Below are 115,343 nucleotides of genomic sequence, written 5' to 3'. Positions count from 1 at the left end.
GAGGCGCGCCGGCTGCGGCTGAGCGCCGCGCACACCGCCTGCCACCTGCTGGCCTACGCGCTCAACGAGGCCACCCACGGGCTCTGGCGCAAGGAGACCGGCGCCGACTCCCGCGGGCACCACGACTTCGACGCCGCCACCTGCGTCCTCACCCGCCATGACGAGGGCGGCAGCCTCGACCGCTACCGCCTCGGGAAGTCGCTGCGCAAGCGCGGCTTCGACGTCGCCCGGTTCCTGGACGAGCTGCCCGGGATCGTCGAGCGGACCAACGGGACCCTGGCGCACTGGATCACGACCGACGCACCGGTGCGGGTCGACTGCCTCGGACCCCGGCTGACCGACCGGCGGCAGTGGGTCTGCGAGACCCCCGGTGGGACGGCGCAGATGCCCTGCGGCGGCACGCACGTGGAACGGCTGGGGCAGATCGCCTCCATGACGGCGCAGGCCTCGTACGACGCCGACGACGGCATCCTGACCATCAGGAACGAGGTCCGCACGCACCGGGCCGCCCGGTAGCGGCGTCCCGCCTGTCCCGTCCCCTCGGTCCCGCCGCGCGGCGGGACCGAGGGGACGGGACAGGCGGGACGGGACCTGCGGCAGGGCCGACGGCGCGGATCAGCCGTAGAGCCCGGACAGCTCCATCTCCCGCAGGGCCCGGTAGTCGGCCTCCAGGTCCGCCGGGTCGTCGGCGTTGAGGTACACGGTGCCGGGACAGGTGGCCATGTCGACCGTCCGCGACAGCGGGCTGCCCCCGGGCCGGTTGACGGTCATCGAGGCGAACGACCCCAGTTCGCGCACGGGCGCCCAGCCCTCCCGCGTCGGGACGGTGCCCTCGCGCGGCGAGATCAGGTTGACGCAGCGCAGCCGGCTCTTCAGCTGGTAGGGGGCCTCTCCCACGGCGACGAAGCTCTCCGGATCGGCGATCGAGTGGGCGAGGCTGCCGACCTGGTCGGAGCCGACGCAGCGGTTCAGCAGCTCGGGCATCTGGCCGCCGCCGAGCCGCGCGCCGCATTCGATCAGCACCGGTCCGCGCTCGGTCAGCATGACCTCGGTGTGCCCGGCGCCGTTGCGGATGCCGAGCGCGTCCAGGACCGCGCGCACGTAGTCGACGAGCGGCTGCACCCCGGGCTCGTCGAGGGCGAGCAGGTCCTCGTAGTCGTAGATCGCGCGGCCGTCCACGAGGCGCTTGTGGTAGCGCCAGACCTCGACGATGCGGTGGACGCCGTCCCGGCTCACGCTGTTGACGTAGTGCTCCGTCCCGGCGAGGAACTCCTGCGCCAGGACGACCCGGTTGCGCTGGCCGTAGCGGTCCTCCGACGCCATGATCACGGTGTACGCGGCGGCGATCTCCTCGTCCGTGCGGCAGATGAAGACGTTGTCCGCCCCGGCGCTGAGCGAGGGCTTCAGGACGACCGGCCACCGTCCGTGCCCGGCGGCCCAGTCGGTGATGTCCGGGAGCACGGCGGAGGTCAGCGACCGCGCGGCCGGCAGCCCGGCCACCCGCACGGCCTCCTGCATGGCGAACTTGTCGCGCCGCGCCGTCGACCTGGCCGGGTCGTTGCCCGGGACGCCGAGGGCGGCGGAGAGTTCGTCGGCGAGCAGGACGCCGGACTCCGCCGCGGCGACCACCGAGTCCACGCCCAGCCCGCGCAGCACCCGGACGGTGTCCGCCAGGTCGCCGGTGTGCTCGATGTCGACCTCGAAGTCCTCGGGGCGGTAGGCCAGATGGGTGTCCGGGTGGGGCGATCGCACATGAACGAAGGACCGGCCGCGGAGCCTGAGGGCGGCCGGCAGCAGGCGTCCCGCGCCGAAGGCGTCGACGATGGCGGTGGTCATGTTCGGGCGCCTCCGGGCTCTTCACTTGCGAGTTGTTCGGTCGGTTCGGCCGGTTCGGTCGGTGCAACCGGTGCAACCGGTGCACCGGCGGCCTTCGCGGGCGCGCCCCTGCGCGCGCCGTCCCGGCGTCCGCGCGCCACCACCCCGAGCGCCACCAGCACCACCACGGCGATGACGCCGAAGAGGGTGAGGGCGGAGAACCGCAGCCGCCCGTCGGCGAGTTGCATCGCGAAGGCGAACAGCGGGGACAGGCACACCAGCAGGGAGGTGGTGATCGGCTCGGTGTGCCGGATGCCGACCTGAAGGACGTAGATCGGCAGGCCGACGCCGATCAGCGCGACGATGGCGCCGGGCAGGACGGCGGAGCCCAGGCCCGGGCTGCCGTCGAGCGCCACCAGCGCCCACGAGACGGCGATCATCAGCAGGAAGCGGGTGGCCAGCACGCTGCCCGTGTCGCAGCCCGCGTCGTTGAGGCGCTTCATGTAGATGATGTTGAGCGCCGAGCCGATCGCGCAGACCACGGTGAACACCAGGCCCAGCGTGGCCCGCCCGGTGGTCATGTCGCCCAGCCCGCTGAGGCCGCTGAAGGAGCCCCACAGCAGGACGGCGAGCAGGGCGCAGATGGCCAGCGCGACGGCGGTCTCGGTGGCCATCACGGTGCTGCTGCGCCGCAGCAGCGGTCCGGCGAGCGTCATGATCACCGGTCCGAGGGCCAGCCCGATGACGTTCACGATCGCGGGTTCCAGGTAGTCCAGGGCGTAGAAGGTCGACATCCAGGTGACGACGGTGGTGATGTTGATGGCGACGAGGTCGCGGCGGTGCGCCGTCAGGGCCCTCAGCCGGACCAGGCCGCCGCGCCGCCACTGGACGGCGGCGAAGAAAACAGCCGAAAGGGTGAAGGACACCGCCGCGATCGCGGCCGGGCCGGCCACCTGGAGGCGGTTTCCCGCGTAGACGTCCATCGCGGCGGTCAGTACGGCGTAACCGACCAGCGGAAGGATTCCCCGGCGCAGATCGGTCGCCGGGCTGTTGGACATGCCGTCGGCCACGAGGCCTCCCCCTGGGTCACCGGGCGGACGCGGCAGTGGCTCCCGAAGGCTCTCGGGAGCCACCACGATGCAGGCCGAATCGGCCTTGTCGCCGCCACGGTACATGAGTTGACGATGCGTTGACTTGCTGGTCCGGCATCCGGCGCCGGTGCCGCCACCTGCGGCGGGGCCCGGCGGTTCAGGCGGGCGCGCCCCGGTACCCGACGGCGATCCCGTGCTTGTCGAGGTACTCCAGCCAGCGGCGAACCGTCTCCGGCTCGCGCGCCGCCTGGTGCAGCCCGGGCGGCACCCGCCCGGCGACGGTGTCGAGGATCGCGCAGGCGAGCGGGACGGACACCAGCCGCGGGGTGGCCGCCTCCCGGTCGTCGCCGACCGCGTCGAGCACGTACTCGCCGCTCCAGGAGGCCCCGTCCGCGGTCTCGACCTCCAGCCGGACCGACATCACGACCCGGTCGTGGTCCGCCGCCGTGGTGGGGTAGCGGGCGGACAGCTCGGCGGCGAGCTCGGTGATCCGGGCGTCGTCACCGTCCACGATCTCGGCGAAGACCGGCTTCCACGCGTCGCGCCACCCCGCCAGGCGCAGCGTCCCGCGCACGAAGGTCTCCAGCCGCCAGGAGCCGGGGAAGTCGTAGGTGTCCACGAACGGGACGCTGTCCCGGTTGGGGTAGACCTCGAAGTCCTCCTCGCCCACCGTCCTGGTGGTCACCGCCTCCCAGGGACGGGCGACCGACCGCTCCTCGCCGTCCTCGATCAGTCGGGCGGGGCTGAGCAGCGCGGTCAGCACCCCGCGGGGGGCCCAACTGAAGCGGTACCGGAAGTCGTTGGCGACCGCCGGGTTGCTTCCGCAGTACGACGTGAAGCGCGCCGTCGCCGCCCGCCGCCCGGTCACCGCGAGCGCCTTGCGGACCAGCTCGTGGGCCAGCAGGTGGTCGATGCCCGGGTCGAGTCCGACCTCGGTGAGCAGCACGGTGCCACGGGCCCCGGCCGCCGCGGCCTGCTCCTGGATGCCGGGGCCGAGGTAGCTGGAACAGACGAAGTGCGCGCCGTGCTCGACGGCCAGGCGCGCCAGCGCCGGGTGCTCGGAGGCCGGGAGCATGGAGACGACGACGTCGCCCGCGGCGAGTTCGCCGGCCAGGGCGCCGAGGCCGAAGGCGCGGGTCTCGGCCGCGTGGGCGATCCCCAGTTCGGCCAGCCGGGCCTCGGCCTTCCCGGCGGTCCGGCCCCACAGGGTGGTCGGCGTCGCCTCGCAGACGAGCCCCAGCCCGCTGCCGGTGGACATGCCCGTCCCGATCCAGTGCACCCGCCCGCTCGGGGGTACCAGGTCAGCCATCGCTCCTCATTTCTCGAACTCTCGTCGGGCGTGGTGGAAGTGCCGCAGCGCGCGGTCCCAGACCGGCGCTCCGACGGGCAGGGCGGCGAGGTGCGGCAGCAGGTCGGCGGAGAAGGCCGAACTCGACTCCCGCGGCAGCAGCGAGGGCAGGTTGTCGATCGCGATGAGGTCCAGCGGCGCCGGCCCGGACTGCAGGCGCCGGACCGGCTCCCGCCAGTCGGTGACCCGGTCGTAGACCGGCAGGCGGTGGCAGTCGGAGGTGACGTCGCAGGTGACGTCGGAGACCACGGACAGCCGCCGGTCGGTGCGCTCCAGGTCGGCGGCGGTCAGGAACGGAGTGCCGGGCTCGGTCGCGAAGACGGTGTTGACCAGCAGGTCGTGGTCCAGCAGCGCCTCGCGGTCGAGCGTCCTGGTCTCGTCGACGTCCCACCGGGTGGTGGTCACCCCGGCCACCGCCAGGGCCTCGCACGCGCCCCGCCCGGAGCGGCCGAGCGCCCCGATCACCAGGGCGGTGGCACCGCCCTGGGAGGCGCCCAGCAGGGCGTCGAGTCCGGGGCGGGTGGACGCCTCCAGCGGAACGGCCAGTTCGCCGCGCCGGTGCAGTACCGCCAGGGCCGCGCCCAGGTAGCCGGCCCAGAATCCGAAGGCCGCGACCCTGCGCCCCTGCGCGTCCGTCAGGTACTCCAGGTCGAGCAGCGTGCCGCCGCCCTCGGCGAAGCGGCGCAGCAGCGCGGGGCCGCCCTGCTGGCCCTTGTAGGCGTGCCCGAAGAACACATGGTGGTGCGCCAGGGCGACGGCGGTCGCGGCCGGCTCCTTCAGGCCGAGGACGACGGTCTCCGGCGGGGCGCCGGGCCAGGTCTCGGCGGCGACGACCTGGCAGCCCGCGTCGGCGTACTCCTCCACCGGGAAGACCCGCTGCGGGGACTCCTCCACGGTCACCGACAGGCCCTGTTCGACCAGCCAGGCCGCGTCGGCGGGCACCAGCGGTGTGCGCTGCTCGTGGCCGTTGGCCTCGCCGCGCAGCCAAATCCCTTTACTGGACGTCATGTTCGGGAGGTTCTCCTTGCTGTTTCCGCTGTTCTCGCGAGCTCTCCGCACGGGCCGGCGAGGGGCTCGCTGGACGGGTCGGCCGATGAAGCCGGTGGATCAGTGGATCGGTCGGCTCGTCGAGGTGCCGGACAGGGCCGCCTGCCAGACCGGGACCGGCGGCGGGGCGTCCATGTGCTCGGGCACCGCGACATGGATCAGGGTAGGACCGTCCGAGTCGGCCGACTCCTTTGCCATGGCGGCGAGTTGGTCGAGTGTACGGGCGCGTGCGCCGGGCACGCCCATGCCCTGCCCGAGCAGCACCGGGTCGATGGGCCCCGGGTCCACCGCGAAGTAGCGGGCGCCGGCGTAGAGGTGCTGGATCATCTTGATCCAGCCCATGGAGGTGTTGTCCAGCACCACGTACGTCACCGGCAGGCCCAGCCGCTTGGCCGTCTCCAGCTCCCCCGTGCACATGGCGAGGCTGTTCTCGGTGGTCAGGCAGAGCACCCGCTGCCCGGGGTGGGCCACGGCGACCCCGATCGCGGCCGGCGCGGCGAAGCCCATCGGGCCGTGGCCGCGCGGGATGACCACCCGCCAGCCGTCGCCGGGCGCCTCCCAGTAGCAGGCCAGGTACGGGGTCGGGGTCCCGGCGTCCGCGGTGATCCAGGTACCGCGGCCGAACGCGTCGCGCAGCGCCCACACCACGTCCCGCGGGTACAGCACCCCGGGCGGCAGCTGCGGTGCCTGCTGGAGGTTCTTGGTCCACTGCTCGCGCAGCGCCGCCAGTTCGGCCGCGCGGGCGGTGCGGACGGCCCCGTCGGCGGCGGGCACGGCGGCGCGCAACTGCTCCAGCACGGTGGCGGCGTCGCCGACCAGGCCGATGCCGCCGGGGTAGTTGCGCGCGGCGCGCCCGGGGTCGGCCTCGATGTGCAGGATGCGCACGCCCTCGCGCGACGGCGCGGTGAAGCCGAGGGTGTCGGTGGCGTTGGCCCTGGTCCCGACGAACAGCACCAGGTCGCTGTCGGCGACGAAGCGGTTCGCGTAGTCCCGGGCGCCGTTGGCACCGACCACCCCGAGGGCCAGCGGCCCGGCCTCGTCCACGACGCCCTTGCCGTGGACGCTGGTGGCGACCGGCATCGCCAGGTGGTCGGAGAGCGCCGTCAACGCGCCTGCGGCGCCCGACAGATGGGCGCCGCCGCCCGCGACGACCACAGGGCGCCCGGCGGCCGCGAGCCAGGCCGCCGCGGCGGCCACCGCGGCGGCCGGGGCGGCGTCACGCCGGACCGGCACGGTGGCCGGCGTCGCCGGACGGTCGGGCCAGGCGTCCGCACTGCCCTCCAGGACGTCCTCGGGCAGGATGATGACCACCGGCCCCGGACGCCCCTGGGAGGCCACGGTGACGGCCTCCTCGACCAGTTGCGGGATCTCGGCCGGGTCCGAGGCCACCCGCCGCCACTTGGTGCAGGCGGCGAACAGCTGCTCCTGGTCGACCTCGCTGATCGGAGCGGTGCCGTGGCTGCGCCGGCTGTTGTCGGTGGCGATCGCCAGCAGGGGGATGCTGGAGGCGTAGGCCTCCGCGAGCCCGCTGGCCAGATAGACGGCCCCGGCCCCGCTGGAGGCCTCGCAGACCCCGAGCCTGCGGGTCGTACGGCTGTGGGCGTCGGCCATGAATCCGGTGTGCCGCTCATCCCGCGCCAATACGTGGCGGATTTCCCCGGACCTGCGGGAAAGGACGTCGTACAAGGCGATGCTGGTGTCCCCGGGGAATCCGAACACGGTGTCCACCCCGCGTTCCACCAGTGCCTCCACCAACATTTCAGCGCCGTTTCTCGTCATTCTCGATTCCGTTCCGTTCGGTTCCGCTCGGTGGCCGGCCAGGGAATTGCTGCGGGTTCAGGAAATGACGTATCCGGTCACGATCGCCCTGGTCCGCTCCCCGGAGACCGGCCGCTGGTAGCGGAACTCCTCGGCGACCGCGGAATCGAATCCCGATTTCACCGCCTGCGCCCGCATGTAGTCGCCGGCCAGCCAGTGGAATCCATTGACGCCGGGCGCCTTCTGGACGTCGGCGCCGACCTTCGGCGCGTCGTTCGACGCGATGAGGGCGGCGCGTCCCGAGGGGGAGCCGGGCTGCGGCGTCAGCCAGGACCGGATCCGGGTCAGCACCGGCACGAGACCGCCCTGGTCCCGGTGCAGGTGCCCGAGGACCCCGTCGATGTAGATCACCGACCAGGACTCCTCCGGCTCCCACTGGTAGATGTCCGCGCGGACCGCCTCCAGGCCCTTCCTCCGTGCGAGCTCCACGGCCTCCTCCATCGCGTCCAGCGCGAGCACCCGGAACCCCTTGGCCGCCACCTGCGCCTCGACGGCCGCGTTCCCCGCCCCCAGGCTGAGCAGGCCTCCCCCGTTCCGCCCCAGCTCGGCGACGAGCTTGTCGCACATCCAGTCCCGGTACTCCGAGCTGAACGTGGAAGGGGTGACCGAGTCGCCGCGGCTGCCCCCGTCCTCCCACACCTCGAAGATGCTCGGCTCCGCCCGGTCGCCGCCCCGGTAGAACTTGACCAGGTCGTCGTAGTTCCCCGCCTGCGCGTTCTCCATTGCTCCCCCTGATGAATCTCACGCGCGCACGCACACGCCGAGGCGCGGCCGCAGGCACGCTGCGAAGTTACGCTGAATTTATTTCGGGTTGAACCGGCGTACGGCCGAACGGCGCCGCACTGGTCCCGGCGGGCATACGAGTAGGAATTCGAAGAACGGAATTCGAGGCTCATCGCACACCGGCGACTCAGGCGACCCGCGCACCCTCGGGAGGAAATTCCCCCACCAGCACCAGTTCTGCGGACTTGGGCCGTGGCGGCACGCCAGTCTTTCGCATGGACTCGATCCCCAGCATGCGCTCCCCTCCCTTCGACCGTCAAGGATCCCCGGAAGGATCAAGGCGACTGTGAGCCAGGTCACCCGGAACTCTAAAGAAGCATTAACTCCGTTTTTCACAAATGAATCGAGTGCCATTCATTTCAGCGACCCAGGCAAATGATTGGAACCATTCCTTCACGCAACCCGCTGAAGACATCCATGTCACAGGAGTCCTCGGCGACCCCTGCCGTCCACCTGTCCGCTCGCGGCGGTCGACGTCACGAACCCACCGCCCCGGGCGAGTTGGCCCGCATCGACACCGGAGGGGCGCACCGGAGGGGCGCCGGTGTGACGGAAGGCGTGGACGACACGCACGCGACCGTCCCGACGCGAGGACGCCCGGCCTGGACATCTACTTGACGGCCCGTCAGGTCCTGATCTCAGGCCGGGCCGCCGGTCCGATCAGCCGTCGGCTCTCCTCGGACCAGGAACACACCGGGTTCCACTTCATCGGACAGTGCCAGCAGCCGCTGGGCCGCGTAGCCGGGCCACTGCGTCGCCCTCGTCCAGCGGGTGCGGACCAGGTTGGCGCCGCTCAGGTCCACGCGGGTCAGATCGGCGCCGCTCAGGTTCGCGCCGCTCAGATCGGCGCCACTGAGATTGGCACCGCTCAGGTCGGCGCCGCGCGCATCGGCGTCGTTCAGGGCGGTGGCGGTCAGATCGGCGCGGCTCAGATTGGCACCGCTCAGGTTCGCGCCGCTGAGGTCGGCGCCGCTCAGGTTCGCACCGCTCAGATCGGCGTTGAGTTCGGCGCCGCTCAGGTTCGCCCGGACCAGATCGGCTCCGGCCAGATCGGCGGCGAACAGGTTGGCGCGGCTGAGATTGGCACGGCTCAGCCTGGCACCGCGAAGATCGGCGCCGAACAGATCGGCGCCGGGCAGGGCCGCCCCCGTGAGGTCGACGTTCGCCGACCGGCTCGACCGCTTCACCGACGCCGCCAGGCCGACCGCTTCGGTGGCGGCCCGGTCGAGGGGCGAGCCGTCGCCGGCCCGGTGCGCGATGGCCCGGGCGGTGCTGGTGAGGGCCTTGGGCGCGGCCTTGGGCTGGGCGAGGTACAGCACGCCGCGCAGGACTTCGGCCGCACGCCGGAGATCGTCGTTCTCCAGGTTCTCCACCATGTCGCCATCCACAGTAGGGCCTCAGCCTTCGCCCAGGCCAGTGCAGACAGGGCATCGCGAGCCGGGCGTCGCCTGGAACGTCAGCAGCAGGTCCAGCCCGGCGCGCTCCGCCCAGCGCAGCGCCTGGGTCGTGGTGCTCTTCGCGCCCGGGGCGGCATGCTTGAGCACGAACGCCACCAGCTTCCTCCAGTGGTCCTCGGCCTTCTCCCACTCCGGCTCCGGTGCGGCGCCCGAGCCGCGGCGCGGATGGACATGGCCGAAGGCCATCACCGCGGCCTCCGCGGCACCGCCCTGCTTGTGCAGATCGTGCAGCGTGATCACGACCCCGCCCCCGGTGGCGGCGTCGAGGGCTCGGACAGCTCGCGAAGCCTGCGCACGACCTCCTCCAGGGGTTCGGCCTGGTGCGTGTGGATCTGCGCGGTCACCAGGTAGCCGGCCATGGCGCCGACGAACGCCGGGATGGCGCCCCAGCCCACGACGGACAGCAGCCAGGCGCACCACTGCGGATCGACGTCGGCGGGCGAGGTGATGCCCACCATCACCTCGTAGGCCTGCGCCGCGTGCCCCTCCAGCAGGATCGCGTTCAGTCCGAACAGCGCGGCACACAGCCCGAGGACCCAACTGGCCCGGGTCAGCACCCAGTACGGCAGCCTGCCGAGCGCGTGGCGGCTGGCCCACCGGCTCCGCAGCCGCTGCCCCGGACTCGGCGGGGGCGGCACCGAAGGCGGGGCGGGGGCCGGTATCGGATCAGGCGCGGACACGGCCTCACCGTAGCGGCCCCGCCGGGCCCGGCGGACCGAAACCCGCGGATCCGCCGGGCCCGGTCAGCTCCTGCGGCACGGGGTGAGCAGGCCGCTCTCGTAGCCGATGATCACCAACTGGACCCGGTCCCGGGCGTCGAGCTTGTCCAGCAGATGGCCCAGGTGGGTCTTCACCGTCGCCATGGAGACGTGCAGTTCCTTCGCGATCTCCGCGTTGGACCGTCCGGCGCCCACCAGTTGGAGCACCTGCCCCTCCCGGCCGGTCAGGCCGTCCAGCGCAGGCGGCGCACCGGCCGGTTCGGTGGCCGGGCGGCGGCAGAACTCCGCAATCAGCCGCCGGGTGACGCTCGGCGAGAGCAGGCTCTCGCCCGCGGCCACCACCCGGATCGCGTGCAGCAGTTCGGCCGGCGGGATGTCCTTGAGCAGGAACCCGGCGGCTCCGGCCCGCAGCGCCGCGAAGACATGGGCGTCCAGGTCGAACATGGTGAGCATCAGGACCCGTACGGCCGGGTTCCGCGCACAGATCGCCCGGGTGGCCTCGATGCCGTCGACACCGGGCATCCGCACGTCCATCAGCACCACGTCGGGCCGCTGTTCGGCCGCCAGCTCGATCGCGGCGGCGCCGTCCGCCGCCTCGCCGACCGCCGTCAGGCCGGGTTCGGCGTCGACCAGCATCCGGAAGCTGCCGCGCAGCAGCGCTTGGTCGTCCACCACCAGCACCCGGACGGGCTCGGTCGCGCACTCCTCCGCACGGTCTCCGCTCGTCACGACCCCTCACCCACCAATACCTCCGCCTGATAAGGCAGTTCGGCCCTCACGACGAAGCCGCCCCCGTCCAGCGGACCGGCGTCGAAACGTCCGCCGAACAACTCCACCCGCTCCCGCATCCCGATCAGGCCGTGACCGCTCCCGCTCCCCCGCCCGTCCTCCCGGCCGGGCCGACGACCAGCGCGGTCCCCGACGCCCCCCTCGTCCACCACCTCGATCCTCAACACCCGGGCATCAGCGACCAGTTCGACCCGGCAGCGGGTCGTCGGCCCGGCGTGCCCGAGCACATTGGTCAGCGCCTCCTGCACCACCCGGTACGCCGAACTCTGCACCCCCTGCGGGAGGTCGGCGGCGCCCTCGGTGCGCAGCGCGACGGTGAGCCCGGCCGCCGTGGCACCGGCCACCAGCCCGGGCAGCTCGGCGAGTCCGGGCGCCGGCCGCAGCCCGTCCGCGCCGTCATCCTCCGGGGCGGACTCGCCGGCCCGCAACACGCTGAGCATCTGCCGCATCTCGGCCAACGCCGAGCGGCTGGCCGTCTCGATCACCCGCAGCGCGTCGCCGGCCCCCTCCGGGCGGGTCGCCAGCAGGTGATTGGCCACGCCGGCCTTCACCGCGATCACCCCGACATGGTGCGCCACGATGTCGTGCAACTCCCGTGCGATCCGCAGCCGTTCCTCGCTCACGGCCTCCTCGGCGGCCCGCCGCTCCGACCGGGCGGCCTGGGCCCGCCGCTCCCGCACGGCCCGGCCGAGCACCCAGGCCATCCCGGCCACGGCCAGCCCGGCCAGGTGGAACACGAGGTCCGGCCCGTCGCCGCCCGGGGAACCCCCGATCAGGAGAAGCACCAGCACGAAGCCGCTCACCGCCCCGATCACCGGGGTCGGCACCCGCCGTGCCGTAGTGGTCACCGCCACCTGGTGGAGCGCGAGCGCCGCACCGAGGAACGGCTCCCGGACGGCCCCGGTCGCGGCGGCCACCACCGAGGCCGTCGCGACCACGGCGCAGACCGCGACCGGGCGTGCCCGGCGCAGGGCCAGCGGCAGCCCCATCGCGGCCGCGAGGACGAGCCGGACCGGCCAACCGCCCTGGGAACTCCACGCCGGTCCCGGCAGGGCCAGGAAGAGCGCCGTCAGCGTCGCCGCCGTCAGGGTGTCGAGGGCCGCCGACTCGCTGCGGCTCAGCGGTCGGAGGGCACCGTCGCGGTACAGCGCCCGCCAGGGCGTGGGGAGTCGGGCCACGCGCTCACCGTAGCCGCCTCCGCTGCCGCCGCGCCTCGGCCGCGGGAATGACCGACCGTGGTAGGAGACGACGCCCGGCGCGGCCCGCCGCCTCCGCCGCCCGGTGGAGGCCACGGCTCGGAGCGCCGGCCGATGTGCCGGGGCACCGCTCCACGGCAGCCTGCTGCCGTGATCGAACTACGGCGACTGACCAAGCGCTACCGCGACACCGTCGCGGTCGACGGGCTCACCTTCACGGTCCACCCAGGCCGGGTGACGGGCTTCCTGGGCCCGAACGGGGCCGGCAAGTCCACCACCATGCGGATGATGCTCGGCCTGGACCGCCCGGACGAGGGCGACGTCCGCTACGACGGCAAGGCCTACCACGAGCTGCGCGAACCCCTGCGACACGTCGGCGCGCTGCTGGAGGCCAGGGCGGTGCAGAGCAGCCGCACCGCCTACCACCACCTGCTCTGGCTCGCCCGCACCAACCGGATCGGCCCCACCCGGGTCCGCGAGGTGCTCGCCATGGTGGGCCTGGAACCCGTCTCCTCCCGCCGGGCCGGCGGCTTCTCCCTCGGTATGAGCCAGCGCCTGGGCATCGCCGCCGCCCTGCTCGGCGACCCGCAGGTACTGCTGCTGGACGAACCGGTCAACGGCCTCGACCCGGAGGGCGTGCGCTGGATCCGCACACTGCTCCAGGAGTTGGCCGCCGAGGGCCGGACGGTCCTGCTGTCCAGCCACCTGATGAGCGAGATGGCGATCACCGCCGACCACCTGGTGGTGATCGGGCGCGGCCGGCTGCTCGCCGACGCCCGCATGGCCGACTTCATCGCCGGCACCGCCCCAGAGGACCTGGCCACCCGAACGACCGCCCTGGAGGACGCCTTCCTCCAACTCACCGGCGACACCGCCCAGTACCGGGCCGAGTCCCGCCCCGAGAGGAACCGGCATGTTCGCTAACGCGCCCACGGCCGTCGTCCGTGCCGAACTCACCAAGATCCGAACGGTCCGGTCGACGACCGTCCCACTGCTCATCGCCCTGGCCCTCAGCATCGGCACCGGCGTCCTGAACGGCGCCTCGGCCCGCTCGGCGATCGACCGGCACAGCCCCGCGCTCCGCCCCGACTTCAACCCCCTGGACGCCGGCTTCGTCGGCGTCCAGTTCGGCCAACTGGCCCTGATCGCCTTCGCGGTCCTGCTGATCTGCACCGAGTACAGCAGCGGCATGATCCGCACCTCACTCGCCGCCACCCCCGACCGCGGCCTCTTCTACCTCTCCAAGATCATCGCCACCACCACCGTCGCCCTCCTGACGGCCGTACCCACCACCCTCCTCACCTTCCTCGCCTCCCAAAAGGCCCTGGGCCCCCACGGCATCGGCCTGACCCACCCCGAAGCCCCCCGCGCCATCACCTGCGCCTGCCTCTACCTCACCCTGATCTCCCTCTTCTCCCTGGGCGTCGCAACAACCGTGCGCAGCACACCACTCACCCTCTCCCTCCTCCTCACCCACGTCCTCGCCCTCACCCCGGCAGCCAACGCCATCCCCGCCCTGCACCCCGCCGCCCGCTACCTCCCCGACCACGCCGGCACCGAGGCCATGAAGGCCACCCCGTCCCTCCCCCCGACCACGGCCCTCCTCATCCTCACCACCTGGACAACAGCCTCCCTCCTCACCGGCTACCTCACCCTCCGCACCCGCGACACCTGACCGCCCGCCGTCTCCGCCGGGCCGCCACGGCACCACCAGTGGTGCCGGCCTGCGACTGGACGAGCTCAACAACTCCTGCGGCCTGGTCCTGTCGCCCCTGCCGTACGGCAATGAATGCTCTTCACTCCTCTCCAATGGTGTCGCCCTGCCCGACTGAACCGGCGTCGACGGGTGCCGGCCAGCCCACGGAGCCGACGTCAGCGAACGGATCACAATCGCATACCCATCGGCTGCGGACCGGGCTGCGCAGGTGTACGAGGATCGCCCTGCCATCCTGGCGAGTTGCTCCAGACGTGGCGGGCGGCGAGGAGGAAGTGCTCGCGCCTAACGCGTGCGCCGGCTACGAGAGCTGCGTCCATCCCGGCCTTCGGGCAAGACCGCCTGCCCGGGCAGCGCCCGAAGCAGGCGACGACAAGGTGAGCACCCAGCCGAAGGTCAGCCACGGCCGGGTCACGGTCCACCGGGTTGTCTCCACGCTGCATGACGTGCTCAACCACGCCACGCTCTCCTGGCGGCGGCACTACAACCAGCCAAGCGCTCCACGCCGCGCTAGGCCCACATGGCCGAGCTCAACTGCGCCTGATGGTGGCACACATCAGAGGTACCGACGATCGGTTAGCTATGGCTTCACCGCGTGCCCCGCCGATTGGGCGGTCCCACCCCGGGCTTGCTCAGCGCAACCCTTCCTGGTCGACTCTCCGCCCGCTGCATCGCCAGTAGGCCTGGAACCTGCCCACTTGACCCGACAGGGAAGCACAAGCGGCCTGATCGCAGATCCCTGCTCGGCGATCGACCAACCCCATGCATCCGTCGCTGCATTCCCGTTCCTTTGTCAACACTTCCGTTTCGGACGTTCGGTGAACCCTCTCCGCGTTTCCGCAACACCACCTGGAGATCCTCGTGCCCTCGACCAACCTGTCCCGTGCCGCCCGCTTCGCCGCCGTCTACGCCCTGATGCGAGCGGCGGCGGATGTGGCGGACCATTGGATCCAGACCGACCATCAGGCTGCCACGAAAGCCCAGCACGACGATTCCCCCGAGCAGTCGGGCGCGGCCGGACGCCGGGCCTGCGCGGCCCATGTGGCGTCCTACACCGCGACCCAGGCCGCCGTGCTCCTCATCGGCAACCACACGCTCGGCCTTGGGCTTCGGTCCTCCCGGATTACGACAGCGCTCGCCCTTTCAGCAGCCAGCCACTACGCCGCCGACCGTCGCAGGCTGCTGTATCGGCTGGCTCGCGCCACCAAGGGCGGCCGCTTCGTCGACCTGGCCGATCGCGGAATGAATGGCGCCTACCTGATGGACCAGGCATGGCACCACGGATTCGAGGCCTTCGCCGCAGTCATCGCCTCGGGTTGACGAACCCGGCCGCCGGCGGGTCACCACCCGCAGGGTCAGGTGCTGATCCGGGACACGCACCTCGCCCAACTTTCCAGATCGATCGTCAGCATCCCCTTGCTGTGGAAGCGTCCGATGGAGAGATCATCAAGCAGCTTCCGCGCCCTACGGTGGCCCAGGCGCAACCCCTGGGCCAGATGGTTCCGGCTGACCTTCAAGACGACCTGCTCTGCCCGACCTCCACTCAACCGCTGCTGGTGCCGGACCAAGGGCCGCACCAACGCGGCCAGTCGAACCTCTGGATCGCCTAGACCCTGCACCATCTGAGTCTCGAGATTCCGATCACAGAGGTACTGGGTCAGCAAACGCTCGGCCTGCAAGCCGGAAATGAGCTGATCGAAGCTTCCGGCCTGCGACACCGCCACCAGGCACCGGGTGTGGGCAACGACCTGTGCCGTCCGTGGAGCGCAACGGTCCAGCACTGGCGCCTCACCAATCAGGTCACCGCGTGCGCGGAACGCCTGCACCGAAGGTGCGCCACCTTCCAGCCGCTCGACCCTGAACACGCCGGCCTCAACCGCGTAGACCTCATCTGACAGGTCCCCTTGGAGAATCAGCAGTTGGCCCGGATCGACCACCACTCTCCGCCAGCACCCGATCGTCTTCCCCCATCGGTGGTCACCCACCAAGTCCCGGAAGGTCCTGCCCTGACCAAGGGCCCATCGCTGTCCATCTGCACTCTTGAACATGCCAAGCACGCTAGGGCACCGAGGGTCATGTCCCGTTTATTTCAGCGGTGTTGTCGCCTGCGCCCGGCTTCCCGTCATCCCCGGTGCTATCCTCCGGAACTTTCTCCTCCCAGGGCGGCCCCTCCACCACGTTGCACATACCACCACGCGCGGCCCGCCCGTACCGCCAACGGCAGTATGCCGCCGCTCGTCCCCGGCCGAGGCTATGAGGGAAGCAACGCACGGGTCGGCTCAGCAGCCGACGGCCGACGGCACATCACGCCTCAGGAGGTTCGATGCCCGACTCCACCCCCAGTAGCGACAACTTCACGGGAAGGCGTCTGCCCGACGACCTCGCCGTGGTGGTCCTGGACCAGGTGGCATTCACCCAACGCCCTGGCGCGGACCAGGCCGAGCTCAGCGCATTGACCAGTCGGCTGACCGACGAGGCCCTCTCCGGTGCCGGCCTCGAATCGGTCCGGGACAACAAGCTGTTCTTCCGCGACACCGGCGACGGACTCGTGTTCGGCTGCTCGCCGGGATATCTCGCGGGCCTTCTGGACCGGTTCCTTCCAAGGCTCGAGACAACGATCGCGCGTCACAACGCCACCCCCGGCAAGACCCCGCTGAGGATGCGCCTCGCCATCGCCCGCGGCCCGCTCCCGATCGGAGTAGGACCGGGCGACGGAAACGGGACTGCCCGCAATGAAGCCCACCGACTGGTGGACGCAGAGGTACTCAAGTGGGTCATGGGGGTGGCGAGCCCTGACGTCACGGTCCTGGCGGCGATCATCTCCGACCGTGTCTACCAGGACGTGGTGGCGTCCAGGTACTCGGCACTGCACCCCGCCCGGTTCGTCCGGGTGATCGCCACCGTACCGGGTAAGACGTTCCGCGCCCCGGCGTGGATCCACGTTCCCGTACCGTCGGCCGGCCTGCTCGCCAGCCCGCCGAACGCATTCGCGCCGAACGTCTCATCCGGGGCTCTGGCACACACACCGCCGTCGGCCGACAGCCCTTCCGGACATTGGTTCGAGTCATGGCCGCGGCATGGGGCTGGAACCGCGCAGCATGTATACCAGGGCGTAGCCGTACACGACGTCTCCGGCGACGTGACCCTCTCGTTCCCTGCCGCGGCGGACGTCTCGGAGCGGAGCCGGTGACGGCTGCTCCGACCAGCCGCCCGGCCGCCCCCTCACCCGGCCCGTTCCCCAATTCGGACCGCACCTGCCGGCAACTGGACCAGGCCGTCCACCAGGGCGTCGCCGTGAGCGGGTCCGTCGACACCATCAACATCACCTTCCAGTCATCGCACGAGTGCAAGTCCCAGCACGCGTGCAACAGGCCGCTCTCCCACGCCGCACGCAGTCTCACCCTCGTGCTGGACGACTTCGTCCTCGGGCTGCGCGCCCAGTTGCAAAGGTTGGCCGACCCTCAGGGCCGCCCCACCGCACCGCCCGACTCCCGAGGAGGTACCGAACGGTGGCGATGACCCCGCTCATTCCCAGTACCAACGGCGTGTTCGAGGTCATCCACCGCCAGGTGACCGGCCCGTTGCAGCCGAACCCGACACATCTCGTCGTGCCCGGCGCGGATGAGGACGACCCGATGCTGCTGTCGCCCATCGAGGCGTGGAGCCGCCTCTACGGCGACGATCGCGACGCTGCCCTGGACCGTGCGATCTGGCAATCCGCCATCCGGCTTGCGCAGCTGGAATCCAGCGGTGCCGGTGAACCGGATGGCGGCCCGGTGTCCGGCTGGCAACTGGTCCTACTCTGGCTCGCCGTACCCCGCCTGCGCTCAACAGTGCGCCGACTCGTGTCGCAGTTCGGTCTGGAGCAGGCCGAGTTGGAGTCCACAGCGATCGTCGGCCTGCTTGACCAGCTCTGCGACACCGACCCGGCCCAGCCGGAGCCCGACAGCCGACTGGCGAGCTCCGCGGTACGGCGCTGCTGGGCGCTGGTCCGCCCCGCCGTCCATGAGCGGGCCGTCACCGACATCTGCCGGGTTGCGGACACCCGGCAGCCTTTCCCGGACCCAACGGAGGAACTGATGTGGGAGCTGTACATCACACCGCCGGACCGCCCGACCGGGCTGGCCGCACGGTTGCGCTTCACCGCCTCTCGGGAGAACGTCGAGGGGCTCCGGCTGGGAGCCCTGGCCGAACGCCTCGGACTGCGTGAGGTAGTCCACCGGGCCCGGCGGCCGAGGTCCGGACCCCGGGTCAGCGCCCTCCCACTGCGGTCTGAGGGGGTCCGCCGATGAGCCGCCGCGACGGCACCGCGTTGACGTTCCCCGAGGTCTTTGGCCTGCCGCTGGCCGTCGATCTGCGCACCGCCGCGCGGGCATTCGACATCTGTGCGGGAACCGCGTACCGGCTGGCCTCCCTCAACTCCTTCCCCTGTCCGGTGCTGCGGGTCGGCTGGTGCTACCGGGTGCCGACCGTCGGCCTGATGCGCGCGCTCGGCATCGAGCCACATCCCGTGCAGGCCATCGACCTGGTCACCGGTGCCGAGTTCGCCGCCCGGCAGGAGCGCGACCCGTTCACCCTCGATCTCCTGGGACCGGAGGACTTCGCATGACCGCCACAACGTCGGACACCCAGGCGCTCCCCCAGCCAGCGACCGTGTTCCCCTCGCCCGTCGGCCCGGGGCGGGTGGAGGAACCGCTGGGCTGTGACTGGGCTGGCTCTGGGGCCACAGGGCCGGACGGACCAGACGCCTCCGAGGAGGACTCGCGGTTGTTGGAGCGGTTCGCAGAACTCGGACCGGGCATGGAGGCGATGGCCGGGGACCTCACCTCGATGACCTCGCTCATCACGGCCATCGCCGAGCAGGCCGAGGAATTCGGCCCCGAGATGCAGCGCGTCGCCCGGGACGGCAGTCCGGTGAACACGCGACTTGCCGTCACCGAACGGCTGGCGAACGCGGTGAGCGGCCCAGCCGCCGAACTGGAGGCGACTGCCTGCCGGTTCGCGGAGCGGATGGCCTACCTCGACTCCAGCGTCCATGCCGCGCTGGACCTGTTCGAGACGGTCCCGCCGACCCTCTGGGGCACTGATGACCGGGGCTTCCTGTCTCAACTCGTCGGCATCTCCGGGGCGGCCCGCGAAGGCGCGCACACGCTCGCCCTCTTCCGGACGATCGTGGACAGGGTGATCGCGACACACCGCGAACTACTCGGGCCCGCGAACGACATCTCCGCCGCCGTGCACCAACTCGGCAACGCGATGACCAAGGTGGGCGCATGGGACCACCGGGCCCGTGCTCTCGCGGCCTGAGACCGCTCGGGGCAGGTCACGGGCCTGCTCCACTAGGCAGTGTCCTGGCGATCAGTTGAGTCGTTGATACGACTATGGGGAGTAGGAGTGATCTGACGGATGCCCAGTGGGAGCGGCTGGAGCCGCTCCTGCCGGTGAGCAACGGGCGTTGTGGCAGGTGGCGGGACCATCGCCAGGTCGTGAACGGGGTGCTGTACCGAATACGCACGGGTGTGCAATGGCGCGATTTGCCGGAACGGTACGGACCGTGGAAGACGGTGCACGAGCGGCATCGCCGCTGGTCGGCGGACGGAACGTGGGAAATGCTCCTACGGCGGATCCAGGCGGAGGCGGATGCGGTCGGCGAGATCGACTGGGACATCTCGGTCGACTCGACGTCCGTACGCGCACACCACCATGCCGCCGGTGCCCGGCAGGCTCCGCCGCCCGCTCTCAAAAGGGGCTCAGCCAAGACGGTCAGAACCGCTCGGATCCGGGCGGAACTGATCGACCGGCTGGCGGAGGTGGTGCGGGAGGTGAGGCGCTCGGCCGCTCGCGCGGCGGCCTCACCACCAAGATCCACCTGAGTGCGGACGGCCGTTGCCGGGTACTCTCGCTGGTCATCACGCCCGGGCAGTGCGCCGACTGCACCCAGTTCGAGCCGGTCATGGACGGGATCCGCGTGCCGAGGCTGACCTGCGGCAGGCCGCGTACGAGGCCGGACAGCGTCAGTGCCGACAAGGGCTACAGCAACCGCCGGACCCGACGCTACCTGCGCAGACGCGGGATCCGGCACGTCATCCCGGAGAAGGCCGACCAGGCTGCCGGCCGGGTCCGACGCGGCAGGGCCGGGGGCCGACCGCCCGGTTTCGACAGGGAGCGCTACAAGAAGCGCAACACCGTCGAGCGGGCGATCAACAAGCTCAAGACCTTCCGCACGGTCGCGACCAGGTTCGACAAGCGCGGCTTCGTCTACCTCGGCACCGTCACCGCAGCCGCGCTGGCCATCTGGCTCCGCTCGTGATCGCCAGGACGCTGCCTAATGGCCGCCAGATTCTTCATGCCAACCCCGTCGGCGGTCCAGGCCACCCCCGCCCTCCACCCCACCACCGAAGCCCCGAAAGACGTCGACTCATGACACTTCCCGACGATGACCCCCTACCCATCACCGACCTGCCCGACGAGGGCCTGGTCCGCCGGACCAAGGCACTGGCCTGCACGGCTCCCCTGCAAACCCTCGACGCCCACAAGGGCTCGCTGGAGGGCATCGACGCCCGCGGCTACCAGATGTCCCAACTGGCCCTGCACGCGATCGACCAGATCACCGTGGCCATGGACTTCGACTACGGCGCCGACCCTGACCGCGTGCTCCACCAGCTAACCCGGTACGCCGCGCTCCAGCAGCCTCTGCATGCCGAGGAGCAGCATCGACGAATCGCCGAATGGGTGCTCAACAAGCTCATCAATGTCGGCACGGTCGACCGTGGCTTCCGCCAGATCTGCGGCCGGATCGACAACGGCGGCTACCGAACGTTCCCCTTCGACTTCAAACTGATCGAGGAGGGGTGCACGGGTAGCAGGCTGCACCTGCGGACCACCAACGAGGCGATCAATGTCCTGGTCGGAGCGCTCGACACGGACGTGGAGTCCTCCCAGGTCGCCGCCGAGCACAAGCTCAGGAACCTGATCGAGCGCGGCAGACTCGACGACGCCAAGGTGGCAGCCGAGCAGGCTCGGCATCGCACCGTGCAGTACGGGGAGATGCTGCGCCGGCAACTCGACGCGACCAGGCGCAACGTTCGAACTGTCGACTGGGAGAACGAGGTACCCGAACTTCTCGACGCCGCGCTTTCCCACATCGAGGAGCGCTACGCCATGGAGAGCCAGATTCTCGCGCACATCACCCGTCGCCGCGACGAGGCGGACAATCCGCGGTACAAGCAGCGAGCTGCCGAACTGGTCGTCATCGTCCGGGAGTGCATCGGGCGTCACATGCGGCTGCAAAGACATCTGCAGAACGCGGGCACGATCTTCCGCCGGGAACAGGACAGGCAGGAGTTCTCGGGCCCACCGCAGCGCGCCGCGTTGGATCTGTTCGGCCAGTTACTGGTTCCCGCACTGGACCTCCCGGTGAACCTCGCCCTGCCGGTCCTGGCAGACTACTTCCGCGCCGCTGTGGCTCCCGACCCGCCGGACGCGGTGTCGCTGGCCTCCATCGTCATCCGGTTGTGCCGGTCGGGCCCAGCGAAGCCACCACGAGGAACCGCAGTCCCCGAGCCAGAGCTCTGCACCACGGTCGACGTGGCCGGCTTCACCGCCGAGCATCACCTGCTCGGCGATCAGGTCCTCGCCTTCGCTAACCGTCCCGAGCGACTCAGCACACTGCTGGCCCGGGCCCGTCTGACGGCCGGCGCCGAGGTGGCCAGGCTTGTCCTCCACCGGGCTGGCCATGCGTTCGCCGCCTCGGTGGGCGCGGCCATCAGCAGTGGCGCAAGTCATGTCCTCCTCGCATTCAGGACCGGCGAGGAGTTGACAGACCCGGAGTTCGCAGGCGACGACCTCCTGCTGGCGCGGGTGGACGTCGACCGGAGCGTTCTACCCACGCGGCCCTGCTCGCCAGAGCAGACGTTCCGCTCCGAGCCCGAGAGTTCCGCGAGTACGAGAAAGCACACCGACCCCAAGGAGTCTCCCTAGTGACCGAGGAGCGCTCGTGACCGCTGATGATCACACCCTCGACGCCGAGGAAGCGGCACGTCTGATCTCGTACGGGTTGCGGACCAAGCAAGTCCCAGGCCGTGAAACCGACTACCTCCGTCTCAGCCGACGGTACCGCCAGGAGACCGCGTTCCGCGCCCTGACCGACCGTGTGGGTCGCGGACTCGGGCTGTCAGTGCTTGGAAGTGACAGCGGCACCGAAGCACTGGTGCTGGCGGCACTGGACGGTTCCGTGTTCGAGACGAGGATCGAGGACTACGCGAGGCGGGCGAGGTACCGGGGCGGCCGCGGCGACCACGAGAAGGTCCTGCACGGCCTCATCCACTTGGCGATCGCCGCACTGGCCTTCCCCCGGCCGGACGACCTCGCCCAAGACGGCTTCATCGGCCGGGTCAGCATCGAGGTCATCGACTCAACCGTCCGGGACGTCTGCCGCAAGCTCCAGCAACGAGCCGCCGAGGCCGCCGACGAGACCGACACCACCCCCACCGAAGCCCCCGAGCTCGAGGAGGTCTGGCGTGTGTACTCCCGGCGCCCGGAAGCGTCACGGACAAAGGACAGCCGGGCAGCCATGAACTCCACCCGGGCGATGGTCAGCCGGGCCCTCAACTTCCTCACGGACTGCGGCTTTCTCACAGCAGTCGGTGAAGCCGCTGACGGCAACTACCGGACGACGCCCCGATATCAACTCCAGGTGCGCGAACTCGCGGCCACCAACGCCTTTCAGGAACTTCTCAGGATCGGAACGGCCCCGATGACCGTGGCCGCTGGCACCCTACGGGTCGTCCATGGCGACTGCGATGGGGAACTCGGCCTGGAGGCAGTAGATGTATGAACTCTCCCGTGTCCTGCTGCGGTCGGTGGGACCAGCCGCAGCCCGCTACGAAGACGTGCTGATCGACCTGAGCTCCGCTGGCGCGCCCGTACCCGCCGCCCCCGAGACACTGTTCGGCGAGGACAAGCCGGTGCTCCGGCCGTCCCCGGCGAGCGTGTTGCACCTGGAAAACGGCGGTGGGAAGTCGGTGCTGATCAAGCTGACCTTCTCCGTGGTACTCCCGGGCCACCGCCAGGCGGTCGGCACCTCCAATACCCATACGCTGAGCAGCTTCGTCCTGGAGGGCGACGTCTCTCACGTCGTCCTGGAATGGGTGCATACCAAGAGCGGGCGACACCTGGTCACCGGCAAGGTGTCAGCCTGGCGCAACGGGCGCCCCTCCAAGGACCTCAAACAGCTTACCGAGTGCTGGTACCACTTCCGGCCGACGGAAACCCTCGGGCTGCGGACCCTCCCGATCACTGAGAACGGCCGGTACCGCGTGCTGTCCGACTACTGCGACCAGCTGACGGCAGCCGCTGAGTCCGATGCCGGGCTCGAGTACTCCTGTATCCGGGTCCAGAAACAGTGGACTGAACGGCTGGTGGACCTGGGCTTGGATCCCGAGCTCTTCCGCTACCAGCGCGCCATGAATGCCGAGGAGGGAGAGGCGGCCGATGCGTTCTCCTTCTCCGGGGACGACGCTTTCGTCGACTCACTGCTGAGTGCGGTACTACCACCCGAACCGGCGGAAGAGCTTGCTGGCGTGGTGGGCGCCTACGCCGACAAACTCGCTGTCCGCCACAGTCTCGAACTGGAGCGGGAGTTCGTCCGAGGGGCACTGGAGCATCTTCCGCCACTCGCCGAGGCCCGGCGGACCCGCCTCGCCGGAAGTGCGCGCAGGGACGATGCGCAGGAACGACTGGACAAGCACCTCCGGCTGGTCCGGATCCGCGCCCACCTTGAGCGCCACCGGGCGGACGGTCTGCGGACCGAGAGCCGGGGTCTGGCCGACGAGTTGGAGCAGGAGACTGAGCGCCACGCCCACCTCATCGCGGTGACCGCCGAGTTGCGTCGGCTGGTCGCCCTCATGCGATTGGAAGAAGCACGGGACGAGGAGCAGCAGGACCGTGACGCCCTCCGACAGGCCAAGTTGGTCGAGAGCGGCTGGGCGGCGGTTCCGACGGCCCTACGCCATCGCGAAGCCATGACCGAGGACCTGCGGCTCAGGCAGGTCATCGCGGAGACCCACGAAGCCGCCCGGCCCGCCCTGGTCGCCAGGGACACCGCAGCCGTAGCCCTGCGGCGCGCTCTCACCGACCTGCGCGACCGGACAGAGCGCCAAGCGGCCGAGGCCGAGGCAGCTGGCCAGGGTCAGGCCGCTCTGGCCCTTCAGGCGCAGGCCGAGCACAACGCTGCGGTAGCCCACGCGGCAGAATGGGCAGCCGAGGCAGCTGTCCACCGCACCAGTGCCGACTCCGTCCGGGCGGAACTCGCGGCCGCCGTGCGCGAAGGCCGGCTATCCGCAAGCATGACCGCCGGCGAGGCCGCGGAAGGCGCACAGGCGCGGGCTGTTCAGGCTGGGGCGCACGTCGCCGAACTGGAGGCAACCCTAACCGAGCTGGACCAAGCATGCGTGAGCGCGGAGGAGTCGCTCGGCTCGGCCCGGGATACCTCCGCCACCGCTGATGAGGCCTTCCGTGCCGCCGAGCGTGAACTCACCCGGGCCACCGCCCGAACTGCCTCTCTGGAGGCCGATCCCGATCTCCCCGGGCCGGCCGACGGCGGTACCGTGGATCTTGACCGGGACGCCGCGGACCTGCTCACCTGTGTGACCGCGGTCCGCCGCGAGGTGGACGCCGCCCAAGCCGTCGTCCAGGTGGAGATCGCGGGCGACGAGCGGGCCCGGACGGCTCTGGAGACCACGGAGCTAATGCCCCCGTCAGTAGATGCGATCCGGGTGCGGCAACGACTGCAGGAAGAGGGGTTCACCGCCTGGACGGGGTGGGAGTACCTCGCCTCGCTCGGCAGCGTCGAACGTCGGCACCAGATCGTGCGCCAGGCTCCCCGGTTGGCATCCGGCGTGATCGTGAACGAGCGGTTCGGTGAAACGGCCGACATCCTCGCGAAGAGCCGTCTGTGGCCCACCGAGCACCTGGTGGTCGGCACCGCCGCCCACCTTCTCGCCGCCGCAGCGGAGGACGCAGAAGCGGAGGAGCCGGTCGTAGTCCCAGTTCACCCTGCGCTCTACGACGAACAGGCGGCCGACGATGAGCGTGTCCGCCTGGCCGAACGCCATCGGGAGCAGGTCCGACAGCAGGCCGGGCTCCGTGACCGGGCCGAGCGGTATGCGGCCCTTTACACTCGGCTCGCCGACTGGCGCAGGGACTTCCCGCCGGGGCGTCTGGAGGAACTGCGCCGGGAGCTTCGGCAACGTGAGTCCGAGGCCGCCGCCGCCGGCCTCGTCCTGGCCGAACGACAGGCCGGCCTCGACCGGATCATCGGAGAGCGCCGCTTCGTCGCCTCTGCGATTCCCCCTGCCCGCCAGGCCCACCACACGGCAGAGCGCGCCGTCGAGGTGCTTGAACGGCTGGCGGAGCGGGAGGCACGCATCCCCGGCTGGGAAGGCTCAGAGCGGACGGCGCTCGAAGCCGCCGAGGCGAATCGCGACACCGCCAAGCGGGCGGCTGAGCGCAGCGACCGCTGCCGCGCATTGACGGCCGACCACCAGCGCAGCGCCGACACACTACGTGCCACGGCACAGCGAATCGTGGACGAACTGACTACACTGCCGCAGGCGGATGGTCTTCCGGACAGCGACGGGTCCGCGGCCGAACAGCCGGTCGAGGTATTGCGCCGGTCGTTCGCCGCAGCCGTGGAGGAGTTGCGACGCGTCGCAGTCGGTGAAGACCTCAAGGCGAAGGCCGCACTCGCCCGCGACCGGCTCGCAGCGGCGGACCGGGAGCTCGGCGATCTGTCTCCGGCGGTACGGCAGCAGGCCGAGGAACTCCTGACCGGCCCCGAGGCGGCCGACACCGTGTCCCGCGCCCTGGCTCGCGAGGCCGCCACACGGGTCGTCCTCTCGGCCGAAGAACGGCTTGCTGAGTCCGCCGTGCTGACGGCGATCCGCCGGGCTGAGCTCTCAGCCTTTCCGGAGCCCGTCGAAGCCGTCGACCTCTCGCCATTCACCCACCCGAAGCACCTTGCCGAAGGTCTCTCCATGGCTACCGAGGCGGAGACGGCTCGGGACAACGCCGAGCGGTTGCGCCGCGAGATCAGCCACCGCAGCGAACGAGCGAGGCAGCGGGCAAAGGAGGCGGCCAGGGAGGCAATGCTCTTCGCCGATCTGTCGGCGCTGCTCGGCTCCGGGCCTGGAGGCGAACCTGCCGAGGAGGAACCGGGCTTCGAGGGCGATGCCTCGGCCGCCCGGAAACGCCACGACGCTGCCAGGACCCACTTCGTCGAGGCCGACGAGGCGCTGACCGCCGCAGTCCTCACCGAGCGCACCCTGACCGACCGACTGAGGCAACACGCCATCGACGAACGCTTCGCCGCCATCCACCTCCCGAATCGGTCGATCATCGTGGCGGCGGATCCGGCAGAGTTGTCGGCCAACGCCGCCCGCTGGCAAGGTCTGCTGCAGCAGCGACTGCGCTCTCTGGAAACCGACCTCGACTCCATCTGCCGTCACCGTCGAGCCATCATCGGCCAGCTTCGCCAACAGGTGGAGGAGGCGCTGAGGATCGTGCGGCGCGCCGAGACGCTCTCCAAGCTGCCGGACCGTCTGGCCAACTGGTCCGGCAGACCGTTCCTGCAAATCGGCTTCGCGGCCGCTGAAGACGACGCCCTGACCGACCGGCTCGGCACCGTCGTCGACCAGTTGGCCGACGAGGTCGTCAACGGCCGGCCAGGCAAGCGCGGCGGCCTCTCCCTGGTCCTGCGCGGGGTTGCGTCTGCGGTCGGCACCTCGGGCTTCAGGGTTCGGATCCTCAAGCCCGATGCGGTTCTGAGGGATCAACGCGTTCCAGTGTCAGAGATCAAGGACATCTTCTCGGGCGGGCAGGTCCTGACCGCGGCCATCGTCCTCTATTGCACAATGGCCGCTCTCCGGTCGAGCGAACAGGGCAGGACCAGGCACCGCCACTCGGGAGTACTCTTCCTCGATAACCCGATCGGACGGGCATCGGCGTCGTATCTGTTGCAGTTGCAGCAGGCCGTGGCCTCCGCACTGGGCGTCCAACTGGTCTATACCACAGGCCTATTCGACCTGAATGTCCTGGAAAACTTCCCGTTGGTGGTCCGGCTACGCAACAGCGCCGACCTGGCGGCACACCGCAAGTACCTGACGGTGGAGGACACCATCCGGCCCCTGCTGGACAACGTCCGACCAGCAGAACGGGGCGCAGAGATCGACGCGGCCCGGTACTACCGACGTCCCCCAGGGAGCGACCGTGCCGAAACCTGATCCAATTCGGCTGAGCACCGCTGACCGAACGTTCCTCGCCGCACTCCGCGAGCGGTCGTCCGCCGGCAAACGAAGCGCCGCCGCCTGGCGGAAGCTCGCCATCCCAGTGGCGAGAGAGCTCTACCACGAACTCTTCGGCCGAGCCGGAGACGACACCCTTGTGCCCAAGGTCCTGCTCCAGACGTTGTCGCGCCTCAGGGACGCGGGAGAAGTCGAGTTCGTCACGCGGACCGACCACGAGCGCGTCGAACTGCCCGTGAGCATCCGAGTGCGCGAACAGCCGACGCCACCCCCCGACCGGCCGGCAATGCCACCCCTGCACCCGCGCCTGAGCCGGGTTGCGGCCGAATGGCAGCTCAACAGCCGCAAGCCGAGACATCTGGCCGCCTACATCGCCGTCAACGAGTGGCTGACGGGCGATCCGGACCTGACCCCGGTGCCGTTGTGCGAGCGATCGCTTGAGGTGTTCGGCGGACCGGCACACCTCACCCACTTTCCGGAGCCGGAGAAGGCCTTGAGGGATCTCTCCTTCGGCTGGCTCTTCTCCGACCAGGTATACCTCAGGAACTTCCTGAACATCCTGCGGGCAGAACCGCCGCTGCTCAACGAGTGGTACCCGACCAGACCGCAGGAACGGGGCTACACCGCGATGGAGCGTGGTGACATCCTCTTCGTTGTCGAAAACTACACAACCTGCTGGTCCCTGACGAAGGCTCTGGAAAAGATTGACCACCAACTGGGGTATCTGGCCTGGGGTATCGGAAAGTCCTTCTCTTCGTCCGTACGCAGCATCCGTCCCGACCACGGTGTGGGTGCAATCAGATACTTCGGAGATCTGGACGCCAGCGGCCTCATTATCCCGATTCGGGCGACCGAGAAGGCCAGGGCGGCAGGGCTCCCACCGGTTACACCTGCCGGCGACCTGTACGACGCACTGTTCCGACTCGGCACGCCCCTTCCTGGCAAGGAGGATCCGCTCCCCCGGGCCAGGGCCGAGGAACTCGCTGCCTGGCTGCCCGAACGACACCGTACGCGGGCCGTCGACCTACTGGTCCGCGGTGAGCGCCTCGCCCAGGAGTGGGTGAGTCTGCGCCACCTGAACTCGTCGAACTCCTGGCACACCGATGTCCGGCAGCCGCCCTGCCCACTCTGACCATGCAACCGGCTTCCTCCACGCGAAGGGGGAAACCTCAACCCACGGACCCGTCGGTCCAACCAGACCGATCGGGCAGTGAAGGACAACCATGGAACTCCTCAGCGACGAAGTCCCCAGGCCGGCAGCCGATCTCGGATCCGTCCTTGACCCAGCACAGCTGAACCGCATCGAGTCGGTCCACCGCGGCTTCCTCTACCAGCACCTCTACGCGACGGCTTGCCTGCTCACCATGGCGGACTCCGGATCCAGCATGCTGGTCAGCGAACGCGACGAGGACATCGAACTCCTCCTCGGCAGCTGCCGTCTCTACCTGCAGGTAAAGACGCGCAGCCATGCACTCCAGTGGGGGGACGTCAGGGGTGCGGTGGAGAGCTTCACTGCCATCCGCGCGGAGCACGACGCGGGGCACCGCACCGGGAAGCCCGTCCTCGTGATCGTCGCCAACGCCGAGCCGGGACCGGGCCTCGCTGCGAAGATCATGGAACAGCACTGGCCGCAGGACGTGCTGATCCACTGGCCCACCGGTCCCCGGACAGTGCCCGGCCTGCCGCCCGCCTGGACCGACCTCACCGAAGCCATGCAATGGTGCGTGGCCGCTGCCGATCGCGTTCCCTTCGCTTCCCTCGCCCCGCAGACCCTGGTGGCGAAACTCGCCGCACACGTACAGCACCTCGCGAGCGGAGCGAATGGCCACAGGGTCAGGGCCGACGAACTGCCTGTTCTCTTCGAGCAGTTCGTCGAGCATCTGCAGGCATTTCCCGCAGTCCCTACCCCATGGTTTCCTCACCGTGACGAGCCGAAACCCGACAGCGAGCACCGCGTCCGGCTACTCGTCGGTCTCGCCGGTTCGGGCAAGAGCACATGGGCGGGCCAGGCTGCCGCACATCACTCCGGCACGATCATCTACTTCGACATCGCCGACCTGCCCTCCGACGCCGTTGCGGCCTCGCTCGCCCGTGAACTGGCCGCACATCTGCTGTCGACCTCTGCACGGCCCGCCACCGGCGGCCTCTTCCCAAGCGGGAGCGGTCTGGAGATCCTGAGTGCCGTCAATCGGCAACTGGCGACCGAAGACCACATCACTGTCGTCCTGGACAACGTTCACCGTCTCGAGTACGGGAACATCCGAGCTGTACTGGACACCGCCTCCCGGTTCCGCTTCGTGCTGTTGGCCCAACCCTGGGAGGGCCAGAGCCCGCTGGAGGCGCACCTCGGACGACGGGCTGAGGATCTATCGGGCTGGGACGAGGACACGGTCGCTGCCGTCTTCGCGGCAGCCGGATGCCCCGTCGATCACCCAACTGCTCAACGCGTTCTCGACCTCACCGGGGGGCTTCCCCTCTTCGTTTCGAACGCCGCCCAACTGACAAGGGACGCATACAACTCGGATGCGCGTGCCCTCTGCACGGCCTTCCAGGAGAGGTTGCACATCAGCCCGACAGCGCAGGAGTTTCTCATCGGCGACATCCTCGCCCGCCTCAACGAACCCGCCCGAACAACTGCCGCTCTCCTATCCCTGGCCGAAGTCCCGCTGACTCGTTCCGAGGCCGATGCGCTCGGCGCTGCAGCGGGCACGGCCCCGCGGACCCTTCGCGCCCGAGCATTGCGAGAACTCGTCGCGTGCGGGCTCGCGCAGTTCTTCGCCGACGGCAGGGTCAAACTCCACGACGCGGCTCGTCCCGTGGCTGACGAGCACGCCGACACACTCCCCCCGGAGCGGCTGCACGCCGTCCGACAGTCGCTCGCGGCGATGCTTCTGCGATCGTTCGATGAGGATCGCGACATCCGCCGATTCGGCCGGTGGCTGCGCCTGCTCGCCACCCTCGGCCAGGTCGATGTCCTGGCCGACATCGCCAGCGAGGAATACTTCCGGGAGATCGGCGTGCCGACCGAACTCCAGTACATCCTCGCCACCGTCGCGACCGACGAGGAGCAGAGCACCGCTCATCGGTTCCTGGCCTCCAACGCCCTTGCCACCTGGACCAGCGACCAGGGGGACGCAACAGGCTTCGCCGCCCACATCGACCGGATGCGGTCGCTCGCCACGACCGGCGAGCTGAACACCTGGGCGAAGAGCACTCTCGCGCTGCGACTCATCCTGGCAGCCGGAAAGACGGGCGACCCGCAGGCGCTTCGGCGTGCCCACCAGGAGGCCCTACTCCTGGCCACCTCCCCGCAACTGGAACGCATCGTCCAGTACACCTACGCGACCGGTCTCTACGCTCTCAACCGGTACGAGGAGGCTGGCGACGAGGCCCTGGCGGTAAGCGAGGCCTACTACCATCACCTCGGGCTGACCCCCGAAGACGTCATCGGGGTGGGACCGGAACAACTCCGTGCCGTGCTGGCGGATAGCAAGACCTGGCAGGACGACTGCAAGCACCTCGCCGACTGCCTCGGCCTCTACGTCCGGACTTGCCGTCAGCGGGGCCGCGAATACGGCCTCGCGGCCCTTCACGCCATGAAGTTCTACTCACTAGCGGCTGCCTGGCGGTCGATGGTCACCATCGGTCAGGACGCGGCCGACGACCTCGTCGCGATCGGTGACCTCATCGGTGCGCTGAAGCTGATCGACGAGTCACTGCTGCCGCTCACCACCCGCTACGCGCTGGTCGACGAGGTAATTGGCCTCCGCTCACAACGGGCCGTCATCATCGCTTGGCTGGGCGATCCCCACACCGCCCTAGCCGAACTAGACGTGCTCGAGCAGTATGACCTAACCGACAATCAGTCACTCGACATCCGCTCGCAGCGACGCCTCATAGAGGCGATCCGCAATCGGGGAATCAGCTTGGGCGGCCCGTGAACGGTCGATCACCACACGCCCGCAACCAGCCCGACCCAGGGCAGAGTTGCCAGATGTTAAAGCCACCGAAGCTCAAGCCGGGGCGTCCTCGGGTGCCGGGCTGGCAGGCGCTGTGCGGGATCCTGTTCGTATTGCACATCGGCATCCAGCGGGAGTAGCCGCCGCAGGAACACCGCTTTCGATTCAGGCATGACCTGGTGGCGGCGCCTGGCCGCCTGGAGCGAGGCCCGGTATGTGGGGGCCGGCTCCATCTGGGCCGCGGCCGACCGGGGATACGGCCGAGACAAACCGGTGGCGGGGTTGTGGGTGAGCGTGTCACCACCAATCCGTCATCGATGACGGGGCGCGAGCGCCCCCGCCCTGTGGACTCCGGCTCCCCGCAGCGTCAAGGGCGGCCCGCAACGACGGCTTCGGGGAGTTACGGGCGAGCCCCGAGGCGATCACCGAGGACGGGCCGCTCACCGATCGAGGTCGACGCCCTCTCAGAGGGTTGCGAGCCTGCGACGGGCGGCGATAACGGCGACTGCGGCAACTGTCATCCATACCTTGCCGAGCACCTGTCCTGGCAGGAACTCGAGCGAGCCGAACGCCAGTGTGAGGAATACCAGACTGTCGGCAATCGTCCCGACCAGATTGGACGCAACCATCGCAATGAGCAGGCCGCGCTTTCGAAGCGGCTCGTACACCATGAAGTCAAGGCCTTCAGACAACGCGAACGCCGCAGCAGACGCGGTCGCTAGCGCCGGGTCGGCCAGCCAGTAGGACAGAGCCGCGCCCACAAGCACTGCAAGGGCAACAGGCCAGCGGCCGGCAGTTTCGCGCGCGAGGTCACGCAAGACGAGGGCTATGCCAACGAGATAGACACCTGCTGGCGCAAGGTAGCCGAGGCCCACTGGAACGACGCCGAAGTGACTGACCGCCATGTTGGCAGCAGGGATGGTGGCGATGTATGCAACCAAGGCACCGACTGCACCCAGGCGTCGAGCACGCATGATTCTCCTTGAGGACATCTCATTTTGGACGGTTGGTCAACGAATACGTGGTCGGGCCGGGTGCGCGGGCACTCCCGGCCCGATCATCGGAGCCCGGATCGACCCCAGCACCGGTTCCAGGCGCATGCAGTCGTTGGCGTTGCCGCTGAGCAGGACGAAGCCGAGCGGCCGGCCCCATCCGTCGCGGGCGAGGTGGCACCCTCAGGCGCCCACACAACTCATCCAGAGACGCGCGCAATCGCATCGTGACTGTGGATGCTCTCGAGGTTCCGAACAGTCACCGAGTGGGCAATCCCGCGCTCTCGACACGTGACCGAGACATCGCGAGCCATGTCCTCGACGAACACCGGATGGTCGTACGCCTCCATCGTCAGAACCCGCTCATCAGGTCGCTTGACCAGTGGCATCACGGGGGCGGATCCGCATGCACGGAGCAGATCGACGACTTCGCCCACGGGAAACGGGTACGGGTCGTCCCCTTCACCGGTTACCGCGAGAGTGACGCGACTGCGCTGGTTGTGCGCACCGTAGTCGGAGATCGTCTTCGAGCAGGGACAGAGACTGGTGACCTCGGTCGTCACCGCAGTGACCACCGAAGCCGCTCCTCGATCGATCCGCCCCTCGACGGCCACGTCGTGGACCTGCCAGGACTCGACTCCGCTCGCCGGCGCGGTCACCAACGTTCCGACTGGCATCGCAACCTTGATCGCGACGGCGTCAACGTCCAGGAGGTCGGCACCCACCTTGAGGACCCGGGGGAACTCTCGCGGATCGAAGCACTGGAGGTGGTCGTGCACAAGGGCGATCATGCGACTCATGTGGGTGCCGCGCCGGTCATGCGGCAGCCTGACGGTCACCGCCACCTCGGCGATCCCGCTCTGCCGCACGTGGCCGTCGTCGAAGGTCGCCGGGTAGCGAAGACCACCGATGCCGACCTCGTCGATCTCCACACCGCGGTGGTCGGCCTCGTTCTGAACGTCGTGCACCGTCACTCGCCCCGGTAGGTGCACCCCGAGGTGCAGGTCTCCCGTACGGTCACGGCCGAGAGTTGCGGCAGGTCGGAGACGAGACGGGACCAGATCCACCGGGCCAGCACCTCGCTCGTGGGATTCTCCAGACCCTCGATCTCATTGAGGTAGTGGTGGTCGAGTCGGTCCTCGATCGGCTTGAAGGCGCGCTTGACGTCGCCGAAGTCCATGACCCATCCCGCGTCGGGGTCCACGGGGGCCTCCACGTGCACGGTCACACGGTAGGAATGGCCGTGAAGCCTGGCGCACTTGTGCCCCTCCGGAACCCGGGGCAGTCGGTGAGCGGCTTCGAAGGTAAACTCGCGGAAGATTTCCATTACCGAATTCCCAAGTACTTGTGCGTCTGAAGCGAAAAGCTCCAACGCGGGTTCTTCATGCAGTACTCGACGGCCGCCCTGGTGTTGTCCTCCAGCCTCGGGCCGTCCATCGGCTGGAGCCTGAAGTGGCGGAATTCCAGATCCTCGAACTGGGCCGGATCGCCGCCCTCCTGCGGATAGACGAGCTTCAACTCGTCGCCGCGGGTGACGACCAGATCGGAGCCGATCTTCGGACTCACACAGAGCCAGTCGATCCCCTTGGGCGCCTTCCTCGTTCCGTTGGTCTCCACGGCCACCTCGAAGCCGCGCGCGTGCAGCGCCTCGATGGCGGGTTCGTCCAACTGCAGAAGAGGCTCACCGCCGGTGCACACGACGAAGCGGTGGTCACGGGCCTCAGAGGGCCAGGCCGCATCAACCGCCGCGGCGAGGTCTTCGGGCGTGGCGAACTTTCCGCCGCCGTCGCCGTCCGTCCCCACGAAATCGGTGTCGCAGAACTGGCAGATCGCCCGCCCCCGGTCCTTCTCCAAACCGGTCCACAGGTTGCACCGGGAGAAGCGGCAGAAGACCGCCGCACGACCTGCATGGCTGCCCTCCCCCTGGAGCGTGTAGAAGATCTCCTTGATCAGGTACGCCATCCTCACACGTCCCGGTACTGCACCGGGTCGACGGCGCCGGCCTCGGCAAAGCCCTTGAGGCGCATCAGGCACGTGTCGCAGTGCCCGCAGGCCCGCCCCTGCTCGTCCGGGTCGTAGCAACTGGAGGTCAGCGAGTAGTCGACGTCGAGACGCAGTCCTTCACGGACGATACCGGCCTTCGAGAGCGCGATCAGCGGCGAGTGGAGCTTCAGCGCTCGCTCGCCCTCGATGCCCGCCCGCGTCGCCAGGTTGGCCATCTGCTCATAGGCCTCGATGTACTCCGGTCGGCAGTCCGGGTAGCCGCTGTAGTCGACAGCGGTCACACCCGTGAAGATGTCCGTCGCACCGACGACCTCCGCGTAGGCCAGCGCGTAGGAGAGGAAGATGGTGTTCCGCGCGGGCACATACGTGATCGGGACGCTGCTGCTCTCGGCCTCCTCCACCGTGTCGTGCTTGGGCACCGCGATGCTGTCATCGGTCAGGGCGGACCCGCCGAAGACCGTCAGGTCGAGGTCGACGATGACGTGACCCCGGACACCCTGGGCGGCGACGACCCTCTTGGCGGCCTCCAACTCGATGCTGTGCCGCTGGCCGTACCGGAAGCTGAGCGCATACGGGTCGTAGCCCTGCTCCTTGGCGATGGCCAGCACGGTGGTCGAGTCCAAGCCGCCGCTGAGCAGCACGATCGCGGGACGTCCCATGGTCGATCCTCCAGTTAGGTCTTCGAAAGCTAGGGCAGCCTACAGGCTGATCTAAGTCAGACAGTAACTGCTACCACTGACGAGTTACTGGCGCCGAGCACCAACCCGCCCTGCCGCAACTAGTGCGATGAGTTGCGGCGCGGAGGGACACCAGTCCCGGCCGCCCTCACGCGCGCACAGGTACAGTGGGTGGATCGGGTTCACGTACCGGGGTCCGCCAGCCCCGCGCCGAGCGCTCCGGCGCCGCACTGAACCCGACGCAGCACACTCGCCATGTCACAGGAGTCACACCTTCCGGCCGTACGCGCCTGCCGGACAAGTGTGCCTCGGCACGGGTCGGCCCTGCGGAGACTGAGCCCCTGGCGCGGGCTCCAGCAGAGGTGACCGGCGCGCAACGCTCCAACTAACCGCTAGAGTAACTAAGACCTCGAAAAAGTTACGGATTTCCTGGAGTCGACCGCGTGCGCCCGCTTTCCATCGTGGTCACCTGCACAGACCGCAAGGTGTCAGCGCCCATCCCCGGGTTGCGCGTACGTGATCTTCCAACAGTTGATGCGGATCAGCGTGCTTCCGAATGGAAGAGCCGCATGAAGGCTGCCGATCAGCGGGTCCCCCTGACCGACCTCTACCAGGGAGACCACTGGACCAAGGCCCAGGCCCTGGTCCCGCTCGCCTCCAAGGCGGGGTTCATACCGGAACTGTGGGTCGCTTCCGCAGGTCTCGGACTACGGCCGGTGACCGATACCGCCCCTGCGTACGCGGCGACGTTCAGCCCCCGCCACGCGGACTCCGTGGCGGGGTCGCCCGACGACTCCGCACGGTGGTGGCGCTGCCTGCAGGCGGACGACAGCACGCGTTCGCTGGCAACCCTGTCACAGCGCGGCGACGTGCTCCTGGTCCTCTCCGAGGCCTACGCGAATGTCATGGTCTCCGATCTCGACGGCCTCGCCCAGGGGAAGAACAACACGGTCCTGATAGGGGGCGCTCAGGGCCACCCTGGGATCACCCGGGTCCCCTCGGACGCAACACTGCGCCATGCCCTCGGCGGAACGCTCACCAGCCTCAACGTGCGGATGGCCGCGGCCTGGCTGGAGCACTGCTCGAACGCTCGCCTGACCTCACCGGAGATCCAGACGGCATGGAACACGTGGACCGCGCAGGTCTCGAAGCGCGAGACCTACAACCGTCGCCCCCTCACCGATGAGGCGGTCATCGAATTCATCCGCACGAACCACGCTCAGCACCCCGACCACTCGCGCACGCGAATGCTTCGAGAGCTACGCGGCCAGGGCCTGGCATGTGAACAGAAACGGTTCGCGCACCTCTATGCAGTGACCGTGGAGAAGCAATGACAGCGAACGTCCTGAAGCGTCGGGCCCTGCGGGTCGAACAGCACCCGTCCATCCCCCTGTACGTCTTCGCGCTGGCGGCCGAGGAGGTCAGCCAGGTCGCCGACGTCGCCCGCATCTCCCGCGACGAGGCCGGCAGACTCATCGGCTACCAGCGTCCGGAGAAGAAGCAACACGTCAAGCAGATCCTGGAGTACCTCGACAGCGACGAGGTGCTGTTCCCGAACGGTCTGATCCTCGCGCTCCCCTCCAACGTCAGGTTCAAGTCCAGCCCAGGCCCGTCGAGCAGCGATGGGCTGTGTACCAGCGGCACCATCGAGATCCCGCTGCCCGACTCCCCGAACGCGCCGCGGCCGGCCTGGATCGTCGACGGGCAGCAGCGCAGCCTCGCCCTTGCCCGGACCCGCAACTCCCGACTGGCGGTGACTGTCGCCGGGTTCGTCGCGGAAGACCTCGACACCCAGCGCGACCAGTTCCTCCGGGTCAACACGGTCTCTCCCCTGCCGACCAACCTGGTCTCCGAACTGCTTCCCGAAGTGGGCACCGCGCTGCCCACCAAGCTCTCCGCGCGCAAGCTCCCCGCGGCACTGGTGGAGGCCCTCAGCCAGGACAAGGACTCCCCCTTCCAGGGCCTGATCCGGCGGGCCTCCACCGGCCCCGACCAGAAGGCGGAGGCCGTCGTTGCCGACAACAGCCTCATGCTCGCGATCCAGGAGTCCCTCAATCTCCCGTCCGGAGTGTTCTCGCCCTACAAGAACCTGGCGAGCGGCACGGTCGACACCGCGACGATCCGCAGCATCCTGGTGGTCTACTGGACGGCCGTGCGCGACACCTTCCCGCACGCCTGGGGCCTGCCGGCCACCCGGAGCCGCCTCATGCACGGTGTCGGCATCCGGTCCATGGGCCGACTGATGGACCGGGTGATGGTGAACATCAACGCATCCGCTCCCGACGCCGTCGAGCAGGTCCGCGCCGAACTCGGGCTGATCGCCTCGTCCTGCCACTGGACCACCGGTCGCTGGCCGGATCTCAACATCCCCTGGAACGAACTCCAGAACAACCCGCGCCACATCAGCACGCTGTCGAACTACCTGCTCCGAATCTACGTACAGGCAAAGGCCAACGCCTCGTGAAGTTCTACTTTCCGGACAGCCAGGACATGGTCAGTCCGAGCTACGACTTCGTCAACGACGAGTACGCACCGCACCGTGTCCGCCAGCGTGACGACGTCTACGCGCACGAGATCGTCAAGCCCGTGCCCTACGACGGCCTCCTGGTGAGCAAGGCCATCGTGGACGGCTCCGTCAGGGGCGCGGGCAAGTACTCGACGCCCCAGCGCGAACGCCTCTACCGGCTCGGAGTGAAGAGGTTCTTCCGGCTCGAAGCAGGCATGGCCACGCTCGGCGACTGCGGCGCGTTCAACTACATCGACGAGGAGCGCCCCCCGTACGAGGTGGAGGAGGTCCTCGACTTCTACGAGGACTGCGGATTCGATGCCGGCATCAGCATCGACCACATCATCTTCGGCTACCTTCCGCTCGGATCCCCCGAGCCGCCCAACCCCGCCTGGGTGCAGCGGCAGGAGATCTCCCTCGGGCTCGCCGAGGAGTTCCTGGCAGCCGTGCGCCGGCGCGGCGAGAAGATCCAGCCGGTTGGCGCCGCCCAGGGATGGGGGCCCGAGAGCTATGCGGACAGCGTCGCCCGACTGCAGAAGATGGGCTACCAGCGCATCGCCCTCGGGGGCATGGTGCCGCTCAAGTCCCACGAGATCCTCGCCTGCCTCCAGGCGATCGACGAGGTCCGCAAGGCCGACACCGAACTCCACCTGCTGGGCATCAACCGTGTCGACTCCATGAAGGAGTTCGCCTCACACGGGGTGACCAGCTTCGACAGCACCTCGGTGTTCCGGCAGGCCTTCATGGACGACCGGCACAACTTCCACACCACGACGGATTCCTTCACGGCGATCCGGGTGCCCCAGGTCGACGGCAATCCGACCCTCAAGCGGATGATCCTCGCCGGCGCCGTATCGCAGGCGGACGCCATCACCGGGGAACGGGCGTGCCTGCGCGCGCTGCGTGCCTACGACCAGGGGACCGCTTCCTTCGACGAGGCGATGGAAGCCCTCAGGGTCTACGAGACCCTCGTCCTGCCGCCCAACAAGAAGAGCTACCTCCCTGCCTACGAGCACACGCTCCGCTCCGCTCCGTGGCGTACCTGCCCGTGCAAGCTCTGCCATGACCACGGCATCGAGATCGCGATCTTCCGCGGCACAGAGCGGAACAAGCGCCGAGGGTTCCACAACCTGTCGGTCCTCGAAGCGAAGATAAGCACGATCCCCTTCGTCTGACCCCCGCCCCGCCGCGCCCGCCCCGCAACTGCTCTAGGAGAAAAGGTGGCCGACCACCACACTCTGCGCCTCCCGGCCCTCGAAGTCCGCCAAGGAAGCCGCCGCATCTACTGCTTCGCTGTGGACGGCAAGAGGCTTCACGACTTCACCGCCGTATCGCGCGTCCGCCGGGACGACGACGACCTCCTGCAGGGCTACCAGCGTCCCGAGGTGCTCAACCACATCCGGGCGATCAAGAGGTACCTGGAGTCGGACGGAGCGATGCTCCCCAACGCCCTGGTCCTGGCATTCGACAACTCGGTCAGGTTCATTCCCTCCCAGCGGAGCGAATCCGCCGATCAGGGTGCCCCGTCCATCCCCGGTGAACTGGAGATCCGCTTCGCCGAGACCATGACGGAGGACGAGAAGCCCGCGTGGCTCGTCGACGGCCAACAGCGCAGCGCCGCCATCCGGGATGCCGACCTCGCCGAGTTCCCGGTCGCCGCGGTCGGATTCATCGCGGACGGCGAGGAGGAACAGCGCTCCCAGTTCATCCTCGTCAACTCGACCAAGCCGCTGCCCAAGGGCCTCATCCACGAGCTGCTTCCGTCGACCACGGGCCACCTTCCGCCCGCGTACGCCAAGCGGCGCCTGCCCACGCAACTGATGACCAGGCTGAACGGCGACGTGAAGGGGGCCTTCTACCGCCGGATCGCGAGCCCCACGTCGCCGACCGGCAACATCAAGGACAACAGCGTCCTGCGGATGCTGGAGCACAGCCTCTTCGAGGGTGCGCTCTACCAGTACCGCAACCCGGTGGACGGTTCCGGCGACGTCGACCGGATGCTGCTGCACCTGCGGTCGTTCTGGAACATCGTCCGGGAGACGTTCTCCGATCCGTGGAACCTCCCGCCGCGCCAGTCCCGGCTGACCCACGGCGTCGGCATCCAGGCGATGGGCTTCGTCATGGACGCGCTGACCGAGGGCGTGCCCGCCGAGCGGGTCGACTCTGACGAGGTCCGCGAGGCGATTCTGAGCCTGCTGCCGGTGGCCTCCTGGACCTCCGGTAAGTGGCGCTTCCCCGACGGCGAGGAGCGGAACTGGAACGGCCTCCAGAACACGCCGAACGACGTCCGCCTGCTCACCAACCTCCTGGTCCGCACCGTCCGTTAGCCGCAGGACCCTGATCCGGGGCTGCTGCGTCCCCCGCAGCGGCCCCGGATCCATGCCCTAGCACATCAGCGCTGCCGCGCACCGTTATTGACCCTCCACAAGCTATTCACCGGCGGCGCGCGGGACCGGTGACTTCGGACTCCGGGGCGAGTCAGGCATCACTTGAGTCCGCGCTCACGCCGCTTGCCAGCCCGCCGGAGACTCACCGCAGCCGGGAGCGCGATGGTCCCAAACTGGACCCCAACAAGATCGCTTAGGGGCGTTCGCGTGTGACCCACTTTGCCGATCAGGCATCACCCGGAAGGCCGCCGACCTGGGATTCGCGTGCGTCGAGCGCGACCTCATCCCCGCCAGCGGCCACGGCCCGGCCGACGGGGCGAGCTGGCCGGGCATCGGTCTCCTGTCGGCTGTCGTGGAACCCGGCGCGGTGTCCGGTGCTGCTGATCGGCCGGTCGGCCGGTCCCAAGTGCCGGACCAGGCAGGAGCGGCCCGGCACCGGACGGAGCGCTGGTGACGTCCGTCCGGTACCGGGCGGTGGGCCGGTCAGGTGGGGGTGGGGAGGTGGGGGCGGACGTGGGTGGCGGCTTCGGGGCCGTAGGTGGTGGCGAGGCGGGTAAGGAAGGTTTCTGGATGGAAGTCGTACTCCTGGGTGCCGACCGATTCCAGGGCCAGGGTGGCGAGCAGGCAGCCGACTTCGGCGGCGGCCCGTAGGGAGAGGCCCCAGGTGTCCGCGGCGAGGACGCCGGCGTGGAAGGCGTCGCCGACGCCCGTCGGGTCGGCGCGGCGCAGTTCGCGGGGCGGGCGGACGTCGATGGGCGGGTGGCCCTGGCGTTCGATCCGGACGCCGTCCGCGCCCAGGGTGGTGAACCAGGTGCCGACGCGCTTGAGCAGGTCCTCCTCGGTGAGGCCGGTGCGCCGCAGCAGCAGGCTCCGTTCGTAGGCGTTGGTGAAGAGCAGGGCCGCACCGTCCACCAGGGCGAGGGCCTGTTCGCCGGTGAGGCGGGCGAGTTGCTGGGAGGGGTCGGCGGCGAACGGGATGCCGGCGCTGCGGGCCTCCTCGGTGCGGCGCAGCATCGCGCCGGGGTCGTCGGGGCCGATCAGCACGATCCGGGCCGGGCCGGTGCGGGCCAGGACCTCGTGCAGGTCGATGTCGGCGGCCCGGCTCATCGCGCCGGGGTAGAACGAGGCGATCTGGTTCTGGTCCCGGTCGGTGGTGCACAGGAAGCGGGCGGTGAACACTTCGGGGTCGGTGAGCACACCGCGGGTGTCGACGCCATTGGCGCGCAGCCAGGTGTCGTACTCGGTGTGGTCGGCGCCGACCGCCCCGACCAGCACGGGCCGCAGTCCGAGCCGGCCCAGCCCGAGCGCGATGTTGGCGCCGACGCCGCCGCGCCGGATCTCCAGGCCGTCGACCAGGAAGGAGAGCGAGACGCGGTCCAGCTCCTCGGGCAGGAGCTGTTCGGCGATGCGGCCGGGGAAGGTCATCAGGTGGTCGGTGGCGATGGAGCCGCTGACCACCACGGCGCCGGGTTCAGGCACCGGCGGCCGCCTTGAGTTCCTGGACGCGGTCGGTGCGCTCCCAGGTGAAGTCCGGCAGCTCGCGGCCGAAGTGCCCGTACGCGGCGGTCTGCGCGTAGATCGGCCGCAGCAGGTCCAGGTCCCGGATGATCGCGGCCGGCCGCAGGTCGAAGACCTTCACCACGGCCTCCTGGATCTTCAGCACGTCCACCGTCTCCGTGCCGAAGGTCTCCACGAACAGGCCCACCGGCTCGGCCTTCCCGATCGCGTACGCCACCTGCACCTCGGCCCGCCGCGCCAGACCCGCCGCCACGATGTTCTTCGCCACCCACCGCATCGCGTACGCCGCCGAACGGTCCACCTTCGACGGGTCCTTGCCCGAGAACGCCCCGCCGCCGTGCCGCGCGAAACCGCCGTACGTGTCGATGATGATCTTCCGGCCCGTCAGACCCGCGTCGCCCATCGGACCGCCGATCTCGAACCGGCCGGTCGGGTTCACCAGCAGCCGGTGGTCCGAGGCGTCGATGGCGAACTCGGCCAGTACGGGTTCGACCACGTACTCGCGGATGTCGGGGGTGAGCAGCGACTCCAGGTCGATGTCGCCGGCGTGCTGCGAGGAGACCACCACGGTGTCCAGGCGGACGGCCCGGTCCCCGTCGTACTCGATGGTGACCTGGGTCTTCCCGTCCGGCCGCAGGTACGGGATCGTCCCGTTCTTGCGGACCTCCGACAACCGGCGGGCCAGCCGGTGCGCCAGCGTGATCGGCAGCGGCATCAGCTCCGGCGTCTCGTCCGAGGCGTACCCGAACATCAGCCCCTGGTCACCCGCACCCTGCCGGTCCAGGTCGTCCCCCTCCTGGCCCTCGCCGGAGCCCCCGACCCGGGCCTCGTACGCGGTGTCCACACCCTGCGCGATGTCCGGCGACTGCGCGCCGATCGACACCGACACACCGCAGGACGCCCCGTCGAAGCCCTTCTTCGAGGAGTCGTAGCCGATCTCCAGGATCTTCTCCCGCACCAGCTGCGCGATCGGCGCGTACGCCTTCGTGGTCACCTCGCCGGCGATGTGCACCAGGCCGGTGGTGATCAGCGTCTCGACCGCGACCCGGGACTTCGGGTCCTCCTTCAGCAGGGCGTCGAGAACGGTGTCGCTGATCTGGTCAGCGATCTTGTCCGGGTGTCCCTCGGTGACGGACTCGGAGGTGAACAGGCGCTTGGCCATCTGGATGCTCCCTGAGGTCGTGGCGGGTCATGGCAGTTCGTGGCGCTTCACAGCAGACCGCAGCGGTACACAGCGGCGCAGCGGCACAGCGGCATAGCGGCGCAGCGGCGCAGCGGCGCAGCGGCGCAGCGGCGCAGCGGTTCATGGCACTTGACGGCATGTCACGGCGCTCCCCGGACGGGCCCGCGGCTACCAGCCCCGCCGTCGGGCGGCCGCCGCCGCGGGCGAGCGGAGCAGCGCGACGAGTTCCCGCCGCAGGGCCCGGTCCTGGTCGGTCTCGGTGGACAGGTCGAGCTGGACGATGTCCACCCCGGCCGACCGCAGCAGGTTGATCCGGCGGGCGGCGGTGGCGGGCGAGCCCGCGTACACGGTGGCGAAGGAGCGTCGGACGTAGGCGGCCACCTGCTCGCCCGGCCGCTCCTCGGCGGCCCGGCCCCGCTCGCGGTCGCGGTCCAGGGCGACGGCCTGGGCGAACCGGTGGCCGTCCGGGCCGGCGGTGAGCCGCAGCGCCTCCCCGCGCAGCTCGCGGACCTTGTCCCGGGCGGCCTCGTCGGTGTCGGCCAGCACCAGGGTGAGGTGCCGCCAGATCCGCACCACCCGCCCGAACCCGGTGGCCGCCTCCCGGACTTCGGTGATCCGGCGGCGGGTGTCGGGCAGCGGCAGGGCGGGTACGGCGTACACCTCGGCGTGCCGGGCCGCCAGCCGTACGCCCTGCGGGGAGGAGCCCCCGAAGGAGAGCAGTTCGCCGCGCGGCTCGGGCCGCAGCCCGGGGCGGGCGCCCTGGACGCGGTAGAACTCGCCGCTGTGGTCGAACTCCTCCTCCGCCGTCAGTGAGCGGCGCAGCAGGGTGAGGTACTCGTCGGCGCGCCGGTAGCGGTCCTGCTTGCCGAGCAGATCGCCGTCCCGGGCGACATCGAGGTCGCTGGAGCCGACGATCACGTGGGCCGCTGCCCGGCCGCCCGACAGCCGGTCCAGGGTGGCCAGTTGGCGGGCGGCGACGGTGGGCGCGGTGGTGCCGACGCGGTGGGCGACGGCGATCCGCAGCCGGCTGGTGGCGGCCAGGGCCCAGGTGGCCACCAGCCACGGGTCCGGCCAGGAGCTGGACTGCACCACGAGGGCGCTGTCCAGCCCGTCCTCCTCGTTCTCGCGGGCCGTCCGGGCGACGTGCCCGGGGTCGGCGGCGCGCTCCCGCAGGTCCGGGGCGAAGCGCAGCGCCTGCCGCTCGCGCGGTGTCCGGCCGTGTACGGGGGCGGCTCTCACGCCGCCCCGGATCTCCAACTCCATTGCTCTGCCTCCGCATTCGCGGTTGTACGGGGGGGTGCGCGCCTGCCCCGGCCCCTGCCGGGCCGTACCTGGGCAGGGGCCGGGTGTCATGGACCGGGGCGCGCTGCCCGGCGGCGCTACCCGGCGGCCGGGCCGAGCCGGGCCAGGGTGTCCAGCAGTCGGGCCCGGCTGACGAACACCTCGGGCGGCAGCGACACGTACAGCTGGATGGTGGTGACGCCGGGCCGGTGGTACCGCAGGATGCGCTCCCGGCACTCCTCGGGCGAGCCGGAGACGAACAGGCCGTCGACCACCTCGTCCGGCAGCGCCCGCTGCGAGCCCTCCGGGTCGCCGGCCGCCCAGCGCTCGTGGGCCTCCTTCAGCAGTTCGCCGTGGCCCAGCCACTCGTGGAACTTGCGGTAGGGCTCGCGGTTGAGGATCCAGGCCAGGAACGGCCGGGAGGCCCGGTGCGCGTAGTCGGTGTCCTCGGTGGGACAGACGAACACCTTGACCACCAGTTCCTTGCCCGGCGGCTGCGGCCCGACGGCGTCCAGCACCTTGGGCACGTCCTCGGGGAAGAGCAGGTTGGTGATCGCGCCGTCGCCCTCGTTGAAGCCGAGCTTCAGCATGCCAGGGCGCAGCGCGCCCAGGATCACCTTGACCGGTTCGACGGGCGGGTGCGGCAGCTGGTAGCCGGTGATCGAGAAGGTGTCGAAGTCACCGGCGATGTGCTCGCCGCGCAGTGCCCGGGTGAGGAAGCGCAGCACGTCCCGGGTGCGCTTGAACGGTTCGTCGAAGGGGATGCCGTTGATGTCGGTGACGTGCGCCGGTACGGAGGCGCCGATTCCCAGCAGCAGGCGGCCGGGGGCGAGTTGGGCCAGGGTGGCGGCGGTCTGGGCGAGTACGGCGGGGCCCCTGGTGTGCACCGGGACGATGCCGGTGCCGATCCGCAACGAGGGGGACCAGGCGGCGGTGGCGGCCAGCGGGGTGAAGGCGTCGGTGCCGCCGCCCTCGGCGCTCCAGACGTCGGTGTACCCGAGTTCCGGCAGCCGTTCGACGATGAAGCGGTGCCGGTCGATGGTCAGGCCGGGCAGGGGGAGGGTGATGCCCCACCTCGGCGGCTCGGCGCGGCGGTCGGGTGCGTGCGGGGTGGTCATCGAGCGGCCTTCTCTCGTACGGGGGTCACTACTTGCCGACCCAGACGGTGGTCAGGTCGATGAACCAGGACTGCGGCTGCACCAGGCCCTGCACCTTGGGTGAGAGGGCGCGCGGGTTGCGGTCGTTGACCACGAACAGCCAGGGCGCGTCGGCGGTCACCAGGGAGAGCGCCTGCCGGTAGTCGGCCTGCCGCTTGGCCTGGTCGGGCTGGGCGGAGGCGGACTTCAGCAGTTCGTCGACCTTGGGGTTGCTGTAGTGGCCCGTCCAGAACGGGCTCTTGGAGCCGATGAACAGCGGCAGCAGCGCCTCGGACTGGAACAGCGTGGTGGACTGCGCGATGGCGTCCGAGCCGAGCGCGACCTGGCCCTTGGCCTCGGCGCCGATCAGCGTGGACCAGTCGGTGGTGCGCAGTTCGGCCTTGATGCCGACGGCTGCCAGGTCGCGCTGGATGGCCTCGGCGATCGGAACGGGCAGCAGGTTGCCGGAGCCGCCGGTGGGCACCGTGACGGAGGTGCTGAAGCCGCCGGCCACCCCGGCCTCGGCGAGCAGCGCCTTGGCCTTGGCCGGGTCGTAGCCGTAGGCGTCGCCGGCCGGGTCGTAGGCGAAGGTGGCTCGCGGGGCGGCCTGGAGGGCCGGGTCGGCGGTGCCGCGCAGCAGCTTCTCGGCGATGGCCTGCCGGTTGACGGCGAAGTTGGCGGCCTTGCGCACCCGGGGGTCGTTCCAGGGCGCCTTGGAGGTGTCGAGGATCCAGTACCAGATGTGGTCGTAGCTGTTGCTGGCGATCCGGACGCCGTCCCGCTGGAGGCTCTCGATGTCGTCGGGGTTGGGGTACTCGATCCAGTTGACCCCGCCGGAGCGCAGTGCGGCGGTGCGGGCGGCGGCGTCCGGCAGCGGCTTGACGATCAGCCGGTCCAGTTTGGGCGCGCCGCGCCAGTAGGACTTGTTGGCGGCCAGTTCGATCTGCTGGCCCTCGGTGTGCGAGACGAAGGAGAACGGGCCGGTGCCGACGGGCTCTTTGGCGAAGTCCTTGGAGCCGGTCTTCCTCACCGCGGTGGGGCTGGCGATCAGGACGTGCGCCAGGTCCTCGGGGAAGTGGCCGTTGGGGTCCTTGGTGACCAGTTCGACGTGGTCGGCGTCGAGCTTGCGGTAGGTGGTGATGGAGCCCGCGTACTCCTGGGCGGCGGCGCCGATCGCGTCGGTGTAGTGCTCGCTCTGCTTGTTGAGGTAGCGGTCCAGGTTGAACACCACGGCGTCGGCGTCGAAGGGGGTGCCGTCCTGGAAGGTGACGCCGTTGCGCAGCTTGAAGGTCCAGGTGCGGGAGTCCTCGGCGACCTTCCAGGACTCGGCGAGCGCGCCGGTGACGGCCGGCGGGCGGTCGGTGACGGACAGGTCGTAGCGGGTCAGGCCCTCGTAGATCTGGAAGCTGACCAGCCGCTTGCCCTCGAAGCCGGCCCCGCCGATCACGGTGTCGGGGTTGGGCAGCTTGCCGGTGGCGCCGACCACCAGGGTGCCGCCCCGGCCCTCGCCGCCGGTGGCCGGGGCCTCCGCCCCGGAGCCGCAGCCCGCGGTGGCGAGCAGCACGACGGCGGCGGCCGGCAGCACGCCGGCTCTGGGGCTGATGCGGGCGGGACGGTGGTGCGTCATGGCTGTTCCTTGTCGCTGGTCGGGTCGGCGGTACGGGGAAGGGGCGGCGGAGGTGGGGTGGAGGTGGGGTGGCAGGGCGCGCGGTCGGGGACTGGAAGGGCGGCGATGGGGCGGCGGGGCGTGCGGTTGCGGACGGGCTCAGTCGCGGGCGCCCTGGGGGGTGGGCGCCGGCCCGCACTCGGCGGCCTCCAGCAGGGCCCGGGTGTACGGGTGGGCGGGGGCCGACCACAGGGTGTCGGCGCCGCCCTCCTCGACCACCCGGCCGTGCCTCAGCACCAGCACCCGGTGCGCGATCCGGCGGACCACCGCCAGGTCGTGCGAGATGAACAGGTAGGCCAGGCCGGTGCGTTGCTGGAGTCCGGCGAGCAGGTCCAGCAGGCGTTCCTGCACCGCGGGGTCCAGGGCGGAGGTCGGCTCGTCGCAGACCACCAGGTCCGGCCGGGTGGCCAGGGCCCGGGCCACGGCCACCCGCTGGAGCTGCCCGCCGGACAGCTCCCGGGGGTAGCGCGCGGCCAGCTCGGCGCCCAGGCCGACCTGCCCGAACAGCTCCGCCACGGCGGCGGGCCGCTCCCGGCGCGGGGTGCCGTGCAGGCGCAGCGCGGTGGCCACCGCCTCGCCGGCCCGCAGCGCGGGGTTGAGGGAGCCGCGCGGGTGCTGCGGCACGAACTGGAGCCGGGCGCGGACGGGCCGGGCCCGCCGCCCGCGCAGCCCGTACGGGTCCTGTCCGGCGAACCGGACGGTGCCCTCGTCGGGGGCGAGCAGGCCCAGGGCGAGCCGGGCCAGCGTGGACTTGCCGGAGCCGGACTCGCCGACCAGGCCGACCGTCTCGCCGGGTGCCACCCGCAGGCTGACGCCGTCCAGGGCGAGGCTGCCCCGGCGGAAGCCCTTGCGGACCTCGGTGATCTCCAGCAGCGGCGTGCCGGCGGCGGACTCGGCGCTCATCGACGGCCTCCCGGTTCGGCGGCCACCAGGCCATCGGCCGGATCGGCGGCACCGGCGGCAGGGGCGGCACCGGCGGCAGGGTCGGCTTCGGCATCGGCATCGGCATCGGCCGCGGTGCCGGGACTCGCGCCGAGCACCTGCTCGGTCGGCCCGGTGCCGAAGATCCGGCCGGCCCGCAGCACGGCCACCCGGCCGCCGATCCGGCGGGCCGCCGTCAGGTCGTGGGTGACCAGCAGCAGGGCGATGCCGCGCTCGCGGCGCAGCTCGTCGAAGAGGTCGAGGACGCGGCCCCGCACCAGCGCGTCCAGGGCGGTGGTGGGCTCGTCCGCGATCAGCAGCTCGGGGCCGCAGCAGACCGCGATGGCGATGGCCGCGCGCTGGCGCAGCCCGCCGGAGAGTTCGTGCGGGTACGCGCGGGCGACGCGTTCCGGCTCCGCCACCCCGGCCTCGGCGAGCAGGGCGGGCACGGCCTCCCGGGCGGCCCGGCGGCCGTCGGCCCGCCGGTGGCGCAGCAGGACTTCGGCGAGCTGCGGGCCGATCCGGCGCAGCGGGTCCAGCGAGCCGGTCGGGTCCTGCGGGACGTAGCCGATCCGGGCGCCGCGCACCCGGGACCAGCCCCGGGCGTCCAGGGCCCGCAGGTCGGTGCCGGAGAGCGTCACCGAGCCGCTGACCCGGGCCCCGCGCCCGGGCAGGCCGAGCACCGCACGGGCGGCAGTGGTCTTGCCGCTGCCGGACTCGCCCAGCAGGACCAGCGCCTCGCCCGCGTCGACGGAGAACGAGACCCCGTCCACCGCCCGGACTCCGCCGGGGTACTCCACGGCCAGTCCGGCCACGTCCAGGACACTCATCGGCCCGCCTCCGGAAGGTGTGCTCCGCTGTCGCCGATCCGTCGGCGCAGCCGCTCGCCGAGGGTGTTGCAGACCACCGAGACCAGCAGGATCACCAGGGCCGGCTGCACTGCCACCCACGGGTGGGTGAACAGGCTGGGGCGCAGCTCGTCGAGCATCGCGCCCCACTCGGCGGTGGGCGGCGCCACGCCCAGGCCCAGGAAGGACAGCCCGGCCGCGTACACCACGGACAGGCCGACCAGCGAGGCCGCGTACACCAGCACCACCGGCGCGACCACCGGCACCACCTGGCGCACCGCCAGGTCCAGCCCGCCGGCCCCGCTGACCCGGGCGGCCTCCAGGTACTCGGCGGTGCGGATGCGCCGCACCTCGGTGAAGGCCACCCGGGCCACCGCCGGGGTGAGCACCACCGAGAGCGCGAGCACGGTGGCGCCCAGGCCGGGCCGCAGCAGGGTGGCCACCGCGATGGCGAGCAGCACCCCGGGGAAGGCGTACAGCACGTCGAGGGTGCGCAGCAGCGCCTGCTCGGTGACCCGGCCGCCCAGCCCGGCGGCGATGCCCAGCAGGGTGCCGGCGGTGACGGCCACCAGCACCGGTACCAGGCCGCCGACCAGCGAGGCCCGGCCGGCCCAGATCAGCCGGCTGAGCACGTCCCGGCCCTGGCCGTCGGTACCGAGCAGGTGGCCGGGGGCGCCCGGGTCGAGCAGCCGGTCCTCCAGCGAGCCGGCCGCCGGATCGTACGGGGCCACCAGTGGCGCGCCGAGGGCGAGCAGCACCAGCAGGGCGGCGGCCCCGGCGGAGAGCAGCAGCAGGACGTCCCGGGGGGCGCGCCGGACGGCTCCGGGCTCGACGGGTCCGGCGGGTCCGGCGGGTTTGGCAGGTCCGGCGGACTTGGCGGGCTTGGCAGGCTTGGCGGTCAGTGTCACGGTCAGCTCCGCACGCGCGGGTCGATCGCCGCGTGCGCGGCGTCCACCAGCAGGTTGATCCCGACGAAGGCGACCGCCACCACCAGCACCCCGCCCTGGACGAGCGGCAGGTCGCGGGCGGTCAGCGCGTCGTACAGCAGCCGGCCGACGCCCGGCCAGGCGAACAGGGTCTCCACGAAGACCACGCCCTCCAGCAGGTAGGCGAGTTGCAGGCCGCCGATGGTCAGCAGGGCCGGCGAGGCGTTGTGCACGCAGTGCCGCAGCACCGCGAACCGGCTCAGGCCGCGGGCCCGCAGGCTGTCCGCCAACTCCCCCGCCAGCACGGCGGAGAGCGCCGCCCGGAACACCTTGGCCGTCAGGCCCAGCGGTACGAGTGCCGCCGCCACGGCGGGCAGCACCAGGTGGCGCAGCAGGTCGCCCGCGCCGCCGCCGCCGAACACGTCGTGGGTGCCGCCGGCCGGCAGCCAGCGCAGGTTGACCGCGAACACCGCGATCAGCAGCAGCGCCACCGAGTACTGCGGCGCGGAGACCGCCAGCGTGCCCAGCGCGTCGCAGAGCCGGCCCAGCGGGCCGTTCGGCCGCAGCGCGCCGAGGGCCCCCAGCAGCACCCCGCCGGCCAGCACCAGCAGGAAGGCGGCGCCGGTCAGCAGCAGGGTCTGGCCGAGCGCGGAGCCGAGCAGTTCGGCCACCGGGCGCTGCGCCGAGATGGAGACCCCGAGGTCGCCGCCGGCCACCCCGCCCAGCCAGCCGAGGTAGCGCAGCGGCAACGGCTCGTCCAGGCCCAGTCGTTCGGACAGCTCGCGGCGGGCCTCCGGCGGGGCGCCCGGCCCCAGCAGCGCGGTCAGCGGATCGCCCGGCACCAGGGCCACCGTGGCGAACACCACCACCGTCACCCCGAGCAGGGTCGGCACCGCGAGCAGCAGGCGGCGCAGCAGGAACCCGGTCATCCGCGCACCCCTCGGGGCTGGGCCGCGCCGGGTCGGGCGGCCGTCCGGTGGTCGGCGGCGGGCATGGCGGGATTCCTTTCCGGACGGGGGCCGGTGGCACCGGCGGGCGGTCTGCGCGGGACCTTCGAGGGGGCGGCCCTGGGGCGGGCCGGGACGCGCCGGAACGGTCCGGGGCACGTCGGAACGGCTCGGCGCACCGGGTGGGCGGCGGAAGGCCGACGTCATGAAGGTCGCTGATGGGCGGCGTTGACAGCCAGTCAGCAGTTCATGCTGTTACCCCTGGTCATAGGATCGGCCGCGCGGGGCATCCGACTACCGCCTCCGCCGGACCGCCCTCCCGTCCTTGACCTGCTACGAGGCCCGGAACTACCCTGATGGCATGGCAATCCGGCGGACCGGCTTCACCCTGGTCGGTATCGGCGGCTCGTGGCACCGCAGGTGTTTCGACGAGCTGTGTCCTCGCGCTCTCCAGCGCTGACGCCGAGCCCCGACCCCGGCAGCAGCGCTCCCGCACCAGGCCCGTGTACGCCCCGCCGCCCGCCGCCTCCGGCCCGCGACCTCCGTACCAGGCCCCGCCGCAGCAGCCGTGCCCACGAGCCGGCCCGCCACGTCCGAGGGGACCGCACCCGCCATGCCGCAGTACGCCCTGTCCCAGTACGCCCCCCAGCGCGCCCTCCCCACCGGCGCCCGCGACCCGCATCCGCACCGGGTCCCGCACCGGGGCAGCGCCCGCCGGCTCTCCCACATCGGCGTCGGCCCGGTGATCGGGGCCGAGGCACTGCACAGCGAGATCGACAACCCGCTCGACCTGATCGTCGGTCACCAGCTGCTGGCCGAGCCCGGCCCGCAGCCCGCCGCACCGACCGCCGCCTGCGACTGCGGGCACCCGATGTGCGGCAGCGAGGAGGCCGCGGCCGGCGCCACCCGGGTCTTCCTGGTCGAACGGCACCCCGTGGCCAGTGCCGGCCTGCGGTCCGTACTGGCCACGGCGCCGGGGCTGACCGTGGTCGGCAGCACCGGGGACCCGGCCGCCGCCGTGGCCGCCGTCCGCCGGGTCCGGCCGGACATCGTCCTGCTGGGCCGGGGCGCCTCGCTCGGCGAGGACCTGGCCGCCGCCGCCGCCCTGCGCGGGCCGGAGGGCGCCCCGGACACCCGGGTCGTCCTGCTGAGACGCGCCGAGTCCACCGCCGAGGCCAGCCGCATCCTGCTGGCCGGCGCCGTCGGCTGCTTCCCGCTGGACCTGCCCGAGGACCGCATCATCGGCGCCGTCCAACTCGCCGCCGCCGGCGGCTCGGTCTTCCTCCCCGCCCCGCCCCCGGTCCGCGTCCACCCCGCCAGCCTGGCCGGCCAGGCCGCCGAACCGCCCCTCCAGCAGGTCGGCCTGACCGAACGCGAACGCGAAGTCCTCGCCCAGCTCGCCCGGGGCCTCAGCAACGCCGAGATCGGCCGCGAACTCGCCCTGGCGGAAGCCACCGTGAAGAAGCACCTCACCTCCGCCATGCGCAAGACCGGCCACTCCGACCGCCTCCGCGCCGCCCTCTACGCCCACCGCCACGGCCTCGCCGGCTGACCCACCACCGACCTCGGGGGCGCGAGGAACCACGCGCAACGCCAGACCCCCACCCCGCACTCAACCCACCCGCAACCGCCCACAACCACCCCCACCCGCCCCGCTCCCACCCCGCTCCCACCCCAGCCACCGCATGCCCCCGAGGGCGACCTTCGGCGCACTCCCGGTCTCCGATCGTCGCCACCAGTGGGTCCGTTCGGGGCTACTCCCCCCACCACCCCCCTTCATACGGTTGCGACACCGCGATCCGCCGAAGGGAGTGACCCGTTGAGCATTCCGCCCGAGGGTGCCGTACCGTCCGCGCCGGCCACCGCCGTTCTGCCGGTGGCCGGCCCCGGTCTGCCGCCCGAGCTGCCCCCGTCCCCGTACCGTTCGATGTCGGACGCCGAGCGTTCCGCGCTCTGGCGCCGCCGCCTGCACGAGGCCGAGGCCGGCCTGACCAGGTTCCTGGTGTCCCGTGGGGACGAGGTCCACCTGACCGACTGGTTCGCCCTGCAGTCCGCCGTGTTCGCGGACCTCCCCGAGGAGGGTTCGGCCGGCGCCCCCGAGTGGCAGCGGGTGTTCTTCCGGGGCCAGGCGCTGATGGAGCGCTTCCTGGTGTCCCGGTACGGCGAGCCGGTGCTCGCCGAGTGGGCCCGGTCGAACGCCGAGGTGCACCGCGAGGTGGAGCCGGACTACGGCCGCGGCGCCGCCGACCCGATGCACCGCCTCGCCCGCCAGGCCGAGCTGTACGGCTCCGACTACGAGTTCGACGAGGACCACGGCACCGGCCAGGACCCTGCGGAGCACTCCGCGCTGACCATCACCCACTGCGCCATCTGGGACTACCGCGAGCAGGCCCGCCGCTCCGGTGTCCGCCTCACCCTGGCCTCCCCCTGCACGTACTGCACGGAGGCGGTGTCCTCCAACATCCGCGCCAAGGGCTTCCGCCCGGCCGTCCGGCTGCTGAGCGGACCGACGGGCCACGGCTGCCGCTGGGAGGCCTCGGCCCCTTCCGATTCCGACCCCCGCCAGGAGGCGTGATGTGCGGCGTGACAGGCTGGCTGGACTGGGAGGCGGACCTGCGCCGCGAGGAGCGGACGGTCCGGGAGATGACCCGCACCCTGGTGTGCCGGGGCCCGGACGCCGAGGGGGTGTGGCTGTCCCGGCACCTCGCGCTGGGCCACCGCCGGCTGTCGGTGATCGACCTGGACGGCGGCGTGCAGCCGCTGGCGGACGCCCCGCACGCCCCGCAGGTCGTCCTGGGCTACAACGGCGAGCTGTACAACTACCGTGAGCTTCGGCGGGAGTTGGAGGCCTACGGGCACGTCTTCCGGACGGACTCGGACACCGAGGTGCTGCTGCGCTCGCATCTCCAGTGGGGCGCCGCCGCCCCCGAGCGCTTCAACGGAATCTTCGCCTACGCCCTGTGGAACGCCCGCGATGAGGAACTGCTGCTGGTCCGGGACCACCTGGGGATCAAGCCGCTCTACTGGCACGCCCACCGCTCGGGGGTGCTGTTCGGCTCCGAGCCGAAGGCGCTGCTGGCCAATCCGCTGTTCCGCGCCGAACTGGACGCCCAGGGTGTGGCCGAGCTCTTCGCGCTGCCCGCCGCGCCGACCGCCGGCCACGGGCTCTTCCGGGGGCTGAACGAGGTCCGGCCGGGCCGGCTGGTACGGGTGACCAGGTCGGCGACCACCGAGGTCCGGTACTGGCGGCTGGAGTCGCGCCCGCACGAGGACTCTCCGGAGCGCACCCGGGCGACGGTCAGGGAACTGCTGGCGGACGCGGTGGAGCGGCAGTTGCTGAGCGACGTGCCGCTCTGCACCCTGCTGTCCGGCGGGGTGGACTCCAGCGCCATCACCGCGCTGGCCGCGATCGCCCGGGAGCGGGCCGGCCAGGGCAAGATCACCAGCTTCTCGGTGGACTTCCCCGGCAGCGCCGACCGCACCCCGGACGCCTGGCGCACCACCCTGGACGCACCGTACGTGCACGCCGCCGCCGAGCACATCGGCACGCTGCACACGGCCGTCCTGGTGCCGGACGACGACCTGCTGCCCGCCCGGGACGTGGTGCTGGCGGCCCGCGACCGGCCGGGCTGGGGCGAGATGGACGCCTCGCTGCACCTGCTGTTCCGCGAGGTGCGCCGACGTTCCACGGTGGCGCTGTCCGGCGAGGCGGCCGACGAGATCTTCGGCGGCTACCCGTACTTCCACGACGCGGCGGCGCTGGCCTCCGGCACCTTCCCCTGGCTGCACGGCCGCGCCACCCCGGCCGACCTGCTGCGCGCGGAGGTGGCGGCCGAGGTCCGCCCGGCCGAGTACACCGCCGCGGCCTACCGCGACTCGATCGCCGACGTCCCGCGCCTGGCCGGCGAGTCGGCAGCGGACGCCCGGGTGCGCGAGGTGTTCCACCTGGCGCTGACCCGCTGGCTGCCGCCGCTGCTGGACCGGGTGGACCGGGTGTCGATGTCGGTCGGCCTGGAGGTCCGGGTGCCGTTCTGCGACCACCGGCTGGTGGAGTACCTGTGGAACGTCCCCTGGGCGCTGAAGGCACCGGAGGGCAGACCGAAGGGCCTGCTGCGGGACGCCGTCCGGGACCTGCTGCCGCCGCAGGTGGCGGACCGGCCGAAGAGCGGCTACCCGTCCACCCCGGCCGTCCGCTACACGGAGGTGCTGACCGAGCGGGCGCAAGCCCTGCTGGCCGACCCGCAGGCGCCGGTCTTCGACCTGGTGGACCGGGCCGCCGTACGCCGGCTGCTGGCCGAGGGCCGGCCGCTGCCGAGCCCCCGCACCGCGCCCAACCCGGTCGGCGGCCTGGACCACCTGGTGCAGCTGGACGAGTGGCTGCGCGCGTACCGGGTGGCGCTCCGATGAGCCCGGTGCGCAGGCGCGGGCCGGTGGAGCCGCAGGACGTCCGGGCGGCCGCCCGCCACTGGACGACCGGGGTCGCGGTGCTCACCGCCCGGGACGGCGACGAGGTCTTCGCCAAGACGGTCTCCTCCTTCGGCACGCTCTCCCTGGACCCGCCGCTGGTCAGCGTGGCGGTGGCCGCCCGCAGCCCGCTGGCGGCGGCCGTCCGGGACTCCGGCCGGTTCGCGGTGTCGGTGCTGAGCGCCCGCCAGGAGGCCGTCGGACGCCGCTTCGCCACCCCGGGCGCGGGCCGGGCGCTCGGCATGTTCACCACCGTGCCGATGCGGGTGGAGGCCACCGGCGCGCCGGTGGTCGACCACTGCCTGGCCTGGTTCGACTGCCGGCTGCACGCGATCCTGCCCGGCGGCGACCACGCCCTGCTGGTCGGCGAGGTGGTCGCCGCCGACGGCGCCCCGGGCGAGCCGCTGCTGTACCACGACGGCCGCTACCGCGCCCTGGCCCACCCGCTCGCCGATCCGGCCCTCACCGGTCCCGCACCCGCCCTCACCGACAAGCAGCCCACCAACAAACAGCCCGCCGACAAGCAGCTCACCGACAAGCAACCCACCGACGCCCCGACCATGACTTCGACAGGAGCCACCGCATGACCCTGCTGGACACGCCGGCCACCGGACGGGGACTGCTCACCGGCGAGCGGTACCTGGCCGAACTCGACGACGGCCGCGAGCTCTACCTGGACGGCAAGCGCGTCGCCAACCCGGCCGAGCACCCCGCCTTCCGCCCCGCCGCCCTGGAGCTGGCCCGACTGCTCGACCTGCAGCACGACCCCGAGCACCGCGACCTGCTGACCGTGCGGGACCAGGACACCGGCCGCCGGATCGCCCGCGCCTACGCCCCGCCGCGCACCCTGGAGGACTTGCGCCTCCAGCGCCGCAGCGCCGAGTTCTGGCACGCCGAGGCGCTGGGCCAGCACGGCCGCTCGCCCTCCTTCATGGCCTCCATCGCGCTCGGCGTCTACGACTTCCGCCACCAGCTGGCCCGCAACGACGAGCGGTTCGGTGCCAACGCGGAGGCCTGGTACCGGCACTGCGCCGACAACGACCTCGTCCTCTCGCACGCGCTCGGCGACCCGCAGATCGACCGCTCCGCCGATCCAGTGGAGGAGCCCGACCTCGCCCTGCGCGTCCTGGAGGAGAACGAGCGCGGCATCGTGGTGCGCGGCGCCAAGCAGCTCACCACCCTCGCCCCGCTGGCCCACGAGGTGCTGGTCTACCTCTCCGCCTCCTTCACCCAGCGGCGCGGCGAGCAGTTCGTGGTCTGGTTCGCGCTGCCGCTGAACACCCCCGGCCTGGTCACCCTCTGCCGGGAGCCGCTGGGCAGCACCCCGTGGGGCCACGACCACCCGCTCGGCGCCAAGTACGACGAGCAGGACGCGATGCTGTTCTTCGACGACGTGCTGGTGCCCTGGGACCGCGTCTTCCTGCTGCGCGACGGCGAGCTGGCCCGGGTGGGCCTGGGCCGGATCAACGCGTGGAGCGCCTACATCGGCCACGTCCGCTACCGGGAGCGGCTGCGCACCCTGCTGGCCACCGCCACCCTGGTCGCCGAGTCGATCGGGGTGAAGGGCTTCCGCAACATCCAGGAGGACCTGGGCCGGCTGGCCGGGTACGCGGAGCTGACCGAGTACTTCCTGGACGCCGCCGAGGCCCGCGCCCGGGTCACCGACAGCGGGCTGCTCGCGCCGGGCGACACCGCCGCCAGCCGGGTCTGGTCCGCCGAGGTGGCGGCGAGCGCGGTGGAGATCGTCCGGAAGATCGGCGCCTCCGGCCTGCTGATGCAGCCCACCGCCGGCGACCTCGCCAACCCCCGGCTGCGCCCGCACATCGACCGCTACATGCGCGGCAAGGACATCGACGCCGAGCACAAGTCCCGCCTGTTCAGGCTGGCCTGGGAGCTGACCGGCGACGGCTTCGGCCAGCGCCAGGACCTCTACGAGTACGTCCACCGCGGCGACCTCGCCCGCAACCGGATCAACATCTTCAACCGCTACGACCAGAGCAGCACCCGCGAGCGGCTGCTGCGCCTGATCGACACCGCCCCCGAGCCGCACGCCGCCACCGCGGCCGGCACCGTCCCCGAGGAGGCCCGGCAGTGACCGCATCCGCCATCGAGATCCAGGCCGGCACGCTGGCCGGCTACGCCGACGCCAGCCGGCTGCGCCAGGTCCAGGACCGCGACTGGGTCCTCGACCAGGTCACCGGCAACCCGCAGACCCTGGTCGACCTCGGCAGCGGCATCGGCCAGTTGCTGGAGACCGCCCTCGACCGCCACCCCTCGCTGCGGCTCGCCGTCGGCCTGGAGCGCTCCGAGCACCGGATAGCCGAGGCCACCGAGCGACTGACCCGCTTCCCCGGCCGCACCGTCCTGCACCGGGCCGACCTGACCGATCCGAAGCCGCTGGACGTCCGGGCCGACGTGGTCACCATGACCTCGGTGCTGCACTGGCTGTACCCGGTGGAGCACCGCGTCTTCCGCTGGGTGGCCGACCGGCTGGCCCCCGACGGCCGCTTCCTGCTCACCACCTACCACCCCGCCCGGGACGCTCACGGGCTCGGCGGCGAGGACGAGATCGTCCGCGACGCGCTGATCGCGACCGGCACCGAACCCGCCCTGGTGCCACAGGTGTTCAGCGAGGGCGAGGTGCTGCCGATCGCCACCCGGACACGTACGGTCGAGGACCTCGCCGAACTGCTCGGCGGGTTCTTCACCGTGGAGTCGTACCTGGAGCGGGACGCCGTGGTCACCGTCCGGGACGCCGCCCAGTACGAGCACTTCCACGCGGCCACCTTCGGCGACTACTACAGCCGGCTGGTGGCCCCGGCCCGGCGGCCCGCCTTCTTCACGGCCGTCGGCGAGAGCGCCGCCCGCCGGCAGGCCGAACGCGGCTGGGTGAGCCACATGCCGGTACGGCTCTGGCGGTTGGCGCCGCGCTGATCCGCCCGCGCCACCGGGCGCGACCCGCCCGTACGGCTGCCGCTCTAGTCTGAGGTACGACGCAGCCCCGCCCCCCGAGGAGCCAACGCCATGTCAACTCCCCTCGCCAGCCAGGAGCTCGGCGCTTTCCTGCGCGCCCACCGCGAGCAGCTCAAGCCCGCCGACGTCGGCCTGCTGTCCACCGCGCGCCGCCGTACCCCGGGCCTGCGCAGGGAGGAGGTGGCCTCGCTCTCGGGGGTCGGGCTGGCCTGGTACACCTGGCTGGAGCAGGGCCGGGTGACCGCCTCCCGGCAGGTCCTGGAGGCGGTCACCCGGGCGCTGCGGCTGGACGCGGCCGGGCTGCGGCACGCCATGCGGCTGGCCGGCTACCACGAGCCGGCCGCCCCGGCGGACGGCGCCGCCGCCCGGCTGGCCGGCGCCGTCCAGCCGGTGCTGGACTCCTGGCCGGCCAGCCCGGCCGTGCTGCTGGACCACCACTTCGACCTGCTCGGCTGGAACGCCGCCTGGGCCGCGCTCTGGGGCCCGCCGGAGGCCGTCCCCGCCGACCGGCGCAACCTGATGTGGCTGATGGCGGCCGACCGCCGACTGCGCGGTGTGCTGCACGACTGGGAGCCGCTGGCCATGAACGTCTTCCAGCACTTCCGCGCCCAGGCCGGCCCGGCCCTCGCCGACCCGCGCACCGGCGAGCTGTACCGCCGGCTCGACCAGGACGCACCGGAGCTGCGCCACTGGTGGGGCTGCCACTCGGTGGCCGAACTGACCGCCCGCACGGTCACCGTGGAGCCGGCCGGCGTCGGGCCCGTCCGGCTCTCGCTCTCCTCCTTCCACCCGGTGGACGACCCCTCCGCCCTGGTACTGCTCTTCACCCCGGTCGCCGCCGAGGACCGCAGCCGGATGACCGACCTGGTGGACCGCCCGCTGCGCCCGCTGCCCGGCCGGCAGGCGGGCTGACCGCACCTCCCCGGCACACGCCGAAGCCCGTACGGAACCCCGTACGGGCTTCGGTGCTCCCCTCCGGCGCCGCTCAGCCGGCCGCCTGCCGGTTCCGCAGCGAGGTGCTGACCAGCAGGGCCCCGGCCACGGCCACCACCGCCAGCACCGTGCCGACCACCAGCGTGCTGTCCGCCGCGTCGCCGTAGGCCCCGATCGCCCAGGCGCCCAGCCCGGTGCCCGCGTACATCGTGGAGGTCAGCCAGGCGCTGGAGGTGGCCCGCAGCTCGGGGGCGACCGTGCCGGCCAGGGTCTGCTGGTCCGTCACGAAGCCGCCGCTGGCCACAAACCAGACGACCACGCCCACCAGCGTCACCACCAGGCCCGGCCCCTTGACCGTGAGCAGGATGCCGAGCGTCAGCAGCGCGCCCCAGACCGGCAGCAGCGGCAGGTTGTGCCGCCCGGCGGCGCGGGCCCGGTCGCCCAGCCGCCCGCCGAGCAGCGAACCGGCCACACTGCCCGCGCCGACCAGCACGCCGACCAGGCCGAGCGCCTGCACCGAGAGGTCGAAGCGCTGCACCAGCACCACCCCGAGGAAGGTGAACGCCCCCAGGTTGGCGGCGTTGAAGACGGTGTTCACCAGCAGCGCCCGCCGCAGCACCGGGTCGCCCCAGCCCGCCAGCAGCGCCCGGACGGCCCCGCCGGAGGCCGGCCGCTCCGCCGCCGGGTCGCCCGCCGGAACCTGCCGCAGCAGCAGCGGCACGGCCAGCGCCGTACCGACGGCCAGCGCCCAGAACGCCGACCGCCAGCCCGCCGCCCCGGCCAGGAACCCGCCCAGCGGGACGCCGATCACCTGGCCGCAGGAGAACAGCGCCATGCCCAGGCCCAGCGCCCGGCCCCGGACGGCGTCGGGGGCGGTCTCGGCGATGTGCGCCCAGATCGCCGGGCCGGCCGCGGCGGCGGCCAGCCCGGCCAGCGCCCGGGAGAGCACCAGGCCCGTCAGATCGGTGGAGACGGCGGCCCCGACATTGGAGAGCACGAACAGCACCGTCCCGGCCACCAGCGTGCGACGGCGCCCGAAGCGGTCGCTGAGCAGGCCGAGGAAGGGCGCGAACACCGCGTAGACCAGCACGTACGCGGTGACGCTCGACGCGGCGGCCGCCTCGCCGACCCTGATCGAGTCCGCGATGGTCGGCAGCAGCGGCGAGACCAGGAAGGTCTCGGTGCCGAACAGGAACAGCAGCACGAAGACGCCCGCGTAACGCAACCGGTCGAACGAGGCCGTACCCTCACCGGGCGGGGCTGCGGAGGTACTGGTCAAGGATGATCACTGCCTTCGGGGTGACATAGGGACAGGAAATGCCGCGCAGCCCGGCCATCCTGTCCCCCGGCCGCCCCGCCAACCAGTCGCCCGTTCATCCTGTGACCCCCACTCACAGGCACCGCCTCCCGCCTCCCGCCTCCGGCACCGGCCGCCGCACGGTGGTGCGCAGCACGGTGAAGCCGTGCGTCGAGCAGCCGAGTGCCGGTACCCGGCCACAGGCGCCGCCATCCTGCCGGTCGGCCGAGCGGCGGCCGGCGGAATTCGGCGTAACGCACAACCGCTTCTGGGCCGGCCGTGCGGACCACACCGGGGCCCGACGATGATCCACTGAATGCCGGCAAGGCCACTGCCGTCGAAGTGCCACCACCCGGTGTCGAGCGTGACGTCGCTGTAGATCACCGCCAGCCCACCTGCCGCGCCCGGCGCCCCTGGCGCCAGCGCCCCCACCTCCACCGGCGACTGCCCGCCTACCAGCAAACCCGAACAGCAGAACCGGCCACACCCCGGCCGATGCGGCCCGGTGACCACCATGCGACCACCGGCTGACACAGCAACAGAAAGAGCCGGCACTCGGTTTCCCCAGCTCTCCCCGCTCCAGCCCCTCCCCGACTCCGTCGTAGCGCTCGCGGCCAAAGCTGTCGGAAGATCTCCAACGGCTTGCCGAAGTTCCGGGCGCCGAAGTCGAGGAACGCCGCTGCGGACGCCGGCAAGCTCGATCTTCTGGAAGCGCGTTGTGACGGTGCCTTCGACTGGGACGGGCTCTGGGACCAATGGCATCCCCAGGGCCGGACCGGGCCCTGGCTGCACGCGACCCGGGAGAAGCTCCGCTCCCTGACCCCCGCCGCCGATCTGCCCAGGCGGTACAATCGCTGCGCTGCGCACCTTCCCGGAGGGTACGAGGCCTAGGTTCCATGCGCCCTCAACAGGCGGCGATTGACGAGTGGTTGTGCCCGTCAGGTGGTCAACATCTGACGTGAGCGTGGTTACCCGGTAGGGTGCCCCCTGCCATTCCGATATCACTACCTGAGGATGGCCGCATGACCTCGATCGAGTACAAGCCTGCGCGTCGTGGACGGATCCGCGAGATCCTTACCGACATCGCCGTCGGAGTCGCCTCCAACATGCTGGTGGCGGCGCTGACCTCGGTGGCGCACCTGCTCTTCTGACGCAGGTCAGTGGCGGGCCCGGCGAGCCCGCCACTTCCACGTTTCCACACCTTCCGTCAGAACAACCGAAGGTCGTTCTTGGGCTTCTTCCGTCCCCGGTTCGGACGGGCGTGGTGCCATGGCAAGCTCTCCCGAGTCGGCCGCAATCCGTGGATCTCGGTCTCCCCGACAAGGCCCTTGAGGTAGGCCCGGGTCTCCTCGTCCGTGGAATAGAGCACCGTCGCCCGGCTCGCCCGAGTCATCAGCACGTGGTAGGCGTGCCGAATCAGGCGGGCGAACTCATCGTCACCGACGCTGCTCGCACTGACCTTCGGATCAAGCGATCCTGGGACTCTCACCCGTCTTACACCTTGCGCCGACTTCTCCGTCTCCTTGCCTCGGCGGAATACCCACTGGTCGGCCCGGCGCACCATGTCATCGCCCATAATCACTCCGCACCAGTCCCACTCGAGGCCCTGTGCGGTGTACACACAGCCGATCTGGCCGATGCCGTTCTTGTGCATCGACCACCTGACACCGGGCGGGACGCCGTCCGCGCAGAAGCTGTCGCTCTTCGCGTTCCACGGCTCGTGCCAGTCACCGATCCTGACATCCCGCTCCAGTCGCTTCTCCCGGCCCAGAGGCTCGGTCCAAGGCCAGCAGTAGCCGGCAACCATACGCGCAGATGCCCCGGCGCTCTCCTCGCCGAGAATGATGTCCCTGAGCGCGTCCGGCGTGTCCACCACCTCGACATGCATCAAGCCGTCCGGCGTCCAGTGCTCAGGTTCGTCATCCGACATACCGAGCAGCGCGTGCACCCAGCGGACGTACGCGTCACTGCCACCACATCGGAACTGCTCGCGGAGGCCGTACCGCACCACCTTGGCTCCGCGCCGATCAGCCGCCTGCTGGATCAGATCGACCGTACCGACCTCCTTCGGACGAACGACCTGGCCTTCGTCGAGGAAGAACACCGTCAGCCGGGACGCATCGAGGAGTTCGTCCACCTGCGGCCGAGATCCCTGCTTCTCCGGCGGCCAGAACCGGTTCTCGGAGCGGTCACGGAGTCGGTGTGCCTCATCACAGATCAGAACATCGAGCAGCGGGTCGGGCGTCGTGACGTAATCGAAGAAGTAGGTGAAGGTCTCCTTGAACTCCCGGTCACCGACACCGACGTGCTCCTGCATCGCCGCATTGAAGGCCCTGCTCCCGCTGGCGTAGTTGACGTTCCGGCCGGCGGCCTCCAGTTCCGCCTTGACTTGCAGGCCGATGGCGCTCTTGCCGGTGCCTGCGCCACCGGTCACCAGGAAAACTACTCGTCGCTCGTCCGGAACCAGCGCGGACTGCTTCGAGGAGGGAAGTACCTTGGCAGCTGTCTCCAGGATCCGATCAGCCACCTCCTTCTGCCGGCCGCGCAGGGTGAAGACCGTGTCCGTACCCCGGGACCACATCATCGCGTCGAGCAGCGGTGTATTGCGCACTCCGATGCCCTGCAGTAGCAGCTCGGCCTCGGTGCCGCCGCCGTCGGCGGCAAAGTGTCCCTGCAAGTCGGTCAACAACTGGCGGCGACGATCACCGGTATACACTTGCGCATAGACACCCGTCGGTGCGTCCACGTCGATCAGTGGACGGACCGAGTCCTCGGTGGCGTTGTGCAGATAGGCGAAGCCGCCGCACTCGATGTCGACCATGCCGAAGGGGCCCTGGCTGCCGGTGAACGCATGGTAGTACTCGCGCAGTTGAAGCGCAGGGTGCTTCTTGGGCTTCGCCAGGCCCGCCACGTAGATCTGGTCCGCGATGGCCCGCTCGACTCTGGTCACCGTCGACCAACGCTTCAGCTCCACCAATTGGACGGACGGCCGATCCTCGCGTGGATGGCGGCCCACCAGGACGACGTCCACAAGCCTGGGACTGCTCCCCTTGATGTCCTCGTCGGCAGTCGCGGCGCACTCGACGACCATCTGCACATTGCCACGATCAGCGGCGACCAAATCGTTCGCCAGACAAATCAGACTCTCCGCCCACGCCAACCGCTCCGTCTCCGAAGCCTCGTGCTCCCGGAACTTTCGCCACCGTTCGGCAAGATGCGGCACCATCCGGCGACGCGAGTTCAGAGTGAGCAGATCCTGCGCCGACAACTTCAGCAGGAGCATGGGCACGAAGGGACTCCCCCAGACCAGACCACGAGTGATTCGTGCGGGTTGGGGGCATGTCCTCAGCGGGAAGCCTGTCGGGCCGCAAACAGTACCGCAGATCCTAGATGCAGAAGCGGCCGTCGGTACACAATGCTCATCGACGGCATACCCGTCAAGAGATCGACCGGGCGAAGGTCCACCCGTGCAAAGCCTCCCGGGCAGGCGGTCGGCTTGCCGTCCAGTGGTGGCACCGGGCCTGCCGGCAGCTCGGAGAGATCGGAGTCCGGCTGAAGGGCCGCCTGGGTGCCCGAGGCCCGGCTCGGATCTCGGGGACCTGCTCGTTTGCACCCGGCTCCAGCTCTCGGTGGCCCGATCGTGCTGGGCTGGGACAGCGTCCGCCTCCACCTGCCCAGGCCGTCACGGGAGCTCATCACCTCGAACGCCGACTGGCTCACCGTCTTCCCGCTGCCCACCTACGTGGCGGACCTCACCCCGTGGGAGAGAATCCGGTCGCTGGTCGAAAAAACGTCGGGATCCGTCCCGCGCCACTGGAAGCCCAAGTGTTCGGACACCCGCTCAGGCACTCCGTTATAGGTTGGCCCAGTCATCAGCGCGGCCCGCCGGGCTTCCCTTCCGGGACATGCCCCCACCCGCACGAGTCACTTCGTGCTGCCTGGGAGCATGTCTTGCTGTTCCGCGACTCCGCGTCCGCGGTCGCCGCCGAGAGCCTGTCCGGATCACTGTTCGTGCGTCTCATCGACCAGTTCGTCCACAAGCACGGCCACAAGCCGAGCCCGTCCGAGGTGCGCTCCTGGGAGCGGAGCATCCCGGTTCTGACCAACGCGCTGCTGGACGCCGGACTCGACATGGTGGAGGTACTCCTCGAGTACTCGCTGCCGCTCAACAGCAAGCGCGCCGACGTCATACTCGCCGGCGTCCACCCGGGCACGGGCGAGCCGTCGTACGTGGTGGTCGAGCTCAAGCAGTGGAGCAACGCGGCCCCGGAGGACGGCGAGCCGCTGCTCTGCCGGGTGGACGCGTACACCCGGCCGGTGCTGAACCCGATCGAGCAGGTCCGCGGCTACTGCGACTACCTGATCTCCTTCAACGGCGCACTCGCCGACCACCCCGAGCGGTTGTCCGGAGTGGCCTTCCTCCACAACGCCACGGAGTTCGGCGTCCAGGGCCTCTACGAAGTGCCGCAGGACGAGCGCGGCCGACTCTTCACCGCCGAGCGCCGCGGAGAGTTCGTCCAGTACCTCCGCTCGAAGCTGAAGCCGGTCTCCGGCGCGGAGGCGGCGGACCAGTTGCTCGCGGGCAAGGTGGCCCCGTCCAAGCAACTGATGACGGTCGCCGCCGACGAGGTCCGCGAGCGCGAGCAGTTCGTGCTGCTGGACGAGCAGCGAGTCGCCTACGAGCTGGTGCTGCGCGCGGTCCGCCAGGCGCAGCATTCCGACCACAAGGAGGTCGTCGTCATCACAGGCGGCCCGGGTACCGGGAAGAGCGTCATCGCGCTGTCCCTCCTGGGTGATCTGTACCGGCGTGGCGTCACGGCCCTGCACGCGACCGGGTCCAGCTCGTTCACCACGACCATGCGTCGGATCGCCGGCGCGCGGAAGCGTGAGGTGCAGGAGCTGTTCAAGTACTTCAACAGCTTCATGACCGCCGAGCGCAATGGTCTGGACGTGCTGATCTGCGACGAGGCGCACCGGATCCGGGAGACGTCGGCGAACCGCTACACGCGGGCTGCCCAGCGCACAGGGAAGGCCCAGATCGAGGAGCTGATCGACGCGGCCCGCGTGCCGGTGTTCCTGCTGGACGAGCACCAGGTCGTCCGGCCGGGTGAGATGGGCACCGTGGCCCAGATTCGGGCCGCCGCAGCCGTGAAGGGCCTGGAGTGCCAGGTGGTGGAGCTGGACAGCCAGTTCCGCTGCGGCGGCAGTGACGCCTACCTGAACTGGGTGGTGCGCCTGCTGAACCTCGAGCCCGGTGGCCCGGTCGGCTGGGAGCCCGACGGCAAGGTCGCCCTGGAGGTGGTCGACAGCCCCCAGGAACTGGAGTCCTTCCTCGAGGCCCGGCGCGCGGAGGGGTACGGTGCGCGCATGTCGGCCGGGTACTGCTGGAAGTGGACGACGAAGGTGGCTCCGGGGGACCCGCTCCCCCTCGACGTGCACATCGGCGACTGGGCCCGTCCGTGGAACGTGTACGGCGACCGCTCGATCGCCGGCGCCCCGCCGGCCGCGCTGTGGGCCACCGACCCGGCCGGCTTCGGCCAGGTCGGCTGCGTGTACACCGCCCAGGGTTTCGAGTACGACTGGAGCGGCGTCATCCTCGGGCCGGACCTCGTCTGGCGCACCGACCGGTGGATCACCGACCGGACGGCGTCCAAGGACCCCGTGTTCCGCAAGTCCACCACCGACGCCGACATCGACCGCCTGATCCGCAACACCTACAAGGTGCTGCTGACGCGGGGAATGATCGGCACGGTGGTGTACTCGACGGATCCGGAGACGCGCTTCAAACTGCGGGAGCTGGTCACCGGGCAGCAGGAAGGACGGATCGAGACGGAGCAGAGCCGCCCACGGCCGATGACCGCTCACTGATTCCGGGCGGAACACACGGCGCCGTCTCCAGTCTGCACGGTCGGGGACGGGCCGCCCGAGATGGAGTCGAACAGCGCACGGTCGCTGACACGTCAGCGACCGTGCCGCCGCTGTCACCCCGCATACGCCGGGGTGAGTGGCTCCCGGGCCTCGCCCCGGAAGACCTGTTCGGCGTGCCACTGCCGGTGCTGGCCCGCGACCGGAGGAACCCCCGCTTGCGGGCCGGTGATCGGCCGTCCGGACAGGGCGAGCACATGCTGCCTGCTGGCCGCGCTGCGCCCGACGAAGCGCTGTGAGACGAGTATGCGGCGGCCCTCCCCCAGGCCCAGGACGCCCTTGTCGAACAGCTTGTGGTGCAGCGAGCACAGGCACAGGCCGTTGTCGACCTCGTCCGGCCCGTCGTGCGACCACCAGCGCACGTGCGCCGCCTCCAGGCCGACCGTGCTCGCGCCCAGCATCCCGTCGTAGCCGCAGAAGGCGCACTGGAACTCATACGCGGTCAGGACGAGTTCACGCATCCGCCGATCCCGCTGCCGTCGCGCCGCCCGCCCCGTCCCGCCCGGGCCTCCGGTCACGCCTGCGGCCTCGACCGGGTCCAGGTCGAGTCCGACGGCCTCGCACAGGTCGGCGTGCAGTGACGGCGGGAAGTGGAAATCCAGCAGCACCCGCGCCAACCGGCCCAGGAGCGCCGGCTCCTTCCGCAGAGCCGTCCGCAGCTCGGGCGCGAGCCTGCCGGTCGCGCCGCTGGAGCGCAGGACCCGCACGCCACTTCCCGGACTCCCGAGCCCCTGATCGGTCCTGACCTCCCAGACGCCGTCACTGACCAGGTGATCGAGCGGGTACGCGGGAGTGGTCGGATGGGACGGCCCGTACTCCTCGAGCAGCCGCTTCAGCTCCTGCTCGACGGCGCTGTACCTCAGTTCGCCGTCGGCATCGCGCTGGAAGCTGCCCAGCACGTACAGCAGCAACGGTTTGTGCGGCGCCCGAACGTCGTTGTTCGTCACCGTCTCAGCTTCGCCACCCGCTCCAGCCAGTCCATGGCCGCCCAGCGTATTCCGGGGCACGGACACCACCTGAGCCTCACCCCCCAGCAGAACAGTCTCCTGGCGTCGCCTTCGGACACACGAGGGGCCCGAACTCCTCCGCCAGGCGAAGTCGCTCGTCGACCGTCAGCGGCCACCGCTGGGGCAGTGCCCCCTCGGGGGCGTCCAGCATGGCGTCGAAGACAGGTTTCGCATTGGTTTCGAGCTGCGAGAAGAGTTCCTCGACCGCGTGGTGAGGCACACCTTCCAGAGTGGTCCCCCAGTAATAGCCGCGCTCGGCAAGGATGTTGCCGGCCATCGCAGGGAACGGCGCGTCAATGCCGACGGTCCTGCGCACGGTGAGTTCGTGCTGACGTCGGCCGCGGTGCTCGGCGAACCGCCGCAGGTACATCTGCGGCACCGTGTGGTCCCGGGTCCTCCCGGCTTCGCGCGCCGCCTTCTTCCCCGACGAGGCTCTGCCCAATTGCCCTCCCCGCTCTACCCGGCCGGTACTGCGGTCCCCGACTGGTCCCTGGCAAGATCGCCCGAAGCATGGCAGGGAGAGGTGGCAGCATCAAGAGGTTGGCAGCACAAAAGGCCGCTGATCTGGGATTTCTCCCGATCAACGGCCTTCCGACATCACTGTCGGGACGACAGGATTTGAACCTGCGACCCCTTGACCCCCAGTCAAGTGCGCTACCAAGCTGCGCCACGTCCCGTGGTCTCGTGGCCCGGGCGGAGCCTGGGGGGCTCTGCTTCGGGTTTCTCGACCTTGTCGGCCGGTTGTCCCGGCGACGAGGAAAACAATACAGCACGTCGGGGGGTGCTCGCTGCAGGGTTGTGGGGGTGGGGTGGTCAGGGGGTGGGGTGGCGGGCGTCGTAGCGGAGGAAGGCGGGGCGGCGGGCGGCGAGGAGGAGGATGGCGGCGACGCAGGCGAGGCCGCCGCTGACGACGGAGACGGTCGGGCTGGTGAGGGAGGCGACGGCGCCGGACTCGAAGTCGCCGAGGCGGGGGCCGCCGGCGACGATCACGATGAAGACGCCCTGGAGGCGGCCGCGCATGTCGTCCGGGGCGGCGACCTGCATCATCGTGTTGCGGAAGATCATGCTGATGGTGTCGGCGCAGCCGGCGGCGGCGAGCAGGAGGAGGCCGAGCCAGAGGTTGCGGACCAGGCCGAAGGCGGCGATGGCGAGGCCCCAGGCGATCACGGCGGCCAGGACGGCGGCGCCCTGGCGGTGGATGCGGCCGACCCAGCCGGAGAAGAGGGCGCCGGCCAGGGCGCCGACGGCGGGGGCGGCGGCGAGCAGGCCCACGGTGCGGGCGTCGCCGCCGTAGAAGGTGACGGCGAGGGCCGGGAAGAGGGCGCGCGGCATGCCGAAGATCATTGCGGCCAGGTCGGCGAGGAAGCTGGTGCGCAGGTTGGGCTGCTCGCGCAGGAAGCGGAGGCCGTCGAGGACGGAGGCCCGGCCCTTGCGTTCGCCGAGCGGGAGCATGGCGGGCAGGCGCCACATCGCGTAGAGGGTGGCTCCGAAGGCGACGGTGTCGACGAGGTAGGCGGCCTGGACGCCGAAGGCGCCGATGAGGACGCCGCCGAGCATGGGGCCCACGGTGAGGCCGAGGTTCATGCTGACGGTGTTCAGGGCGTTGGCGGCGGGGAGCTGGTGGGCGGGGACCAGGCGCGGGATCATCGCCGAGCGGGCGGGTGAGGCGAGTGCGAAGAAGCCGGCCTGGAGGGCGACGGCCGCGTAGAGGACCGCGACCAGGCCGAGGCCGGCGAGCGCCTGGGCGGCCAGGACGGCGGAGACGGCGGAGAGGCCTGCCGCGCCTATCAGGCCGAGGCGGCGGCGGTCGGCGGTGTCGGCGATGGCTCCGCCGTAGAGGCCGAAGGCGACCAGCGGGACGAGCGAGAAGAGGCCGACCAGGCCGGTGGCGAAGGTGGAGCCGGTCAGGTCGTAGACCTGGACGGAGACGGCGACGGCCGTCATCTGCTGGCCGACCGAGGAGACGGACTGTCCGAACCAGACCCGCCGGTAGTCGGCGTGGTCGCGCAGCGGGCTCAGGTCGGCGAAGGTGCTACGGGCGAGCCGTCGGTACCAGGTGGGCGAAGAGACGGGAGAAGAGGCGGAGGAAGGGGTGGGAGAAGGGGCGGGAGGAGGGGTGGGGACGGCGTCGGAAGGAGTGGGCGGTGAGGCCCCGTCGGCCTCGGAATTGGCAGGATGATTGGTCGACACAGTGGACCATCGTGGCCCCGCCCGGCCCGGCCGCCGACACCGGGGTGGGGTGCGCGCCCCCGGTGCCGGCACGCCCCGGCGTCAGCGCGGGCCGACGTTCTCCAGGATCCGGTCCAGCAGCGTCGCGAGCTGGGCGACCTCCTGGCCGCTGAGGCCCTTGAGCATGTCCTGCTGGCTCCGCACGGCGACCGAGGAGATCCGCTCGTACAGTTCCTCGCCCTCGGGCGCGATCTCCACGGTCGCCGCGCGGCGGTCGGCGCCGGTGCGCTTGCGCACCACCAGGCCGCGCCGCTCCATCGACTCCAGGTGGCGGGAGAGCGTCGGGCCCTCGATGCTCAGGTGCTGGGCGAGGGCCCGCTGGATCATCGGGCCCTCCAGCTTCAGGGCGGCGAGCACCGTCCATGCCGCGAAGGTCGTGCCGGCCTCGGCGAGGCGCTCCTCGAAGAACGCCCGACAGGACTTCGCGGTCAGGTGCAGCTTGGGCGCGACGCTGCCGCGCAGCCATGCCGGGCCGGCGTCCGCCTCGGCGGCGACCTGTTCTGCGCTCTGCCGGCCGGGCATCCGAACCTCCCACTCGTCACGAGACCGTCCGTGCAGCGTAGCGCCGGACGGCAGGTCGGACGGCCGGACCGTAGCGGACGGACGGTCGCGAACGGACGGTCGCGGACGGTCAGAGGGGGACGACGCGGAACACCGGGATCTCCGGCGCCGCCCGCTCGAAGCTCTCCGGGCGCTTGTCCGGGACCACGCCGTTCTTCACGAAGATGCCGGCGCCCATCGGGACCTGGGTCGGAAACTCCCTGGCGATCGGCCCGCGATCCTGCGGCGGCACCTCCACCAGCCTGACCCGCCGCGCCTTGCGCCCGCGGACCAGCACCCCCTCCCCCGCCGCCCGGACGTTCTTCACCCAGTCCGACCCGGGGAACGCCTGGAGGATGTACGTCGCACCGCCGACCTTCACCGGCGCGACCGGATTGGTGTACTCCCGGCCGGAGTTGCGGCCCTTCACCTTCAGCAGTTGCATCGGGCCGACCGGCAGGCCGATCCCGTGGAAGACCTCCATCATCCTGTTGCCGAACCTCTGGAACCCGGTGACGCGGGCGCGCGTAGTGGCGGTGGTGGACATGACTGGGATCTCCCCCCGGAGAAGCTTCTCGAAGAACATAGGTAGCTTGCTATCGATCAGCGTGGCATGCTCCCCGGGGAGTGTCAACGAGGATGGAAAGACGCGCAGTTGGCCGAGCCCGGAGGTCCGGGCCCGGCCAACCACGGCACCGGCGACCGCTACCGGGTGAGGACCTGCTTCTCGCCCGCCTCCACCGCGAAGTCCAGCCGGTTGCCGGGCGGCGGGAACGGGCAGATGAAGTGGTCCGCGAAGGCGCAGGGCGGCAGGTAGGCGCGGTTCAGGTCCAGCACCGTGCGCCCGTCCTGGTCCGGCGCGGGCAGCGTGATGAACCGGAACCGGTAGGTGTCCCGCCCGCTGGTGGCGTCGGCGATCACACCGCTCAGGCCGTTCGCCGAGCGGCCGACCGTCAGGGTGCGGTGCTCGCCCGCGACGGTGAACGCGATCCGGCCGGTGACGGCCAGCGGGCGCTCCTTGCCGTCGGCGTTGGGGACGATCACCGCCTGCGCCTGCTCGCCCTCGAACGGGGTGAAGACCGCGGGGACGGCCCACTCCGGAGAGTAGGGGTAGGCGGAGATCCCGGCGAACGACGCCCGCCGGGGCGCCGCCGGGTCGAAGACCCGCAGCGCCAGCTCACCCTCGCGCTCGATCGGCACCAGCAGCAGCTCGCCCAGCGTCGCGGTGTCCGCCGCCGGGTCGGTGTCCGGGCGCAGCAGCACCTCGCCGTCGACGGGGGCGGCCGTGCCAGCGACGACCAGGCCGTCGGCCCCCGCCGCCCGGACCCGGACGCCCTCGGCGTCGGTCCACCAGACCCCGGGCAGCCCGGGGATCTCCGCGGGCTCGGCCTCCAGCCAGTACGTGCCGGTGAGCGCCAGCTGACCGTGCGGAGCGCTGACCGTCGCAGCCCGCCGATCGCTCCAGTGCTTCCATTCCTCCGCGGCCGTCGCCGTCATCGGCTCGCCCTCCCACTGTGGTCCAGGGCCCGCCGGGCGGGCCGTCCGTACTCCGTCACCCCATCGAACATCCGACACCCCGGCCGGGCATTCCCGCGACCGGATCCGTCGCCCGGCCGTCACACCGCTCAACCCGCCGGCCACACGGCTCCACACCGCTCCACACCCCGGTCACACCGGCAGGTCATGCCCGACCGGTCAGTCCTTGATCCGGCGGAACAGGCCCTCCTGCACCACCGACACCACCAGCTGACCGCTCCGGTCGAAGATCTGCCCGCGCGCCAGGCCCCGGGCGCCGTGGGATATCGGCGACTCCTGCTGGTAGAGCAGCCAGTCGTCGGCCCGGAACGGCCGGTGGAACCACATCGCGTGGTCGAGCGAGGCCATGTCGAAGTGACGGGTGCCCCAGAGCGGCTCCACGGGGGCCCGGACGGCGTCCAGCAGGGTCATGTCGCTCGCGTAGGTGAGCGCGCAGACGTGGATCAGCGGGTCGTCGGGCAGCTCGCCGTTGGTCCGCAGCCAGACGCCGCTGCGCGCCTCGACGCCCTCCAGTTCCTCGGTGGTCCAGCGCAGCCGGTCGACGTAGCGGATGTCGAACGGCTGGCGCCGGCTGATGAACGGGGGCAGCTCACCCAGCCGGGAGCCGACCTCGTCCAGCGCGCTGGGCAGCTTCTCGGGGGCCGGGACCTCGGGCATCGGGAACTGGTGCTCGATGCTGTCCGGCTCCGGGGCGTGGAAGTCCGCGGTCAGCGCGAAGATCGACCGTCCGCCCTGGATCGCCAGCACCCGGCGGGTAGTGAACGAGCGGCCGTCCCGCAGCCGGTCCACCTGGTAGACGATCGGCACCCCGGGCACACCGGGGCGCAGGAAGTAGGCGTGCAGCGAGTGGACCGGCCGGTCGCCGTCCACGGTGCGGCCCGCCGCGACCAGTGCCTGGCCGGCGACCTGTCCGCCGAACGTGCGCTGGAGCGCCTCCTCGGGGCTGCGCCCGCGGAAGATGTTCAGCTCGATCTGCTCAAGGTCCAGCAGCGCGACGAGATCGTCGACCGGGGTACCCATGGAACACGTCCTCTCCGGGCCGCCGCCCGGCCGGAGGTCTTCCGCCCGGCTGCCGCAACCCGTTCTCTCGAATTCTCCAGCTCAATCGAATTCCTCAGCGAGCCGGGGCATTCCCCACACCGGGGCCACGGACGCCGATTCACTCGAACGAGGTCGAACGATGCCGAACACGGGCGCCTGCGGGCGCCCGGCGGCGGCGGGCACCGGGCGGCGGGCACCCGGCGGACGGGCGGCGCTCAGAGCCCCGACTGCCGTACGGTGATGTTCAGCCGCCCGGTCAGCCCCAGCGCCGGGTCCGCCGTCCCGGGCAGGGTCCGTGTCACCCCGTGGTACGCGAACCTGGCCGGCCCGCCGAACACCAGCAGGTCCCCGCTGCGCAGCTCCAGGTCGGTCCACGGCCTGGTCCTGGTCTCGGTGTTGCCGAGCCGGAAGACGCACGTGTCACCGAGCGAAAGCGAGACCACCGGGGCGTCCGTCCGCTCGTCGCGGTCCTGGTGCAGGCCCATCCTGGCGCCGTGCGGGTAGTGGTTGACGATCGCGATGTCCGGCGCGTACCCGGCCGCGCCCGCGACCTCGCCGGCGTCCGCGCCGTACGCCTCGGCCACCGCCTGCCGGGCCAGCGCACCGAGCCCGGGCGGGAACGGCTTGACCGGCGCGCCGTCCTCGGCGGTGCGGGAGTAGCCGTACGGGTACCAGTGCCACCCCAGGCTGACCATCCGCACGGACATCAGCCCGCCGGTGGGCATCCGGACGGTGTGCATCCCGGCGGGCGGGCGGGCCCACTCGCGGCAGGCGGCGACCAGCCGCGACTGCGCCGCCGCGTCCAGCCAGCCCGGGAGCAGCACGGCGCCGGACGCCGGCTCGGAGCGCCCTCGCCCGGTAGCGGCACCGTCGTCATCGTCGAAGGAGCCGTCGAACGCGCCGAACAGCTCGCCCTGGGTCACTCCCCCATCCTCGCGCACCCCTCCGACAACGGCCCGCGCCGCAGCGGCCCGCACGCCGACGGCCGCCTTCCGCAGTGCGCGGAGGCGGCCGTCGGACAAGGTGATCGGACCGGAGGGTCGGACGGACCCGGCGACCAGACCGGGCGGCCGAACCGATCGGACCGGTCGAACCGGTCGAACCGGTCGAACCGGTCAGCTCAGTCGGATCAGACGCTGAGGGTCTGGCCCGGGAAGATCAGGTTCGGGTTGGCGCCGATGACCTTGGCGTTCTTGTTGTACAGGTCGTGCCAGTCGACGCCCTGCGCGGCGGCGATGGTGCTCAGCGTGTCACCGGCCTTGACGGTGTAGGCGCCCTTGGCCGGCTTCGCGGCCTTGTCGACCTTCGGAGCGGCCTTCGGGGCGGCCTTCGGCGCGACGGCGGCCTTGGGGGCCTCGGCGGCCTTCGGCGCGGCGGCGGCGGCCTTCGGGGCCTCGGCGGGCTTCGGCGCGGCCGGCTTCGGGGTGGCGGCCGGGGCGGCCGGCTTCGCGGCGGGGGCGGAGGTGTCGACCGCGGCCGGGGCGCCGCCCTTGGTCAGGCCGGCCTTGACGGAGCAGACGGGCCAGGCGCCCGGACCCTGCGAGGCGAGGACCTTCTCGGCGACGGCGATCTGCTGCGCCTTGGTGGCCAGGTTGGCCTGCGGGGCGTAGGCGGTGCCGCCGAAGGCGGCCCAGGTGCTGGAGGTGAACTGCAGACCGCCGTAGAAACCGTTGCCGGTGTTGATGGCCCAGTTGCCGCCGCTCTCGCACTGGGCGACGGCGTCCCAGGTGGAGACGGAAGCGGCGGAGGCCGAGGTGGCCGTGACGAGGCCGGCCACCGGCAGGGCCGCGACAGCGGCGCCCGCCACGACAGCCATCCGGACGCGGTTGCGCTTGGTGGCGGCGGTGGTGGTGGCAGCGGCGGACTCGTTACGGAAGGTCATGAGGTTCCTCTCGACAGCCCCGGGCGGGCATGCGGAACCAAGCCCTGGAGGGGGACTGGAATCGCTCGCCGCGTCCGTCGGGCGGCCGGAGACGTGTCTGACGTCCCGCGCCGCCCCTGGCCACCCGCCACGCACCGGCGACCTGTTCGAGCGGTCGCATCGGCGGGCACGGCCGGCGCCGGACGAACCGGCGGGCTGTGCGTCGGGGGTGAACCCGGGTGGTGCTCGTTGCACCGCCAAAGAAGCTACGAGTCGGCCGCCGGGGATCCAAACACTTACGGGTCTCCCCAGCTCAGCGGGGGATTACCGCCGGTAACGGCCCGGCATTCATGTCCTTAATGTCCGTTTTGAGCGACATTTCCTAGATCAAACATCCGCAGGCCGTGGCTCACCTCACACTTCGATTCCGGCAGTCTCGCCACCGAGATCGACACATTGCGATGCCACCGGCACCCTCCGCGATCGAATCAGGGGCAATTCCCGTCACCCCGGTCCCCCACCCGTGACCCCTGCCACAAGGGCCCGTTGGGCAGGACGGCCGGGCCGCCCCCGCCCCCGGCTCGAACAGGGTCGGCCAACCGCCCACCCGGCCCGACCCCCGAAACCGCACCGCCCCGACTTCCGACACCGCACCGATCCGACCCCAGAAACCGCACCGAGGAGACACCCAGTGCCGCGCATGCTCGACGTCAGCGACGAGGTCCGTTCCGAGATCGGCGACGACGAGGCCGACCGCCTGCTCGGCGGCGCCCACGCGCCCGACAGCTACGAGTGCACCTCCTGCCGCACGCCCGGCGACGCGTTCCAGGAGCCCACCAGCACCGTGCTGTTCGTCGGCGAGGAGACGGCCGTCCTGGCCTTCGCGCACGCCCGCTGCATCCCCTCCCAGGTGGTCCCGGTCTCCGAGGAGCAGCTGGCGGGCGCCGTCCGCAGCATCAGCCAGTCCCAGGGCGGCCCGTCCGCCGAGGCCGGCCCCGCCCACCCGCAGCCGCAACCGCCGATCCCGGCCCCCGCCCCGGCGCCGGACGCGGCCGGCGACCCGTCCGCCGGGCGGCCCGGCACGCCCGGGCAGGCCGCGATCCTCGGCATCACCTGCGGGCTGGTCCTGCACGGCGACACCGGCCACGCCTCCCTGGTCGTCGAGCCGACCGGCCCGGTCGGCCGCCCGGGCACCATCACCGGCGAGGACGAGTTCCTCGACCTGCTCCAGGACGCGGGCTTCCAGCCGGTCACCGACCTCGACAAGACGCCGGACCAGTTGCCCGGCTGGTCGGTGCTGGTCGCGATGGGCAAGCTGCACGCGGTCCTCCAGCCCTCGGCCTCCGGCGGCAGCACTGGCTGGTGGCAGGCCCACCAGCCGCTCCAGGTGACCGATGCCTGGCGGTTCGCCGCCAACCAACTCGGCGAGGTCACCATGTACGCCGTCCCGGCCGGGACGGTCGGCCGGCAGCCGCGCGAGGACCTGCTGCGCCAGGCGCTGGAGCGGGCGGTGACGCTGGGCCAGGTGGTCGCCGCCTCCCTCCCGCTCGCCGGCACCTGAGCCGTACCCCGGCCGAGGTTGCGCCCCGGCCGAAGCCGCACTCTGGCCGACGCCTCACCCCGGCCGACGCCGCGCCGCGGAGAGGCCGCGGGGCCCGCCGAACACCGGCCCCGCGGCCCCGCCGCCCCCGGCCGCGCCCGCCTCCCCACCCGCATCCCCCGGCGCCCTCGCTCGTTGGGCCCTGCGTGTACAGCTACGACGTCCCCGCCTCCCCCCGGCGGCCCACTCCCGCCTCCCGCTCGATCCCGGGCATGCGCCCGTCGTACGACGCGGAGCACCCGCACTCGACGACGCCGATCTACGACGAGCTGTACTCCGAGTACCGACGGCTCTTCCGCGCGCTGCCGGGCGACCGCTCCGGCGAGGAGGACCTGAGGTTCACCGGCTTCGCCGTCCGGGACGCCGCCCCGGCGCGCATCGACCCGCGCCCGTACCCGCCGCAGCACCAGGCCTTCCAGACGTACGCGGGGCAGGCGGTCGGCATCCCGCAGTTCATGCCGATCCGGCCGAACGGCCCCGAGCACACCGGCCCGGCCGACCACCCCTTCGGCCACACCGGCCACCCGGCCCACCCACGCCCCCACCCCCACGACCCGGGCCAGGGGCAGGGTCAGGGGCAGGGCCATGGCCACACCAACGAAAGCGCCGGCCCGTACGCCACCGGCTTCCACCCCACCCCCGCCCCCGGCCGCCCGCCCGTCGCCCAGGAGGGCACCGGCCAGGGCTGGGTCGCGGCCGGCTACCTGGGCGCCGCCCCGCCACCGGTGGCCGCGCACGTCCCGGCGCCGGCACCGGTGACGGTCCCGGTGCCCGCGCCCGCCCCGCCCGCGGGCACGAGCAGCGGCGGCCGCCACCGCAGCCTGCTCTCCCTCCCCCCGGGCGGCGGCGACCGCCGCTGAAGCGCCGCACCCGCCGCGCCCGCCGCAGCGACGACGGAAGGGCCCCGCCGACCGGTCCCGAGACCGGCCGACGGGGCCCTTCCGCACCGCCGGAGACCGCTACTTCTTCTTGCGCTTCTCGCGCACCCGCACCGAGATCGAGATCGGCGTGCCGACGAAGCCGAACTCCTCACGCAGCCGGCGCTCGACGAACCGGCGGTAGCCCGCCTCCAGGAAGCCCGACGCGAACAGCACGAAGCGCGGCGGACGGACGCCCGCCTGGGTGCCGAACAGGATGCGCGGCTGCTTGCCGCCCCGGATCGGGTGCGGGTGGGCGGCCACCAGCTCGCCGAGGAAGGCGTTCAGCCGCGCGGTCGTGATGCGGGTCTCCCAGCCCTCCAGCGCGGTCTCGATCGCCGGGACGAGCTTCTCCATGTGCCGGCCGGTCTTCGCCGAGACGTTCACCCGCGGGGCCCACTGCACCTGGACGAGGTCGCGCTCGATCTCGCGCTCCAGGTAGAAGCGGCGCTCCTCGTCGAGCTGGTCCCACTTGTTGTAGGCGATGACGACGGCGCGCCCGGCCTCGACGGCCATCGAGATGATCCGGGTGTCCTGCTCGGCCAGGGTCTCGCTGGCGTCCACCAGGACGACCGCGACCTCGGCCTTCTCCAGCGCGGCGGAGGTGCGCAGCGAGGCGTAGAAGTCGGCGCCGGCGGTCAGGTGGACCCGGCGGCGGATGCCGGCGGTGTCGACGAACTTCCAGGTCTTGCCGCCGAGCTCGATCATCTCGTCGACCGGGTCACGGGTGGTGCCGGCCAGCTCGTTGACGACCACCCGCTCCTCGCCGGCGACCTTGTTGAGCAGGCTGGACTTGCCGACGTTCGGCCGGCCGATCAGCGCGATGCGGCGCGGGCCGCCGGGGGCGGCGTCGCCGAAGGTCTGCGGCGGGGCCTCGGGCAGCGCGGCCATCACGGCGTCCAGCAGGTCGCCGGAGCCGCGGCCGTGCAGGGCGGAGACGGGGTACGGCTCGCCGAGGCCGAGCGACCAGAGGTAGGCGGCCTCGGCCTCGGTGGACGGGCCGTCGACCTTGTTGGCGCAGAGCACGGTCGGCTTGCCGGCCCGGCGGATGATCTTGATCAGGGCCTCGTCGGTGTCGGTGGCACCCACGGTGGCGTCGACGACGAACAGCACCGCGTCGGCCTGCTCGATGCCGAGCTCGGCCTGGGCGGCGACCATGGCGTCGATGCCGAGGACGTCGATCTCCCAGCCGCCGGTGTCGACGACCTTGAAGCGGCGGCCGTTCCAGGCGGCCTCGTAGGTGACGCGGTCGCGGGTGACGCCGGGCTTGTCCTCGACGACGGCCTCGCGGCGGCCGATGATGCGGTTGACCAGGGTCGACTTGCCCACGTTCGGGCGGCCGACGACGGCCAGCACCGGCAGCGGGGCGTGGGCGCCGTCGCCGTCGACGTCGTCGAGGTCGAAGCCCTCCTCGGCGGCGAGCGCCATGAACTCGGCATAGTCGGCGGCGTCCAGCTCGCCGTGCCCGGCGGTGGAGTGCTCTGCGGTCATGTTCGTACTGTCCGTTTCCCGGCCCGGCCCTTCCCAGGGACGCGCCGTGCGTACCTGCCCCTCCCGGGGCAGCGCGAATGGTTCAGGGTGCCACCACGGCACCCCGTTGATCGGATGATCGGTCGGCCGACCGCCCTGGCCGTTCTCAGACGGCCGAGAGTGCCGAGCCGGCCCGCTCCGCCACCAGCGCGGTGATCCGGTCGATCACCTGCTCCAGGGTGAGCGCGCTGGTGTCCACCAGGACCGCGTCCACGGCCTGGGTGAGCGGCGCGGTCGCCCGCGAGGAGTCCGCGGCGTCCCGGCGCGCGAGGTCGGCGGCCATCGCGGTGATGGTCGCCTCGTCCACGCCCTTGGCCCGCAGCTCCGCGGCGCGGCGCTCGGCGCGGGCCGTTTCGGAGGCGGTCAGGAAGACCTTGACGGTGGCGTCCGGGAAGACCACGCTCCCCATGTCCCGGCCCTCGGCGACGATGCCGCGCTCGGCGACCCCGGCGCAGCCGCGCTGGAGCTCGACCAGCCGGGCGCGCACCGCCGGCACCGCGGCGACGGCGCTGACGTGCGCGGTCACCTCGGGGCCGCGGATCGGGCCGGCGACGTCCCGGCCGTCGACGGTGATGGTCGGGCCGTCCGCGTCCGTGCCGGACACGATCACCGGCTTGCCGCACGCGACGGCCACCGCCTCCGGGTCGTTCACGTCGACGTCGTTGGCCAGCATCCACCAGGTCATCGCCCGGTACATGGCACCGGTGTCCAGGAAGCTCAGGCCCAGCCGGGCGGCGACCGCCCGGGAGACGGTCGACTTGCCGGAGCCGGAAGGTCCGTCGATGGCGACGACGACCGGGGCGTGCGCTCGGTCGGCAGTGTCCACGGCGCGAACCTCTCTCTGATCTCTGAGCATGGCAACCCGAAGCACGGGGAAGCCGGGGATGGTCTCCCACAAGGTTAATGGACCGCCGCCCGACCCGGCCCCGCCGGTATCCGGCCCGCTCCGCCCCTACCCGTCCCGCCGCTCATCGAGAGCACCCTGAAGCACTGCGAACACCGCTAGGACGGCGAGCACCCCGCAGACACCATGGGGAAGCCGCCAGAACGGCGAGCACCGCCAGACCGACGAGCACCGCCAGGACGACGAGCACCGCCGGCCCGGCGAGCACCGCCGAAGCCGCAGGACCTCAGTCCCGCACACTCCACCCGCTCGCCCGCAGCGCCGCCGTCAGCGGCCGCACCGCCCCCGGCGCCACCGACAGCTGGACGAAGCCCACCTGCTGCCCGGTGGAGTGCTCGATGTCGACGTCCTCGATGTTCACGCCCGCCGCGCCGACCTCGCCGAACAGCCGGCCCAGCTCGCCGGGCTGGTCGCCGAGGACGACGGCGACCGTCTCGTACCGGGTGGGCGGCGCGCCGTGCTTGCCGGGGATCCGGGCCTGGCCGGTGTTGCCGCGCCGCATGACCGCCTCGATGCCCGCCGCGCCGCCGCGCCGCTCGGCGTCCTCGGCGGCCTGGAGGGCGCGCAGCGCGGTGACGGTCTCGCCGAGGTCGGTGGCGACCTCGTCCAGCACGTCGGCGACCGCGCCCGCGTTGGCGGAGAGGATGTCCACCCACATCGCGGGGTTGGAGGCGGCGATCCGGGTCACGTCCCGCACGCCCTGGCCCGAGAGCCTTATGGCGGTCTCGTCGGCCTTCTCCAGGCGGGCGGCGACCAGCGAGGAGAGCAACTGAGGGGCGTGCGAGACCAGCGCCACCGCGCGGTCGTGGGCCGCGGCGTCCATGACGATCGGCACGGCCCCGCAGAGCGCGACCAGTTCGAGGACGGCGTTCAGCGTCTCGGTGTCGGTGTCGGCCGTGGGGGTGAGCACCCACGGCCGGCCCTCGAAGATGTCCGCGCGGGCGGCCAGCGGGCCGGACCGCTCCCGCCCGGCCATCGGGTGGCTGCCGATGTAGTGGGCGGTGTCGCAGCCCAGCGCGGCGATCTCCGCCCGCGGGCCGGCCTTCACGCTGGCGACATCGGTGTAGCAGCGCGCCAGCCCGCGGCGCTGGCAGTCGGCGAGCACCTTGCCGACCAGCGCCGGCGGCACCGCGATGATCGCGAGGTCCACCGGCCCGTCGGCGGGCTCGGTGGTCCCGGCGCCCAGCGAGGCGGCGGTGCGGGCGGCGTCCGGGTCTGCGTCCTCCAGATGGACGGTCAGACCCCGTCCGGTGAGGGCGAGCGCGGCGGAGGTGCCGATGAGTCCGGTACCGACGACGGCGGCTGTGCGCATGGCGGGGTGGCTCTCCTCACGGAACTGCACGGAAGTACACGGAACGGCACGGAACTACGCGAAGGCGGTCACTGCGTGGAACGGGTCGCCACCCATCCTCCCCCATCACCACCGCCGCCCGTGCCGCAATGGCCGCAACCGCGCCACCGCCCCCGGCCGTCCCCCCTCACGCGGCCCGCACCCCGGAGCGCCCGCCGCGACGCCGGGGCCTGCGCGCACGCGGAAATCCGGCGACGCGGGTGCCCCCGCACGGCAGGATGGGCCGCCGACGGTACGCGACGAAGGGGTTGGCCGGGTGAACGATCAACACAGCAGCGACCAGCATCGACCGCACAACGACGACGGCACCAAAGGCAACACCAACGGCACCACCGAAAGCCCCGCCCACACCGTCCCCGCCGTCCCCTCGGCGCTGGACTCCGTGGTCGTCCACGCGGCCGGCGCGGTCTGCCGCCGCCGGGCCCGGGCGGTCCTGCCCCCGGGCGGACGGCTCCGGCTGACCGGCCTGCCCGACACCCTCGACGCCCGCTCGCTGCGCGCCCGGGTGCTCGCCGGCCCGGCCGGCGCCGCCGTCACCGAGGCCCGCCTGGAGGCGGTCGCCGAACTCCGCGAGCCCGCCGAACTGCCCGAGCTGCGCCGGCGGCTGGACGCGGCCGAGGACCACCGGGAGGCCCTGCGGGACCGGCACCAGCTGGTCCTGGACGCCATCGCCAGGACCTCCGAACTGCGCGCCGTACCGCCGCCCCGCCGCCGCGACGAACCACTGCGCCGCACGCCCGCCGACGCCTGGCTGGAGCTGGCCGAGTTCGTCGACGAGCGCCTCACCGCCCTGCACGAGCGCGCCGCGCGGCTCGCCCGCGAGATCGAGCTCGCCGCCCACGAGACCGCGGTGCTGAACGACCGGCTCGCCCGCCTCTCCCCCGAGGAGTGGCACGAGACCGTCGAGACCACCACGACCGCCCTGCTGACCCTCGCCGTCCCCGCCTCCCGGAACCCCGCCGCCACCCCGCAGGACGCCCCCGCCGAGCCGGACATCGAGCTGGACATCGAACTGGAGTACACCGTCCAGGCCGCCCGCTGGGTGCCCTCCTACCGCCTCTCCTACCGCCAGGGCGCCGACACCGGCCACCTGCTGCTGCGCGCCTCGGTCGCCCAGCAGACGGGCGAGGACTGGACCGGCGTGCGCCTCGCCCTCTCCACCGCCGACCTCGACCGCCGCACCGACCTGCCCAAGCTGCGCTCGCTGCGGATCGGCCGCAGCCAGCCCGCCCCGCCGCCCTCCGGCTGGCGCGAGCCCCCGCCCGGCCTGGCCGACCTGTTCACCGGCTACGACGCGGCCGGCCCCCGACCGATCGACCCCCGCCGGCTGCTCGCCGCGGGCGCCGGCTCCGGGCCCGCCGCCGAGCCCCGGCTCGCCGCGCCCATCAACCCGACCGTCAGCGCGGCCATCAGCGCGGCCGTCGGCCCGAGCATCGGCGGCGCCCCGCTGCCGCCACCGCTCGCCGCCCCCGCCCCCAAGGCCCCCCAGGCCCCGGGCGGGGCGGCCCGCGCCCGCGCCCGCACCGGCGGCCTCCGCGCGGCCGAGGAGGCCGACGAGCAGATCCTCCGCTACGGCGCGCCCCCGCCCGCCCCCGGCGCCGTACCCGCCCCGACCGCCCCGGCCCCGTTCGCTTCCCCGTTCACTCCCCCACCCGGCCCGCCGGTCCCGGACGAGCGGCTGCTCGACTACCCCGCCCTGGAACTGTCCGGCCCGGACTCCCCCGCCGGCCGCCGCGGCACCCTGCACCCCCAGGCCCACCCGCGCACCACCGCCCGCCCGGCCCCCGGCCTGCACCACCTCCCGCTGCCGCACCACGCCGTGCCGCCGCGCGTCTCGGCCGGCTCCTTCGACCACCGCTTCGACGCCGCCGCACCCGCGGACCTCCCGTCCGACGGCACCTGGCACACCGTCACGATCGGCGGCATCCCGGTGAGCGTGAGTCCCGAGTACGTCACCGTGCCCGCGGTCGAGGAGCGGGTCTACGCGACCTTGGTGATCACCAACGCCACCGCGCAGGCCGTACTCGCCGGCCCGGTCGAGGTGACCGTCGACGACGAGTTCCTGCTCACCGCCGCCCTGCCCACCCTCGCCCCCGGCGGTGTGCGCCGACTGGGCATCGGTGTCGCCGAGTCGGTCGAGGTGACGCGCCGTACCGAGCTGCGCGAGTCCACCGCGGGCATGCTGAACAGCAGCACCGTGCTCGACCACCGGGTGCACGTCGAACTGGCCAACCGGCTCGGCCGCCCGGTCACCGTCGAGGTCCGCGAACGGGTGCCGGTCAGCTCCGACGCCGACATCCGGATCGAGGAACGCCCCGGCTGGCAGGCGCCGGACGAACCGTCCACCGAGTGCCCGCCCAGCACCCGGCTCCGGCGGGTCGAGCTGCCGCCGGGCGGACGGGCCGAGCTGGACGGCGGCTACCAGATCAGAATCCCGGCCGGAAAGGCCATCGTCGGCGGAAACCGGAGGAACTGAACAATGAGCACCACCCCCCTCCCCGTCACCCCGGCTCCCACGACGCCGCTGCCCGTCACCGCCGTCACCTGTCTGGAGGACCGCGCCCAGGTCGAGCGCACCGCCACCGCGGCGCTGGCCGCCGGCGTCCAGCGGCTGCGCCTGGGCCCGCTCACCGCGCTCGCCGTCGACCGCACCCTGCGCGCCGAGTCGGGGACCCCGGGCGTGCGCGTCCTGGACGCCCGGATCACCCGGGTCTGGACGCCCCGCGCCCCGCTGCCGCCGGGCCCGGAGGACTCCGCGCTGCGCCACCGCCTGCACGCGCTGGACGAACGCGTGCGTGCCGAGGAGCAGCTCGCCGACCGGCTGGAGGCCCGGCTGGCGCTGCTCGCCCAGCTCTCCGCCGACCTGCTGCGCGAGGTCGGCGAGGGCGCCGGCGTCGGCGAGGTGGAACGCACCCGCTGGCACCGCGAGCTGAACCGGGTGGACGCCGAGCGCGAGCGGTCCGCCGAGGAGCTGCGCGCCGCCCGCTCCCGGCTGCGCGGGCTGGAGCGGGAGCGCCAGGCGGCGCTCACCGCCGCCGGGGAGGCCGAGGAGGAGCCGGCCGAACTGCTCGCCCACCTCGACCTGACCGTCGAGGCCACGGAGGCCGGACCGGCCCGGCTGACCGTGCGCCACCTGGTGCCGTGCGCGCTCTGGCGGCCGTCCTACCGGGCCACCCTGGCCGAGGGGGTGCTGCGGCTGGAGTCCGAGGCGGTGGTCTGGCAGCGCACCGGCGAGGCGTGGACCGGCGCCCGGCTGACCTTCTCCACCGCCCGCTCCGCCCTCGCCACCGAACCGCCGGCGCTCGCCGAGGACGTGCTCACGCTGCGCGAGCGCACCTCCGAGGAACGGCGCACCGTCGAGGTGGAGCTGCGCGAGGAGACGATCTCCGAACTCCGCCCGGACGGCGCGCTGCCGGGCGTCGACGACGGCGGCGAGGTGCGGGTGCTGACCGCCCCGGCGCCGGCCACCGTGCCCTCCGACGGGCGGGCGCACCGGGTGCCGCTGGGCTCCTTCGAAGGGGCCGCGCACAGCGAGTACGCGTGCGCGCCGGAGCTGTCCCCGCTGGTGACCCAGGTGGTCCGGTTCCGCAACACGGCCCGGCATCCGCTGCTGGCCGGGCCGGTCGAGCTGGTCCGCGGCAGCGGCTTCACCGGACGCGGCCGGCTGCCGTTCACGGCGCCGGGCTCCGACGCGGAGCTGTCCTTCGGCAGCTCGGACGGCTACCGGGTGGTGCGCGAGACCGACGAGCGCCGCTCCACCGCCGGGCTGAGCCAGCGTTCGGTGACCACCCGCACGGTGCGGCTGCACCTGTCGCGGTTCTCCGGCCCGGAGGAGCACGACGAGCAGCTGGTCGCGGTGCGCGAGCGGGTGCCGGTCTCCGAGGTGTCGGCGGTGGAGGTGCGGCTGCGCAAGGAGGAGTGCTCGCCGGCGCCGGACGCCTTCGACGCCGAGGGCGTCGTCCGCTGGGACGTCCCGCTCGGCCCGGGCGCCCGCCGCACGCTCACCCTGGTGTACGAGGTCTCCGCCTCGGGGAAGGTGGCCGGTCTCTAGGACCGCCGTCGCGAACCGCCGGGGCCGGGCGCCCGCCCGGGCCCGGCCGGAGCGGGTACAACAGGAGCATGATCCTGCACCTAGCCCCCCTGGACGACTGGCTGGCCGATCCGGGCCGGCCGTACGCGACCGCCTCGCTGCTCACCGACGGGTTCATCCACTGCTCGGCCGACGAGCAGACCGCGCTCGCCGTGGCCAACGCCTTCTTCGCCGACGCCCGCGAACCGCTGATGGTGCTGCTGATCGAGGAGTCGCTGGTGGAACCGATGGTCAAGTGGGAGGCCCCGCACGGCGCACCGCCGCCCGGGGCCACCCCCGGTGTGCTGTTCCCGCACATCTACGGGCGGCTGAACCGCACCGCGGTGGTCGGCCTGGAGAAGGTCGAGCGCGGCCCGGACGGCCGCTGGGCGTCGCTCTCCCCGTGGAGCTGACGCCCCCGCGGCGAGCGGTGTCCCCGCGGCGAGCGGTGTCCGCGCGGGGGACGGTGTCCGCGCGGAGGGCGCCTACAGCCAGCCCCGTTCCCGGGCCGCCATCCCGGCCTGGAAGCGGGTGGTGGCGCCCAGCTCGCGCATCAGCGACTGGAGCCGGCGCTGGGTGGTGCGGGCGCTCCAGCCGAGCGAGCGGGCGATCGACTCGTCGGTGAGGCCGGCCGCCAGCAGCCCGAGCAGCTTGCGGTGGTCGGCCTCCGGCTCCAGCGTCCCGTCGCCCGCGCCGATCGCGGCCTGCAACTGGACGGCGCGCTCCCACTCCGCCTCGAACAGCGAGTCCAGCGCCTGGAGCAGCGCCGAGGGGTGGATGACGTAGGCGGCGTCGAGGACGCTGTCGCCGACGCTGATCGGGATGATCGCCATCCGGTCGTCCGACATGATCATCTTCATCGGGAGCACCGGCCGGACCCGGGCCTCCTCGCCGTCGGCGACCCCGACCATGATGTTCTTCTCCAGCCGGCCGGGCCAGGCCACCGCCTCCCGGTCGTAGATGGTGCGAAACCGCACGCCCTCCTTCAGCCGCTGCCGTTGCAGCGGGATGTTGGCCACCGGGTCCTGGATGTACGGCGGGCGGTCGAAGCCGCGGATCTGGTACTGGCTGGTGCCGGTGATGTGCTCCAGCCGCTGGGCTATCGCCTCGCCGCCGGTCAGCACCTCGACCGAGTGCGCCGGGTCGGTGTAGCGCGAGGCCTCCCGGAAGGCGTCCATCAGCCGGTGCATCTCGGCCCTGGCGTGCCGCAGCTCGGACTCCCGGTGGCCGATCAGGGTGCCGATGGCGACGTCCGGGGCGACCGGCAGGAACCGCTGCCGGTCCACCGGGGCGCGGGTGGCCATGCCCTGCTGGGCGAGCCGGTCCAGGGCCCGCATGCTCTGCTGGAGGGTCAGGTCGCAGAGCACGGCGAGGTCCTCGGCCGTCGACTGCGGGTTGGCCACCAGCGCCGCGTAGACCCGCCCGTCCGGTCCGGCCAGTCCCAGAGCGCTGAGTGGTGCATCGGACACGGCGTCGCTCCCCGTTCGCCTCTCGCCCCGCGCCGGGTGGCGCAGTCCCGCCACCCGGCGGGTCGTGGGCAGGTGGCAATCCTCGGCCACGGATCATCGGGCTGACAAGGTGATCACCACCGATGCGGTCCGCTTCACAGCAGGACCCGCCGAACGACGGAGGGCCTCCCCGCCGTGTGGCGGGGAGGCCCTCGCGGGACCGTCCGTTACGGACCGGTGTCCGTCACAGGCCGACCTCGCGCATCAGCTGGCCGACCTCGGGGTTGGTCAGCCGGCGCAGCCAGCCGGACTTCTGGTCGCCGAGCGCGATGGGACCGAAGTGGGTGCGCACCAGCTTCTCGACCGGGAAGCCGGCCTCGGCCAGCATCCGGCGGACGATGTGCTTGCGGCCCTCGTGCAGGGTCACCTCGACCAGGTAGTTCTTGCCGACGTTGGAGACGACCTTGAAGCTGTCGGCGCGGGCGTAGCCGTCCTCCAGCTCGATACCCTTGGCGAGCTGCTTGCCGAGGTCGCGCGGGATCGGGCCCTGGATGGCGGCCAGGTAGGTCTTGGTCACGCCGTAGCGGGGGTGGGTGAGACGGTGGGCCAGCTCGCCGTGGTTGGTGAGCAGGATGATGCCCTCGGTCTCGGTGTCCAGGCGGCCGACGTGGAACAGCCGGGTCTCCCGGTTGGTCACGTAGTCGCCGAGGCACTGGCGGCCGTCCGGGTCCTCCATGGTGGAGACCACGCCGGCCGGCTTGTTCAGCGCGAAGAACAGGTAGGACTGGGTGGCGACGGTCAGGCCGTCCACCTTGATCTCGTCCTTCTGCGGGTCGACCCGCTTGCCCTGCTCGGTGACCCGCTTGCCGTTGACCTCGACCCGGCCCTGCTCGATCAGCTCCTCGCAGGCGCGCCGGCTGCCGACGCCGGCCCGGGCCAGCACCTTCTGCAGGCGCTCGCCCTCGGGCTCGCCGAAGGTCTTCGGGAGCTTCACGGCCGGCTTGTCGTGCCGGGCCAGCACCGCGTCCTCGATCCGGGCCTGGAGCTCGCGCGAGCGCTGCGGCTGGCGGCGCGGGTCGCCAGGGGCGCCCTGGCCCTCGCGGCGCGGGCGCGGGGCCGGGCCGGGCCGGCGCCCGGAGTAGCCGCCGCGGGCCGGGGTGGCGTTGGGGCCGCCGCCGTACTCGGGGCGGTCGTACTTGCGCTCCTCGGGCCGCAGCGGGCGGTCCGGGTAGCGCCGGTCGTCCCGGCGGTCGTCCCGCCGGCTGTCGCGCCGGTCGTCCCGGCCGTACGAGCCCGAGCCGCCGCGCGGGGCCGAGCCGCCGCGCCCGCCGCCGGACCCGCCGCCGTACGAACCCCCGCGCGAGCCGGAGCCGCCGCGGCCCGAGCCGCCCCCGTAGGAGCCGCCCCGGCCGCCCCCGCCCTGTCCGCCGCGACCGCTGCCGCCGCCGCTGCTGTTCCTGCCGTTGCCACTGCTACGCATCAAAGTGTCCGTACGTCGTTACCGTCTGGGCTGTGCGGTCGTTTCGGCCGACCTCACCGCCCCCTACCGATCGGGCGCAGCCCGACCGGCCTCGCCACTGCCGTCCGCGGCCTGCGCGGCAGCGGCGGCGACCGCCTCCGCGATCATCGTGCCCTCCAGGGACTCCGCTTCCACGTCGTCGACCTCGGGCAGGAAGGGAGCGAGCTCCGGCAGCTCGTCCAGGCCGCGGAGCCCCATCCGTTCCAGGAAGTAGTTCGTCGTCCGATACAGGATCGCACCTGTTTCAGGCTCGGATCCGGCCTCTTCCACCAGTCCTCGCTGTACCAGGGTACGCATCACGCCGTCACAGTTCACACCGCGGACGGCCGAGACCCGCGATCTGGACACCGGTTGCCGATAGGCGACCACCGCCAGGGTCTCCAGTGCCGCCTGTGTCAGCCGGGCCTGCTGGCCGTCCAGGACGAAGCGGTCGACGGCCGGCGCGCAGTCGGCGCGGCTGTAGAACCGCCAGCCGCCGGCCACCAGCCGCAGGTCGAAGCCCCGGCCCTGGGCGGTGTACTCGGCGGACAGCTCGCGCAGCGCCGCCGCCACCTCCGCGCGGGGCCGCTCCAGCACGGAGGCCAGGTGGGCCTCCGCGGCCGGCTCGTCGACGATCATCAGGATCGCCTCCAGCTCGGCCCGCAGCCCGGGGCCGTCCTCCGGTTCCGACTCCGATCCCGATCCCGACTCCGGCTCCGATCCCGGCTCCGGCTCGGGGCTGGCGAACGGGGCCGGGGCCGGGTCCGCGAGCGGGGCCGGCCCGAACCGGTCCTCCGCCGGCACGCCCGGCGCCGGTTCCAGCCATTCCCCGGCCCGCGGGCGTCCCGGCACCCCGAGCGTCCGCCGGGCCGGCCGTCCGACGCCACTGCCGCCGTTCCCGGCCGTCATGGCCCGTCCTCCTCGTCCTTCGCCGTCCGCGCCGCGGCCTCTCCGGCCGGCCGGTCGAACTCGTCCGTCACCTCGACCGCGCCCCGGTCCGCCTCCGCCACCCACCGCACCACGAGCTCGCCGAGCGCGTCCGGCTGCTCGAAGGCGAGCACCCGCTCCCGGTACAGCTCCAGCAGCGCCAGGAAGCGGGCGACCACCACCATGGTGTCCGGCGCGTCGGCGACCAGCCGCTGGAAGGTGGCCTCGCCCAGCTCGGTCAGCAGCCCGGCCACCAGGCCCGCCTGCTCGCGCACGCTGACCGGCGGGGTGTGGATGTGGTCGACGTAGACGACCGGCTCGGGCTTCGGCGCCATCGCCCTGGCGGCGAGCTGCGCGAGGCGTTCGGCGCCGACGCCGATCACGACCTCGGGCAGCAGCTCGGCGTGCCGCGCCTCCAGGCCGACGGTCCGGGGCCGCAGCAGCAGCTCGGCGGCCCAGCGCTCGCCGAACAGCGCCGCCGCCCGCTTGTACGCCCGGTACTGGAGCAGCCGGGCGAACAGCAGGTCGCGCGCCTCCAGCAGGGCGAGGTCCTCCTCGTCCTCGACCTCGGCGGCGGGCAGCAGCCGGGCCGCCTTGAGGTCGAGCAGGGTGGCGGCGACGACCAGGAACTCGGTCGCCGCATCGAGGTCCCAGTCGGGGCCCATGGCGCGGATGTGTGCCATGAAGTCGTCGGTGACCGTGGCCAGCGCGACCTCGGTGACGTCCATCCGGTGCTTGGCGATCAGGCTGAGCAGCAGGTCGAACGGGCCCTCGAAGTTGTCCAGCCGGACCCGGAAGCCGCCCTGCGGCCCGTCCTCCGGCGCACCCGGCCCGGCCGCTCCAGCGGCGGCCTGGGCGACGACGGGGCTCTCGGGCGTACTCGGCATGACGGTCCATCTTCGCCCGCGCCCGCCGCCCGCCCCGCACCGGGGCCCGCCGACACGCCGGACCTTCCGGACCCGGCGGCCCCACCGCACGACAACACCGCGTGGCACCGGACGACCCGCACGGCACCGAACGACCCCGGACCCCCCGCGGCCCCGAGGAACGCGCTCAGCACGCGCGCGGCCGACGCTCAGCGTCCGCGCAGCCGCCGCACCAGGATGCTCGCCTCGCCACGCTGCTCCAGGTCCGCCAGCACCACCGCGATGGCCTCCCGGACGATCCGGCCGCGGTCGACCGCCAGGCCGTGCTCGCCGCGGAGCACCAGCCGGGCGTGTTCGAGGTCCATCAGCTCCTCGGCGGACACGTACACGGTGATCTTCTCGTCGTGCCGCTCACGCCCGCTGGGACGGCGCGGGGCGCGCCCGCGCGGACGGGGCCGCCCGGCGGCGCCCGTCTGGTCCTCGGCCGCACCCGCGTGCTGGCGCGGCGCCGGGGCGGCGGCACGGCCGCCCTGTCCGGCCTTGGCGGCCGCCGTCGTGCCGCTGCCCGGCCCGGCGGCACCCTGGCCGCCCGGCTGCGCGGGGGCGGGCACGGTGGCCGGGCCCTGGGCGCCGATCGTGCGGCGCGGCGCGCGCCTGGCGCCCGCCTGGTCCCCGGCCGCGTCGGCGCCGCCCTCGGTGTGCTCCGGGCCCTCGCCGCCGGCCGGACCGGCACCGGCGCCGTCGACGCCCTCGGCGCCGTCCGCGTCACCGACGCCGTTGACCGGCCGCGCGGTCTCCGGTCTGGGCGCCTCGGCGGCCGAACGCGACGCGAGGGACGGCGACAGCGCCATCCCGCCGGTGGTCCGGAACAGCTCGTCGGCACCCGGGAGACTCACTCGGCGGGGCGGCACCGGTCGAGCACCTCCCTGGCGAGCTGGCGGTAGGCGGCGGCACCGACCGAATTGGTCGCGTACGTCGTGATCGGTTCGCCGGCGACGGTGGTCTCCGGGAAGCGCACGGTCCGCCCGATGACGGTGTGGAAGACGTGGTCGCCGAACGCCTCGACGACGCGCGCCAGCACCTCGCGGCTGTGCACGGTGCGCGAGTCGTACATGGTGGCGAGGATGCCGTCCAGCCGCAGCTCGGGGTTGAGCCGCTCGCAGACCTTCTCGATGGTCTCGGTGAGCAGCGCGACGCCGCGCAGCGCGAAGAACTCGCACTCCAGCGGCACGATGACGCTGTGAGCGGCCGTCAGCGCGTTGACCGTCAGCAGGCCCAGCGAGGGCTGGCAGTCGATGATGACGTAGTCGTAGTCGGGCAGCAGCGGCTTCAGGGCGCGCGCCAGCGCGGACTCCCGGGCCACCTCGCTGACCAGCTGCACCTCGGCGGCGGAGAGGTCGATGTTGGACGGCAGCAGGTCCATGCCCGGCACGGCCGTCTTCAGCAGCACCTCATCGGCCGTCAGCCCGCGCTCCATCAGCAGGTTGTAGACGGTGACGTCGAGTTCCATCGGGTTGACGCCGAGGCCGACGGAGAGGGCGCCCTGGGGGTCGAAGTCGACGAGCAGCACGCGGCGGCCGTACTCGGCCAGCGCCGCGCCCAGGTTGATGGTCGACGTGGTCTTGCCGACGCCGCCCTTCTGGTTGCACATCGCGATGATCTGCGCCGGGCCGTGCTCGGCCACCGGCGCGGGGATCGGGAAGTAGGGCTGGGGGCGCCCGGTCGGGCCGATCCGCTCGCGGCGCTGGCGGGCGGCGTCGGGGGCGAGGGTGGCCGCGTACTCCGGGTCCGGCTCGTACTCGGCGTCGGGGTCGTCGTAGGCGCCGTAGGCGAACTCGCCGTAGGCCAGGCCGTGGGCCGGCAGTTCGGCGTCGTAGTCGGTCACCGTGGTCACCTGTGCTGTGTTCTGGCGTGCTTCGAAAGTACGGAGAGCGACCGAGCCGACCTCGGCCGAGCCCACGGAGGGCTGCCTGGCCCCGGGCTCCTCACTCGGCTGGCCGGCGGTGTGCGCCGCCAGTCCTGGCTGACCACCCCCGGGAGCAAATGTCGACTCATTCACAAGTCGTCTTACCTCCTTGGGCATCCAGGACTCTATGTCGATTCGTCAGCGTGGCAGCATGCCGACGGTTTGCGACTCTAGGCCGTTCAAGGCGTTCGCAGCAACACAATCCACGGTAGTGGGCAGGATGTGTCGACGATCGGGCAACCCTCTGTCAAGGGATACGAGGGCCCCTGACTCCAGGGTTTCCGGGGTCGGGTGAGACGACCGACGGAAATTGACGACAGAGCGACCCGCCCCCGCCGTCCCCGTTGTCATCACCGGATTCACCACGTGTTCACACAGCGGCCGGGGACGCCCGGTGACCGCCCGTGCACGGGCACGGCGAAGCCCCCGGCCCGGAACACACCGGGCCGGGGGCAACACACGTCACACTCAGGCGAGCACGGACTCCAGGGAGACCGACTCCAGGCCGAACGCCTCGGCGACGGCGGCGAAGGTGATCTGGCCCTCGTGCACGTTCAGGCCCTTGGCCAGCGCGGCGTCGCGGCGCAGCGCCTCCTTCCAACCGCGGTTGGCCAGCTCGACGACGTACGGCAGCGTCGCGTTGGTCAGCGCGTAGGTGGAGGTGTTCGGGACGGCGCCCGGCATGTTGGCCACGCAGTAGAAGACCGAGTTGTGGACCTTGAAGGTCGGCTCGGCGTGCGTGGTGGCGTGCGAGTCCTCGAAGCAGCCGCCCTGGTCGATGGCGATGTCGACGAGCACGGAGCCCGGCTTCATGCGGGAGACCAGCTCGTTGGTGACGAGCTTCGGGGCCTTGGCGCCCGGGATCAGCACGGCGCCGATGACCAGGTCGGCCTCGACGACGGCCTTCTCCAGCTCGAAGGCGTTGGACATGATGGCCTTGATCTTCGTGCCGAAGATCTTGTCGGCCTCGCGCAGCTTGTTGATGTCGCGGTCCAGCAGGGTCACCTCGTAGCCCATGCCGATGGCGATGGTGGCCGCGTGCCAGCCGGAGACGCCGCCGCCGATGACGACGGCCTTGGCCGGGTGGGTGCCGGGCACGCCGCCGGGCAGGGTGCCGCGGCCGCCGGCCGGGCGCATCAGGTGGTACGAGCCGACCTGCGGGGCCAGGCGGCCCGCGACCTCGGACATCGGGGCGAGCAGCGGCAGGGCGCCGTTGGCGAGCTGCACGGTCTCGTACGCGATGGCGGTGGTGCCGGAGGCGAGCAGCGCGTCGGTGCCGGGGCGGTCGGCCGCCAGGTGGAGGTAGGTGAAGAGGGTCTGGCCCTTGCGCAGGCGGTGGTACTCCTCCGCGATGGGCTCCTTGACCTTCAGCACCAGGTCGGCGGTGGCCCACACCTCGTCGGCGGTGGGGAGGATGGTGGCGCCGGCGGCCACGTACTCCTCGTTCGGGATCGAGGAGCCGACACCGGCGTTGTCCTCGATGTAGACCTCGTGTCCGTTGCGGACCAGCTCATGCACACCGGCAGGCGTGATGGCCACGCGGTACTCGTGGTTCTTGACCTCGCGGGGGATGCCGACCTTCACGGCTAAACACGTCCTCTTGCCATGGGGGTCCCTACCGGAGAAGACCGGCGGGCGACGCGCACGGGGGGAAGCCTCCGGAAGACACCGGGGCATGGATCGCTGCGCGACTAAGTTCGAGTGTAATGAAGCCCAGGCGGCCTGTCAGCCTTCCAAAGTGAATAAATCTGCCGGAGACATTGGCAGGTTCGTAGGCTTCCTGCGTGATCTTCCTGCCAAAGAGGCACCGACCGGGCATCTTCGACAATACTCCCGAACCGCCCGCTACCACCCTGCCACGACGCGCTCCCGCAGCTCCGCCAGGGCGGTGCCGACGGCCTCCCGGCCGTGTTCGTCGCCGAGCCTGCGCAGCACCGCGAGGGACGCCCGGTACTCCCGCTCGGCCTCCTCGAACCGGCGCTGGGCGGTGTGCGCCTCGGCCACCCTGGCCAGCAGCCTGGCCTCGGCGGCCTGGTCCCCCATCGACTGCCGCAGGCCCAGCGCCCGGCCGTACCAGTCGGCGGCGCGCACCGCGTCGCCGAGCGCCCGGTGGCAGCCCGCCGCGCCCTCCAGCGCGCGGGCACAGAGCGCCTCGTCGTCGGCGGACCTGGCGTGCTCCAGGGCGGCCCGGTAGTGGCCGGAGGCCTGCGCCCAGCCGCCCGCGGCGGCCTGGAGGTCGCCCAGGTTGAGCAGCGCGGCGGAGGCCCGGCGCGGACGGCCGTGCCGCTCGGCCACCGTGAGCACCAGCTCGTGCAGCCGGTAGAGGTCGGCGGGGGCGGCGGCGCCGGTCAGCGGCAGCGCCCGGAGCAGCGCGGTGACCAGCCGGCCGGCCGAGCCGTCGAGGTCGCCCTGGCCGATCGCGTCGGCGACCGCGCCGAGCAGCAGGTCGCGCTCGCCGAGCAGCCACTGGCGGGCGTGCGCGGCGGAGGCCAGCCGCAGCGGACCGGGCAGCGGGTCGGGGCCGGGCCCGCCGGCGGGGTCGAGCAGCGCCCGGGCGGACTCGGTGAGCCGGACCAGCCGCTCCAGCAGCCGGGCCCGGGCCAGCTCGATCTCGGCGGGCCGGTCCTCCCGCTCGCGCAGCCGCACCAGCCGGGGGTGCAGCCGGCCGGGGACGCGGTAGCGGGCGGTGCCGTCGGCGGCCGGCGGCTCCTCGGTGAGCAGTTCCCGCTCGGCGAGCGCGGCCAGCGTGCCGGCCGCCTCCGGGGCCGGGCAGCCGACCAGCGCGGAGGCGGTGCGCAGGTCGGCGCACTGGGCCGGGGCCAGGGTGAGCGCGCGCAGCATCCGCGCCTGGGCGGGGGGCAGGGTCGCGTAGGCGAGGGTGAAGGCGCCGACCAGGGGGTCGTTGTCCGGCACCGGGACGGGCTCGGCGGGCTCGGGCTCGGGCCGCACCCAGGCGGCCGGGTCCCGGGCCGGCTCGGCCGGGGGCGTCGCAACGGGCGCGGGACCGGTGGCCCCGGGCTCCTCCCCGGCCCCGGTCCCCTTCCTCCGGCTGGCCTGCGCCGGCTTCGCGGCCTTCCCGCTCTTCTCCGGCTTCGCGGCGGCCGTCCCGGGCTTCCCGGGCTTCTCCGCCTTCTCCCCCTTCTCGGGCTTCGCCTCCTCGGCGGGCCTGCCCGCGGCCCCGGCCCCGCCGCCGGTCCCCGGAGCGGACGCCTCGAAGACCGCCCGGGCCAGTTCCTTCGCCGCCTCCGTCACCGCCAGCTTCGCATTGCCGCGCAGCCGCCCCGCCATCAGCCGCAGCGCCGCCGGCTGGGACCCGCAGGCCTCCGCCAGGTCCGCCGCGCCGACCGGGTCGCAGCTGATCCGCGTCCCGCCGACCAGGTCGCCGAGCAGTTCGGCGGCCGCCGGGCGGTCGAGCCCGCCGAGGATGACCGGGTCGATGTCCTCGATCCCGGTGAGCGGTCCGGCCGTGGTGGCGAGCACCAGACAGCCCGGCTCGTCCGCCAGCAGCGGCCACAGCTGCCCGGCATCGCGGACGTCGTCCAGCAGCAGCAGGACGCGCCGCCCGGCCAGGGCCCGGCGCAGCGCGACGCACGCCGGGTCGGCCCGCCCGTCCTCGACGGTGCCGGGCAGCGGGACGCCCGCGGTGTCCGCGCCGAGCTGCTCCAGCAGTCGGCGGGCGACCCGGGCGGGCGCCACCCGGGCGCCGTCGGGCGCGGACAGCCGGGCGAAGAGCACGCCGTCGGGGTACTGGGCGGCGACGGTGACGGCGAACCGCACGGCCAGCGCGGTCCGGCCGGAACCCGGCCGGCCGGCCAGCACCAGCACCGGGCTGCGGCCCTCCGCCGGACGTGCGGCGGCGGCCCGCAGCGCGGCCAGCTCGGTGCGCCGGCCGACGAACAGGGCGGGCCCGGCGGGCAGCCGGTCCAGCCCGGGAACCCGCTCGGCGGACGCGCCGGGCCCGGCCTCCATCGTCACCGTCTTCCTCGCCACCCGTGCCACTCCCGACGTCGCCCGCGCTCCCGGAGGCGGCCCGCAGCGGACGCCCCGTCTGCGAAGCGTAGTTCGGCCATCCGCTCACGCCGAGGTGACATCCGGTCGTACGAATCGGCAAATCACCCCGCCGGCCGAAGCGCCCCGACCGCCGGCACCGGCCGACAGCGCCCGGAGGCGGGCCGGACCCTAGACAAAGGGCCGCGCGGGCCACGGGGCGTCGGCGGGGCGCAGCGACTCCAGGCCGCCCGGCCCGTGCAGGGCCGCGTAGAGCGCCAGGGTGCCGGTGATCAGGGTGGGGTTGTGCAGCTTCCCGGCGTGGATCAGCCGGATCAGCTCCTCCACCGGCACCCGGGCGGACTCCAGCTCCAGTTCCTCCCCGTGCGCCTCGTAGCGCCGCCCCTCCGCCTCGGCGAGGTCGGTGGCCAGGAAGAGCCGCAGCGCCTCGTCCGTCCCGCCGGGCGAGGTGTAGAAGTCGACCAGCACCCGCCAGCTGCCCGCCTTGCAGTGCGCCTCCTCGTACAGCTCGCGCTGGGCGGCGTGCAGCGGGTTCTCGCCGGGCACGTCGAGCAGGCCGGCCGGCAGCTCCCAGAGGCGCTGGCGCACGGGGTGGCGGTACTGGCGCAGGATCAGCACCCGCTGCCGGTCGTCCAGCGCGAGGACGGAGACCGAGCCGGGGTGGGTCTGGTAGTCGCGGCGGGCCCAGCTGCCGTCGGGCATCCGGACCTCCTCGCTGCGCACGCCGGTGACCCGCCCCTGGAACGGCGTGGTGCTCCCCTGCACCTCCCACTCCTCGGCCCGGTCGGCGACATCGGCGGTCCTGCGGTCGTCCATCACGTCTCCCCTTTTCGTCAGTACGACACAATCTAACGCCGGACGGCGGCCCCGCAGGAATCGCGGGGCCGCCGTTCGATGGAACGCGGGTCGCCTACTCGGCGTCGGCCGGGGCCGTCTTGACCTCGATCGCGGCCTTCACCAGGCCCGCGAACAGCGGGTGCGGGCGGGTCGGCCGGGACTTCAGCTCCGGGTGGGCCTGGGTGGCCACCAGGTAGGGGTGCACCTCGCGCGGGTACTCGACGTACTCGACCAGGTCGCCCTTCGGGGAGAGGCCCGAGAAGATCAGGCCGGTCTTCTCCAGGTCGGCCCGGTAGGCGTTGTTGACCTCGTAGCGGTGGCGGTGGCGCTCCTCGACGTACTGCTCGCCGTTGTAGACCTCGCGGACGATCGAGCCCTCGGCGAGCTTGGCCGGGTACAGGCCCAGGCGCATGGTGCCGCCCAGGTCGCCCTTGCCGTCGACGATGGCCAGCTGCTCGGCCATGGTGGAGACGACCGGGTGCTTGGCGGCGGCGTCGAACTCGGTGGAGTTGGCCTCGGGCAGGCCGGCCAGGTTGCGGGCGGCCTCGATGACCACGCACTGCAGGCCCAGGCAGAGGCCCAGCAGCGGGATCCGGTTCTCGCGGGCGAAGGTGATCGCGCCGACCTTGCCGTTGACGCCGCGGTCGCCGAAGCCGCCGGGGATGCAGATCGCGTCGACGTCACCGAGCTGCTCCTGCGCGCCCTCGGGGGTCTCGCAGTCGTCGGAGGTGACCCACTTGATCTCGACCCGGGCGTTGTTGGCGAAGCCGCCGGCGCGCAGCGCCTCGGTCACCGACAGGTAGGCGTCCGGCAGGTCGATGTACTTGCCGACCAGCGCGACCTTGACGATGTGCTGCGGCTCGTGGACGCGGCGCAGCAGGTCGTCCCAGGTGGTCCAGTCCACGTCGCGGAACGGCAGGTCCAGGCGGCGGACGACGTAGGCGTCCAGGCCCTCGCCGTGCAGCACCTTGGGGATGTCGTAGATCGACTTGGCGTCGATCGCGGCGACCACGGCCTCCTCGTCGACGTCGCACATCATCGAGATCTTGCGCTTGATGGCCTGCGGGACCTCGCGGTCGGCACGCAGCACGACGGCGTCGGGCTGGATGCCGATGTTGCGCAGCGCGGCGACGGAGTGCTGGGTCGGCTTGGTCTTCAGCTCGCCCGAGGGGCCGATGTAGGGGAGCAGGGAGACGTGCACGAAGAAGACGTTGTCCCGGCCGACCTCGTGGCGGACCTGGCGGACGGCCTCCAGGAACGGCAGCGACTCGATGTCGCCGACGGTGCCGCCGACCTCGGTGATCACCACGTCGACGTCCTCGGTCGCCATCCGGCGGATCCGGGACTTGATCTCGTTGGTGATGTGCGGGATGACCTGGACGGTGTCGCCCAGGTACTCGCCGCGGCGCTCCTTGGCGATGACGGTCGAGTACACCTGGCCGGTGGTGACGTTGGCCGAGCCGTGCAGGTTGGTGTCCAGGAACCGCTCGTAGTGGCCGATGTCGAGGTCGGTCTCGGCGCCGTCGTCGGTGACGAAGACCTCACCGTGCTGGAACGGGTTCATGGTGCCCGGGTCCACGTTGAGGTACGGGTCGAGCTTCTGCATCGTGACGCGCAGGCCGCGGGCCTTGAGCAGGGCGCCGAGGCTGGAGGCGGTGAGGCCCTTGCCGAGCGACGAGGCGACACCCCCGGTGACGAAGAGGTGCTTGGTCGTCACGGCGCGGCCGTTCGATGCCTTGCCGGAATGGGGCTGTGCCAAGAGGGGGCTCCCGTGGGTCGCGAGTCGAAGGTGACGTGGTGGGAGGCTCGCGGCGCGCCGTTCCGACGAGAAGGGCGGTGCGGGGCACAGCGCCCTGGGGGTCGTCGGTTCGGCCGGTCCGGGGCGTTTGATCCCACCGGTCCACGGGATACCAGGGTAACAGTGACCCGGCCCGGACGCGTTCCGGGCCGCTCCCGCGCGGCGCCGGCGGGCCGGATTCCCGGGCGGGATCCGCCGGGTCGCCCCGGGGGCGTACGCCGGGCGCGCCACCGGCGCACCACCCGGCGCAGTTGTCACACGAGTCGCACCACCGGCCCGAGCGGGCCACCCCGCAATGGTCCGGACCAGCTCGGCCGGGCCATCGCGGATCCCCACTTCGAACCATCCGGAGCTGATCCTTCCGAGCCATCCTGGCGGACTCCCCCGCGATGCGCGGTATTTCCGCCGAAATGCGGCGCCACATCGCGCTGTGCCCGCGTGCTTCGCCCCTTTCGTCCGTCGTAAGCTGCTCGGACGCATCGCCGACAACACGAGCTCGCGGAGGGCGTGGGAGGGTCAGGAACCTCTCGGTCCCCGATGCGCGACCGGACCTCCCCGTATTTTCTTGCTCTCCCCACCCACCCAGAGGCTCGAGCGAGCCCTCGTGGACACTCCAGCAAGGCCCGCCACCACCCCGCGGAGGGCCGGACGTCCCGGGGTGGCCCCGGTCCCGCCACACCGCTGGCTCCCCCTCGGATCGCCGATGCGTCGTGACCACATTGCGAACTGGAGATCACGTGGCCGGCCGTATCGAGGACTACGCACTCATCGGGGACATGCAGACCGCCGCCCTCGTCAGCAGGGACGGAGCGGTGGACTGGCTCTGCCTGCCCCGATTCGACTCACCGGCGGTCTTCGCCGGCCTGCTCGGCACCGACGAACACGGCTTCTGGCGAATCGGCCCCGCCGAGGTGGCGGCCACCGACCTGCCCGGCCCCGCCGCCGAGCCCGTCCCCGCCGCCACCCCGGCCCCCGCGCCGGTCCGCCTCACCGACACCGCCGACCTGCGGATCCCGCCGCCCACGGCCGGCGCCCCCGCCGTGCCGGCCGACCGCCGCCGCTACCGGGGCGACTCGCTGATCCTGGAACAGGAGTGGGACACCCAGGGCGGCACCGTCCGGGTGATCGACTTCATGCCGCCCCGGCCGCTCGCCGGCAAGGACGCCGTCCCGCAGGTGATCCGGATCGTCGAGGGCGTGGAGGGCACCGTGCGGATGCGCTCCGCGGTGCGGATGCGGTTCAGCTACGGCCGGGTCGTGCCCTGGGTGCACCGGGTCGAGCAGCCCGACGGCGGCCACCGCACCGTCGCCGTGGCCGGGCCCGACTCGGTGTGGCTGGACGGCGAGGCCGACACCTACGGCCGCAACCTCACCACCTACGCCGACTTCACCGTCTCGGCCGGCGAGCGGATCGCCTTCGCGCTCACCTGGCAGGCCTCCCACCTGGAGCCGCCGACGGCCCCGGACGCCGAGGAACTGCTCGACGCCACCGCCGACTTCTGGCACGAGTGGGTCGGCCAGTGCACCTACCAGGGCCCCTACCGGGAGGCCGTGGTCCGCTCCCTGATCACCCTCAAGGGCCTCACCTACGCCCCCACCGGCGGGATCGTCGCCGCCCCCACCACCTCGCTGCCCGAGGACATCGGCGGCGAGCGCAACTGGGACTACCGGTACACCTGGCTGCGCGACGCCGCGATCACCCTCTCCTCGCTGCTGCGCACCGGCTACCGCGAGGAGGCCCGCGCCTGGCGCGAGTGGCTGCTGCGCGCGGTCGCCGGCGACCCGGAGAACCTGCAGATCATGTACGGCATCGCCGGCGAGCGCGAGCTCACCGAGTCCTCGCTGGACTGGCTGCCCGGCTACGAGGGCTCCCAGCCGGTGCGGGTCGGCAACGGCGCGGCCGGCCAGCTCCAGCTGGACGTCTACGGCGAGGTCGTCGAGGCGCTGCACCTGGCCCACATGACCGGCCTGGTCCGCAACGACCACGCCCACCACCTCCAGCTGCGGCTCATCGAGTACCTGGAGGAGCACTGGCAGGAGCCGGACGAGGGCATCTGGGAGGTGCGCGGCCCGCGCCGGCACTTCGTCCACTCCAAGGTGATGGCCTGGGTGGCCGTCGACCGCACCATCAAGCTGCTGGAGCAGACCCCCGAGGACGCGCCGGACGGCGGCCACCTGGAGCGCTGGCGGGAGCTGCGCGACACCATCCACCGGGACGTCTGCGAGCGGGGCTACGACCCGGGCCGCAACACCTTCACCCAGTACTACGGCGGCAAGGAGCTGGACGCCTCGCTGCTGCTCATCCCGCAGGTGGGCTTCCTGCCGCCGGACGACAAGCGCGTCATCGGCACCATCGAGGCGATCCAGCGCGAACTCGCCACCGAGGACGGCTTCGTGCTGCGCTACCCGACCCACGACGAGAGCGGCAACAACGTCGACGGCCTCTCCGGCCACGAGGGCGCCTTCCTGGCCTGCTCGTTCTGGCTGGCCGACGACCTCGCGATGATCGGCCGGGTGCAGGAGGCACGCGAGCTGTTCGACCGGCTGCTGTCGCTGCGCAACGACCTCGGGCTGCTCGCCGAGGAGTGGGACCCGCGGCTCAAGCGGCAGGTCGGCAACTTCCCGCAGGCGTTCAGCCACGTCCCGCTGATCGACACCGCGCTGCGGCTGACCGCCTGCGGCGGCGCCTACCTCTCCGCCCAGCCGGACGGCCTGGCCGCCGACCGGGCCGGCGAGCAGGCCACCGTCTGAATCCGCCGGACGGCTACCGGTTGCGCTGCACCAGCTCGTCGTAGGTGCTGAGCACCTGGGCGACGGTGGCGGCCTCGTCCGGCCAGGTCTCCGCCTGCTGCCGGCCGGCCGCCACCAGGCGCTCGCGGCGCGCCGGGTCGGCCAGCAGCCCGCGCACCGCCCGGCCGATCGCCACGGCGTCACCGGGCGGGACCAGCACGGCGGCGTCGCCGACCAGTTCGGGGATGCCGCCAACGGCCGTGGCGACCACCGGCACGCCCGCCCGCATCGCCTCCTGGACCACCAGCGAGCGGGCCTCCCAGCGGCTGGAGACCACCAGCACGTCGGCGGCGGCCAGCAGGTCGGGCACATCGGTGCGGTAGCCGAGCAGCCGCACCGGCAGCTTCTCGGCCGCCACCCGCTCACGCAGCCCGGCGGCCTCCGGGCCGTCCCCGGCGAGCAGCAGCAGCGGATGCGGGTCCACCGCGGACAGCTCCCCGGTGGCGTCCAGCAGCAGCCCGAACGCCTTCTGCGGGACGAGCCGGCCGACCGCGAGCACCAGCGGGCGGTCCGGCCCCTCGCCGAGCAGCGCGGCCCGGGCCCGCCCGCGCTCCAGCCGGCCCTCGGGCATCGGCGGGGCGGCGACCGGGCCGAGCCTGGCGTCGGTGGCACCGAGCTCCCGGGCCCGGGCCACCAGGTCCGAGGAGGCGCCGAGCACCAGGTCGGCGGCGCGCGCCACCCGGCGCTCCATCAGCCGCTGGAGCCGGCGCTCCATGCCGGTGGCGAGCAGCGCGTGGTGCGCGGTGACCACCAGCGGCGTCTCCGGGCGCAGGCCCGGGAAGCGGCCCGCGGTGCGCAGCGCGAGGTCGGACAGCAGCGCCGCGCGCAGCCCGTGGGCGTGCACCACGTCGGCGCCGGTGAACGCCCGGCGCAGCTCGCCGATGGCGGTGGCGTCGCTGCGGGCGCCCGCGGTCGGGGTGATGTCGACCAGGTGGAACCGGGCGCCGGTGCGGGAGAAGCCGAACAGCGCGTCCGCGCCGGCGGGGGCGCACACCGTGACGCTCACTCCGTGCGCGACCAGGCCCTGTGCCAGGGAACGCACATGCGCGCCGATGCCGCCCGTACTGGCGGCCAGGACGAGCACCACGCTGAGCTGCCCCGGTTCGGGGGTGGCCGCGGCGGCCCGGGCGGCGGAATGGTCCACGTCGTCTCGCATCCGACTCGATCAGCTACGCGCGCCCCGGACGGGGGTTTCCCTCCGGCGGCGCTCGGGACAGGAAGGCCAGTGTCCAGCGGCCACCATGCCAGGTCGGCGGCCCTCTTGGACAGTCGGCGCCCCCGGTGGGGCGCGTCGTGGCCGGTCCGTGAGGGCCGCCGGAGCGGGCCGGGCCTTCGGCTAGCGGCGCCGGGGGGCGCGGGCCGCGGCGAGCAGCTCCTCGGCGTGTGCCCGGCCCAGCTCGGAGTCCTCCAGGCCGGCCAGCATCCGGGAGAGCTCGCGCACCCGCTCCTCGTCGCTCAGCACCTTGACGCCGCTGCGGGTCACGGTGCCGTCGTGGGTCTTCTCGACCACCAGGTGGCGGTCGGCGAAGGCCGCCACCTGCGGCAGGTGGGTGACCACGACGACCTGGGCGCTCTCGGCCAGCTTGGCGAGCCGGCGGCCGATCTCGACCGCCGCCTTGCCGCCGACGCCCGCGTCCACCTCGTCGAACAGGTAGGTGGGGACGGGGTCGGCGCCGGCGAAGACCACCTCGACGGCGAGCATCACCCGGGACAGCTCGCCGCCCGAGGCGCCCTTGGCGATCGGCCGGGGCTGGGCGCCGGGGTGCGGGGCGAGCAGCACCTCGACCTCGTCCACGCCGTGCGGGCCGTAGGCGACGGTGCGGCCCTCGATCTCGATCCCGGAGAGGTCGTCCAGCCGGCTGATCGCGAAGGTGACCCGGGCGTGCGGCATCGCCAGCTCGGCGAGCTCGGCGGAGACGGCCTCCGCGAAGCGCCCGGCGGCGGCCTGCCGGGCGGCCGACACCTCGGCCGCGAGGTCGGCCAGCTCGGCGCGCAGCGCGGTCTCCCGGGCGCCGAGCTCGTCGATCCGCTCGTCGTCGCCGTCGAGCTCGGCGAGCCGCGCGGAACCGGCCTCGGCCCAGGCGATCACCTCGGCCAGGGTGTTCTCCGGGCCGCCGTACTTGCGCAGCAGTTGGGCCAGGACGGCCCGGCGGTCCTCGACGGCGGCCAGGCGCACCGGGTCGGCGTCCAGGTCGTCGGCGTAGCCGGCCAGGTCGCCGGCGACGTCCGCGAGCAGGTAGCCGACCTCGTTGAGGCGGTCGGCGAGGGCCGCGAGCCGCTCGTCGTGGTGGCGGACGGCCTCCACCGCGCGGCGGGCCTGGGCGAGCAGGGTGCCCGCGTCCAGTGCCTCCGGGTCGGCCGGGTCGCCGGCCAGCGCGGCGTGCGCCAGGGTGGCGGCGGAGGAGAGCGCGTCGGCGTGGCCGAGCCGCTCGGCCTCGGCGGACAGCTCCTCGTCCTCGCCGGCCACCGGTTCGGCGGCGGCCACCTCGTCCAGGCCGAAGCGCAGCAGGTCGGCCTCCTGGGCGCGCTCGCGGGCCCGGGTGGTCAGCTCCTCCAGGGTCGCGGAGACCTCGCGCAGCCTGCGGTAGACCTCGCGGTAGCGGGCCAGCGGCTCGGCGACGGCCTCGCCCGCGTACCGGTCCAGGGCGCCGCGCTGGCGGGCCGGGCGCAGCAGGCGCTGCTGGTCGGTCTGGCCGTGCACGGCGATCAGGTCCTCGCCGAGTTCGGCGAGCAGGCCCACCGGGACGGACCGGCCGCCGACGTGGGCGCGGGAGCGCCCCTCGGCGGAGACGGTCCGGCTGATCAGCAGCGCGCCGTCGTCCAGTTCGGCGCCGGCCTCCACGGCCCGGGCCGCCGCCGGGGAGCCGGCGGGCAGTTCGAGGCGGCCCTCGACGACCGCGCGGGCACTTCCGTTGCGTACCAGGCCCGGGTCGGCGCGGCCGCCGAGCAGCAGGCCGAGGCTGGTCACCACCATGGTCTTGCCGGCGCCGGTCTCGCCGGTCACGGCGGTGAAGCCGGGGGCCAGCTCGACGACCGCGTCGTCGATGACCCCAAGATCCCGTATCCGCATCTCGTCCAACACGGAGACGACCTTACGAGGTTCCGCCCCCGCCGCGCGACGAGCGACAACCACACGTGGCAACTCCGTACCCGGAAGTTCACCCCTTCCGGGAGTCCACCCGCCTCTTCCCGGCCCTCTGCTTCCGCTGCCCCTCGGTGGGAACGGTGCACCAGGGCAGGAAGAACTGCGCGAGCGGGCCGATGGCCAGTGCGTAGGCGACGGTGCCGACGCCGACGGTGCCGCCGAGCAGGAAGCCGGCGGCCAGCACGATCAGCTCGATGCCGGTGCGGATCAGCCGCAGCGAGCCGCCGGTGCGCCGGTGCAGGCCGGTCATCAGGCCGTCGCGCGGCCCCGGGCCGAGCCGGGCGCCGATGTAGAGGCCGGTGGCCAGGCCGTTGAGCACGATCGCGCCCACCATCAGCGCGATCCGGGCCCACAGCGCCCCGGGGGCGTCGACGAGGCTCACCGTGGCGTCCATGGCGGCGCCGATCACCAGCACGTTGGCGAGGGTGCCGAGGCCCGGAAGCTGGCGCAGCGGTATCCACAGCAGCAGCACCAGCGCGCCGCAGATCGTCACCCAGGCTCCCACCGAGAGCCCGAAGGTGCCCTGCAAGCCCTGGTGGAAGACGTCCCAGGGGTCGAGTCCGAGGCCGGAGCGGAGCATCAGGCCCATGCTGGCCCCGTAGAGCGCGAGGCCGCCGAACAGCTGCGGCAGCCGGCGGCCGAGGGCGTGGGTGTCGCCCAGCAGGCGGACGGCGAGGCCCGGGCGCTCGGGGGCGCCGGACGGGGACGGGGACGGGCGGGTGCTCACGCTGGTGGCCATGGAATCTCCGAGCAGGTGGTGCTGCACCGCCGTGACGCGCGGCCCGACGGTGGCGGACTCAACGGCCGCCCTGCCATGATGGCCAGGCCAATAAGGCCCACGACAGGGCCAATCCCCAGCAAGTGGACTGATGAGCCATGGCCGACTGGCAGACCACCGTCACCTCCGCGGCGCTCGCCCGGCTGCTCGCCACCGCGCGGCTGCCCGAGCCGGCCGGCGCCGCCCGCCGCCCCGCCTACCGCACGCTGGCCGCCCAGGTCCGGCTGCTGGTCTCCGAGGGCCGGCTTCCGGTCGGCGCGCGGCTGCCCGCCGAACGCGAGCTGGCCCTGGCCCTGCGGCTCAGCCGCACCACCGTGGCCACCGCCTACGAGGCCCTGCGGGCCGACGGGTACCTGCGCAGCCGCCGCGGCTCCGGCAGCTGGACCGCCCTGCCCGAGGGCTCGGCCCCGCCCAGCGACGCCCTGCACCCGGTGCCGCCGGACGAGCAGGGCCGCACCCTGGACCTCGGGGTCGCCGCGCTGCCCGCCCCGCAGCCCTTCCTCTCCGCGGCCGCCGCCCGCGCCGTCGAGCAGCTGCCCGCGTACGCCGCCGGGCACGGCCACTACCCGACCGGCGTCCCGGTGCTGCGCGAGGCGGTCGCCCGCCGCTTCACCGACCGCGGACTGCCGACCACCCCCGACCAGATCCTGATCACCATCGGCGCGATGGGCGCCCTGCACCTGGTCCGCCAGGCCCTGCTCGGCCGCGGCGACCGGGTCGCCGTCGAGGCGCCGAGCTACGCCCACACCCTCCAGGCGCTGCGGCTCAACGAGGCCCGGCTGGTCCCCGTCCCGCTCACCCCCGCCTTCGAGTGGGACCTCGCCGAGTGGCGGCGGGTGCTGAGCGGGGCCGCGCCCAAGGCCGCCTACGTCATCCCCGACTTCCACAACCCCACCGGCGCGCTGATCGACGAGGAGCAGCGGCGCGAACTGCTCGCCGCCGCCCGCTCCGCCGGCACCGTCGTCCTGGCCGACGAGACCACCGCCGAACTCGGCTGGGGCCTGCCCGAGGGTGTCACCCCGCCCCGCCCCACGGCGGCCCTGGACCGCGCCGCCCAGGTGGTCACCGTCGGCTCGGCCGGCAAGCTGCTCTGGGGCGGCCTGCGGATCGGCTGGGTGCGCGCCGCGCCCGCCCTCGTGCGCCGGCTGGCCACCACCCGGGTCTACAGCGACGTCGGCGCACCCGTCCTGGACCAGTTGATCGCCGCCGAGCTGCTGACCGGGGACCTGCCGGCCGTCCGCGCCCACCAGCTGGCCCGGCTGCGGGACAGCGCCGGGGCGCTGGACGCCGCCCTGCGCGAGCAACTGCCGCACTGGCGGTTCACCCTGCCGCCGGGCGGGCTGTCGCTCTGGGTCGCCACCGGCGGGGTCTCCGGCGCGGCGCTGGCCCGGGCCGGCGAGCGCGCCGGGGTCCGGATCGCCGCCGGCAACCGGTTCGGCTCCGACGGCGCCTTCGAGCACCACATCCGGATCCCGCTCACCGTGGCCGCCCCCGCCGCGCCGGACGCCGTCCGCCGGCTCGCCGAGGTCGCCGTCCGCGCCGAGGACGAGGGCCGCTGGCAGGGCTCCGACGACACCCAGCCCCTGGCGGTCTGACGGTCCCCGGCACTCTGACGGGCCCTCGCGCTCCGGCGGCCCGCCCGTTACGGCGGGCCGTCGGAGCGGGGCGGTCAGTGGGTGTCGGCCCGGCCGCGCCAGCCGGTCACCGGCAGCGCGAACTTCGCCACCAGCCGGTCGGTGAACGGCGCCCGGTGCAGCCGGGCCAGCCGCACCGGGGTCTGCCCCCGGCGCACCTCGACCCGGGCCCCGGCGGGCAGTTCCACCGAGCGCCGGCCGTCGCACCACAGCACCCCGTGCGGGGTCTTCGGCTGCACCTCCACCGCCAGCACCGAGTCCGGCGAGGTCACCAGCGGGCGGGCGAACAGCGCGTGCGCGCTGATCGGCACCATCAGCAGCGCCTCCACCTCCGGCCAGACCACCGGTCCGCCGCCGGAGAACGCGTACGCGGTCGACCCGGTCGGCGTGGCGCACACCACCCCGTCGCAGCCGAAGTTGGAGACCGGACGGCCGTCCACCTCGGTCACCACCTCCAGCATCCGCTCCCGGGCCGCCTTCTCGATCGAGGCCTCGTTCAGCGCCCAGTCGTGGTGCACCACGTCGCCGTTGGTGCGGACGATCACGTCGAGGGTCATCCGCTCCTCGACCTCGTAGTCCGCGTCGACCACCCGCTCGACCACCACCGCCAGGTCGTCCCGCTCCGCCTCGGCCAGGAACCCGACCCGGCCCAGGTTGATGCCGAGCATCGGCAGGCCGTGCTCGCGGGCCAGTTCGGCCCCGCGCAGCAGTGTCCCGTCCCCGCCCGCGACCAGGATCAGCTCACAGCCGTCCGCCGCGCCCGGGCCCCCGGCCACCGTCTCCACCCCGGTCGGCAGGTCCAGGTCGACGGCCTCGGCGGCCAGCAGTCTGATCCGGATCCCCGCCTTGAGCAGGCCGTGCACCAGTCCTTCGACGCTGCGCAGTGCCGCCTCGCGGCCCGTGTGCGCGATCAGGAAGACCGTACGTTCATCACTCATGCCCGCTGCCCTCTCCCTACGCCGCCCGGGTCCCCGTCGGCCCGGTACGGCCGCGCCACCCAGCATGACGGACCGGACGTCCCCAGAGCACCCTATCGGGGGCCCTCGGCGACGGCCCGGTCCGCCTCCGCGGGGTCCAGCGGGGGCGCGTCCCGGCGCATCCACAGGAAGTACTCGACATTTCCGGACGGTCCGGGCAGCGGGCTCGCGGTGACCGCCCGCACACCCAGTCCGAGCTCCCACGCCTGGCCCGCCACCTGGCGCACCATCTCGGCCCGCAGCTGCGGGCTGCGCACCACCCCGCCGCTGCCGAGGCGCTCCTTGCCGATCTCGAACTGCGGCTTGACCATCAGCACCAGGTCCGCGTCCTCGGCGGCGCAGCCGGCCAGCGCGGGCAGCACCAGGCCAAGCGAGATGAACGACAGGTCGCCGACCACCAGGTCGACCCTGGTGCCGCCGATCATCTCCGGGGTGAGCTCGCGGACGTTGGTGCGGTCCATCACGGTGACCCGCTCGTCGCTCTGCAGCGACCAGGCCAGCTGCCCGTAGCCCACGTCCACCGCCAGCACGTGCGCCGCCCCGGCACGCAGCAGCACGTCGGTGAACCCGCCGGTGGACGCGCCCGCGTCCAGCGCCCGGCGGCCCTCGACGACCAGGCCCTGCGGGAGGAACGCCGCGAACGCCCCGGCGAGCTTGTGGCCTCCGCGCGAGACGTAGTCGGGGTCGTTCTCGTCCTTGGCCACCACGACCGCCGCCGAGGTCTCCACCTGGGTGGCCGGCTTGGTCGCGGTGGTCCCGCCGACGGTCACCCGGCCGGCCGCGATCAGCTCGGAGGCGTGCTCCCGCGACCGGGCCAGCTTGCGGCGGACCAGCTCCGCGTCGAGTCGGCGTCGTGCCACTGCCACTGGTGTTTCAGCTCCTACGGATGGTTCTCGTTCGCCCGGTCAGTCCCGGTCGAGGGCGGCCAGCGTGTCGGCCAGCCGCTGATGGACATCTTCGTACACCGCGGGGTGCGCGTCGGTCGGCACCCCGTCCAGCGCCTCCAGCCGGGCCAGGCCGGCGTCCACCGCCGGGTGCCCGGTGGCGGTCAGCTCGACACCGAGCGGTTGCGGCTCACCGGCGCCGGGGACGGGGGCAGGCGCGAGGGCGGGGGCAGGGGCGGGTCCGGTCGGGGGCTGCGGCTCAGGCATCGGGCTTCTTGGTGGTGGTCCGGCGGACGGTGGTCTTCCTGGTCGCGGTCCGCTTGGCCGGCGGCTGGTCCTGGCCCGCCTCGGCGGTCTTGCGCGCGGTCGTGGTCCGCTTGGCGGTCGCGGTCTTCTTGACGGCCGTCTTCTTCACCGCGGTCTTCTTCGCGGCCGCCTTCTTCGCGGCGGCCGGCTTCTCGGCCGCCGGCTTCTCGGCCGCCGTGCTCCGCTTGGCGGCGGTTTTCCTGGCCGCCGCCTTCTTCGCCGGGACGGCCGGAGCAGCCTGGGCGACGGGGGCGGCCGGGTCGGCCGTGGCGGCCTGCGCAACGGGGGCCGCGCCGGCCGGCGGCACCGGCGGGTCGACCTCCACCGGCTCGTCCACCGCGATCCGCTCGGCCTCCGCCGAACCCGCCGTCTCCTGCTCCCAGCCCTCCTCGAACAGCCCGCCGGCCCGGGGCGCGGGCGCGGCCGGCGCGGACCCGTCCCGCTCCGCCGCGTCGTCCTCCTCGACCTCGCGCAGCTTGTTCTCCAGGTAGGCCAGCACCACGCCCACCTTGGTCACCTGGTCGCCGACCCGCTCGAAGACCTTCTCGACCTCACCGCGCGCCACCCCCACCGCGAGGTCCACCCCGGCCCGGCCGGCGGTCACCGCCTCCTCGGCCAGCGTCTGGAGCGACTTCGCCGAGGGCGGAAACTGCCCGCCCAGCCGCCGCTCCACCTCCGCGACGTCGACCCCGCCCTTCTCCAGCAGGTCGGCCGCCGTCCCGACGACGCGCTTGCCGACCTCCTCCACCAGTACGGCCGCGGCCGCCACCGCTCCTCGTACCGTCCTCGGCAGCATCCGGGTGCCTCCCATTCGCCTGCGCGCATCGCTTCCGTCGCGTCGACGCCCGGACGAATCCGGGCATCCCACAGACGACGCTACCGCCAAACACGTCCTGCGGTACCGTGGCCCGGCAGTCACCCGCCGCCGGACCCGGCCCCCCGGAGCGCCGCGGCCCGCCGAAGGAGGGGATCCGCCGCCATGGCCGACGCCGAGGAGTGCCGAGAGGCGCTGGAGCAGCTCAGCCGCAACCTCGCCAAGGCCACCGGTGACGTCCGCAAGGCCGCCGGACTGGACCGCTCGCTCAGCTGCCGGATCACCGACCTCGACCTCACCTTCACCGGGCGGCTGCGCGAGGGCAGCATCCAGGACCTCGAGGAGGCACCCGGCCTCCCCGCCGACAAGGCCGACCTGCGGCTCACCATGAACAGCGACGACCTGGTCGCCCTGGTCGGCGGCCGGCTCAACTTCGCCTCCGCCTGGGCGAGCGGCCGGGTCAGGCTGGAGGCGGGCTTCCGCGATCTGCTGCGGCTGCGCACCCTGCTCTGACCCGGCCGGCCACCACCCCCTGGAACGCCTAGGGCGTGTCCTAGAACCCGAGCTCGGCCAGCGCCTTCCGGCCGTCCGCCGGCTCGCCGTCCGCGTCCAGCGCGGTCCACGCCGCCGCGCACAGCGCCCGCAGCCCGTCCCAGCGGTCCGCCCCGACGCCCTCCAGCCGCAGCACGCCGTCCTGCGCCGTCGCGACGAAGCCGCCGCAGGAGAACCCGCCGCCCGGCCGCGCCGTGACCGCCGCGTGCCCGGTCAGCAGCCCCCGCAGGTCCGCCGCCAGATAGGTCGGCCGGTGCTCGGCCGGGGCCGCCAGCAGCTGCGCCGCCGTCGTCACCCCGGTGAAGACCAGCAGGCTGTCCACCCCGCCGTTGAACGCGCCCTCGATGTCGGTGTCCAGCCGGTCGCCGACCACCAGCGGCCGCTTCGCGCCGGTCCGCAGCACCGTCTCCCGGTGCATCGGCGGCAGCGGCTTGCCCGCCACCTCCGGCTCCACCCCGGTCGCCGCCCGCACGGCCGCCACCAGCATCCCGTTGCCCGGCGCGATCCCGCGCGCGGTCGGCACCGTCACATCGGTGTTGGACGCCACCCACGGCAGCCCGGACTGCACCGCGTACGAGGCCTCCGCCAGCTGCGTCCAGCCCACCGAGGCGTCGAAGCCCTGGACCACCGCGAGCGGCTCCTCGGCCAGCGTCCGGACGGTGACCAGCCCGCGCTCGGCCAGCGCCTCCTCCAGTCCCAGCCCGCCCACCACCAGCACCTTCGCACCGGCCGGCAGCTTCTCGGCGAGCACCCGGGCGGCCGCCTGCGCGGAGTTGATCACATCCGCCGGCTCGGCCGGCACACCCAGCTCGCTCAGGTGCGCGGCCACCACCCGGGGCGGCCGGGAGGCGTTGTTGGTCACGTACGCCAGCCGCATCCCGGCCGCGCGGGCCGCCGCCAGCGAGTCCACGGCGTGCTCGATCGCGTTCGGTCCGGCGTACACCACGCCGTCGAGGTCCAGCAGTGCCGTGTCGTACGCCTCGGTCAGCGGCAGCTCGCTGCCGCCCGGGGCGGTCCGTCGCACGGTGGTGGCCGTCTCGGTCATGCCTGCTCTACCTCACTCATCGCGTCAGTCGTGCTCGTCGGTGCTCGTCGACGCCGTCGGCGCCACGGCACCGGCCGTCCGGTCTCAGCCGTCCCGCCGGTCCCGCTCACCGGTCGGCTCCGGGCCCGCCGTGGTTCCCGGCTCCGGCCCGGAGGCCCGGCCCTCCGGGGCGTCCTGCGCCCCGGCCGGCGGCTCCAGGTACCCCGGCGCCCCCGGCAGCAGCGGGCCGAACGCCCCGGCCCGGGCCGCCAGCGTCGCCCGGGTCTGCCGCAGCGCGGCCCGGTAGTGGTCGGTGTCCGGCCGCATCGCCACGGCCAGCGCCAGATGCTCGGCCGAGGTCTCGAAGTCCCCCAGCCGGGCCGCCGCCACACCCCACCCGAACTGAGCGTAGTCGTCCGACGGATCCGCCAGCGCCACGGTCCGGAAGTTCTCCAGCGCCGCCGCGTACGAGCCCGCGTCGAACTGCGCCCGGGCGAGCGCCTCCCGGATGCTGCGCGAGGCCGGCTCCGCCGCGGCCGCCCGCGCCAGCAGCTGTTCGGCCGCCGCCGGATTGCCCTGAGCGAGCAGCTTCACACCCCGGCGGAACCACTCGTAGACGTCCCCCGCCGGATCCCCCGACCGCCGCTGCTGCTCCGGCACGCCGCCGCCACCGACGGCCCCGGCCGTGCCGCCACCTGCGCCGTCGTCCACCCGCTCGTCGCGCTCGTCCACGCCGTACCTCGCCCTCGGTCACGACACCCGCCGCCGGACCGGCACGGGTGTTCCGATCTCTGAACAACGCGTACCCGGTTACGATGCCCAGAATGAGCACACCCAGTGCAGAAAGCGGAGTGGAGTCTCCGCACGGCGGCCCCGGCGATCCCGGGCACGTCGCCACCGCAGGTCTGTCCCTGTCCCCCTTCCGCGGCCTCAGGTACGTCCCCGACCGGGTCGGCGCCCTGGCCGCCGTCACCTCGCCCCCGTACGACGTGGTCGACCCCGGCCGCAGACTCGACCTGGAGACCGCCGACCCGCACAACGTCGTCCGGCTGATCCTTCCGCGCCCAGAACCGGAGGACACCGGCGACCGCCCCGACCGCGACACCCGCTACCGGCACGCCGCCCGGCTGCTGCGCGAGTGGCAGCGCGAGGGCGTCCTGGCCGCCGACCCCGTGCCGGCCCTGTACGTCTACGAGCAGCGGGTACCCGCCACCGACGACACCCCCGAGGTGCTGCAACGCGGCCTGATCGGCGCCCTCGCGATCAGCGGCAACGAGGCCGGCGTGGTCCTCCCCCACGAGGACGTGATGCCCCGGCCGGTCGCCGACCGGGTCGGCCTGATGCGCACCACCCGGGCCAACCTCGAACCGCTGCTGCTCACCTACCGCGGCAGCGGCGGCGCGTCCGGCGTGGTCGAACGCGCGGTGGACGGCGAACCGCTGCTCACCACGACCACCTCCGACGGCACCCACCACCGCCTGTGGGCGGTCACCGACCCCGCCGAGATCGGCGCCGTCGGCCGCGACCTGGCCACCTGCCGGGCCCTCATCGCCGACGGCCACCACCGCTGGGAGATGTACCTGCGGCTCCAGCGCGAGCACCGCCACCTGCCGCGCAGTCCCTGGGACCGGGGCCTGGTGCTGCTGGTCGACACCGCCCGCTACCCGCTGCGGGTGCGGGCCATCCACCGGGTGCTGTACCGCCTGCCGGTCACCGAGGCCCTGCGGCGGCTCGGCGACCAGTGGCGGGTCAAGGAGGTCCCCGGCCCGCTGGACACCGCCCTCCAGGCGCTCGCCGAGCAGAAGCGGCACGGCGGCAGCGGCTTCCTGCTGACCGGCGGGGACGGCGTCTACCGGCTGGTCGGCGACCCCGACGAGACCCTGCTCGACGCCACCGTGCCGCACGACAAGCCCGAGGAGTGGCGCCACCTGGACGCCACCGTGCTGCACTCCACCCTGCTCGACCACACCTGGCGGATCCCCGACAGCCCCGACGACATCGGTTACCTGCACACGGCGGCCGCCGCCGAACGCGAGGCCGCCCGCAGCGGCGGAACGGCCGTGCTGCTGCACCCGGTGCGGGAGAGCGTCGTCCGTCGGCTCGCCGAACAGGGCGTCACCATGCCGCGCAAGTCCACCTCGTTCGGCCCGAAGCCGGCCACCGGGCTGGTGCTGCGCAACCTCGAACTCGGCTGACGCGGCCGGCGGCCGGCCCCGGTGGCCGGTGGCCCGGCCGGAACGCAGTGAGGCCCTGCCGCACTCCGGATCTCCCGGGGTGCGGCAGGGCCTCACTCGTCGTCAGGACGGACGACTACTTGTCGGACTCGCCGTCGTTCTTGGCGGCCTCGTCGGCCTCGTCGGCCTTCTCCGCCCGCTCGGGGACCACGCCGTCGAAGTCCTCGTCGATCTCGAGGTCGTCCTCGTCGTAGTACTCCTCGACGTCCTCCTCGTCCTCGAAGATGACCTTCTCGTCCGAGGCCTCGCCGCCCTTGCGCTTGGCCGGCTCGACGACCGCCGGCTCGGTCTCCTCGTCGGCGAGCTCGGGGTCGAGGGCGTCCACGAACTCCACGCCGTCGATCTCGGCGAGACGCTCGGCGGCGTTGGTGGTGCCGTCGCTGTCCGCCTCGACGGCCTTGGCGAACCAGTCGCGGGCCTCCTCGCCACGGCCGGCCGCGATCAGCGCCTCGGCGTAGGCGTACCGCAGACGCGCGGTCCACGCGTGCACGGCGGGCGAGGCCAGCTCGGGGCTCTGCAGGGTGACGACGGCCGCGTCGAACTGCTCCATGTCGGTGCGCGCACCGGCCGCGACCAGGCGCATCTCGACCTGACCGGCCTTGTCCAGCTGCTTGACCTCGGGCTCGCCGGCCATCGCCAGCGCCCGCTCCGGGCGGCCCAGGCCGCGCTCGCAGTCGGCCATGACCGGCCACAGGTCCGCCCGGCCGGTCATCCGGCGGGCGGCGCGGAACTCGGTCAGCGCCTCCGAGTAGCGCTGGGTCATGTAGGAGGCGAAGCCGGCCGCCTCACGGACGGCGGCGACGCGGGAGGCGAGCCGCAGCGCGACGCGCGAGTACTGGTAGGCCTCCTCCGGCTCGCTGTCGAGCAGGCGGGCGACCATCACCAGGTTGCGGGCGACGTCGTCGGCGAGCGTCTTGGGCAGGCTCTTGAGCTCCTGGCGCACGTCCGCGTCGATCTCGAAGCCGGTGACGTCCTCCGGGATCGGCAGGCGCTTGACCGGCTCGTAGTTGCCCCGGCGGTCGTCCTGGTCCCGGCCACCGCGCTCGTCACGGCCACCGCGGTAGCCGCCACGGTCGTCGCGCCCGCCACGGAAACCACCGCGGTCGCCGCGGTCACCGCGGTCGTCACGGCGGAAGCCGCCGCGGTCGCCGCCACGGTCGTCGCGGTCCCGGCCGTAGCCGCCGGACGGACGGTCGTCACGGCGGAAGCCACCGCCGGCCGGACGGTCACCACGGTCGTCACGGCGGAAACCACCGCGGTCACCGCCTCGGTCATCACGGCCGCCACGGTCGAAACCACCCGGGCGGTCATCGCGACGGAAGCCGCCACGCTCGCCACCACGGTCGTCACGGCGGAACCCGCCGCGCTCGCCGCCACGGTCGTCGCGGTCCCGGCCGTAGCCGCCGGACGGGCGGTCGTCACGGCGGAAGCCGCCACGGTCGCCACCGCGGTCGTCGCGGTCGCGGAACGGACGGTCGTCACGACGCGGACGGTCATCACGGTCATCACGACGGAACCCACCCGGACGGTCATCCCGACGGAAACCACCGCCGGCCGGACGGTCACCGCGATCGTCGCGACGGAAGCCGCCACGCTCGTCACGGCGGAACCCGCCGCGCTCGCCGCCACGGTCGTCGCGGTCCCGGCCGTAGCCGCCGGACGGGCGGTCGTCACGGCGGAAGCCGCCACGGTCGCCACCGCGGTCGTCGCGGTCGCGGAACGGACGGTCGTCACGACGCGGACGGTCATCACGGTCATCACGACGGAACCCACCCGGACGGTCATCCCGACGGAAACCGCCACCGGCCGGACGGTCACCACGGTCGTCGCGACGGAAGCCGCCACGCTCACCACCACGGTCGTCGCGGTCCCGGCCGTACCCGCCCGACGGACGGTCGTCACGGCGGAAGCCACCGCCGGCCGGACGGTCACCACGGTCGTCGCGACGGAAACCACCGCGGTCGCCGCCTCGGTCATCACGGCCGCCACGGTCGAAACCACCCGGGCGGTCATCGCGGCGGAAGCCGCCACGGTCGCCGTAGGGGCGGTCGTCACGGCGGAAGCCGCCACGCTCACCACCACGGTCGTCACGGTCCCGGCCGTACCCGCCCGACGGACGGTCGTCGCGACGGAACCCGCCGCCGGCCGGACGGTCGCCCCGGTCGTCGCGACGGAAACCACCGCGGTCGCCGCCACGGTCATCCCGGCGGTCGTCGCGGCGGTCGTCGCGGCGCGGACCACGGTCGTTCGACCAGCCCCCGCGAGACCGGGGCTCGTAGCCGCGGCCGTCGTCCGATCGACGCTCGGGACGGTCCTGAGGCTGGTTCGCCATCGTGGTGACTCCTTCTGCTGCTTCATCTCCACCGCGGAACGGGCAGCACCACTGCCCTCACGCGGTTCGGCGCCGGCCTTCTGGCCGTGCACCATCTCCATTGTCCGGCATCCGGGGACACCCCGCGTCCGGGCGGAAGTCCCGTTCTGCCGGTCGTGCACACCTGCGCACATACGCAAAAAAGCCGCGGCCCCCAGCGAATCGCTGGGGGCCGCGGCTTTGAATAATTGTTCGGCGGCGTCCTACTCTCCCACAGGGTCCCCCCTGCAGTACCATCGGCGCTGTGAGGCTTAGCTTCCGGGTTCGGAATGTAACCGGGC

At 72.5% G+C, this 115,343-nt stretch carries 97 protein-coding genes, 1 tRNA gene, 1 rRNA gene and 1 pseudogene (1 of these 100 running past the window's edge); 37 read left to right on the top strand and 63 right to left on the bottom strand.

All coding sequences use genetic code 11. The features are described 5' to 3' along the window. A protein-coding gene (locus ACFZBX_RS27425) for a metal-dependent hydrolase (RefSeq protein WP_391536446.1) crosses the window boundary here: on the top strand, positions 1-516 show its 3' portion. The gene continues 393 nt to the left of window position 1, outside the view; the window shows 516 of its 909 coding nt (coding positions 394-909); its start codon lies off the left edge, out of view; it ends in the stop codon at positions 514-516. Between the two features lie 99 nt (positions 517-615). On the opposite strand, the gene ACFZBX_RS27420 is transcribed toward ACFZBX_RS27425, so the two are convergent. The 11 genes from ACFZBX_RS27420 to ACFZBX_RS27370 form a co-directional block, all read right to left on the bottom strand. Next, positions 616-1,836 carry an ATP-grasp domain-containing protein gene (locus ACFZBX_RS27420; RefSeq protein ID WP_391536445.1) on the bottom strand — a complete coding sequence of 407 codons (1,221 nt, stop codon included), beginning with the start codon at positions 1,834-1,836 and terminating at the stop codon, positions 616-618. Beyond that, a complete protein-coding gene (locus ACFZBX_RS27415) occupies positions 1,833-2,885 on the bottom strand; it encodes an EamA family transporter (RefSeq protein WP_391536444.1) in 1,053 nt (350 codons plus the stop codon). The genes ACFZBX_RS27420 and ACFZBX_RS27415 overlap by 4 nt, the downstream gene beginning before the upstream one ends. 178 nt (positions 2,886-3,063) lie before the next feature. Then, entirely contained in the window at positions 3,064-4,215 is a 1,152-nt protein-coding gene (locus ACFZBX_RS27410; protein ID WP_391536443.1) for a saccharopine dehydrogenase family protein, read from the bottom strand. A 6-nt stretch (positions 4,216-4,221) separates the two neighbouring features. Next, a complete protein-coding gene (locus tag ACFZBX_RS27405) occupies positions 4,222-5,262 on the bottom strand; it encodes a saccharopine dehydrogenase (RefSeq protein ID WP_391536442.1) in 1,041 nt (346 codons plus the stop codon). Between the two features lie 99 nt (positions 5,263-5,361). Beyond that, entirely contained in the window at positions 5,362-7,059 is a 1,698-nt protein-coding gene (locus ACFZBX_RS27400; RefSeq protein ID WP_391536441.1) for a thiamine pyrophosphate-binding protein, read from the bottom strand. A gap of 78 nt (positions 7,060-7,137) precedes the next feature. Next, positions 7,138-7,842 carry a class I SAM-dependent methyltransferase gene (locus ACFZBX_RS27395; RefSeq protein ID WP_391536440.1) on the bottom strand — a complete coding sequence of 235 codons (705 nt, stop codon included), beginning with the start codon at positions 7,840-7,842 and terminating at the stop codon, positions 7,138-7,140. A 698-nt stretch (positions 7,843-8,540) separates the two neighbouring features. Continuing rightward, positions 8,541-9,278, bottom strand: coding sequence for a pentapeptide repeat-containing protein (locus ACFZBX_RS27390; RefSeq protein ID WP_391536439.1), 738 nt, complete (start codon positions 9,276-9,278; stop codon positions 8,541-8,543). Positions 9,279-9,299: 21 nt separating this feature from the next. Further along, entirely contained in the window at positions 9,300-9,599 is a 300-nt protein-coding gene (locus ACFZBX_RS27385; protein WP_391536438.1) for a hypothetical protein, read from the bottom strand. After that, positions 9,596-10,039 (bottom strand): DUF6313 family protein, encoded by a 444-nt coding sequence (locus ACFZBX_RS27380; RefSeq protein ID WP_391536437.1) that lies wholly within the window; start codon positions 10,037-10,039, stop codon positions 9,596-9,598. The genes ACFZBX_RS27385 and ACFZBX_RS27380 overlap by 4 nt, the downstream gene beginning before the upstream one ends. A 63-nt stretch (positions 10,040-10,102) precedes the next feature. Then, positions 10,103-10,807 (bottom strand): response regulator, encoded by a 705-nt coding sequence (locus ACFZBX_RS27375; RefSeq protein WP_391536436.1) that lies wholly within the window; start codon positions 10,805-10,807, stop codon positions 10,103-10,105. Next, the gene (locus ACFZBX_RS27370) at positions 10,804-12,045 is read right to left on the bottom strand and encodes a sensor histidine kinase (protein WP_391536435.1); all 1,242 of its coding nucleotides are present in this window, start codon (positions 12,043-12,045) and stop codon (positions 10,804-10,806) included. The genes ACFZBX_RS27375 and ACFZBX_RS27370 overlap by 4 nt, the downstream gene beginning before the upstream one ends. A gap of 168 nt (positions 12,046-12,213) precedes the next feature. Between ACFZBX_RS27370 and ACFZBX_RS27365 the strand changes: the two genes are divergently transcribed. The 3 genes from ACFZBX_RS27365 to ACFZBX_RS27355 all read left to right on the top strand — a co-directional run bounded on the left by ACFZBX_RS27365 (position 12,214) and on the right by ACFZBX_RS27355 (position 15,097). After that, positions 12,214-12,987, top strand: a complete 774-nt coding sequence (locus tag ACFZBX_RS27365) for an ABC transporter ATP-binding protein (RefSeq protein ID WP_391536434.1) — start codon at positions 12,214-12,216, stop codon at positions 12,985-12,987. Beyond that, positions 12,977-13,738 carry an ABC transporter permease gene (locus ACFZBX_RS27360; protein WP_391536433.1) on the top strand — a complete coding sequence of 254 codons (762 nt, stop codon included), beginning with the start codon at positions 12,977-12,979 and terminating at the stop codon, positions 13,736-13,738. The genes ACFZBX_RS27365 and ACFZBX_RS27360 overlap by 11 nt, the downstream gene beginning before the upstream one ends. 900 nt (positions 13,739-14,638) lie before the next feature. Then, positions 14,639-15,097: a hypothetical protein gene (locus tag ACFZBX_RS27355; RefSeq protein ID WP_391536432.1), complete on the top strand. Its 459-nt coding sequence runs from the start codon at positions 14,639-14,641 to the stop codon at positions 15,095-15,097. Positions 15,098-15,132: 35 nt separating this feature from the next. On the opposite strand, the gene ACFZBX_RS27350 is transcribed toward ACFZBX_RS27355, so the two are convergent. Continuing rightward, positions 15,133-15,825: a Crp/Fnr family transcriptional regulator gene (locus ACFZBX_RS27350; RefSeq protein WP_391536431.1), complete on the bottom strand. Its 693-nt coding sequence runs from the start codon at positions 15,823-15,825 to the stop codon at positions 15,133-15,135. A 275-nt stretch (positions 15,826-16,100) separates the two neighbouring features. Here ACFZBX_RS27350 and ACFZBX_RS27345 point away from each other — a divergent pair, with 275 nt between their 5' ends. The 11 genes from ACFZBX_RS27345 to ACFZBX_RS27295 all read left to right on the top strand — a co-directional run bounded on the left by ACFZBX_RS27345 (position 16,101) and on the right by ACFZBX_RS27295 (position 31,019). Next, a complete protein-coding gene (locus tag ACFZBX_RS27345; RefSeq protein ID WP_391536430.1) occupies positions 16,101-16,967 on the top strand; it encodes a hypothetical protein in 867 nt (288 codons plus the stop codon). Next, a complete protein-coding gene (locus tag ACFZBX_RS27340; protein ID WP_391536429.1) occupies positions 16,964-17,296 on the top strand; it encodes a hypothetical protein in 333 nt (110 codons plus the stop codon). Before ACFZBX_RS27345 ends, ACFZBX_RS27340 begins: the two co-directional genes overlap by 4 nt. Then, positions 17,287-18,069, top strand: a complete 783-nt coding sequence (locus ACFZBX_RS27335; RefSeq protein WP_391536428.1) for a hypothetical protein — start codon at positions 17,287-17,289, stop codon at positions 18,067-18,069. The genes ACFZBX_RS27340 and ACFZBX_RS27335 overlap by 10 nt, the downstream gene beginning before the upstream one ends. After that, positions 18,066-18,386, top strand: coding sequence for a DNA-binding protein (locus tag ACFZBX_RS27330; RefSeq protein ID WP_391536427.1), 321 nt, complete (start codon positions 18,066-18,068; stop codon positions 18,384-18,386). Before ACFZBX_RS27335 ends, ACFZBX_RS27330 begins: the two co-directional genes overlap by 4 nt. A 191-nt stretch (positions 18,387-18,577) precedes the next feature. Continuing rightward, complete coding sequence (locus tag ACFZBX_RS27325) at positions 18,578-19,084, top strand: hypothetical protein (RefSeq protein WP_391536426.1); 507 nt, start codon at positions 18,578-18,580, stop codon at positions 19,082-19,084. A gap of 74 nt (positions 19,085-19,158) precedes the next feature. After that, positions 19,159-20,087, top strand: a protein-coding gene (locus ACFZBX_RS27320; RefSeq protein ID WP_391536425.1) for an IS5 family transposase whose coding sequence is annotated in 2 segments (ribosomal slippage) — positions 19,159-19,533 and positions 19,536-20,087 — 927 coding nt in all. Because the reading frame shifts where the segments join, the coding sequence is not laid out codon by codon here. A 110-nt stretch (positions 20,088-20,197) separates the two neighbouring features. After that, positions 20,198-21,757: a hypothetical protein gene (locus ACFZBX_RS27315; protein WP_391536424.1), complete on the top strand. Its 1,560-nt coding sequence runs from the start codon at positions 20,198-20,200 to the stop codon at positions 21,755-21,757. Between the two features lie 16 nt (positions 21,758-21,773). Then, positions 21,774-22,613, top strand: a complete 840-nt coding sequence (locus ACFZBX_RS27310; protein ID WP_391536423.1) for a hypothetical protein — start codon at positions 21,774-21,776, stop codon at positions 22,611-22,613. Continuing rightward, positions 22,606-27,057, top strand: a complete 4,452-nt coding sequence (locus ACFZBX_RS27305; protein WP_391536422.1) for a hypothetical protein — start codon at positions 22,606-22,608, stop codon at positions 27,055-27,057. The genes ACFZBX_RS27310 and ACFZBX_RS27305 overlap by 8 nt, the downstream gene beginning before the upstream one ends. Then, on the top strand, positions 27,044-28,210 hold the full coding sequence (locus ACFZBX_RS27300; RefSeq protein WP_391536421.1) for a hypothetical protein: 1,167 nt from the start codon (positions 27,044-27,046) through the stop codon (positions 28,208-28,210). Before ACFZBX_RS27305 ends, ACFZBX_RS27300 begins: the two co-directional genes overlap by 14 nt. A gap of 91 nt (positions 28,211-28,301) precedes the next feature. Beyond that, positions 28,302-31,019, top strand: a complete 2,718-nt coding sequence (locus tag ACFZBX_RS27295) for a hypothetical protein (protein WP_391536420.1) — start codon at positions 28,302-28,304, stop codon at positions 31,017-31,019. 482 nt (positions 31,020-31,501) lie between these two features. Here ACFZBX_RS27295 and ACFZBX_RS27290 read toward each other — a convergent pair whose 3' ends face one another. From ACFZBX_RS27290 to queC, 5 genes are all read right to left on the bottom strand, one after another. Then, positions 31,502-32,011 carry a VUT family protein gene (locus tag ACFZBX_RS27290; RefSeq protein WP_391536419.1) on the bottom strand — a complete coding sequence of 170 codons (510 nt, stop codon included), beginning with the start codon at positions 32,009-32,011 and terminating at the stop codon, positions 31,502-31,504. Between the two features lie 218 nt (positions 32,012-32,229). Beyond that, a complete protein-coding gene (locus tag ACFZBX_RS27285; protein ID WP_391536418.1) occupies positions 32,230-32,997 on the bottom strand; it encodes a GTP cyclohydrolase I FolE2 in 768 nt (255 codons plus the stop codon). Between the two features lie 2 nt (positions 32,998-32,999). Next, positions 33,000-33,356 carry a 6-carboxytetrahydropterin synthase QueD gene (gene queD, locus ACFZBX_RS27280; protein WP_391536417.1) on the bottom strand — a complete coding sequence of 119 codons (357 nt, stop codon included), beginning with the start codon at positions 33,354-33,356 and terminating at the stop codon, positions 33,000-33,002. Further along, positions 33,356-33,991 carry a 7-carboxy-7-deazaguanine synthase gene (gene queE, locus ACFZBX_RS27275; protein WP_391536416.1) on the bottom strand — a complete coding sequence of 212 codons (636 nt, stop codon included), beginning with the start codon at positions 33,989-33,991 and terminating at the stop codon, positions 33,356-33,358. Before queE ends, queD begins: the two co-directional genes overlap by 1 nt. Positions 33,992-33,993: 2 nt before the next feature. After that, positions 33,994-34,692, bottom strand: coding sequence for a 7-cyano-7-deazaguanine synthase QueC (gene queC / locus ACFZBX_RS27270; protein ID WP_391536415.1), 699 nt, complete (start codon positions 34,690-34,692; stop codon positions 33,994-33,996). A 587-nt stretch (positions 34,693-35,279) separates the two neighbouring features. On the opposite strand from queC, the gene ACFZBX_RS27265 reads away from it, so the two are divergent. From ACFZBX_RS27265 to dbpB (ACFZBX_RS27250), 4 genes are read left to right on the top strand one after another with little or no spacing between them, the layout of a single operon-like run. Continuing rightward, positions 35,280-36,044, top strand: coding sequence for a hypothetical protein (locus ACFZBX_RS27265; RefSeq protein WP_391536414.1), 765 nt, complete (start codon positions 35,280-35,282; stop codon positions 36,042-36,044). Beyond that, positions 36,041-37,174 carry a DGQHR domain-containing protein DpdB gene (gene dbpB / locus ACFZBX_RS27260; protein WP_391536413.1) on the top strand — a complete coding sequence of 378 codons (1,134 nt, stop codon included), beginning with the start codon at positions 36,041-36,043 and terminating at the stop codon, positions 37,172-37,174. Before ACFZBX_RS27265 ends, dbpB (ACFZBX_RS27260) begins: the two co-directional genes overlap by 4 nt. Continuing rightward, on the top strand, positions 37,171-38,391 hold the full coding sequence (dpdA, locus tag ACFZBX_RS27255) for a tRNA-guanine transglycosylase DpdA (protein WP_391536412.1): 1,221 nt from the start codon (positions 37,171-37,173) through the stop codon (positions 38,389-38,391). Before dbpB (ACFZBX_RS27260) ends, dpdA begins: the two co-directional genes overlap by 4 nt. A gap of 45 nt (positions 38,392-38,436) precedes the next feature. Continuing rightward, complete coding sequence (dbpB, locus tag ACFZBX_RS27250) at positions 38,437-39,543, top strand: DGQHR domain-containing protein DpdB (RefSeq protein WP_391536411.1); 1,107 nt, start codon at positions 38,437-38,439, stop codon at positions 39,541-39,543. A 543-nt stretch (positions 39,544-40,086) separates the two neighbouring features. Here the strand turns inward: dbpB (ACFZBX_RS27250) and ACFZBX_RS27245 are convergent. The 9 genes from ACFZBX_RS27245 to ACFZBX_RS27205 form a co-directional block, all read right to left on the bottom strand. Next, positions 40,087-41,028: a carbohydrate kinase family protein gene (locus tag ACFZBX_RS27245; RefSeq protein ID WP_391536475.1), complete on the bottom strand. Its 942-nt coding sequence runs from the start codon at positions 41,026-41,028 to the stop codon at positions 40,087-40,089. A gap of 46 nt (positions 41,029-41,074) precedes the next feature. Continuing rightward, positions 41,075-42,283 carry a methionine adenosyltransferase gene (gene metK / locus ACFZBX_RS27240; protein WP_391536410.1) on the bottom strand — a complete coding sequence of 403 codons (1,209 nt, stop codon included), beginning with the start codon at positions 42,281-42,283 and terminating at the stop codon, positions 41,075-41,077. A gap of 189 nt (positions 42,284-42,472) precedes the next feature. After that, entirely contained in the window at positions 42,473-43,567 is a 1,095-nt protein-coding gene (locus ACFZBX_RS27235; RefSeq protein WP_391536409.1) for an LLM class flavin-dependent oxidoreductase, read from the bottom strand. 116 nt (positions 43,568-43,683) lie between these two features. Next, complete coding sequence (locus tag ACFZBX_RS27230) at positions 43,684-44,703, bottom strand: LLM class F420-dependent oxidoreductase (RefSeq protein WP_391536408.1); 1,020 nt, start codon at positions 44,701-44,703, stop codon at positions 43,684-43,686. Between the two features lie 28 nt (positions 44,704-44,731). Next, on the bottom strand, positions 44,732-46,348 hold the full coding sequence (locus tag ACFZBX_RS27225) for an ABC transporter substrate-binding protein (RefSeq protein ID WP_391536407.1): 1,617 nt from the start codon (positions 46,346-46,348) through the stop codon (positions 44,732-44,734). Between the two features lie 138 nt (positions 46,349-46,486). Further along, positions 46,487-47,290, bottom strand: coding sequence for an ABC transporter ATP-binding protein (locus tag ACFZBX_RS27220; protein WP_391536406.1), 804 nt, complete (start codon positions 47,288-47,290; stop codon positions 46,487-46,489). Next, positions 47,287-48,138, bottom strand: coding sequence for an ABC transporter ATP-binding protein (locus ACFZBX_RS27215; protein WP_391536405.1), 852 nt, complete (start codon positions 48,136-48,138; stop codon positions 47,287-47,289). The genes ACFZBX_RS27220 and ACFZBX_RS27215 overlap by 4 nt, the downstream gene beginning before the upstream one ends. Continuing rightward, on the bottom strand, positions 48,135-49,064 hold the full coding sequence (locus tag ACFZBX_RS27210; RefSeq protein ID WP_391536404.1) for an ABC transporter permease: 930 nt from the start codon (positions 49,062-49,064) through the stop codon (positions 48,135-48,137). The genes ACFZBX_RS27215 and ACFZBX_RS27210 overlap by 4 nt, the downstream gene beginning before the upstream one ends. A 2-nt stretch (positions 49,065-49,066) precedes the next feature. Then, positions 49,067-50,011 carry an ABC transporter permease gene (locus tag ACFZBX_RS27205; RefSeq protein WP_391536403.1) on the bottom strand — a complete coding sequence of 315 codons (945 nt, stop codon included), beginning with the start codon at positions 50,009-50,011 and terminating at the stop codon, positions 49,067-49,069. Positions 50,012-50,642: 631 nt separating this feature from the next. On the opposite strand from ACFZBX_RS27205, the gene ACFZBX_RS27200 reads away from it, so the two are divergent. From ACFZBX_RS27200 to ACFZBX_RS27170, 7 genes are all read left to right on the top strand, one after another. Next, entirely contained in the window at positions 50,643-51,581 is a 939-nt protein-coding gene (locus tag ACFZBX_RS27200) for a LuxR C-terminal-related transcriptional regulator (protein WP_391536402.1), read from the top strand. Positions 51,582-51,848: 267 nt separating this feature from the next. Next, the gene (locus tag ACFZBX_RS27195) at positions 51,849-52,604 is read left to right on the top strand and encodes a hypothetical protein (RefSeq protein ID WP_391536401.1); all 756 of its coding nucleotides are present in this window, start codon (positions 51,849-51,851) and stop codon (positions 52,602-52,604) included. Continuing rightward, entirely contained in the window at positions 52,604-54,436 is a 1,833-nt protein-coding gene (asnB, locus tag ACFZBX_RS27190; protein WP_391536400.1) for an asparagine synthase (glutamine-hydrolyzing), read from the top strand. Before ACFZBX_RS27195 ends, asnB begins: the two co-directional genes overlap by 1 nt. Then, positions 54,433-55,080: a flavin reductase family protein gene (locus tag ACFZBX_RS27185; RefSeq protein ID WP_391536399.1), complete on the top strand. Its 648-nt coding sequence runs from the start codon at positions 54,433-54,435 to the stop codon at positions 55,078-55,080. The genes asnB and ACFZBX_RS27185 overlap by 4 nt, the downstream gene beginning before the upstream one ends. Then, positions 55,077-56,588, top strand: a complete 1,512-nt coding sequence (locus tag ACFZBX_RS27180) for a 4-hydroxyphenylacetate 3-hydroxylase family protein (RefSeq protein WP_391536398.1) — start codon at positions 55,077-55,079, stop codon at positions 56,586-56,588. The genes ACFZBX_RS27185 and ACFZBX_RS27180 overlap by 4 nt, the downstream gene beginning before the upstream one ends. Beyond that, the gene (locus tag ACFZBX_RS27175) at positions 56,585-57,427 is read left to right on the top strand and encodes a class I SAM-dependent methyltransferase (protein ID WP_391536397.1); all 843 of its coding nucleotides are present in this window, start codon (positions 56,585-56,587) and stop codon (positions 57,425-57,427) included. Before ACFZBX_RS27180 ends, ACFZBX_RS27175 begins: the two co-directional genes overlap by 4 nt. 90 nt (positions 57,428-57,517) lie before the next feature. Further along, positions 57,518-58,378, top strand: a complete 861-nt coding sequence (locus ACFZBX_RS27170) for a helix-turn-helix transcriptional regulator (RefSeq protein WP_391536396.1) — start codon at positions 57,518-57,520, stop codon at positions 58,376-58,378. Between the two features lie 73 nt (positions 58,379-58,451). Here ACFZBX_RS27170 and ACFZBX_RS27165 read toward each other — a convergent pair whose 3' ends face one another. Then, the gene (locus ACFZBX_RS27165; protein WP_391536395.1) at positions 58,452-59,678 is read right to left on the bottom strand and encodes an MFS transporter; all 1,227 of its coding nucleotides are present in this window, start codon (positions 59,676-59,678) and stop codon (positions 58,452-58,454) included. 1,040 nt (positions 59,679-60,718) lie between these two features. Here ACFZBX_RS27165 and ACFZBX_RS27160 point away from each other — a divergent pair. Next, entirely contained in the window at positions 60,719-60,847 is a 129-nt protein-coding gene (locus tag ACFZBX_RS27160; protein ID WP_220783974.1) for a DUF6408 family protein, read from the top strand. 56 nt (positions 60,848-60,903) lie between these two features. On the opposite strand, the gene ACFZBX_RS27155 is transcribed toward ACFZBX_RS27160, so the two are convergent. Continuing rightward, complete coding sequence (locus tag ACFZBX_RS27155) at positions 60,904-62,979, bottom strand: DUF2075 domain-containing protein (RefSeq protein WP_391536394.1); 2,076 nt, start codon at positions 62,977-62,979, stop codon at positions 60,904-60,906. A 668-nt stretch (positions 62,980-63,647) separates the two neighbouring features. Between ACFZBX_RS27155 and ACFZBX_RS27150 the strand changes: the two genes are divergently transcribed. After that, a complete protein-coding gene (locus tag ACFZBX_RS27150; protein WP_391536393.1) occupies positions 63,648-65,564 on the top strand; it encodes a DNA/RNA helicase domain-containing protein in 1,917 nt (638 codons plus the stop codon). Positions 65,565-65,677: 113 nt separating this feature from the next. On the opposite strand, the pseudogene ACFZBX_RS27145 reads toward ACFZBX_RS27150, so the two are convergent. From ACFZBX_RS27145 to ACFZBX_RS27100, 10 genes and pseudogenes are all read right to left on the bottom strand, one after another. Next, positions 65,678-66,603, bottom strand: a pseudogene (locus tag ACFZBX_RS27145) (phosphorothioated DNA-binding restriction endonuclease). A gap of 41 nt (positions 66,604-66,644) precedes the next feature. After that, on the bottom strand, positions 66,645-67,007 hold the full coding sequence (locus tag ACFZBX_RS27140) for a DUF4238 domain-containing protein (protein WP_391536392.1): 363 nt from the start codon (positions 67,005-67,007) through the stop codon (positions 66,645-66,647). 224 nt (positions 67,008-67,231) lie between these two features. Further along, positions 67,232-67,305: transfer RNA gene (locus tag ACFZBX_RS27135), tRNA-Pro, on the bottom strand. Positions 67,306-67,441: 136 nt separating this feature from the next. Continuing rightward, positions 67,442-68,818: an MFS transporter gene (locus tag ACFZBX_RS27130; protein WP_391536391.1), complete on the bottom strand. Its 1,377-nt coding sequence runs from the start codon at positions 68,816-68,818 to the stop codon at positions 67,442-67,444. A gap of 81 nt (positions 68,819-68,899) precedes the next feature. After that, positions 68,900-69,379, bottom strand: coding sequence for a MarR family winged helix-turn-helix transcriptional regulator (locus ACFZBX_RS27125; protein WP_391536390.1), 480 nt, complete (start codon positions 69,377-69,379; stop codon positions 68,900-68,902). A 109-nt stretch (positions 69,380-69,488) separates the two neighbouring features. After that, positions 69,489-69,944, bottom strand: coding sequence for a nitroreductase/quinone reductase family protein (locus tag ACFZBX_RS27120; RefSeq protein WP_391536389.1), 456 nt, complete (start codon positions 69,942-69,944; stop codon positions 69,489-69,491). A gap of 158 nt (positions 69,945-70,102) precedes the next feature. After that, entirely contained in the window at positions 70,103-70,894 is a 792-nt protein-coding gene (locus ACFZBX_RS27115) for a DUF1684 domain-containing protein (protein WP_391536388.1), read from the bottom strand. 198 nt (positions 70,895-71,092) lie between these two features. After that, positions 71,093-71,953: an acyl-CoA thioesterase II gene (tesB, locus tag ACFZBX_RS27110; protein WP_391536387.1), complete on the bottom strand. Its 861-nt coding sequence runs from the start codon at positions 71,951-71,953 to the stop codon at positions 71,093-71,095. A gap of 236 nt (positions 71,954-72,189) precedes the next feature. Next, positions 72,190-72,798, bottom strand: coding sequence for an alpha-ketoglutarate-dependent dioxygenase AlkB family protein (locus ACFZBX_RS27105; RefSeq protein WP_391536474.1), 609 nt, complete (start codon positions 72,796-72,798; stop codon positions 72,190-72,192). Between the two features lie 305 nt (positions 72,799-73,103). Beyond that, positions 73,104-73,856, bottom strand: a complete 753-nt coding sequence (locus ACFZBX_RS27100) for a transglycosylase family protein (RefSeq protein WP_391536386.1) — start codon at positions 73,854-73,856, stop codon at positions 73,104-73,106. A 670-nt stretch (positions 73,857-74,526) separates the two neighbouring features. Between ACFZBX_RS27100 and ACFZBX_RS27095 the strand changes: the two genes are divergently transcribed. Together ACFZBX_RS27095 and ACFZBX_RS27090 are read left to right on the top strand one after the other, a co-directional pair. Then, entirely contained in the window at positions 74,527-75,396 is an 870-nt protein-coding gene (locus tag ACFZBX_RS27095; RefSeq protein ID WP_391536385.1) for a hypothetical protein, read from the top strand. Positions 75,397-75,647: 251 nt separating this feature from the next. After that, positions 75,648-76,295 carry a hypothetical protein gene (locus ACFZBX_RS27090; protein WP_391536384.1) on the top strand — a complete coding sequence of 216 codons (648 nt, stop codon included), beginning with the start codon at positions 75,648-75,650 and terminating at the stop codon, positions 76,293-76,295. A 99-nt stretch (positions 76,296-76,394) separates the two neighbouring features. On the opposite strand, the gene der is transcribed toward ACFZBX_RS27090, so the two are convergent. The 3 genes from der to ACFZBX_RS27075 form a co-directional block, all read right to left on the bottom strand. Beyond that, positions 76,395-77,843, bottom strand: a complete 1,449-nt coding sequence (gene der, locus ACFZBX_RS27085; RefSeq protein ID WP_391536383.1) for a ribosome biogenesis GTPase Der — start codon at positions 77,841-77,843, stop codon at positions 76,395-76,397. A 145-nt stretch (positions 77,844-77,988) separates the two neighbouring features. After that, positions 77,989-78,738, bottom strand: coding sequence for a (d)CMP kinase (cmk, locus tag ACFZBX_RS27080; RefSeq protein WP_391536382.1), 750 nt, complete (start codon positions 78,736-78,738; stop codon positions 77,989-77,991). Between the two features lie 274 nt (positions 78,739-79,012). Beyond that, positions 79,013-80,098 carry a prephenate dehydrogenase gene (locus ACFZBX_RS27075; protein ID WP_391536381.1) on the bottom strand — a complete coding sequence of 362 codons (1,086 nt, stop codon included), beginning with the start codon at positions 80,096-80,098 and terminating at the stop codon, positions 79,013-79,015. Between the two features lie 295 nt (positions 80,099-80,393). Between ACFZBX_RS27075 and ACFZBX_RS27070 the strand changes: the two genes are divergently transcribed. The 3 genes from ACFZBX_RS27070 (at position 80,394) to ACFZBX_RS27060 (ending at position 84,619) form a co-directional block, all read left to right on the top strand. Further along, positions 80,394-82,613, top strand: a complete 2,220-nt coding sequence (locus tag ACFZBX_RS27070; protein ID WP_391536380.1) for a DUF4139 domain-containing protein — start codon at positions 80,394-80,396, stop codon at positions 82,611-82,613. Positions 82,614-82,616: 3 nt separating this feature from the next. Continuing rightward, entirely contained in the window at positions 82,617-84,188 is a 1,572-nt protein-coding gene (locus tag ACFZBX_RS27065; protein WP_391536379.1) for a mucoidy inhibitor MuiA family protein, read from the top strand. 68 nt (positions 84,189-84,256) lie between these two features. Further along, positions 84,257-84,619 carry a DUF952 domain-containing protein gene (locus tag ACFZBX_RS27060; RefSeq protein ID WP_209415264.1) on the top strand — a complete coding sequence of 121 codons (363 nt, stop codon included), beginning with the start codon at positions 84,257-84,259 and terminating at the stop codon, positions 84,617-84,619. A gap of 72 nt (positions 84,620-84,691) precedes the next feature. Here ACFZBX_RS27060 and ACFZBX_RS27055 read toward each other — a convergent pair whose 3' ends face one another. The 10 genes from ACFZBX_RS27055 to ACFZBX_RS27010 form a co-directional block, all read right to left on the bottom strand. Then, the gene (locus tag ACFZBX_RS27055; protein ID WP_391536378.1) at positions 84,692-85,675 is read right to left on the bottom strand and encodes a transcriptional regulator; all 984 of its coding nucleotides are present in this window, start codon (positions 85,673-85,675) and stop codon (positions 84,692-84,694) included. 223 nt (positions 85,676-85,898) lie between these two features. After that, entirely contained in the window at positions 85,899-87,134 is a 1,236-nt protein-coding gene (locus tag ACFZBX_RS27050; protein WP_391536377.1) for a pseudouridine synthase, read from the bottom strand. Positions 87,135-87,197: 63 nt separating this feature from the next. Next, a complete protein-coding gene (gene scpB, locus ACFZBX_RS27045) occupies positions 87,198-87,791 on the bottom strand; it encodes an SMC-Scp complex subunit ScpB (RefSeq protein ID WP_391536473.1) in 594 nt (197 codons plus the stop codon). A gap of 266 nt (positions 87,792-88,057) precedes the next feature. Further along, a complete protein-coding gene (locus tag ACFZBX_RS27040; RefSeq protein WP_391536376.1) occupies positions 88,058-88,966 on the bottom strand; it encodes a segregation and condensation protein A in 909 nt (302 codons plus the stop codon). Positions 88,967-89,154: 188 nt separating this feature from the next. After that, positions 89,155-89,841 (bottom strand): hypothetical protein, encoded by a 687-nt coding sequence (locus tag ACFZBX_RS27035; RefSeq protein ID WP_391536375.1) that lies wholly within the window; start codon positions 89,839-89,841, stop codon positions 89,155-89,157. Continuing rightward, entirely contained in the window at positions 89,838-90,905 is a 1,068-nt protein-coding gene (locus tag ACFZBX_RS27030; RefSeq protein WP_376090262.1) for a ParA family protein, read from the bottom strand. The genes ACFZBX_RS27035 and ACFZBX_RS27030 overlap by 4 nt, the downstream gene beginning before the upstream one ends. A 474-nt stretch (positions 90,906-91,379) precedes the next feature. Further along, positions 91,380-92,495 carry an alanine dehydrogenase gene (ald, locus tag ACFZBX_RS27025; protein ID WP_391536374.1) on the bottom strand — a complete coding sequence of 372 codons (1,116 nt, stop codon included), beginning with the start codon at positions 92,493-92,495 and terminating at the stop codon, positions 91,380-91,382. A gap of 261 nt (positions 92,496-92,756) precedes the next feature. After that, the gene (locus ACFZBX_RS27020; protein ID WP_391536373.1) at positions 92,757-94,901 is read right to left on the bottom strand and encodes an AAA family ATPase; all 2,145 of its coding nucleotides are present in this window, start codon (positions 94,899-94,901) and stop codon (positions 92,757-92,759) included. Positions 94,902-95,090: 189 nt separating this feature from the next. Continuing rightward, positions 95,091-95,735 carry an NUDIX domain-containing protein gene (locus tag ACFZBX_RS27015; protein ID WP_391536372.1) on the bottom strand — a complete coding sequence of 215 codons (645 nt, stop codon included), beginning with the start codon at positions 95,733-95,735 and terminating at the stop codon, positions 95,091-95,093. A 94-nt stretch (positions 95,736-95,829) separates the two neighbouring features. Then, entirely contained in the window at positions 95,830-97,515 is a 1,686-nt protein-coding gene (locus tag ACFZBX_RS27010) for a CTP synthase (protein WP_391536371.1), read from the bottom strand. 776 nt (positions 97,516-98,291) lie between these two features. On the opposite strand from ACFZBX_RS27010, the gene ACFZBX_RS27005 reads away from it, so the two are divergent. Continuing rightward, positions 98,292-100,304, top strand: a complete 2,013-nt coding sequence (locus tag ACFZBX_RS27005; protein WP_391536370.1) for a glycoside hydrolase family 15 protein — start codon at positions 98,292-98,294, stop codon at positions 100,302-100,304. A 13-nt stretch (positions 100,305-100,317) separates the two neighbouring features. Here ACFZBX_RS27005 and ACFZBX_RS27000 read toward each other — a convergent pair whose 3' ends face one another. The 3 genes from ACFZBX_RS27000 to ACFZBX_RS26990 all read right to left on the bottom strand — a co-directional run bounded on the left by ACFZBX_RS27000 (position 100,318) and on the right by ACFZBX_RS26990 (position 104,227). Continuing rightward, on the bottom strand, positions 100,318-101,487 hold the full coding sequence (locus ACFZBX_RS27000; protein ID WP_391536369.1) for a glycosyltransferase family 4 protein: 1,170 nt from the start codon (positions 101,485-101,487) through the stop codon (positions 100,318-100,320). Positions 101,488-101,679: 192 nt separating this feature from the next. Beyond that, positions 101,680-103,413, bottom strand: a complete 1,734-nt coding sequence (gene recN, locus ACFZBX_RS26995; RefSeq protein WP_391536472.1) for a DNA repair protein RecN — start codon at positions 103,411-103,413, stop codon at positions 101,680-101,682. Between the two features lie 88 nt (positions 103,414-103,501). Beyond that, positions 103,502-104,227 carry a YitT family protein gene (locus tag ACFZBX_RS26990; RefSeq protein ID WP_391536368.1) on the bottom strand — a complete coding sequence of 242 codons (726 nt, stop codon included), beginning with the start codon at positions 104,225-104,227 and terminating at the stop codon, positions 103,502-103,504. 137 nt (positions 104,228-104,364) lie between these two features. On the opposite strand from ACFZBX_RS26990, the gene ACFZBX_RS26985 reads away from it, so the two are divergent. Then, entirely contained in the window at positions 104,365-105,861 is a 1,497-nt protein-coding gene (locus ACFZBX_RS26985; RefSeq protein ID WP_391536367.1) for a PLP-dependent aminotransferase family protein, read from the top strand. A 74-nt stretch (positions 105,862-105,935) separates the two neighbouring features. Here the strand turns inward: ACFZBX_RS26985 and ACFZBX_RS26980 are convergent, their stop codons facing one another. The 4 genes from ACFZBX_RS26980 to ACFZBX_RS26965 form a co-directional block, all read right to left on the bottom strand. Next, on the bottom strand, positions 105,936-106,838 hold the full coding sequence (locus ACFZBX_RS26980) for an NAD kinase (RefSeq protein WP_391536366.1): 903 nt from the start codon (positions 106,836-106,838) through the stop codon (positions 105,936-105,938). 92 nt (positions 106,839-106,930) lie between these two features. Beyond that, the gene (locus ACFZBX_RS26975) at positions 106,931-107,737 is read right to left on the bottom strand and encodes a TlyA family RNA methyltransferase (RefSeq protein ID WP_391536471.1); all 807 of its coding nucleotides are present in this window, start codon (positions 107,735-107,737) and stop codon (positions 106,931-106,933) included. 45 nt (positions 107,738-107,782) lie between these two features. Further along, the gene (locus ACFZBX_RS26970) at positions 107,783-108,028 is read right to left on the bottom strand and encodes a hypothetical protein (protein WP_391536365.1); all 246 of its coding nucleotides are present in this window, start codon (positions 108,026-108,028) and stop codon (positions 107,783-107,785) included. Next, complete coding sequence (locus ACFZBX_RS26965; RefSeq protein WP_391536364.1) at positions 108,021-108,863, bottom strand: hypothetical protein; 843 nt, start codon at positions 108,861-108,863, stop codon at positions 108,021-108,023. The genes ACFZBX_RS26970 and ACFZBX_RS26965 overlap by 8 nt, the downstream gene beginning before the upstream one ends. Positions 108,864-109,046: 183 nt before the next feature. On the opposite strand from ACFZBX_RS26965, the gene ACFZBX_RS26960 reads away from it, so the two are divergent. Next, entirely contained in the window at positions 109,047-109,394 is a 348-nt protein-coding gene (locus ACFZBX_RS26960) for an alkyl sulfatase C-terminal domain-containing protein (RefSeq protein WP_391536363.1), read from the top strand. Between the two features lie 40 nt (positions 109,395-109,434). Here the strand turns inward: ACFZBX_RS26960 and ACFZBX_RS26955 are convergent, their stop codons facing one another. After that, a complete protein-coding gene (locus tag ACFZBX_RS26955; RefSeq protein ID WP_391536362.1) occupies positions 109,435-110,478 on the bottom strand; it encodes an HAD-IIA family hydrolase in 1,044 nt (347 codons plus the stop codon). 84 nt (positions 110,479-110,562) lie between these two features. After that, positions 110,563-111,189: a tetratricopeptide repeat protein gene (locus ACFZBX_RS26950; protein ID WP_391536361.1), complete on the bottom strand. Its 627-nt coding sequence runs from the start codon at positions 111,187-111,189 to the stop codon at positions 110,563-110,565. Positions 111,190-111,281: 92 nt separating this feature from the next. On the opposite strand from ACFZBX_RS26950, the gene ACFZBX_RS26945 reads away from it, so the two are divergent. Continuing rightward, positions 111,282-112,652: a DUF1015 family protein gene (locus ACFZBX_RS26945; protein ID WP_391536360.1), complete on the top strand. Its 1,371-nt coding sequence runs from the start codon at positions 111,282-111,284 to the stop codon at positions 112,650-112,652. Positions 112,653-112,767: 115 nt separating this feature from the next. Here the strand turns inward: ACFZBX_RS26945 and ACFZBX_RS26940 are convergent, their stop codons facing one another. The 3 genes from ACFZBX_RS26940 to rrf form a co-directional block, all read right to left on the bottom strand. Further along, positions 112,768-113,679 carry a hypothetical protein gene (locus ACFZBX_RS26940; RefSeq protein WP_391536470.1) on the bottom strand — a complete coding sequence of 304 codons (912 nt, stop codon included), beginning with the start codon at positions 113,677-113,679 and terminating at the stop codon, positions 112,768-112,770. After that, entirely contained in the window at positions 113,571-115,049 is a 1,479-nt protein-coding gene (locus ACFZBX_RS26935; RefSeq protein WP_391536477.1) for a hypothetical protein, read from the bottom strand. Before ACFZBX_RS26935 ends, ACFZBX_RS26940 begins: the two co-directional genes overlap by 109 nt. Before the next feature lie 203 nt (positions 115,050-115,252). Beyond that, a 5S ribosomal RNA gene (gene rrf / locus ACFZBX_RS26930) occupies positions 115,253-115,343 on the bottom strand; the annotation flags it as partial.

Source organism: Kitasatospora sp. NPDC008115 (assembly GCF_042957205.1).
In the GTDB taxonomy this organism is placed as follows: Bacteria; Actinomycetota; Actinomycetes; order Streptomycetales; family Streptomycetaceae; genus Kitasatospora.
The sequence above is the reverse complement of the archived record's forward strand: the minus strand, read 5'-3'. Positions and strand labels throughout refer to the sequence as shown.

What these genes read in the sequence shown, in the direction of transcription:
- ACFZBX_RS26985 (WP_391536367.1), top strand. Translation starts at nt 104,365, where the DNA reads ATGGCCGACTGGCAGACCACCGTCACCTCCGCGGCGCTCGCCCGGCTG.
- ACFZBX_RS27125 (WP_391536390.1), bottom strand. Translation starts at nt 69,379, where the DNA reads ATGCCCGGCCGGCAGAGCGCAGAACAGGTCGCCGCCGAGGCGGACGCC.
- ACFZBX_RS27170 (WP_391536396.1), top strand. Translation starts at nt 57,518, where the DNA reads ATGTCAACTCCCCTCGCCAGCCAGGAGCTCGGCGCTTTCCTGCGCGCC.
- ACFZBX_RS27395 (WP_391536440.1), bottom strand. Translation starts at nt 7,842, where the DNA reads ATGGAGAACGCGCAGGCGGGGAACTACGACGACCTGGTCAAGTTCTAC.
- ACFZBX_RS27405 (WP_391536442.1), bottom strand. Translation starts at nt 5,262, where the DNA reads ATGACGTCCAGTAAAGGGATTTGGCTGCGCGGCGAGGCCAACGGCCAC.
- cmk (WP_391536382.1), bottom strand. Translation starts at nt 78,738, where the DNA reads ATGCTCAGAGATCAGAGAGAGGTTCGCGCCGTGGACACTGCCGACCGA.
- ACFZBX_RS27120 (WP_391536389.1), bottom strand. Translation starts at nt 69,944, where the DNA reads ATGTCCACCACCGCCACTACGCGCGCCCGCGTCACCGGGTTCCAGAGG.
- ACFZBX_RS27410 (WP_391536443.1), bottom strand. Translation starts at nt 4,215, where the DNA reads ATGGCTGACCTGGTACCCCCGAGCGGGCGGGTGCACTGGATCGGGACG.
- queC (WP_391536415.1), bottom strand. Translation starts at nt 34,692, where the DNA reads ATGGGACGTCCCGCGATCGTGCTGCTCAGCGGCGGCTTGGACTCGACC.
- ACFZBX_RS27205 (WP_391536403.1), bottom strand. Translation starts at nt 50,011, where the DNA reads ATGACCGGGTTCCTGCTGCGCCGCCTGCTGCTCGCGGTGCCGACCCTG.
- ACFZBX_RS27050 (WP_391536377.1), bottom strand. Translation starts at nt 87,134, where the DNA reads ATGCGTAGCAGTGGCAACGGCAGGAACAGCAGCGGCGGCGGCAGCGGT.
- ACFZBX_RS27015 (WP_391536372.1), bottom strand. Translation starts at nt 95,735, where the DNA reads ATGGACGACCGCAGGACCGCCGATGTCGCCGACCGGGCCGAGGAGTGG.
- ACFZBX_RS27230 (WP_391536408.1), bottom strand. Translation starts at nt 44,703, where the DNA reads ATGACCACCCCGCACGCACCCGACCGCCGCGCCGAGCCGCCGAGGTGG.
- ACFZBX_RS27360 (WP_391536433.1), top strand. Translation starts at nt 12,977, where the DNA reads ATGTTCGCTAACGCGCCCACGGCCGTCGTCCGTGCCGAACTCACCAAG.
- ACFZBX_RS27160 (WP_220783974.1), top strand. Translation starts at nt 60,719, where the DNA reads ATGACCTCGATCGAGTACAAGCCTGCGCGTCGTGGACGGATCCGCGAG.
- ACFZBX_RS27075 (WP_391536381.1), bottom strand. Translation starts at nt 80,098, where the DNA reads ATGCGCACAGCCGCCGTCGTCGGTACCGGACTCATCGGCACCTCCGCC.
- scpB (WP_391536473.1), bottom strand. Translation starts at nt 87,791, where the DNA reads ATGATCGTCGACGAGCCGGCCGCGGAGGCCCACCTGGCCTCCGTGCTG.
- ACFZBX_RS27330 (WP_391536427.1), top strand. Translation starts at nt 18,066, where the DNA reads ATGAGCCGCCGCGACGGCACCGCGTTGACGTTCCCCGAGGTCTTTGGC.
- ACFZBX_RS27215 (WP_391536405.1), bottom strand. Translation starts at nt 48,138, where the DNA reads ATGAGTGTCCTGGACGTGGCCGGACTGGCCGTGGAGTACCCCGGCGGA.
- ACFZBX_RS27245 (WP_391536475.1), bottom strand. Translation starts at nt 41,028, where the DNA reads ATGACCTTCCCCGGCCGCATCGCCGAACAGCTCCTGCCCGAGGAGCTG.
- ACFZBX_RS27390 (WP_391536439.1), bottom strand. Translation starts at nt 9,278, where the DNA reads ATGGTGGAGAACCTGGAGAACGACGATCTCCGGCGTGCGGCCGAAGTC.
- ACFZBX_RS27265 (WP_391536414.1), top strand. Translation starts at nt 35,280, where the DNA reads ATGAAGGCTGCCGATCAGCGGGTCCCCCTGACCGACCTCTACCAGGGA.
- ACFZBX_RS27065 (WP_391536379.1), top strand. Translation starts at nt 82,617, where the DNA reads ATGAGCACCACCCCCCTCCCCGTCACCCCGGCTCCCACGACGCCGCTG.
- ACFZBX_RS27315 (WP_391536424.1), top strand. Translation starts at nt 20,198, where the DNA reads ATGACACTTCCCGACGATGACCCCCTACCCATCACCGACCTGCCCGAC.
- ACFZBX_RS26990 (WP_391536368.1), bottom strand. Translation starts at nt 104,227, where the DNA reads ATGGCCACCAGCGTGAGCACCCGCCCGTCCCCGTCCCCGTCCGGCGCC.
- tesB (WP_391536387.1), bottom strand. Translation starts at nt 71,953, where the DNA reads ATGGGTACCCCGGTCGACGATCTCGTCGCGCTGCTGGACCTTGAGCAG.
- ACFZBX_RS26970 (WP_391536365.1), bottom strand. Translation starts at nt 108,028, where the DNA reads ATGCCTGAGCCGCAGCCCCCGACCGGACCCGCCCCTGCCCCCGCCCTC.
- ACFZBX_RS27180 (WP_391536398.1), top strand. Translation starts at nt 55,077, where the DNA reads ATGACCCTGCTGGACACGCCGGCCACCGGACGGGGACTGCTCACCGGC.
- queE (WP_391536416.1), bottom strand. Translation starts at nt 33,991, where the DNA reads ATGGCGTACCTGATCAAGGAGATCTTCTACACGCTCCAGGGGGAGGGC.
- ACFZBX_RS26935 (WP_391536477.1), bottom strand. Translation starts at nt 115,049, where the DNA reads ATGAAGCAGCAGAAGGAGTCACCACGATGGCGAACCAGCCTCAGGACC.
- ACFZBX_RS27325 (WP_391536426.1), top strand. Translation starts at nt 18,578, where the DNA reads ATGGAGGCGATGGCCGGGGACCTCACCTCGATGACCTCGCTCATCACG.
- asnB (WP_391536400.1), top strand. Translation starts at nt 52,604, where the DNA reads ATGTGCGGCGTGACAGGCTGGCTGGACTGGGAGGCGGACCTGCGCCGC.
- ACFZBX_RS27040 (WP_391536376.1), bottom strand. Translation starts at nt 88,966, where the DNA reads ATGCCGAGTACGCCCGAGAGCCCCGTCGTCGCCCAGGCCGCCGCTGGA.
- ACFZBX_RS27400 (WP_391536441.1), bottom strand. Translation starts at nt 7,059, where the DNA reads ATGTTGGTGGAGGCACTGGTGGAACGCGGGGTGGACACCGTGTTCGGA.
- ACFZBX_RS27060 (WP_209415264.1), top strand. Translation starts at nt 84,257, where the DNA reads ATGATCCTGCACCTAGCCCCCCTGGACGACTGGCTGGCCGATCCGGGC.
- ACFZBX_RS27305 (WP_391536422.1), top strand. Translation starts at nt 22,606, where the DNA reads ATGTATGAACTCTCCCGTGTCCTGCTGCGGTCGGTGGGACCAGCCGCA.
- ACFZBX_RS27420 (WP_391536445.1), bottom strand. Translation starts at nt 1,836, where the DNA reads ATGACCACCGCCATCGTCGACGCCTTCGGCGCGGGACGCCTGCTGCCG.
- ACFZBX_RS27225 (WP_391536407.1), bottom strand. Translation starts at nt 46,348, where the DNA reads ATGACGCACCACCGTCCCGCCCGCATCAGCCCCAGAGCCGGCGTGCTG.
- ACFZBX_RS26980 (WP_391536366.1), bottom strand. Translation starts at nt 106,838, where the DNA reads ATGAGTGATGAACGTACGGTCTTCCTGATCGCGCACACGGGCCGCGAG.
- ACFZBX_RS27090 (WP_391536384.1), top strand. Translation starts at nt 75,648, where the DNA reads ATGCGCCCGTCGTACGACGCGGAGCACCCGCACTCGACGACGCCGATC.
- der (WP_391536383.1), bottom strand. Translation starts at nt 77,843, where the DNA reads ATGACCGCAGAGCACTCCACCGCCGGGCACGGCGAGCTGGACGCCGCC.
- ACFZBX_RS27220 (WP_391536406.1), bottom strand. Translation starts at nt 47,290, where the DNA reads ATGAGCGCCGAGTCCGCCGCCGGCACGCCGCTGCTGGAGATCACCGAG.
- ACFZBX_RS27235 (WP_391536409.1), bottom strand. Translation starts at nt 43,567, where the DNA reads ATGGAGTTGGAGATCCGGGGCGGCGTGAGAGCCGCCCCCGTACACGGC.
- recN (WP_391536472.1), bottom strand. Translation starts at nt 103,413, where the DNA reads ATGCGGATACGGGATCTTGGGGTCATCGACGACGCGGTCGTCGAGCTG.
- metK (WP_391536410.1), bottom strand. Translation starts at nt 42,283, where the DNA reads ATGGCCAAGCGCCTGTTCACCTCCGAGTCCGTCACCGAGGGACACCCG.
- ACFZBX_RS27345 (WP_391536430.1), top strand. Translation starts at nt 16,101, where the DNA reads ATGCCCGACTCCACCCCCAGTAGCGACAACTTCACGGGAAGGCGTCTG.
- ACFZBX_RS26955 (WP_391536362.1), bottom strand. Translation starts at nt 110,478, where the DNA reads ATGACCGAGACGGCCACCACCGTGCGACGGACCGCCCCGGGCGGCAGC.
- ACFZBX_RS26945 (WP_391536360.1), top strand. Translation starts at nt 111,282, where the DNA reads ATGAGCACACCCAGTGCAGAAAGCGGAGTGGAGTCTCCGCACGGCGGC.
- ACFZBX_RS27100 (WP_391536386.1), bottom strand. Translation starts at nt 73,856, where the DNA reads ATGACCTTCCGTAACGAGTCCGCCGCTGCCACCACCACCGCCGCCACC.
- ACFZBX_RS27295 (WP_391536420.1), top strand. Translation starts at nt 28,302, where the DNA reads ATGGAACTCCTCAGCGACGAAGTCCCCAGGCCGGCAGCCGATCTCGGA.
- dbpB (WP_391536413.1), top strand. Translation starts at nt 36,041, where the DNA reads ATGACAGCGAACGTCCTGAAGCGTCGGGCCCTGCGGGTCGAACAGCAC.
- ACFZBX_RS26965 (WP_391536364.1), bottom strand. Translation starts at nt 108,863, where the DNA reads ATGCTGCCGAGGACGGTACGAGGAGCGGTGGCGGCCGCGGCCGTACTG.
- ACFZBX_RS27115 (WP_391536388.1), bottom strand. Translation starts at nt 70,894, where the DNA reads ATGACGGCGACGGCCGCGGAGGAATGGAAGCACTGGAGCGATCGGCGG.
- ACFZBX_RS27350 (WP_391536431.1), bottom strand. Translation starts at nt 15,825, where the DNA reads ATGTTCAAGAGTGCAGATGGACAGCGATGGGCCCTTGGTCAGGGCAGG.
- ACFZBX_RS27185 (WP_391536399.1), top strand. Translation starts at nt 54,433, where the DNA reads ATGAGCCCGGTGCGCAGGCGCGGGCCGGTGGAGCCGCAGGACGTCCGG.
- ACFZBX_RS26960 (WP_391536363.1), top strand. Translation starts at nt 109,047, where the DNA reads ATGGCCGACGCCGAGGAGTGCCGAGAGGCGCTGGAGCAGCTCAGCCGC.
- ACFZBX_RS27290 (WP_391536419.1), bottom strand. Translation starts at nt 32,011, where the DNA reads ATGCGTGCTCGACGCCTGGGTGCAGTCGGTGCCTTGGTTGCATACATC.
- ACFZBX_RS27155 (WP_391536394.1), bottom strand. Translation starts at nt 62,979, where the DNA reads ATGCTCCTGCTGAAGTTGTCGGCGCAGGATCTGCTCACTCTGAACTCG.
- queD (WP_391536417.1), bottom strand. Translation starts at nt 33,356, where the DNA reads ATGGAAATCTTCCGCGAGTTTACCTTCGAAGCCGCTCACCGACTGCCC.
- ACFZBX_RS27200 (WP_391536402.1), top strand. Translation starts at nt 50,643, where the DNA reads ATGCCGCAGTACGCCCTGTCCCAGTACGCCCCCCAGCGCGCCCTCCCC.